We start from the raw sequence: 114,337 nt of genomic DNA on the forward strand, positions 1-114,337 counted from the left end.
TCCGGTTCGAGGACCAGGTCGAGCACGTCCTCCTTCTCCCCCCGCAGCATGGCGAGGACCCGGTGCGAGGGCAGCGCGGTGAACGGTTCGCTGAAGTCGAAGTAGTCCGCGAACTTCGCACCCGCCTCCTCCTTGCCGTCCCGCACCTTCGCGACCACCCTGCCCCGCGACCACATGCGTTCGCGCAGCTCGCCGGTGAGGTCGGCGTCCTCCGAGAAGTGCTCGGCCAGGATCGAACGGGCGCCCTCCAGGGCCGCTGCGGCGTCGGCCACGCCCTTGTCCGCGTCGACGTACGCCGCCGCCGCGACGAGCGGGTCCACGGACGGGTCGGCCAGCAGGCCGGTCGCCAGGGGCTCCAGACCGGCCTCGCGTGCGATCTGGGCCTTCGTCCTGCGCTTCGGCTTGAACGGCAGGTAGATGTCCTCGAGCCGCGCCTTCGTGTCGGCCGCACGGATCCGAGCTTCGAGCGCCTCGTCGAGCCTGCCCTGCTCGCGTACGGAGTCCAGGACCGCCGCACGGCGGTCCTCGAGTTCCCGCAGGTACCGCAGCCGCTCCTCGAGCGTGCGCAGTTGCGCGTCGTCGAGCATCTCGGTCGCTTCCTTGCGGTAGCGCGCGATGAACGGCACGGTCGACCCGCTGTCGAGCAAGTCGACGGCCGCCTTCACCTGACGCTCGCGTACGCCGAGTTCCTCGGCGATCCTGCCTTCGATGGACGTCGTCACGGTTCTACCGACTCGCCTTCTCGTACTGGCTGTGCTGGCTGTGCCACGGGGGTGCTCCACACTCCCGTGGGCACCTTCGCCTGCATTGTGCCGGGTCGCCGGGTGCCGTGTCGCGTGACCTCGTCGATGGCGGCCCGCCCGTCACGGTGGACAGGGCCGGCCGGGCGCTGCGGCCCTCGCCGCGGCGCGAGGTGCCGCGGCGGGGGGCCGTGCCGTACGCCCGTGAGGTCAGCCCCGGCCGACGAGGTCGTCCGGGAACGCGCCGGCGGAGGCCGCGGTGAACAGGAACCCGCGCGCCAGTTCGGTGAGCCGGGCCACGCCGTCGGCGCCCAGGTGCTCGTACGGCGCCGCGTCCATCCGGTCCGTGGCCTCCTCCAACTCCTCCCTGAGCGCGGTGCCCGCGTCGGTCAGGTCGCCTTCGGCGTCCAGGACGCCGCGGCTCCGCAGCCGCTCGACCGCCGCGTCCCAGTCCGTGCGCCGCCAGCCGCGCGTGGCGAGGACCCAGCGGGGTGACGTGCCCTTACCGGTCGCGGTGTGACTGACCAGGGCCTCCATCGGGTCGAGACCCGCCGAGAGCAGGGCGGCCAGGTGGCCGTCGCCGCGGTGCTCCCGCAGCAGCGTCGCCGCGTGCCAGTACGCCAGGTGCGGCTCGTCCGGCACCGCCAGGTCGGCGTGGGCCGCGTAGAGCGGACGGGCCTGGCGGGTGCAGGCCTCGGCCGCCCGCAGCGCCAGCCGGGCGGCCTCCGCCATCTCCGGGGAGGTGACGGCCTCCTCGCCCAGTACCCGGCGCAGCGTCGAGTCGGCGGCCCTCAGCCGTGCGTCGAGCGCGGCCTCAGGGGTGATCCGCGACCAGACGGAGGGCAGATGGCGGGCCACCAGCACGTGGTTGAAGTTGTAGAAGGTCGAGGTGACGGTGCCCGCGCCGACGGCGCCCAGGGCCGCGCCGCGCGAGGCGAAGTAGACGGCGCTCGGGTCCTCGATGCCGAGCTCTCCGAACTCCCTGCCGAGGTCGGGGGAGAAGTAGACGCAGGAGTGCATCGGGTTGAGGGCGTTGTGGCAGCGGCGTCCGGCGCGCGGGGGGAGAGTGCTCATGCCCGCACGTTACCGACTGGTTGGTACGTCCGGTACCCCAGGGGTCGCGAGGACCGTACGGCACCGGCCGCCCGGCCGCCGCATGGCAGGAAAGGTGGGAAGCTCGTCATTGCGGCCACCGCCCGGAGCCTCGGAGACTGAGGGACATGAAGCAGCGATCCGTGCTCGTCGTCCTCTTCGACGGCGTCCAGAGTCTCGACGTGAGCGGCCCGGCGGAGGTCTTCGCCGGGGCCTCCCGGTTCCCCGGGATCTCCTACGACCTGCGGACCGCCTCGCTGGACGGCGCTCCCGTGCGCTGCTCCAGCGGGCTCACCCTCGTGCCCGACGGCACGCTCGCCGACGCCCCGGTGCCGGACCTGCTCCTCGTGCCCGGCGGCGCCGGGACCAGGACGCCGGACCCGGCCCTGGTCGACTGGCTGCGCGCCCACGCGCCGTCGGCCGGCCAGCTGGTCTCGGTCTGCACCGGCGCCCTGCTCCTGGCCGAGGCGGGCCAGCTCGACGGCCACCGGGTGACGACGCACTGGTCGGTCTGCGAGATGCTCGCGCGGACTCATCCGGCGGTCCGGGTCGACCCGGACCCGATCTTCGTGCGTGACGGAAGGCTGGCCACCTCGGCCGGCGTGACCGCGGGGATCGATCTCGCGCTGGCGCTGGTGGAGGAGGAGCACGGCAGGCAGGTGGCGCTGAGCATCGCCCGCCACCTCGTCGTGTTCCTGCGGCGCCCGGGGAACCAGGCCCAGTTCAGTGCCCAGCTCACCGCCCAGACCGCCGCCCGCGAACCCCTGCGCGAGGTCCAGCACTGGATCACCGGGCATCCGGAGGCCGACCTCTCGGTGGAGGCGCTCGCGGCGCGGGCCAGGCTCTCGCCCCGCCACTTCGCCCGCGCCTTCCAGGCCGAGACGGGCCTGACACCCGGCCGGTACGTCGAGCGCGTACGCATCGAACAGGCGCGCAGGCTGCTGGAGGACACCACCGACTCGGTCGCCGGGATCTCCCGGGCCAGCGGTTACGGCACCCCCGAGGCGTTGCGCCGCGCCTTCCTCAGGGCCCTCGGCACCGCGCCCGCCGAATACCGGCGCCGCTTCCGCTCCCAGCCCGTCTGACCCTCCGCCCGACCACCCGCGCGACCCACGACCGGGCGGGCCCGGCACGCCCGCACCGACGAGAGGACCCACCATGCAGATCGCCATCGTGCTCTTCGACCGCTTCACGGCACTCGACGCCGTCGGTCCGTACGAGATGCTCAGCCGGGCTCCCGGTGCCGAGACCGTCTTCGTCGCCGAGCGCGCGGGTGCCGTGCGCAACGACAGCGGAAGCCTCTCGCTCGTCGCCGGCCGCACGCTCGCCGACGTACCCGACCCGGACCTGGTGATCGTGCCGGGCGGCCCGGGGCAGAGCGACCAGATGGACAACGAGACCCTGCTCGGATGGCTGCGCACGGCGGACGCCACCAGCACCTGGACCACCTCGGTGTGCACGGGATCGCTGCTCCTCGCCGCGGCGGGGCTGCTGCGGGGCCGCAGGGCGGCCTCCCACTGGCTCGCCCTCGACGCGCTGAGCACCTACGGGGCCGAGCCCACGGGCGAACGCGTCGTCCTCGACGGCAAGTACGTCACCGCCGCCGGTGTCTCCGCCGGCATCGACATGGGTCTCACCCTGCTCGGCACCATCGCCGGCGACGACCACGCCCGGTCCGTCCAGCTGCTGACCGAGTACGACCCGCAGCCGCCCTACGACGCGGGGTCCCCGCACAAGGCGCCTGCGTCCCTGGTCGAGGAGTGGCGTGCGAAGAGCCGGTTCACGGCGTAGTCCCGGTCTCCGTCCGCCCCGTCGTCCAGGTGAAGCGGGGAGCGCGGCGCTCCAGGAAGGCGGCGACCCCCTCGGCGGTGTCGCCGCTGTCCTGCGCCTGCCGGGACCAGTACGCGTCCCGGTCCTCGCGGCCGTCGGCGAACTCCTTCGCCGCCGCCTGCGTCAGCTGCGAGCGCGAGGCCAGGATCCGGGCGAACGCCCGCACCCGGCCGTCCAGTCCGCCCGCGGGCAGGACCTCGTCGACCAGGCCGGTCCGCAGAGCCCGCTCCGTGCCGACGAGCTCGCCCGAGAACAGCAGGTACTTGGCGGCGGCGGGGCCCACCAGCGACACCAGCCGCCGCGTGGAGGACGACGGGTAGACGATCCCCAGCTTGGCCGGGGTGACGCCGAAGGACGCGCCCTCCTCGGCGAACCGCAGGTCGCAGGCGGCCGCGAGCTGGCTGCCGCCGCCCACGCAGTAGCCGCGCACGGCGGCCAGCGTGGGCCGGGGGAAGGCCGCGAGGGCCTCCTCGGCCAGGACGGCGAGGGCCTGCGGCCGCCCGCCGGGAGCGCGGAGGGACGCGATGTCCGCTCCCGCGCAGAACGTGTCGCCCGCTCCGGTGAGCACGAGGACACGCACAGCGGAGTCGGCGGCCAGCTCCCGCAGGAGCACCGGCAGCGCCTGCCACATGCCGGAGGTCATCGCGTTGCGTTTCGCGGGGTTGCTGATGACGACGGTGGCCACGCCGTCCACGACGGTGTGCTCCAGCCGCGGCTCCGTGTGCGCCGGCCGCTCCGTGAGGTCCATGCGCCGGATGCTATCCGCAGGGCTCGAACCTATGATCAAGAAGGGGTCCCGAAGCGATCACGCACCGTCAGGAGCCGCTGATGTCCGGACCCACGGCCGAGGGCAGGAAGCTGAACCGCAGCTTCGGCGCACTGGCGCTCCTGGGCGCCCTGCTGGTCGTCGCGGGGCTCGTCGGCCTCGTCTACACGGCCGTCGCCACGCTCACCTCGATGATCCTCTTCGGCTGGCTGCTGCTCGTCGGCGGCCTCGTCGGCCTGCTGCACGCCGTGCAGGCGCGCGGCACCCCGTACTTCTGGCTCGGTGTGGTGGTCGCCGCGCTGAACATCGCGGCCGGTGTCGTGGTCATCCGGAATCCGGTGGGGACCGCCGAGGCGCTCACGATGTTCGCCGCGCTGCTGTTCCTCACCGGGGGAGTGTTCCGGCTGGTCGGCAGCGTCGTCGTCCGGGGCCCGCAGTTCGGCTGGACCCTGCTCCAGGGTGCCTTCGGACTGCTGCTCGGGGTGCTGGTGCTCGTGGACTGGCCCCACAACAGCCTGTACGTGCTCGGCTGCTTCTTCTCGCTGGCCCTGCTGTTCGACGGGCTGGGACTGGTCGCGATCGGGGTGGGCGGGCGACGCGTCGTCAGCATGGTGACGGAGCAGATGGCGCCCGAAGGGGACGAGAAGTAGTCCATTCACCTGACGCTGTCATACCCAAACGATCAAATTGACTCCTTAATTGACCACTTACGGTCAGTGCTGCGGTCCGGACCATCCTGTTCCCGACACTCGTTACCCGATGGTCAGCGAGGTCGATTCGAGAGCGGGTGCCGGTCCATGGAGAGCCGCGGGAGTGTTCCGGCCCATCCGGTGTCGTACGAGGGGGTGTGGCGCTTCACCGCCCCGGCCGTGGACGCCTCGGTGCCCCAGGCCCGGCACGCCGTGCGTGATCTGCTGAACAGACAGGGGGTGCCGGTCGAGGACGAGATCCTCCAGGGTCTGCTGCTCATCGTCTCGGAGCTCGTCACGAACGCGGTCCGGCACGCGGCCCTGCTCTCGCCCGAGCTCGCCGTCGAGGTGGCCATCGGCGCGGAGTGGATCCGGGTGTCCGTCGAGGACAACCACCCCTACCGCCCCACGGCCCTCGTCACCGACTACGGGCAGACGGGCGGCCGGGGGCTGTTGCTGGTGCGCGAGATCACCGCGGAGGCGGGAGGCACCTGCGACGTGGAGCACACCGCGGGCGGCGGCAAGATCATCTGGGCGGCGCTGCCCCTCACGGCACAGCTCTGACCGCCCCGGCGCCCCCGTAGCCGCGTCACCAGCCCGCGGACGTACCCGTCAGCTCCCGGATCGCGGGCCGCGCGGCGTCCAGCACCGTCATGAACCACGCCGAGAACGGCGCCGCCGCGTGCCGCTCCGCCAGCTCGGCGGCGCTCACGAAGGCCGTCTCCCCGACCTCCTCCGCGTCCGGCCGCAGCTCCTCCTGCGCCAGCCCGACGAACAGGTGGTTGAACTCCTGCTCGACCAGGCCCGACACGGGATCGGGATGGTTGTAGCGGACCGTGCCCGCGGTCGCGAGCAGCGAGGGCGAGATGCCCAGCTCCTCGTACGTACGCCTGGCGGCGGCCGCGAACGGCGCCTCCCCGGGGTACGGATGGCCGCAGCAGGTGTTCGACCAGACGCCGGGGGAGTGGTACTTGCCGAGGGCCCGGCGCTGCAGCAGCAGCCGCCCCTGCTCGTCGAAGAGGAAGACGGAGAACGCCCGGTGCAGCTGACCGGGGGCCTGATGGGCCGCGAGCTTCTCCGCGGTGCCGATGGTGGTGCCGCTCTCGTCGACCAGTTCGAGCATGATCGTGTCTGCTGTGCCGTTCGACGCGCTGTGCGCCGCGGTGGCTGGTGTGGTCGGCATACCCATCCTTCGCTTTGGTTCCCGGCCTTGTGCGCCGGACCCCTCGAGTGCGGTCAAGTCTGCCGTACAAAAGCCGCTTGTCCGCGCTTCGGGGGCTGGCATGTCCGTTCCGCCGCCCGCCCCCGGAGGGCGGTGGAACGGACATCGCCTCAGACGCCGAAGGCTTCCGGATAGTGGATCGTGCCCACCGGGACCTGCGCGGAATCGTCGAGCACCAACGCCATGAACGCCTCGTCGGGCACGTCGAAACCCGGGACGATCCCGAACCGCGAGGCCGGCAGGAAGCCGAAGGCCGGGTAGTACTCGGGATGACCGAGCACCAGAACGAGTGACTCGCCCCGCAGCCTCGCCGCGTCCAGCACCGCCCGCACCACCGCGCGGCCCGCGCCCCGGCGTTGGTGGTCCGGTGCCGTCGAGACCGGAGCCAGGGCGAGTGCGGGCGCGTCCCCGACCGTGCACCGGGTCAGCAGGGCGTGGGCCGCGACGGAACCGTCCTCCGCCTCGGCCACGTAGGAAAGACCGGGCAGCCAGGCGCCGGGATCGTCGCGCAGCGCGTCGACCAGACCGGCCTCGGCGGGCGTCGGGAACGCGGCGGCGACGACGGCGCGCACCGCGTCACGGTCCCCCGGCGCCTCCGGGCGGGTCCGCCAGCGGGGATCATGAGGCCGCAGCACATAGCCCGCGTACCCGTACTCCGTGCCGTGCCGGGCACGCACCGCGAGTTCCTCGCGGGTGGCCTCCAGCGCTCCGGCCATCCCCGGGGCCGAGGCATCGGCACCGGCGACCCGCTCGGCGAGCGGGACGTAGTACTCGTCCCAGTCGTCGTCGGGCTGCACCAGCACCCCGAGCACGTGGCAGCCCGCCGCCACGGCCGCCGCCGTGTTCCCCGCGACGGGGCGGAGCGAGGCCTGCCGGTCCCAGAAGGCGCGGGCCCCCGCCGACGGGGAGTCCGTGGTCCAGGCGCACTCGGTGATCACCAGGCAGCCGCCGGGTGCGAGGAACCGCTGCCAGTCCCTCACCGCGGTGTCGAAGCCGACGATGTAGGCGGAACCCTCCGCCCAGACGAGGTCGAAGGAGCCGTCGGCGGCATCGGGCCCGCCGAGGCCGGCCATGTCGGCCCGTACGGTGCGGATGCGGTCATCGAGCCCCCGGGCCCGTGCGGCCTCGGCGAGCTCGTCGAGGAACGGCTGGTGCAGATCGACCGCCGTCACCCGCGCACCCGCCTCGGCGGCGAGCAGCAGAGCGGCCCTGCCCGGGCCGCAGCCCAGGTCCAGGACGCGCGGGTGTGGCGGCAGCGGGCCCGCGAGCGCGAGGAGACGCCGGGTGGTGGCATCCGATCCCGGGCTCTGCCGGGGCAGCCGGTCGTGAAGGGCGAAGAAGGCGTCGTGCATGGGGTCGGTCAACGTCGGAACCCTTGTGTGAGAGGGCTCCGGCCGGACGGCCCGGCGTCAGCCGAGCGGTCGGCCGGTCACCCGGAAGATGAGGAAGGACCGGTCGCTGCGCGGGGCAGCCGTCGTCGCGACGGTCATCGACCTCAGCTCCTTCACTCTTCACGGGCTCCGGACCCGGAGACACGCGCAGACCCTAGCACCGGGACCGGCCGGTGGTCAGTGGCAGAGCCGCGACTCGTGCTCCGCGTGCCCGCTGGGCTCCAGCTGGAAGGTGCAGTGCTCGACGTCGAAGTGATGTCCGAGGCATCCCTGAAGGTCGTGCAGCACCTTCTCGTGCCCTATCGAGTCGAGCATCTCCTGGTGCACCACGACGTGGGCGGAGAGGACGGGCATCCCCGAGGTGATCGTCCAGGCGTGCAGGTCGTGGACGTCCAGGACGCCGGGCAGCGCCGTGATGTGGGCCCGCACCTTCTCCATGTCGACCCCCTTGGGAGCCGACTCCAGCAGCACGTCGAGAGTCTCCCGGAGGAGTCTGACCGTACGGGGGACGATCATCAGCCCGATCAGGAGCGAGGCGATGGGGTCGGCGGCCTGCCAGCCGGTGGCGACGATGATGCCCGCCGCCACGAGCACCGTGACGGAGCCGAGGGTGTCGGCGACGACTTCCAGATAGGCGCCGCGCACGTTGAGGCTGTCCCGCTGCCCGCGCATCAGCAGGGACAGCGAGACCACGTTCGCGAGCAGACCAACGGCGGCGAACGCGATGGCCAGACCGCCCCTCGTGTCCGCCGGCGTCATGAAGCGTTGGACGGCTTCGAAGACCAGGTAGCCGCCGACACCCAGCAGGAGCAGACAGTTCGCGAGGGCGGCGAGGATCTCGGCGCGTGCGTAGCCGAAGGTGCGGTTGGGGCTCGCGGGCTTGTTGGCGAAGTGGATGGCCAGGAGGGCCATGCCGAGGCCCAGGGCGTCGGTCGCCATGTGGGCCGCGTCCGCGATCAGCGCCAGCGAGTCCGCGAGCAGCCCGCCGACGATCTCCATGACCATGACGCCGAGCGTGATGCCCAGGGCCACCCGGAGCCGGCCCCGGTACGCGGCGGCGGCCGTCCCCGTGGGGGGCGGTCCGCCGTGCGCGTGCCCGTGATCGTGGCCTGCCCCCATGAGACCGCCTCCGTAGACCCGTCGTGTCCTTCGGACAGTCGAACGCCTCTCGCCCGATGCCGCCAGTGAACTACGGGGGGCGGGTACGGGGCAACACGGCACTGAACACCGTTGTCATGTGCCCTGACCTGCGGAAACGTCCGCAGGTCAGGGCGCCGACGTGGTGCGGGGTGCTACGTCGCGGCGCGTGCCCCGGGGTGCAGGAGGCACCAGCCCTCCCAGGCCGACTCCACCATCTCGCGCATCCCGCGCCGGGCCGTCCAGCCCAGTTCCTCCGTCATCCGGGCGGCCGACGCGACGGCCATGGCGGCGTCCCCCGGCCGGCGTGCCTCGATCACGGGCGTCGCGGGCAGACCGGTGACCTCCAGCACCAGCTCGGCCAGCCGGCGCACCGAGACGCCCTCGCCCCGCCCGATGTTCACGGTGAGGTCCCCGCCGGTCCCGGCCGCCGCGTCCCGGTCGAGCCGTCCGGCGACGGCGAGATGCGCGTCCGCCAGGTCGGCGACGTGGATGTAGTCGCGGACGCAGGTGCCGTCCGGCGTCGGGTAGTCGTCACCGAAGATGCGGGGCGCCTCGCCCCTCGTCAGCCGGTCGAAGAACATGGGGACGACGTTGAAGACGCCGGTGTCCGCCAGCTCCGGCTCGCCCGCGCCGGCCACGTTGAAGTACCGCAGGCAGGCCGTCGAGATGCCGTGGGCCCGGCCCGTGGCCCGGACGAGCCACTCCCCGGCGAGTTTGGTCTCGCCGTACGGGTTGATCGGCGCGCAGGGGGTCTCCTCGGTGATGAGGTCGGTGTCCGGGACGCCGTACACCGCTGCCGACGACGAGAAGAGGAACCGCCCCACACCCGCGGCGACCACGGCCTCCAGGAGCACCGACAGCCCCGTGACGTTCTCCCGGTAGTACATCAGCGGCTTCTCGACGGATTCGCCGACCTGCTTCTTCGCCGCGAGGTGCACCACACCGGTCACCGCGTGCTCGGCCAGCACCCGGTCGACCACGGCGCGGTCGGACGCCGAACCGCGCACCAGGGTGATGTCCGCGGGCAGCCGGACGTCGATCCCGGTCGAGATGTCGTCGAGGACGACGACCCGCTCCCCGGCCTCCTTCATGGCTTTCGCCACATGTGCCCCGATGTATCCGGCTCCGCCTGTGATCAACCACGTCATACGCGTCAGCTTAGGCGCTGTCCGGACGCGGTTTGTGGGGCGAGGTGTTGATCGACGATGATGATCGGAAACGGCTCCGCATGATGGCCGGATCGCCCGAACGGACCACAAACGGCCGGTGAACTCGGCCTTCCGTTCATCCGATAGCCTCAGCCGACGTGCCGCCGGCCCACCTCGGGGCCGCACTGTCGCGCGCCGTCCCCAGTGCCAAGGAGTGAGTTCGTCTGTCGACCGCCATCCTCACCGGTGCGCCGGTACCCGGGTCGTCGCTCGAGGACGATCTGAGGTCACTCGGCTTCGAGGTGACTGCCGCCGCCGACGCCTCCGAGGCCGCCGAGCTGCTCGCCGCAGTCCCCGCCAACAGACGCGTCGCGCTCGTGGACCCGCGCTTCGTCGGCCACGTCCACGCCCTCAGGCTCGGACTCACCGACCCCCGGTTCCCCGTCGCCGCGATCCCCGGAGCACTCACCGCACGGCCCGAGGCACGCGCCGCGGCACTGCGGGCCCTGCACCGGACCGTGACGCCCGTCGGAGTGGGCAGCCCCGCCCTGCCCGACGGTGCCGCGACCCCCGCCGAGGACCCCACGGTCCCCGGCCGCCTGGCCGCCGAGCTGGCCGCCGAGGGCACCGAGGTGAAGCGCCCCGAACTGGGCTCGCTCACCGCCGCGGTGCCCACCGGCCCCGAGGACCGCGGCGCCGCGCGGGCCGCGGTGGACGCGGTCGACGACGAGGCGGTACGGCTGCGCAGCGCGGTGAAGGCCCACGACGGCTTCTTCACCACCTACTTCATCAGCCCCTACTCGCGCTACATCGCCCGCTGGTGCGCCCGCCGGGGCCTCACCCCGAACCAGGTCACCACCGCTTCGCTCATCACCGCGCTCATCGCGGCCGGCAGCGCGGCGACCGGAACCCGGGGCGGTTACGTCGCGGCCGGGGTGCTCCTGCTCCTCTCCTTCGTCCTGGACTGCACGGACGGGCAGCTCGCCCGGTACTCCCTGCAGTACTCGACGATGGGGGCGTGGCTCGACGCGACCTTCGACCGGGCCAAGGAGTACGCCTACTACGCGGGCCTCGCCCTGGGGGCCGCCCGCGGCGGCGACGACGTGTGGGTGCTGGCGCTCGGCGCGATGGTGCTCCAGGCGTGCCGCCACGTCGTCGACTTCTCGTTCAACGAGGCCAACCACGACGCCGTGTCCAACACCAGCCCGACCGCCGCGCTCTCCGACAAGCTGGACAGCGTCGGCTGGACGGTCTGGCTGCGCCGGATGATAGTGCTGCCCATCGGCGAACGATGGGCCATGATCGCCGTGCTGACCGCCGTGACCACGCCTCGCATCGTGTTCTACGCCCTGCTGATCGGCTGTGCGCTGGCCGCCTGCTACACCACGGCGGGCCGGCTCCTGCGTTCGCTGACCCGCAAGGCGCAGCGCACCGACCGCGCGGCCGGGGCGCTGGCCGACCTGGCCGACTCGGGGCCGCTCGCGCAGGGCGTCGCCGCCGTGCTCCGCCGCCCGGGCGGCGGCTTCACCGCCCCGCTGCTGGCGTTCGCCGGAGCCCTGGCCGTGGTCGCCGCAGCCCTTTTCGCCCCCTACGGCGGACTGCTGACCGTAGGTGCCGCAGTGGTCTACGCGATCCTCTCCGGCCTCGCGGTCTCCCGGCCGCTCAAGGGCGCGCTCGACTGGCTCGTGCCCCCGGTCTTCCGGGCCGCCGAGTACTGCACCGTTCTCGTGCTGGCCGCCCGCAGTGACGTGCCGCACGCCGTTCCCGCGGCCTTCGGCCTGGTTTCGGCGGTCGCCTACCATCACTACGACACGGTCTACCGCATCCGGGGTGGCACCGGCGCACCGCCCCGGTGGCTGGTGCGCACCATCGGCGGGCACGAAGGCCGGACCCTGGTCGTGGCCGTGCTCGCCGTCGTACTGACCAGCGGTTCAGGTTTCACCACGGCGCTCACCGCGGTCGCGGCCGCCGTGGCCCTGGTGGTGCTCGTGGAGTCCATCCGCTTCTGGGTGTCCTCCTCGGCGCCCGCCGTACACGACGAAGGAGAACTCGCATGATCGGCCTCGTACTGGCTGCCGGCGCCGGACGCCGTCTGCGTCCGTACACGGACACGCTGCCGAAGGCCCTGGTGCCCGTGGACGGCGAGAAGACGGTCCTCGACCTCACGCTGGCCAACTTCGCCGAGGTCGGACTGACCGAGGTCGCGATCGTGGTCGGCTACCGCAAGGAGGCGGTCTACGCCCGCAAGGCCGAGTTCGAGGCCACGTACGGCGTGAAGCTGACGCTGATCGACAACGACAAGGCCGAGGAGTGGAACAACGCCTACTCCCTGTGGTGCGCCCGTGAGGTCCTGAAGCAGGGCGTCATCCTGGCCAACGGCGACACCGTGCACCCCGTCTCCGTCGAGAAGACCCTCCTGGAGGCCCGCGGCGAGGGCCGGAGGATCATCCTCGCGCTCGACACGGTGAAGAACCTCGCCGACGAGGAGATGAAGGTCATCACCGACGGCGAGAAGGGCGTGCGCCGCATCACCAAGCTGATGGACCCGGCCACCGCGACCGGCGAGTACATCGGCGTGACGCTCATCGAGCCCGAGGCCGCCGAGGAGCTCGCCGACGCGCTGAAGGCGACCTTCGAGCGCGACCCCGACCTGTACTACGAGGACGGCTACCAGGAGCTCGTGAACCGCGGCTTCACGGTCGACGTCGCCCCCATCGGCGAGGTGACGTGGGTGGAGATCGACAACCACGACGACCTGGCCAGGGGCAGGGAGATCGCGTGCCGGTACTGACCCGCCTCATCCCGTCCCCCGTCGTCGTCGACATCCGGCGCGGCGCCATGGACGACCTGGCCGGTCTCCTCGCCGACCAGCGGATCTCCGCGTCGGGCAAGCTCGCCATCGCCATCAGCGAGGGTTCAGGGCGCGCCCTGCGCGAGAGGCTCGCCCCGGTGCTGCCCGGCGCCGACTGGTACCCCGTCACCGACGGCACCATCGACTCCGCCGTGCGGCTCGCCGACGGCATCAAGGGCAACCGTTACGACGCGCTGGTGGGCCTCGGCGGCGGAAAGATCATCGACGTGGCGAAGTACGCCGCGGCGCGCGTGGGCATGCCCATGGTCGCGGTCGCGACGAACCTCTCCCACGACGGCCTCTGCTCCCCGGTGGCCACCCTGGACAACGACAACGGACGGGGCTCCTACGGCGTCCCGACGCCGATCGCCGTCGTCATCGACCTCGACGTGATCCGCGAGGCGCCCGAACGCTTCGTGCGCTCCGGCATCGGCGACGCGGTCTCCAACATCTCCTGCGTCGCCGACTGGGAGCTCGCCCACGAGGTGCAGGGCGAGGAGATCGACGGTCTCGCCGCGGCCATGGCCCGGCAGGCCGGCGAGGCCGTGCTCCGCCACCCCGGCGGGGTCGGCGACGACGCCTTCCTCAAGGTGCTCGCGGAGGGCCTCGTCCTGACCGGCATCTCGATGTCGGTCGCCGGCGACTCCCGGCCCGCGTCGGGCGGCTGCCACGAGATCAACCACGCCTTCGACCTGCTGTACCCGAAGCGGGCCGCCAGCCACGGCGAGCAGGTCGGCCTCGGCGCCTGCTTCGCGATGCACCTGCGCGGTGCCCGCGAGGAGTCGCGGCACATGGCGTCCGTCCTGCGCCGCCACGGGCTGCCCGTGCTGCCCGAGGAGATCGGTTTCACCGTCGACGAGTTCGTGCGGGCCGTCGAGTACGCGCCGCAGACGCGTCCGGGCCGCTTCACGATCCTGGAACACCTCAACCTGTCCACCGACCAGATCAGGGACGCGTACGCCGACTATGCAAAAGCCATCCATAGCTGAACTCCGCCCCGTCGTTCACCCCCCGGGCGTGAAGGACCGGCGCAGTGGCGAGCACTGGGCTGGTCGGCTCTACATGCGCGAGGTCTCGCTGCGCATCACCCGGCGGCTGGTGGTCACCAGGATCACACCGAACCAGCTGACCTACGTGATGACCGTCGCCGGCGTGCTCGCGGCGCCCGCCCTGCTGCTCCCCGGCATCCCCGGGGCACTGCTCGGCGTGGTCGCGGTCCAGCTCTACCTGCTGTTCGACTGCGTCGACGGCGAGGTGGCCCGCTGGAAGAAGCAGTACTCGCTGGGCGGTGTCTACCTGGACCGGGTGGCCGCGTACCTGTGCGACGCCGCGGTGCTGGTCGGCTTCGGTCTGCGTGCCGCCGACCTGTGGGGTCCGGGGCGCGTCGACTGGCTGTGGGCCTTCCTGGGCACCCTCGCCGCGCTCGGCGCGATCCTGATCAAGGCCGAGACCGACCTCGTCGGTGTCGCCCGCCACCAGGGCGGGCTCCCGCCCGTCAAGGAGGCGGCGTCCGAGCCCCGCTCCTCCGGCATGGCGTTCGCCCGCCGGGCCGCCGGCGCGCTCAAGTTCCACCGGCTGATCCTCGGCATCGAGGCGTCGTTCGTCATCCTGGTCGCGGCCGTCCTCGACACCGTCAGGGACGACTTCTTCTTCAGCCGTCTCGCGGTCGCCGTCCTGGCGGGCATCGCCCTGCTCCAGACCGTCCTGCACCTGGTGTCCATCCTGGCGTCCAGCAGGCTGAAGTGAGCTCTCCCATGAAACTCGGCGCGGTGATCATCACCATGGGCAACCGCCCCGAGGAACTGCGTGCCCTCCTCGATTCGGTCGCCAAGCAGGACGGTGACCGGATCGAGGTGGTCGTCGTCGGGAACGGCGCCCCCGTCCCCGACGTGCCCGCGGGCGTGCGCACCGTCGAACTGCCCGAGAACCTGGGCATCCCCGGCGGCCGCAACGTCGGCATCGAGGCCTTCGGGCCGTCCGGGGCCGACGTCGACGCGCTGCTCTTCCTCGACGACGACGGCCTGCTGCCGAACACGGACACCGCCGAGCTCTGCCGGCAGGCGTTCGAGGCGGACCCGAAGCTCGGCGTGGTCACCTTCCGCATCGCGGACCCGGACACCGGCGTCACCCAGCGTCGGCACGTGCCGAGGCTGCGGGCGTCGGACCCCATGCGCTCGTCCCGGGTCACGACCTTCCTGGGAGGCGCGAACGCCGTGCGCAGCCAGGTGATCGCGGAGGCGGGCCCGCTGCCCGGCGAGTTCTTCTACGCCCACGAGGAGACCGACCTCGCCTGGCGTGCCCTGGACGCGGGCTGGATGATCGAGTACCGCGCGGACATGGTCCTGAACCACCCCACCACGGCGCCGTCGCGGCACGCGGTCTACCACCGCATGGTGGCCCGCAACCGGGTGTGGCTGGCCCGCCGCAACCTGCCCGCGCCGCTCGTCCCCGTCTACACCGGGGTCTGGCTGCTGCTCACCCTTGTGCGCAAGCCCTCACTGCCCGCTCTGCGTGCATGGTTCGGTGGTTTCCGGGAAGGGTGGACGACGCCCTGCGGACCCCGCCGGCCCATGAAGTGGCGTACGGTGTGGCGGCTGACGAGACTGGGCCGCCCACCGGTGATCTGAGAGGCTCTTCCTCTGAGAACATGAGCCGTATTCATTCGTACGGGGACCCTGTCCGCCTCGGCCGCGCCTGGCTGCGCATTGTGAAGACGAGAGTTCTTAACTGTGAGTGACACGACCCATGACGGAGGGATCGCACTGAGCACCCCACCGTCCGCCGACGCGGGACTCAGTCCGTCCCAGTTGGCCGAGAAGTACGGCCTGACGGTGAGCGGCGCCCGCCCCGGGCTGTTCGCGTACGTACGGCAGCTCTGGGGCCGCCGGCATTTCATCCTGGCCTTCTCGCGAGCCAAGCTGACGGCGCAGTACAGCCAGGCGAAGCTCGGCCAGCTGTGGCAGGTGGCCACGCCGCTGCTGAACGCGCTGGTCTACTTCCTGATCTTCGGGCTCATCCTCGGAACGTCGAGGGGGATGCCGCAGGAGGTGTTCATCCCGTTCCTGGTGACGGGTGTCTTCGTCTTCACCTTCACCCAGAGTTCGGTGATGGCGGGGGTGCGCTCGATCGCGGGCAACATCGGTCTCGTCCGGGCGCTGCACTTCCCCCGGGCCTCGCTGCCCGTCTCGTTCTCGCTGCAGCAGCTGCAGCAGCTGCTGTACTCGATGATCGTGCTGGTCTCCGTGGCCGTGGCGTTCGGCAGCTATCCCAGCCTCTCCTGGCTGCTGGTCGTCCCCGCACTGGCCCTGCAGTTCCTGTTCAACACCGGCCTGGCGATGATCATGGCCAGGCTGGGCAGCAAGACCCCCGACCTCGCCCAGCTGATGCCGTTCGTCATGCGCACCTGGATGTACGCCTCGGGCGTCATGTTCTCGATCCCGGTGCTGCTCGCGGACAAGCCGCAGTGGATCGCGAACGTGCTCCAGTACAACCCGGCGGCCATCTACATGGACCTGGTCCGCTTCGCGATGATCGACGGATACGGCGCGGACAACCTTCCGCAGCACATCTGGATAGTCGGTCTCGCCTGGGCGGTGCTGGTGGGCGTCGCGGGCTTCGTGTACTTCTGGAAGGCAGAGGAGCGGTACGGCCGTGGCTGAGGAATCGCCCCAGGGGCACATCCCGACCGTGATCGCGGACGACGTGCACATCGTCTACCGGGTCAACGGCGCGAGCGGAGGGAAGGGCAGCGCCACCGCCGCGCTGAGCCGCATGATGCGCCGCGGCAAGGGGGAGCCGCGCGGTGTGCGCAAGGTCCACGCGGTGCGCGGGGTGTCCTTCACCGCCTACCGCGGCCAGGCCATCGGGCTCATCGGCACCAACGGCTCGGGCAAGTCCACGCTGCTGCGCGCCATCGCCGGCCTGCTCCCGACCGAGCACGGCAAGGTCTACACGGACGGCCAGCCGTCGCTGCTCGGTGTCAACGCGGCGCTGATGAGCGACCTCACCGGTGAGCGCAACGTCGTCCTCGGCGGTCTCGCGATGGGCATGAGCCGGGAGGAGATCCGCAGCCGGTACCAGGACATCGTGGACTTCTCCGGGATCAACGAGAAGGGCGACTTCATCACGCTGCCGATGAGGACGTACTCCTCCGGCATGGCGGCGCGGCTGCGCTTCTCGATCGCGGCGGCCAAGAACCACGACGTCCTCATGATCGACGAGGCGCTGGCCACCGGTGACCGCAAGTTCCGGGTGCGCTCCGAGGAGCGGATCCGCGAGCTGCGCAAGGAGGCGGGCACCGTCTTCCTGGTCAGTCACAACAACGGGACCATCCGGGACACCTGTGACCGTGTGCTGTGGCTGGAGAAGGGCGAGCTGCTGATGGACGGCGCGACCGAAGAGGTCCTCAAGGCCTACGAGCGGGAGACCGGCAAGTAGTCGTCGCGTCCGCGTGGCCCCCGCCGGAACGCTCCGGCGGGGGCCACGCGCTGTCCGCCCGCGGACGTGTGCGGATGCGGGACGGACCCGGGGGCGAACTCCTCCCGGCGGATGACGTCAATCACCGCGCGTCAGGGGAACGTTGGCGGCGGACGGGGTGTTGTACCAGGGCGCGCTGCACCCCGGCGCGTCCCTGTGAGCTGTACAACGTAAGCTGTACCGGTGCTGATTCGCGGCAATGTGGGGCGATACGCCCCCCGGCACATCACCCGTAGCGCGCATGTCGCACTCGGGAGGACTAACGGCGTGTCCGAAAAGGGATGTTTTGGGTCAGCAGTGTAGAACGGGAGATATGACGGCAACGATGGAAAATCTCCAGCTCCGACGGGGTTTCGCCGTCCCCGCGTCGGGTGGTACGCAGTGACCGGTACCCAGGAGGCGCGCGCCGACGCCGCCACGACCGGAACGCTCGCCAAGGCCGCGGACGAGAACTTCCCCGTGGCCCCCTTCTTCCTGCCCCGCGCCTGGCGGGACGACCTCATGGCCGTGTACGGATTCGCCCGCCTCGTCGACGACATCGGGGACGGCGACCTGCCGCCCGGCGGAGCCGACGCGCGCCTGCTCGGCCTGCAGTCCGGGCAGCAGGCGGACCGGCCGGCGATGCTGGACGCGCTCGAAGCCGACCTGAACCGCGTCTTCGCGAGCGTCGGCGACGGCCCCCGCCACCCCCTGATGCGCGCCCTGCGCCCCACGGTGCGGCGCTGCGCGCTCACCCCCGAACCCTTCCTCGGCCTCGTCGAAGCCAACCGGCAGGACCAGAAGGTCCGCCGCTACGGGACGTACGGCGAACTGCTCGCCTACTGCGAGCTCTCCGCGAACCCGGTCGGGCGGCTCGTCCTGCAGATCACCGGCACCGCGAGCCCCGAACGCATCCGCCGCTCCGACGCCGTCTGCACCGCACTGCAGATCGCCGAGCACCTCCAGGACGTCGCCGAGGACCTCGGCCGCGACCGCATCTACCTGCCCGCCGAGGACATGGCCCGCTTCCACGTCGGTGAGTCCGAACTCGCCGCCCCCTCCGCGGGTGCGGCGGTGCGCTCCCTCGTCGCCTTCGAGGCGGAGCGCGCCGGTCACCTGCTGGAGGAGGGCATCCCCCTCGTGGGCAGTGTCCACGGCAGGCTCCGGCTGCTGCTCGCCGGATTCGTCGGCGGGGGACGCGCCGCGCTCGGCGCCGTCTCGGCCGCCGGTTTCGACGTACTGCCCGGACCACCCAAGCCCACCGCGCCGAGGTTGCTGCGCGAGGTGGGAGCCGTCCTGCGAAGAGCGCACAGAGAGGGGTGAGCCGGACCATGGAGGGACAGACGACGTACATGTCGGCGCCGGTACAGGCCGCATACAGCTACTGCGAGGCCGTCACCGGACAGCAGGCCCGTAACTTCGCGTACGGCATCAGACTCCTGCCGTACGAGAAGCGGCAGGCCATGTCGGCGCTGTACGCCTTCTCCCGTCGGGTCGACGACATCGGCGACGGCGAGCTGGATCCGGAGACCAAGCGCGTCCGGCTGGAAGGCACCCGGGAACTGCTCGACCGGATCCGCGACAAGGCGGTCGAGGAGGACGACACCGACCCCGTCGCGGTCGCGCTCGCCGACGCCGCGCGGCGCTTCCCGCTGCCGCTCGACGGCCTCGACGAGCTCATCGACGGCGTGCTGATGGACGTGCGCGGCGCGACCTACGAGACCTGGGACGACCTGAAGACGTACTGCCGGTGTGTCGCGGGCGCCATCGGCCGCCTCAGCCTCGGCGTGTTCGGTACCGAGGAGGGCGCACCGGGCGCCGAGCGTGCGGCCGAGTACGCCGACACCCTCGGCCTCGCGCTCCAGCTCACCAACATCCTGCGCGACGTGCGCGAGGACGCGGGGAACGGGCGCACGTACCTGCCCGCCGACGACCTGGCGAAGTTCGGCTGCTCCGCCGGATTCCAGCGGGCCACCCCGCCCCCCGGATCCGACTTCGCCGGACTGGTCCACTTCGAGGTCCGGCGCGCCCGGGCGCTCTTCGCCGAGGGCTACCGGCTGCTGCCGATGCTCGACCGGCGCAGCGGCGCCTGCGTGGCGGCGATGGCCGGCATCTACCGCCGCCTCCTCGACCGGATCGAACGCGACCCGGAGGCCGTCCTGCGCGGCAGGGTCTCGCTCCCCGGCCACGAGAAGGCCTACGTCGCCGTGCGCGGCCTGTCGGGCCTCGACGCGCGTTACATCTCGCGCCGTACGACCAGGGGGCGCGCCTGATGGCACGTCCCGCCCCATATGCCTGCGCCGCGCACGCAACCCCGCAGGGTTCCGGCGCGTCCCTGACTGCGACGACACGCCGAAGGGGGCAGCCATGAACGACCGGAGCGCACGCGCCTCCCGCGCGGTCGTCGTCGGCGGAGGCCTCGCGGGGGTCACCGCCGCGCTGCGTCTCGCCGACGCCGGCGTGGACGTGACCCTGCTCGAAGGCCGCCCCCGGCTCGGCGGTCTCGCCTTCTCCTTCCGGCGCGGCGACCTCTCCGTCGACAACGGCCAGCACGTCTACCTCCGCTGCTGCACCGCCTACCGCTGGTTCCTGGACCGCATCGAGGGATCCCACCTCGCCCCGCTCCAGGACCGCCTCGACGTCCCCGTGCTCGACGTCGGCCGGACCGCCGGGCCGCGGCTCGGACGGCTGCGCCGCACCGGGCTGCCCGTGCCGCTGCACCTGGCCGGCGGGCTCGCCGCCTACCCGCACCTCTCGGTCGCGGAGAAGGCGGGCGTCGCCCGTGCGGCCCTCGCGCTGGGCCGGCTCGACCCCGCCGATCCGGCGCTCGACGGCATCGACTTCGCCACCTGGCTCCGCCGCCACGGCCAGTCGGCGCGTGCCATCGAAGCGCTCTGGGACCTGGTCGGCGTCGCCACGCTCAACGCCACCGCCCCTCAGGCATCCATGGCCCTGGCCGCGATGGTCTTCAAGACCGGACTGCTCTCCGACCCGGGCGCCGCCGACATCGGCTGGGCCGCCGTGCCGCTCGGCGATCTCCACGACACCCTCGCCCGCAAGGCACTCGAATCCGCGGGCGTGCGCATCCACGTACGCACCAGGGCCGGATCGCTGTCCCGCACCGAGGACGGCCGCTGGGCCGTCGCGACGGACGGCGAGCGCTTCGAGGCGGACACCGTCGTGCTCGCCGTGCCGCAGGGCGAGACCCACCGGCTGCTGCCCGACGGTGCGCTGGACGACCCCGGCAGGCTGCTCGACCTCGAGGACGCGCCGATCCTCAACGTGCACGTCGTCTACGACCGCAAGGTGCTGCGGAGACCTTTCTTCGCCGCACTCGGCTCACCCGTGCAGTGGGTGTTCGACCGCACCGAGTCCTCCGGCCTCCAGGGCGCGGGCCAGTACATCGCGGTGTCCCAGTCCGCCGCGGGGGGCGAGATCGACCTGCCCGTCGCCGAGCTGCGCAGGCGCTACGTACCCGAACTGGAGCGGCTCCTGCCGGCCGCGCGCGGGGCGGGCATCCGCGACTTCTTCGTCACCAGGGAGCGCACGGCGACCTTCGCGCCCGCTCCCGGGGTGGGCCGTCTGCGGCCCGGCACGAAAACCCGTGTCGCTGGTCTGCAGTTGGCGGGAGCATGGACCGCGACCGGCTGGCCCGCGACGATGGAGGGCGCCGTCCGCAGCGGTTTCAGCGCCGCGGACGCCGCGCTCCAGGCCCTCGGCCGGCCCCACGAACATCCGCTGCAGGAGGCGGCATGAGCAGTACCACCGGAACAAGAGGAGAGTCTGTGACCCCGGCGAATCCGGCTTTCGACACCGTGGCGGACACCACGGACGTCACCGCGCTTCTGGAGCGCGGAAGGGCCCTGTCAGCGCCGGTGCTGCGAGCTGCCGTGGACCGGCTGGCGCCGCCCATGGACACCGTCGCGGCCTACCACTTCGGCTGGATCGACGCCCAGGGCCGGCCCGCCGACGGTGACGGCGGCAAGGCCGTGCGCCCCGCGCTGGCACTGCTGTCCGCGGAGGCCGCGGGCGCCCCGGCGGAAGCCGGCATCCCCGGCGCCGTGGCCGTCGAACTCGTGCACAACTTCTCGCTGCTGCACGACGACCTGATGGACGGTGACGAGCAGCGCCGCCACCGCGACACCGTGTGGAAGGTGCACGGCCCCGCCCAGGCGATCCTCGTCGGCGACGCACTCTTCGCGCTGGCCAACGAGGTCCTGCTGGAGCTCGGCACCGTGGAGGCCGGCCGCGCCACCCGCAGGCTGACCACCGCCAGCCGCAAGCTGATCGACGGTCAGGCCCAGGACATCTCCTACGAGCACCGCGAGCGGGTCACCGTCGAGGAGTGCCTGGAGATGGAGGGCAACAAGACGGGTGCCCTGCTCGCCTGCGCCGTCTCGATCGGCGCCGTGCTCGGCGGCGCCGACGACCGCACCGCCGACACCCTGGAGGCGTACGGCTACCACCTCGGCCTCGCCTTCCAGGCGGTCGACGACCTGCTCGGGATCTGGGGCGACCCGGAGTCCACGGGCAAGCAGACGTGGAGCGACCTGCGCCAGCGCAAGAAGTCCCTGCCCGTCGTGGCCGCGCTGGCCGCGGGCGGGCCGGCGTCCGAGCGGCTGGGCGAACTCCTCGCCGCGGACGCCAAGAGCACCGATTTCGACAGCTTCTCCGAAGAGGAGTTCGCCGCGCGCGCGGCGCTCATCGAGGAGGCGGGCGGCCGCGAGTGGACCGCCGAGGAAGCGCGCCGCCAGCACGCCGTGGCCATCGAGGCGCTGCACGGTGTCGACATGCCGGAACGGGTGCGGGCACAGCTCACCGCGCTCGCCGACTTCGTTGTCGTACGAAAGAGATGATCACCATCCAGATATGACTCGCAGTCGCCGGCGGGCGCCCGATACGGGCGTCCGCCGACGGAGACCCCAGCACAGCAGAGGACCAACTGCACGAAGGGGAAGCCATGACAGCGACGACCGACGGAAGCACCGGGGCCGCGCACCTCCGCGCAGTTCCGGACGGCGATCCGACCGAACCGACCATCGCCGCGGACGACATCCTGGACGTCGCGCGGCAGGCCGCGGAGCGCTCTGTGGAGCACCTCCTCGGCCGGCAGGACGAGCAGGGCTGGTGGAAGGGGGACCTCGCCACCAACGTCACCATGGACGCGGAGGACCTGCTGCTGCGTCAGTTCCTCGGGATCCAGGACCCGGACACCCTCCGTGCGGCCGCCCGCTTCATCCGGGGCGAGCAGCTCGGCGACGGCACCTGGAACACCTTCTACGAGGGACCGCCCGACCTCTCCGCCACCATCGAGGCGTACGTCGCCCTCCGGCTGGCCGGAGACCTGCCCGACGACCCGCACATGAAGCGTGCCGCGGGCTGGGTCAGGGAGCAGGGCGGCATCGCGGAGTCCCGGGTCTTCACCCGGATCTGGCTCGCCCTCTTCGGCTGGTGGAAGTGGGACGACCTGCCGGAACTCCCGCCCGAGCTCATGTTCTTCCCGAAGTGGGTTCCGCTCAACATCTACGACTTCGGGTGCTGGGCGCGGCAGACCATCGTGCCGCTCACCATCGTGTCCGCGAAGCGGCCGGTGCGGCCCGCGCCCTTCGCGCTGGACGAGCTGCACACCGATCCGGCATGCCCGCGCCCGCCCAAACCCGCAGCTCCGGTGGTCAGTTGGGACGGGATCTTCCAGAGACTCGACAAGGCCCTGCACCTGTACCACAAGGTCGCGCCGCGCCGGCTGAGACGCATCGCCATGAACACGGCGGCGCGATGGATCATCGAGCGCCAGGAGAACGACGGCTGCTGGGGCGGAATCCAGCCCCCGGCGGTCTACTCCGTCATCGCCCTGCACCTGCTGGGCTACGACCTCGACCACCCCGTCATGCGGGCCGGCCTCGCCTCCCTGGACCGGTTCACCGTGTGGCGCGAGGACGGCGCCCGCATGGTCGAGGCATGCCAGTCGCCGGTCTGGGACACCTGTCTCGCGACCATCGCGCTCGCGGACGCCGGCGTCAGCCCCGATCACCCCGCGCTCGTGCGGGCAGCCGACTGGATGCTCGGCGAGGAGATCGACCGGCCGGGCGACTGGTCGGTGCGCAGGCCGCAACTCGCCCCCGGTGGCTGGGCGTTCGAGTTCCACAACGACAGCTACCCGGACATCGACGACACCGCCGAAGTCGTCCTCGCGCTGCGGCGCGTCCGTCACCCCGACCCCGCCAGGGTCGAGGCGGCCATCGAACGCGGGGTCGACTGGACCCTCGGCATGCAGTCCCGCAACGGCGCCTGGGGCGCCTTCGACGCCGACAACACCAGCCCCTTCCCGAACCGGCTGCCGTTCTGCGACTTCGGTGAGGTCATCGACCCGCCCTCCGCCGACGTGACCGGTCACGTGGTGGAGATGCTCGCCGTCGAAGGCCGCGCCGGCGACCCCCGTGCCCGCCGGGGCGTCGACTGGCTGATCGCCGAACAGGAGCGCAACGGCGCCTGGTTCGGCCGCTGGGGCGTCAACTACATCTACGGAACGGGCTCGGTGGTACCCGCCCTCGTCGCGGCAGGGGTGCCGGCCGCGCACCCCTCGGTGCGACGGGCTGTCGAGTGGGTGAAGTCGGTCCAGAACGACGACGGCGGCTGGGGCGAGGACCTGCGGTCCTACCGCGAGGAGAAGTGGATCGGCCACGGCGCCTCGACCGCCTCCCAGACCGCCTGGGCGCTCCTCGCGCTCCTGGCCGCCGGGGAGCGCGAGACCCGCTCCGTGGAACGCGGCGTCGCCTGGCTGGCCGAGACCCAGCAGGCCGACGGATCCTGGGACGAGCCGCACTTCACCGGCACCGGATTCCCCTGGGACTTCTCCATCAACTACCACCTCTACCGTCAGGTGTTCCCCCTCACCGCCCTGGGCCGGTACGTGTACGGCGATCCCTTCGCCACCGCCTCCGGCATCGGTGCCGGCACCGGTGAAGGAGCCTGACCCGGTGCAGGGCGCGGAGGATCCGCCCCCCGGCCCGGCCACACCGCTGCTGATCGCCTGCGCGCTCGGCATCGAGCGCCTCGCCCTGCGCACCGGCAGGCGGGGCGACGCGCCGGGCCCGGTGAGCGTCATCAGCACGGGGATGGGCCCCCGGGCGGCGGAGAACGCCGTCCGGGCCGCCCTCGGGCGCCACGGGGCCGGGGGCACGGCGGTCATCGCCTCCGGTTTCTGCGCCGGTCTCGCACCCGGCATGCACCCCGGCGACCTGGTCGTGGCGGAGGAGACCCGCGACGCCTCGGGCACGACGGCCTGCGCGGGCACCGGCGTGCTCGTCGACGCGCTGACCAGGGCGGTGCCGGGCCGGGCCGTCCACACCGGCCCGCTGGCCGGCTCCGCGCACGTCGTCAGGGGCCCCGAGCGGGCCGGTCTGCTGGCCACCGGTGCCATCGCCGTCGACATGGAGTCCGCGGCCACACTCCGCACCGCCCTGCGCACCGGCCCCCGTCCTGTTGCGGCCGTACGGGTGGTCGTGGACGCTCCAGAGCATGAGCTCGTCCGTATCGGCACGGTCCGCGGTGGAATATCGGCATTCCGCGTTCTTCGTGCTGTGCTTCCGGCTTTCCATGAATGGCACCGATCTTTGTTGCTCCCCAGGAGGTGAGCCCAGATGGCCATGCCGCTCCGTCAGTCCATCAAGGTTGCGACGTATCTTTTCGAGCAGAAACTCCGCAAGCGGGAGAAGTTCCCGCTGATCGTCGAGCTGGAGCCCTTGTTCGCCTGCAATCTGGCATGCGAGGGCTGTGGCAAGATCCAGCACCCGGCCGGCGTGCTCAAGCAGCGCATGCCCGTCGCGCAGGCTGTGGGTGCCGTGCTCGAATCAGGTGCTCCCATGGTGTCCATCGCCGGGGGCGAGCCCCTGATGCACCCGCAGATCGACGAGATCGTGCGTCAGCTGGTGGCGAAGAAGAAGTACGTCTTCCTCTGCACCAACGCCATGCTGATGCGCAAGAAGCTCGAGAAGTTCACCCCGTCGCCCTACTTCGCCTTCGCCGTGCACATCGACGGGCTGCGTGAGCGGCACGACGAGTCCGTCGCCAAGGAAGGCGTCTTCGACGAGGCGGTGGAGGCGATGAAGGAGGCCAAGCGGCGCGGCTTCCGGGTGACGACCAACTCCACCTTCTTCAACACGGACACCCCGCAGACCATCATCGAGGTGCTGAACTTCCTCAATGACGACCTCAAGGTGGACGAGATGATGATCTCGCCCGCCTACGCCTACGAGAAGGCCCCCGACCAGGAGCACTTCCTGGGCGTCGAGCAGACCCGGGAGCTCTTCAAGAAGACCTTCGCGGGCGGCAACCGCCGTCGCTGGAGGCTCAACCACTCCCCGCTCTTCCTGGACTTCCTGGAGGGCAAGGCCGACTTCGACTGCACGGCCTGGGCGATCCCCAACTACTCCCTCTTCGGCTGGCAGCGGCCCTGCTACCTGATGAGCGACGGGTACGTGCCCACCTACCGCGAGCTCATCGAGGAGACCGACTGGGAGAAGTACGGCCGCGGCAAGGACCCGCGCTGCGCCAACTGCATGGCGCACTGCGGCTACGAGCCCACCGCGGTGCTCGCCACCATGGGATCGCTGAAGGAATCCCTGCGAGCGGCGCGCGAGACCATCGGCGGGAGCCGGTGACGTCATGACCACTGGAGAACCGGTCGCCCTGGGCCTCCCCGGACTGCCGGCCCGGCCGCTCGCGGTGCGCCGCCCCTCGCGGCGCATCCAGGTCGGGTCGGTGGCGGTCGGTGGGGACGCACCTGTGTCGGTGCAGTCGATGACGACGACGCGGACGTCGGACATCGGTGCGACGTTGCAGCAGATCGCGGAGCTGACGGCTTCGGGGTGTCAGATCGTGCGGGTGGCGTGTCCGACGCAGGATGACGCGGACGCGTTGGCGACGATCGCGAGGAAGTCGCAGATCCCGGTGATCGCGGACATTCATTTCCAGCCGAAGTACGTGTTCGCGGCGATCGACGCGGGGTGTGCGGCGGTGCGGGTGAATCCGGGGAACATCAAGCAGTTCGACGACAAGGTGAAGGAGATCGCGAAGGCCGCGGGCGATGCGGGCACCCCGATCCGGATCGGTGTGAACGCCGGCTCGCTGGACGCGCGACTCCTGAAGAAGTACGGGAAGGCGACGCCGGAGGCTCTGGTGGAGTCGGCCCTCTGGGAGGCGTCGCTGTTCGAGGAGCACGGGTTCCGGGACATCAAGATCTCGGTGAAGCACAACGACCCGGTCGTGATGGTGAACGCCTACCGTCAGCTGGCCGCGCAGTCGGACTATCCCCTCCACCTGGGCGTGACCGAGGCGGGTCCCGCGTTCCAGGGGACGATCAAGTCGGCGGTGGCGTTCGGTGCGCTGCTCTCCGAGGGGATCGGGGACACGATTCGCGTCTCGTTGTCGGCTCCTCCGGCGGAGGAGGTCAAGGTCGGTCTGCAGATCCTGGAGGCGCTGAACCTGAAGCAGCGGCGCCTGGAGATCGTGTCCTGCCCGTCGTGCGGGCGGGCGCAGGTGGACGTCTACAAGCTGGCGGACCAGGTGAGTGCGGGCCTTGAGGGTATGGAGGTCCCGTTGCGGGTCGCGGTGATGGGCTGTGTGGTGAACGGTCCGGGTGAGGCGCGTGAGGCCGATCTGGGTGTGGCGTCCGGGAACGGCAAGGGTCAGATCTTCGTGAAGGGCGAGGTCATCAAGACCGTCCCGGAGTCGAAGATCGTGGAGACCCTGATCGAGGAGGCCATGAAGATCGCGGAGGGTATGGAGGAGGCGGGAACCCCCAGCGGGGTCCCCGCCGTGACCGTGAGCCGATAACAGGACCGAAGAGAGGGGGCCCGGTTATGACGACGCTGGAATCCATCAAGGGGCCGCAGGACCTGAAGGCGCTGAGCCTGCCGGAACTCGGTGAACTCGCAGAGGAGATCAGAGCGTTCCTCGTCCGCGCGGTGGCGCGGACGGGCGGTCACCTCGGCTCCAATCTCGGAGTGGTCGAGCTGACCGTCGCCCTGCACCGGGTCTTCGACTCGCCCGGGGACCGCATCCTGTGGGACACGGGGCACCAGAGCTACGTGCACAAGCTGCTGACCGGGCGACAGGACTTCTCCAAACTGCGGAGCAAGGGCGGCCTCTCCGGCTACCCCTCCCGCGAGGAGTCCGAGCACGACGTCATCGAGAACTCCCACGCGTCGACCGTGCTCGGCTGGGCCGACGGCCTCGCCAAGGCCAACGAGGTGCTCGGACGCCCGCAGCACGTCGTCGCGGTCATCGGGGACGGGGCCCTCACCGGCGGCATGGCGTGGGAGGCGCTCAACAACATCGCCGCGGCGGGCGACCGCCCGCTCATCGTCGTGGTGAACGACAACGAACGGTCCTACGCCCCGACCATCGGCGGACTCGCCGGCCACCTCGCGACCCTGCGCACCACCGACGGCTACGAGCGCTTCCTGTCCTGGGGCAAGGGCGTGCTCCAGCAGACGCCCGTCATCGGGCAGCCGCTGTACGGATCCCTGCACGGCGCCAAGAAGGGTTTCAAGGACACCTTCGCACCCCAGGGCATGTTCGAGGACCTCGGTCTCAAGTACGTCGGCCCCGTCGACGGACACGACACCGCAGCGGTCGAGGCGGCCCTGCACCGGGCCAAGCGCTTCAAGGGGCCCGTGCTCGTGCACTGCATCACCGAGAAGGGCAGGGGCTATCCGCCCGCCCTGGCCGACGACGCCGACCGCTTCCACACCGTCGGCCGGATGGACCCCCTGACCTGCGCGCCGCTCGTCGTACCGGCGGCCCCCTCCTGGACCTCGGTCTTCGGCGACGAGATCGCGGAGATCGGCGCCGTCCGCCCGGACGTCGTCGCGATCACCGCGGCGATGCTGCACCCCGTGGGACTGACCAGGTTCGCCGAGGAGTTCCCCGACCGGATCTGGGACGTCGGGATCGCCGAGCAGCACGCCGCCGTCTCGGCCGCGGGTCTGGCCACCGGCGGGCTCCACCCGGTCGTCGCCGTGTACGCCACCTTCCTCAACCGGGCCTTCGACCAGCTCCTGATGGATGTCGCCCTGCACCGGTGCGGCGTGACCTTCGTGCTGGACAGGGCCGGTGTCACCGGCGTCGACGGGCCCTCCCACAACGGCATGTGGGACATGTCCGTACTCCAGGTCGTCCCCGGCCTGCGCATCGCCGCGCCGCGTGACGCCGACCGGCTGCGCGAGCAGCTCCGCGAGGCCGTGGAGGTCGACGACGCACCCACCGTGATCCGGTTCCCCAAGGCGGCGGTGGGGGAGTCCGTCCCGTCTGTCGGGCGGATCGGCGGGATGGACGTCCTGCGCCAGGACCCGGAGGCCCAGGTCCTGCTCGTGGCCGTCGGAGCGCTCGCCCCCGTCTGCCTGGAGGCGGCCGACCTGCTTGCCGGGGCGGGAGTCCGCTGCACCGTGGTCGACCCCCGCTGGGTCAAGCCCGTCGACGCACAGCTGCCCGCCCTCGCCGCGCGGCACGCGGTCGTGGCGGTGGCCGAGGACAACAGCCGCTCGGGGGGCGTCGGCTGGGCGGTCGGGCAGGCGCTCCGGGACGCCGCCGTCGACGTACCGCTGCGGACGTTCGGGATCCCCGAGCAGTTCCTCCCCCACGCGGGGCGCGAGGAGGTGCTGGCGGACATCGGGCTCACCCCGGTGGAGATCGCGGGACGCATCGCCGCGGTACTGGAGCGCCGCGGCGCGGTGGAGGAGCGGGACACGCCGAAGGAGCCCCGGGCATGACGGACGAACGGCCGGGCTTCGACCTGGCGCGGCTGCTCGCCGAACGAGGAGCCGAACGCTACGAGCTGCACACCCGCCACCTCAACCACCAGCTGCCGCGGATGCTGCGCACCATCGGCTTCGACAAGGTCTACGAGCGGGCCGAGGGCGCGTACTTCTGGGACGCCGAGGGCAACGACTACCTGGACATGCTCGCCGGGTTCGGGGTCATGGGCCTGGGCCGCCACCACCCCGTCGTACGCAGGGCCCTGCACGACGTCCTGGACGCCTCGCTCGCCGACCTCACCCGCTTCGACTGCCAGCCGCTGCCCGGACTCCTGGCCGAGAGACTGCTGGTGCACAGCCCGCACCTGGACCGTGTGTTCTTCGGCAACAGCGGGACCGAGGCGGTCGAGACCGCGCTGAAGTTCGCCCGGTACGCCACCGGCAAGCCGCGGATCCTCTACTGCACCCACGCCTTCCACGGGCTGACGACGGGGTCGCTCTCGGTGAACGGCGAGAAGGGGTTCAAGGACGGCTTCGCACCCCTGCTGCCGGACACGGCCATCGCACTGGGCGACCTCGACGCACTGCGCCGCGAGCTGAAGCGCGGGGACGTGGCCGGGCTCATCGTGGAGCCGATCCAGGGCAAGGGCGTGCACGCCGCGCCTCCCGGTTTCCTCCGGGAGGCGCAGGAACTGCTCCGCCGGCACAAGGCCCTGCTCATCGTCGACGAGGTGCAGACGGGACTCGGCAGGACCGGGGACTTCTACGCCTACCAGCACGATGAGGGGGTCGAGCCCGACCTCCTCTGCGTCGCGAAGGCGCTCTCCGGCGGATACGTCCCCGTGGGTGCGACGCTCGGGAGGGACTGGATCTTCAAGCGCGTCTACTCCTCCATGGACCGGGTCCTCGTCCACTCCGCGAGTTTCGGATCCAACGCCCAGGCCATGGCCGCCGGGCTCGCCGTCCTCTCCGTGATGGAGCAGGAGGAGACCGTCGCGAACGCCCGCCGCACCGGCGACCTGCTGCGCGACCGGCTCGCGGCCCTGGTCGGGCGCTACGAGCTGCTGCACGAGGTACGGGGGCGGGGGCTGATGATCGGGATCGAGTTCGGCCGGCCGTCGTCCCTCCGGCTGCGCAGCCGCTGGACGATGCTGCAGGCGGCCCGCAAGGGACTGTTCGCGCAGATGGTGGTGGTGCCGCTGCTGCGCAAGCACCGCATCCTCACCCAGGTCTCCGGCGACCACCTGGAGGTGATCAAGCTGATTCCGCCCCTGGTCATCGGGGAGCCGGAGGTGGAGCGCTTCGTGACCGCCTTCACCGCGGTCATGGACGACGCGCACAGCGGCAACGGGCTGATGTGGGACTTCGGCCGGACACTGGTGAAACAGGCCGCCGTCAATCGCTGAACCCGGCTCCGCCCGTCTTTTGCCCCTGAGGCAATAAAGTTGCCTCAGGGGAAAGTTCCTGGCCCAATGGGGGCATGAATCCTCCTGACGGAGGGGTGGCCGACGACCTTCCGGGCGTCGCCCCACGCCTGCGCGAGCTGCGCCGCGACCGCGGTCTCACCCTGGAGAGCGCCGCCGCGCGGGCGGGACTCTCCCCGGCCCACCTCTCCCGGCTCGAGACCGGGCGCCGCCAGCCCTCGCTGCCGATGCTGCTCGGTCTCGCCCGGATCTACGGTACGACCGTCTCCGAGCTCCTGGGTGAGATGCCGCCGGAACGTGACGCGATCGTCCGTGGCGGACCGATCGACGACGCACTCGGCGACGGGTCCGGCGGCTGGCTCTACCGGCAGGCCGGCGGCTCGGGACGCGCCATGCAGGCGCTGCGCGTCCACGTCCCCCACGGCACCGAGAGCGAACTCGTGCGCGTCCACCCCGGCGAGGAGTGGCTGTACGTCCTCGACGGGCGGCTGCGGGTCGTGCTCGGGGAAACCGTGCACGACCTCGGCGTGGGCGACAGCGCCCACTTCGACTCCCTCACCCCGCACCGGATCGCGGCGCTCGGCCGCGGCGGGGCGAGCCTGCTGTTCGTCCACACACTGCTCCAGAGCCCGGCCGCCGAGCTGTGCCTCGGCCCCGCGGTCCGGCTCTGATCCCACGTATCGTTCCCGCTTCGGCCGCTCATGGAGGCCGCAGTGCCGTCGCTCCGGTCTCCCAGGGGCCGCAAGGAAGGGCTGACATGTCCGATTCCGAGTACTACGACCCGCTCACCCCGCGCCCCCGGCCGGGGGACGACGGGGACACACAGGAGCGGCGGATGCCCCGAGGGGTCGTCATCCGGCTCATCGCCTACCTGGTGGCAGGACACGTCGTCGCGGCCTTCCTCTTCCTGCTCTTCACCGTGGCGGGCAAGGGCTGAGAGCCGACTGCCGGCCCTGCCCGTCTCCCACCACGGCCGGGCAGGGCCCGTCCCGTCGCCGTCAGGCGCCCTCGACGAGGCGCCCACGCAGCTTCTCGCGCGTCTCGTGGCTGATCTTCAGCCCTTCGAGGAGGTAGCGGTCGGTGCTGCCCCAGGTCTCCTCGATCGTGGCGAACGCCGCGTCGAGATATTCGCGGTGGGCGCCGAAGAGCGGATTGAGCAGCTCCATGACCTCCTCCGACATGCCCACCGGAGACGTGTCGCTGCGGTGCACCTTGTAGCGGCGGTGGGCGTCGTTGGACTTGAGGTAGTCGGCCTCGATGGCCTCCTTCTCGACGCCGACCGCGAGCAGCGAGACCGCGACCGACAGGCCCGCCCGGTCCTTGCCCGCGGCGCAGTGCATGAGTGCGGGGACGCTGTCCTCGGCCAGCGCGTGCAGGACCCGGCTGTGCTCGGCCGTCCGGTCCGTGATGATCGAGCGGTAGGACAGGACCATGCGTTCGGTGCCCTTGCCGTCGGCCAGGATCGAGCGCAGCTGCTGGATGTTCCCGTCGCGCACCAGCCGCCAGAACTCCGCGCCGTCGGCCGGGTCGGAGAGCGGGATGCTGACGTTCCGGACGCCGGGCAGTTCCACGTCGTGTCCGTCGAGCTTGTGGTCGGCGGCGTTGCGGAAGTCGAAGATCGTGTGCAGGCCCAGCCCGGCGAGGAATGCGGTGTCGGACGCGGTCGCGTGGGCCAGGTGGCCGCTGCGGAAGAGGCGCCCGAAGCGGACGGTGCGGCCGTCGCTCGTCGGGAGCCCGCCGACGTCGCGGAAGTTGCGGACACCGGTCAGGTCCACGTCCGTCGGCTCGGGGCCGGCCGGGGGGACCTCTGGCAGCTGCGTCACAAGGGCTCCTGGAGGGTCTGGCGCCGGCGCCGCTCGCCGACGGGACACGCTCGCGACGATACGACATGGCTGCATCGCGCACGCGTCGCGTCCCCGCCGTATCGCCCTGTGCGGAGGAGCGGGCAGCGCGATGTCCGTATTGGTGCATTTACCAGAACATGCCCTGATTGTGCGGGACATGGGGGGAGGCGGGTGAGCGGGATCATATCCGTGACGGTGTGTGGTGAAGGTGCCCGTGGGTATTCCGGACGCCTCACGGAAAACCAAGATCCGTAATCCACGGAGTGTGACGGGAATTCCATAACGGAATTGAATCGGGGATTCCGGCCGGGAATCCGAGGCTTGTTACCCGAGTCCTCGCTCGCCTACGGTCACGCTCAATCCGGACGGAACGCCGAATCCTGCCGCCGCCCGGAATCCGCACCGACTCACGCGTGGCAGGAGCGGGGGAACCAGGTAAGTCGCCGGCCGGAGCGATCCGGAACGGCTCGGGGTCAAGACGCGTCACCACGCGGCCGGGCATCTCCAGCCCGAACCCGACAGCTCACCTCGCAGGCGCCGGAGAGGAATTCCCCATGCCCGCACACGGCAAGCACCGTCGTAAGAAGTCCGGTCCGCTCTCCCGAGGCATCCTTGCCGCAGGGGCCGGCGGCGCCGTACTCGCCCTCCCGCTGATCGGCGCCACCGGCGCCCACGCGGCCGAGCCGGCGTCCCCCGCGGTGAAGTCCGCCGCCGTCACCCGGAGCGCGCCCGCCGCCGTCGCGAAGGACGCCCCGAAGACCTACACCGTGGTCTCCGGCGACTCCCTCGCGAAGATCGCCACCGCCAAGAAGGTCAAGGGCGGCTGGCAGAAGCTGTACAAGGACAACCGCGACGTCATCGGCGGCAACCCGAGCCTGATCGTCCCGGGTATGAAGCTGACCCTCGGCGCCAAGGCGTCCGGCGCCGCGAAGCCGGCCGCGAAGGCCGCGCCCGCCGCCGGGAAGGCCGCAAAGGCCGCTCCGGCCGAGAAGACCACCGCCGCGTCGGAGGCCACCGCCTCCGGCTGGGCGGCTCCGGTCGAGCACCCCACCGTCACCACCCAGTACCACGTGGCCGGCGCCAGCTGGTCCAGCGGCTACCACACGGGCTCCGACTTCCAGGCCGCCTCGGGCACCAGCGTCCGCTCCATCGGACCCGGCACCGTCGTCTCCGCCGGGTGGAGCGGTGCGTACGGCAACGAGGTCGTCATCCAGCACAGCGACGGCATGTACTCCCAGTACGCGCACCTGTCCTCGCTGGAGGTCTCGGCCGGACAGACCGTCACCGGCGGCCAGCAGATCGGCCTGTCCGGAACCACCGGCAACTCGACCGGCCCGCACCTCCACTTCGAGGTCCGCACCGGCCCGAGCTACGGCTCCGACGTCGACCCGATCGCCTACCTGCGTTCGCACGGCGTCACCATCTGAGGGACATGACCCAGGGGTCCGGCCGAGGGGTGATGCGCGACGGCGCATCGCCCCTCGGCTTATTCCGGCTTTACCAAAACCTGACCGGGTGGTCTTTGTCACCACCCGTCAACCCCTTATTACGGTCGCGTAGGTCACATTCGAGGGTGCAGGATAATCCCTTGTGGCAGACGATTCGAGAAACAGACGACGAGGCATCATCGGGTCGTACGCGGCGATCGGCGACAGTTTCACGGAGGGCGTCGGGGACCCCGGTCCGGACGGAAGGCTCGTCGGCTGGGCGGACCGTTTCGCCGTTCTCCTCGCGGACCAGCTCCCGGTCCCCGACGCGATGGCCGGCCCGGTGGACGACCCGCACGGAATCTTCCGGTACGCCAATCTCGCCGTACGCGGACGACTCCTCGACCAGATAGTCGAGGAACAGGTGCCCCGCGCCAAGCAACTGGCCCCCGATCTGGTCAGCTTCTGCGCGGGCGGCAACGACATCCTCCGCCCGGGCTCGGACCCGGACGACGTCGCCGAGCGCTTCGAGCGCGCGGTGGCCGACCTCACCCAGGCGGTCGGCACCGTCATGGTGACCACCGGCTTCGACACCCGCGGTATCCCGGTGCTCCGGCACCTGCGGGGCAAGATCGCCACCTACACCGCACACGTCCGGTCCATCGCCGACCGGTACGACTGCCCGGTCCTGGACCTGTGGTCCCTGCGGTCCGTGCAGGACCGCAGGGCCTGGGACAACGACCGGCTGCACCTCTCGCCCGAGGGGCACACCCGGGTCGCGCTCCGCGCCGCCCAGGTCCTCGGACTCGACGTGCCGGCCGACCCCGATCAGGCGTGGCCCCCGCAGGCGCAGCGCGGCACCCTGGAAGTGCGTCGCGACAACATCAACTGGGCGCGGGAGTACCTCGTCCCGTGGATCGGCCGGCGCCTGCGCGGTGAGTCCTCCGGTGACCACGTGGAGGCCAAACGCCCCGACCTGCTGCCGCTGTGACAGCCCGTCGGCTTCTCAGCGACTGCTGACGAACGGCAGGAGCGGCCGGGCCGGTCCCGCGGACACGGGCCCGGCCGGTGCGGACACGGGCCCGGCCGGCGCCGGCATCCGCACCGGACGGGCGGGTATCCGCTCCAGCACACCGCCCGCGAAGACGTCGTACAGCGGCAGCGTCTCCAGGTGCACGTAGCCGATGTGGCAGTCGCACACGTCGCGTGGGCAGCCGCGCGGACCGAGGGCGTCCCGGTAGCTGCCGTCGTAGAGGTTGCCGAGCTCGTCACGGACGAAGTGGCAGCGCCTCACCGTCCCGTCACCGTCCACCGAGACGACGGACTCACCGGTCCGGCAGGGCAGACCGGCCGAGCGGTGGGGATGCCTGCTGTAGGGGAACAGCGGGTCCAGGGCCGTCCAGTCGGCCGCCTCCTCGTCCGTATAGGTGTGCCCCTCGGCGGCGTTGACCCAGAGGTAGACCTCGGACGGCAGCGCGGCGCGAAGCCGCCGGGCCTCGGCCAGGTGCTCGCGCAGACCGACGATTCCGACGCTGTGGCGCACGCCGAGAGCCGTGAGCTCCCGGCACCGGCCGAGAAACCGCTCGTACGGCGTCTGGCCCGGGTGGTAGGTGCACCACAGGGCGACCTTGTCCCGTTCCGCCTCCGCCAGCCACGCGGTACGGCCGCTGAGATTGGTCTGGACGGCGACCCTCGCGATGTGCGGCAGACGGGACAGCTCGACCAGCGCCCGCCGGTACCAGGAACGGACCAGCGCCTCGCCCCACGGGGTGAACAGCACCGACAGCCGGTCGCCCGACTGCTCGGCGGCCCAGGCGGTGAACCGCTCCAGGGCCGCCCGGTCCGCGCGCAGTCGCTCGCCGCTGTCCCGGCGCTTCGCGAACGGGCAGTAGGGGCAGTCGTAGTCGCACGAGGCCAGCGGACCCCGGTACAGGATGGTCAGGTCCTTGCCCACCGGCCCGCTCACTTCGCCTCGTACGCGGCCATCGCGGCCCGTACCTCCGGGGAGAACAGCTCCGGCCCGAGCGCGTCGGAGTGGGCCAGCCCTTCGGGGGAGAGACGCAGCAGGCCGGGGCCCGTGGTGGCGTCGAGCCAGCCCCGCCCGGCGAAGAGATCCAGTTCGGCACGGAAGTCGGCGTACGGATCGGCACCGAAACGGTCGCGGTACTCGGCGGTCCGCATGCCCCGGGCCTGGAGCAGCGACTGCAGCAGATGCCGCCTGCGCGCCTCGCCCTCGTCGACGTAGCGGCCGACCTCCGCCCGGGAGAAGTCCGCGGTGCCGGTGAAGGCGTCGATGATGCCCCTGATCTCCCGCATCTCCACGGCGTAGTCGAAGGAGTAGTGCAGGGAGGACGTGTACGACCGGGCCCCGCAGCCGAGACCGATCATGCCGTCGGTCTGGCAGGCGTAGTCCTCCGGGCCTGTCGGGGCGGCGTCCGCGCGGCGGAACATCCGCATCGACACCTGCTCGTAGCCGTGCGCCAGGAGGTGGTCCCGGCCCGAGCGGTACAGCCGGAGCCGCTGTTCGTCCCAGGCGGCGTCCGGACCGGACTCCGCTCCTCCGCCACGGCGCCCGAGGCCCGTCAGCGGGCGCACGTACAGCGGGTAGAGGTACAGCTCCTCCGGCCGCCATGCCAGAGCGGCGTCCAGCGAGGTGCGCCAGCTCGCCTCCGTCTGACCGTCCATGCCGTAGATCAGGTCGATGTTGAGCACCGGGACGCCCGCCTCCCGGATGCGCCCGAGGGCGGCCTCCACCTCGGACCGGCGCTGAGGGCGCACCGCCGCGCGCGCCTCGGCGTCCACGAAACTCTGTACGCCGATGCTGATCCGGGTGGCTCCACGGCCGGCCAGGACGGACAGCCGGTCCGCGGTCGCGGTCGACGGCGAGGTCTCCACCGACAGGGGCACGGAACGGAGATCGGCGCCCATCCGCTTCTCCGCGATGTCGCAGAGACGGTCCAGCTCCCCGGCGTCGAGGTAGGTGGGAGTGCCGCCGCCGAACGCCGCCGCCGCGAAACGCACCGGTGCGCCGTCGCCCAGCGCGTCACGGACCGCCACGGCTTGCCGGTCGAGTGCGTCGAGGTACCGGGTCGTCAGCTCGTCGGGGGCGCCGACCCTCGTGAAGAGGTTGCAGAAGCCGCAGCGGACCTCGCAGAAGGGTATGTGCGCGTAGAGCGAGAGCGCGTCCTTGCTCTCCCCGGCCCACAGCCCGCTCAGGAGCGGGCGCCCGGCGGGGTGGGAGCCGAGCGGCCGGTAGGCGGTCTTGTGGGGATAGGCGTACACGTAGCTCACGTAGGGGCTCGTGGTGGTGACGGTCATCGTGCTGCCCCCTGGTCGAGGAAGAAATGGGCGTAGGGCACGGTCCACACGGCTTCGTGCCCGAGCCGGTGACCGGTGTAGCCGTCGTCCCCGTACGCGGTGCCGTGATCCGAGCAGACGATCGCGAAGCACCTGCGGCGGCTGCTCACCGCGTCGAAGAGCCGGCCGATGTGCCGGTCCACGTACTCCAGGGCGGCGGCGTGGGTGGCCTTCGAGTCGCCGGACGCGGCCGTGGCCCCCGGCAGGTGGAACCAGTTGGGCTGGTGCAGCGCCGCCACGTTCACGAACAGGAAGAGCCGCTGGTCCGCGGGGAGTCCGGCGACGACCTGCTCCGCTCGGGTGACCTGCGCCTCGAAGGACGTCGGTGAGGCGACGCCGAACTCCGGCTCCCAGTGACTCTCCTGGAACAGGCCGGGCAGTACGGAGCCCAGCGGGGGACGCCGGTTGAAGAAGCCGACGCCACCCACGCAGACCGTGCGGTAGCCGACCGCGGCCAGGCCCGAGAGGATGTCGGGCGTCTCGTGCACGAAGGTGCCGTCCGCGGTCGACTCGCTGCCGGCGAAGCGCGCGGCGAACAGACGCGGGTGGGGGCCCGGCGAGGCGGGCGTCGGCAGGAAACCCGCGAAGATCGCCTGGTGGGAGGCGTACGTGAAGCTGCCGGGCGCGTGCCTCTTCTCCCAGGCACCACCGGGCAGATGCCGGGCGAGATTCGGTGTGCGCCCGGCCGCGGCCAGATCCTGGGCCACGTCGAACCGCAGCGTGTCCAGGGTGACCATCAGCAGGTCATGACTCCCCACGACCGCGTTCATGTCCGGGTTCGGGATCGGGGGTGAGTCCGGGGCCGGGTTCTCCGTGCCGGTGGACGTGTGGTCAGGGTGCGTGGGTGGCACGGTCGTTCCTTGTTCGGTGCAGTACGGCGGCGATCTGCGCGCCATAGGTGTCCAGGCCCTCCGCCCCGCTGCCGGGAAGCCCGGTCAGACGGGGCAGGAGGTCCCCGAAGGCGTTGACCTCGCCTACGGTGAAGCGCCGCCAGCCGGTGGCAGGCAGCAGGTCGACCCCCACGCAGAGCGTGCCGGGGAAGCAGGCGGCGGCCCGCTCGCAGACCGCCAGGGCGGCGCCCCAGCTGCCGCCCGCCGCCTCCACCGAGGTCCGGACCTGGCCGAGGTCGCCTCGCGCCCCTCCCAGATGCAGGTTGGTCATGGGGTGCCGGCTGGTACGCACGACCGCGTGCGTCGCCCGGCCCGCGACCACCACGACCCGGAGGTCGGCGACCCGGCCCCGCTGGGACGCCTTGGGCAGCCAGCGCTCGATGTGCAATCCGTCGGGCGCCAGGGCGTCTATGAGCGCGGCCACCTCGCCCTCCGTCGTGCACCTGCGCACCCGCAGCGAGTTGAACAGCCGGCCGGCGGCGTCCCGCTCCACCGAGGTGGCCGCGCGGACCCTCCCCGGACCGGCCGTCTCCAGGGCGACCACCCCGGAGGCCGACGAACCGTGAGCCGGCTTCACGAACACCCGGGGCATCCGGTGATCGGACATCAGCGCACGCACGTCCGCCCAGCCACGCACCGGCCCGGCTCCTGGCCCCGATGTGGGGGAGTCCGGTACGGGCACCCCCGCGGCATCCAGGACACCGTGGCAGATCCGCTTGTCGAACAGCACCGCGATGTCCTGCGGAGCGTCCAGCATCTCCGCCCCCGCGGCGCCTGCGGCCCGCGCGACGTCCCGCACGGCCGCGGTGAAACGGGCGTACCAGCGGGCCGAACCCTCCACTCTCGTCGGATCGTCGGTCCCGCGCAGGAGCCTGTCCACCTCCGCGTCCTCCCCCGGGGAGTCGACGCGCACGGTCTCCCCTGGCAGGAAGCCGGCATCGCCCCGGAGCACGTCGCCCCGCAGGACATCGGCCCAGGAGACCGTGCGCGCCGCCGGGAGCCCGGCCGCGCGCACGGCGTCCTGGAAGAGGCCGACCCTGCGGTTGCCGGGGATGCCGACCACCGCGAGGCGCGGGGGCGCGCTACTCGCTGACTGCGACATAGCGCGACTCGTCGTCCTCGTCGTCCCAGTCCTCGGCCCCTTCGAGATCGACCCGTATGCCCGCCCGGGCGCACAGGTCCTCGATACGGGCGACGTACGGGGCGCTGAGGTAGTGGTGGTGCAGATCGAGGGCCGAGAGATGGGTGAGCGGCTGCCCGCCCAGCAGGGCCTCGGCACCCGCATCGCTGAGGGTGCCCATCGCGAGGGACAGGGAGTCGAGCCGCGCGACGACCGGCGCCGAGGCGACCGCGACGGCTATCTCGTCCTGGATCTCGCTGTTCTGCAGACCGAGATGGCGCAGTGCGGGATACGCGGCGCCGGACAGCACGGGGGCCAGGTCGGCGACGGACGCGTCACCGCCGTACCACTCGGAGCCGAACCAGAACTCCAGGTGTTCCAGCGACGGCAGTCCGGACGCGCCGACCGCGCGGACGACGTGTCCGGGCAGGCCGCCGGACTCGAACCGGAGCGACTTCAGTGCCGCGTGCCGGACAGGGCGCAGCCGGAGGTTCTCCCCGTCCGAGACGGACTCCCCACAGCCTCGCACCGTCAGTTCCTCCAGCAGCGGGAGGGCTTCGAGTACCGGGGTGATGTCGCACATCTGCAGCCAGGACAGCTCGCACTCCTCGCTCTCCACATCGGCGAGGAACAGAGCGCGCAGGGCCGGGAATCGGTGTGCGTCCGCGGCGATCGCCTCGACCACCGGCCGGAAGGACGAGTACTCGTCCTCCCACCAGGGCCCGATCAGCAGTGCCCTCACCCCGGCCGGATCGACCTCATCGAGGAAGCGCCGCCAGTGCTCGGTGAACGTCTCCCCGCCCCAGGCGCACTCCAGCCGCCACGCCACCGATCCGGGTGCGGGCGGTGTCGCGGCTTCCGCGGCGTCGGTGGCGGGCAGGGTGAGGACGGGCAGGCCGTGGAAGACGTCCGGGTGAACGATGTCGGTCATCGGGGGCCCCTACTCCGCGACCGCGGTATAGCGTCCGGCGGCCCCGCGGTCGTCCCAGGGTTCGCAGCGCTCGGACAGGTCGACGGCGACGCCGTGCGGGGCGAGCGCCTCGGTCAGCCGACGTTCCATCGGCTCGCTCAGGAAGTGGTGGTGCAGGTCGAGTGCTTCGAGATGGATGAGCGGCTGGCCCTCCAGCAGCGCGGCCGCGCCCTCGTCGCCCAGCGTGCCGTTCGACAGGTCGAGCGTGCGGAGCCTGGCGACGAGCGGGGCCGAACCGATCGCGGCCGCGATCTCGTTCTGCAGCTCGCTGTTGCGCAGACCGAGGTGCCGGAGCCGGGGGAAGCGGGTGCCCGTGAGCAGTGGCGCCAGGTCCGGGACGACGGCGTCGCCGCCGTACGCGGACACACCCAGCCAGAGGTCCAGGCTCTCCAGCGCGGGCAGTTCGCTGTCCAGCAGACCGCGCAGCGCCACGGCCGGAAGACCTCCGCTCTCGATGGTGAGCTCACGCAGGGACGTGTGCTCGACGGGCGGGAAGACCAGGCCCGTGCCGCCGCGGACACCGAGATGGGTCAGGGCCGGGAAGGCCGTGAGGAGGGCGGTGACGTCGGACTGCTCGATCCAGGAGATCTCCGCCTCCTCCATCACCAGGTCTCCGACGAAGACCGCCGTGAGCGAGGTCAGCCGGCCGGCCGCGGCGACGACGAGCCCGATCGGGTAGGACGAGTCCTCCTCGTACGACTCGCCCCACTGCCCGATGATCAGAGCCCGGACACGGGACGGGTCGACCGCGCCGAGGAAGGCGTCGAACTCCTCCTCCCAGCTCACGTCCCCCTCCGGGCCGAACGGGTCGACGCTGATGCGCCAGGCCACGGCCTCGGCCGCGGGACGCGCCGACTCCTCGGTCTCGCGCTGGAAATCGACGGCTTGGAGGCCGAGCAACTCGTGCAGACGGTCCGCGTTGGACATGGCACTGAGCTCCTGTTGCTGGGGACGGCTGATGTTCCGCAAGGTTTATCAAGGGCCACTGACAACTCCGTGACCGGGCCCCGCCGACGCCGCTCGGCCCGGCCGGACCGCGTCCGTCGACGGATTGTCAGACCCCTCTCGTAGCGTTTCATCTGTGACCGGCACAGGGGGTGCCGGGGCGGAGGGGAGACGTCTGTGTACCGGCAGGGCGACGTACTGATGGTGGCGCTGGACGAGTCGGAGGTGCCCGCGCACTTCCTCGACGCGCCGGGTGAACTGCGGGACGGCCGGGGGAGGCTGGTCCTGGCGCTCGGCGAAGTCACCGGCCACGCGCACGCCGTGCAGGGGCCCGGCAGGCTGATGCGGGAGGCGGGCCCCTTCGGCCCGATGCTGCTCCACCTGCCCGACGGCGGACGCGTGGTGCACGAGGAACACGCGGCGATAGCACTGCCCAAGGGCTGGTTCCGCGTCGTCCGGCAGCGCGAGTACGCACCCGGCGCGGTCCGGATCGTCGCGGACTGACAGCGCCGGTGGCGCCGCGGGCGGCAGGCCGTGAGGAGCGGTCGCCGGGCGGGCACACCGGGCGGGCACATCGGACGGGCACAAGAGTGACAGCAGGCATGACAGGCAGAGCGGGAACAGGGGACGGGGCACAGTGATGCAGTACGTGAACGCGTGGCGGGCGGTCGCGGCGGCGACCGGCAGGGCCGACCGGAGTGCGGCCGAGGACGGGGTGCGGCTTGCCTACCGCCGTGCGGGACTGGCCGAGCCCGAGCACGTCATCTGGGCGGACTCGCCCAAGGCGGCGGTGGAGGCGGTGGAGAAGCTGGTCGGTGCCGGACGCTCCGTCCGCGAGGAGGTGCGCACCCGCCCATGGGCCCAGGAGCGCCGAAGGATCTACGACGAGCTGGGCCCCGCGGGCTGGTCCGCGCTGTGGTCGGCCACCGGCGCCCAGTTGTGGGAGACCACCGCCGCGCTGGCCGACCGGATCCGGACCGGGATCGTCGCCGAGCTCGCCACCCGGCCCGAGGACGAGTCGGACGTCCGCCTCGTCCTGCTGGACGCGGTCCTGGGCCAGCACGACGCGGCCTGGCTCGCGGCCTTCGAAGGCCGGGGCGACCGGCTGACCGGGCTGGCCGAGGTCGCCAGGAACGCCGGCTGGTGGTGGCCCTACGAGCACGCGGTGGTGATCAGCGAGCGGCCCGAAGCGCTCCACCGGGACGAGGCGGGACGGCTCGACCGGGGCGACGGGCCGGCCCTCGCCTATCCCGACGGCTTCGCCCTCCACGCCTGGCGCGGAATGCCCGTGCCCGCCGAGTTCCTCGATTCGCTGGGGACGCTGACACCCGAACGCATACGTGCCGAGGAGAACGCGGAACTGCGGCGCGTGATGCTCGAGTACTACGGATACGACCGCTACCTCACCGAATCGGGTGCGCAGCCCGTGCACCAGGACGAGACCGGAATCCTGTGGTGCATAGCGATGGAGGGCGACGAGGACGTCGCGATGGTCGAAGTGGTCAACTCCACGCCGGAGCCGGACGGAACGCACCGTACCTACTGGCTCCGGGTCCCCCCGAGGACCCGGACCGCGAAGGAGGGTGTGGCGTGGACCTTCGGGCTCGACGGGGACGCCTACGCGCCGACGCGGCAGACCTGACCGGATCGCGGCAGGGGCGCGACATCCGTGAGGGGTCCCGCGCGGGCGCCGGGGTTGCGGGCGGCCGGTACCTCCTGACCGGAGAGAGCCAGGAGGTCAGGCAGCCACGCGGTCAGGCGGTCAGCGCCGCGTGGTCGATGCCGAGTTCGCGGGCAAGCGCCTCCTCGGTCCACCGCAGCATGGTCGCTCTGGACAGGGGACCCGCGTACGACGTCATCTGGACCGCCAGGCCGTCGAGCAGGGCGGTCAGCCGCCAGGCCACCGACATGGGGTCGTCGCACCGGAACTCACCCGCCGCGGCGCCCTCGTCGATGACCTCCGCCAGCTCCGCCTTCCACTGCTGGTCGAGATCGCCGGCGACCTCCCGGAGCGCGGGATCCCGCAAGGAGGAGGCCCAGCCCTCGATCCAGAGCCGCCACCCCTTGGCCTGGCCGGTCGGCGCGTACCAGCGTACGGCGGCGCGCAGCCGCCGTACGGCGGTGGTGCGGCGGGTCAGCAGCTTGCGCAGATGCGCCAGGTCGGCCTCCGCGGCGTAGGCGAACGCGGCGGCCACCAGCTTCTCCTTGGTCGAGAAGTGGTACAGCACCAGTGCGTTGCTCACCCCGAGTACGGACGCCACGTCGGCGATCCGGACCGCGGCCACACCCCGTACCTCGATCTGCTCGACCGCAGCACGCAGGAGCTCCTCCCGACGCTCCGCCACGCTCAGCCGTACTCTCGCCACGGAGTCACCCTAGCCAAGCCGACTGCCCGGCCGGACCACCGGGCCACCCGGTCGGGCGGATCTAGGCGTACCAGCCGAACCTCTCCGCCATCACCGGCAGCCGGTCCGCAACGAGCGCGTGCGCCGCGGCCCGGGGTGTGCACCCGTCCGCCTCCGCGCGCTCCAGGACCGTGCCGATCAGGGACCGCATGGCGCGGCGGGTGTGGGTGAACGCCTCGTCGGCGTCGGCTCCGATGTCCCCGAACAGGGTCCACCACCACCAGGCGTTCGTACCGGAGTTGACGACCACGTCCGGGAGAACCGTGATCCCGCGCCGGGCCAGCAGAGCCTCCGCGTCGGGCAGTACGGGCATGTTCGCCGCCTCCACGATCCAACGAGCCCTGACCGATGCCTGCTTCACGGCGTCCACGGCGTAGGACACCGCGGCGGGAACCAGCACCTCGGCGTCCGCCGCCAGCCAGGCGTCGGCGGGCAGTTCCTCGTCCCCCGGGCGCAATGCCCCCCGGTCCACCGTGCCGAACGCGTCCCGTGCGGCGAGCAGGGACTCGACGTCCAGCCCCGCCGGGTTGGCGATGGTGCCCTTCACATCGGCGACCGCGACCACCGTGAGCCCGGCGCGGGACAGGAACCGCGCCGTCGCTCCGCCCATCGTGCCGAGCCCCTGGAGGGATGCACGCGCATCGCGGTACGCCACGCCGGCCCGGTCGAGTGCGACGAGAGCGGACTCCGCGACACCGCACCCGCCGACCAGTTCGTCCAGTCCGATCCCGTCCACCGTGACCGCGAAGGCGTCCGCCAGGCGGCGGCGGGCCGCCGCCTCGTCGTCGAGCAGCGGAAAGACCGCCTGCACGGTGGAGACGAGACCCGCCTCCGAGGCCGCCCGGTCCACCACGTCCTGGCTGAGGCCGAGATCCTCGCCGGTCGTCCATACGCTCTCGACGTACGGACGCACGGCCCGCAGGAAGCGGACGAGGATCCCGTAGGCCTCGGGAGCGCGCGGATCGCAGTCGATGCCGCCCTTGGCCCCGCCCAGCGGGATGTAGCGCGCCCCGGTGTCGTCGGCGTCGAAGTGCAGGGCCTCCTTCATGGTCATGCCCCGGGCCAGGCCCGCCACCTCCGCGAGGGTGCAGCCCTGCCTCATGCGCAGCCCTCCGCTCGACACGCCGCGCACCAGGCGGTCCACGACCAGATAGCCCTCGGTCCCGGTGACGTGGTCGGTCCAGGTCAGGGAGATCAGCGGGGCGGTGGAGGGGGGCGTCACAGGGCGGCTCCGGGGCGGCTCGGCGTAGATGTACTGAACAGCGAGTCAGTATCGAGAGGTGGGCGCCACCTGTCAACGCGCGAGAACCGGCCGACTGCGACGGGTCGGCATCCCGTTCGCGGAATCCTGGAGCCGGTACGCACGTTGGAGTCGGCATGAGCGACTTCGAACCAGGGCGCGAGGCGCTGCTCCGGCTCCTCGGCGAGCACGACGGCGGTGTGCTGGTCACGATCAAACGCGACGGCACGCCTCAGCTGTCCAATGTGAACCACGCGTACGACCCGGCCGACGGGGTGATCAGGGTGTCCGTCACGGAGGGGCGGGCGAAAACCCGTAACCTCCGCCGCGACCCGCGGGCGAGCTATCACGTGACCAGCCAGGACCGGTGGGCGTGGACCGTGGCGGACGTCTCGGCCGAGCTGACCCGGCCCGCCGAGGACCCTCACGACGAGACCGTGGAACAGCTGGTGCGGCTCTACAGGGACATCCGGGGAGAGCACCCCGACTGGGACGAGTACCGGCGTGCGATGGTCGAGGACCGCAGGGTCGTCCTCACCCTCCGGATCGAGCACGTGTACGGGCAGCCGCGTGCCTGAGGCGTCGACCGCGGGGGAGGGGGCGCCGGACGGGCCCACGGGGTGCTCCCCGGCCGGGCCTGCGGAATGCTCCGTTCACCGTCGACCCCTCGCTCTGTTCCGCCTCCCGACCATAATGAGACGACACCCACTCCCTCAGGAGAAGCTGTGACCGGCGCCGACAACCAGCCCTCGCTCCGTACCCGACTGCGCTCGCTGCGCCCGGACGCCTTCGGTGCGGATCCGGCCGATGCGCGGATGGAGCGGATCCGCCGCTCGCCCAACTTCGCCGACGGGGTCTTCCAGAACCCCGAGGGGACCCGGACCAGGCCGTCGGGCTCGATGCTCGAATTCGCCAAGGTCTTCTTCCGCAAGGAGGAGCGCGCCCGGCGCTCGCCCTCCGGCACGGTCCCGATCCACGCCACGACGCTCGCAGATCTCGCCGCACCGCCCGAGACGGGCCTCCGGCTGACCTGGCTGGGCCACTCCAGTGTGCTCACGGAGATCGACGGCCATCGGGTGCTCTTCGACCCGGTCTGGGGCGAGCGATGCTCGCCGTTCGCCTTCGCGGGGCCCAAGCGCGTGCACCCCGTGCCGCTGCCGCTCGCCTCCCTCGCGCCCGTGGACGTCGTGGTGATCTCGCACGACCACTACGACCACCTGGACCTGCCGACCATCAAGGCGCTGGCGGGGACGGACACCGTCTTCGCCGTCCCCCTCGGTGTCGGAGCGCACCTGGAGCGCTGGGGGGTGCCCCTGGAGCGCATCCACGAACTGGACTGGAACGAGACCGTGCGGATCGGGGGCATCAGCCTCACCGCCACCCCGGCCCGTCACTTCTGCGGACGCGGGCTGCGCAACCAGCAGCACACCCTGTGGGCGTCGTGGGTCGTCGCGGGGCCGGACCACCGCGTCTACCACAGCGGTGACACCGGCTACTTCTCCGGATTCAAGGGCATCGGAGCCGAACACGGCCCCTTCGACGCGACCATGATCCAGGTGGGCGCCTACTCCCAGTACTGGCCGGAGAACCACACCGACCGCACGCCGCTTCCCGGTGCGTGGCCGGACATCCACATGTCACCTGCCGAGGGGGTCCAGGCGCACCTCGATCTCCAGGGCGGACGCCCGCACGGCGTACTGCTGCCGATCCACTGGGGCACCTTCAACCTCGCGCTGCACGCCTGGGCCGAGCCGGGGGAGTGGATGAAGGACGCTGCCGAGGAGGTCGGGCAGGCGGCCGTGTTCCCCCGGCCCGGCGAGCCGTTCGAGCCTGCCGGGAAACTGCCGTCGGACGCGTGGTGGCGTGCCGTGTCGGCACCGGTCGCGCGCCCGTGGCGCGGTCCCGGTACGGGCGAGCCGGCGTCGGTGCGCAAAGAGGAAGTCGACCTCGCCGGAGAGCGCTGACGGGGAGGGCGCTCCTCACGGACTTCCCGCCTGGAGGGTGTCCCGCGCCGACCTGCTGAGCACGGCCGGCAGGTGGTCACCGGCTGCGGCGGGGTGCCGTGGCCCGGTGTGGTCGCGCGGTCTCGGAGCCCGGTGCCGGAGTGTCTCCGGCACCGGGCTCTCCACATGCGGGGGCCGGTGTGAGGCCGGGCGGGTGTCCCGAAGCCCGGCCCTGGTCCCGGTCGTGTCGTGCCCGGCCCGGTTATGCGTCAGGCCGTCGCCGCCCGGGTCCTGGGACGTGTACGCGGGCTGTTCGGGTGAGTGACCCGTAAAGCGGCATCACCGAGATGACATGAAATTCGAACATACGATCTAATGCGGGAATGGATGACAGCACCTTCCCCCTCGAACTCGTCCAGGCCCAGCGAGAGTGGAATGCCGCGTACGAGGAACTGGCCCGGCCACGGGCCCGCCGCTCGACCGAACTGCGCCGGACCCTTCTGCGGCTGTCGGTGTGGATTCGGTGGCACCCGTACTGGGCCACCAGTGGCGCAGGCCCGGCAGCCCGGGTGCGGTTGCGGGAAGCCGCACGTACGCGGACGGGGCGTCAGGACGTGAGGTCCGCCTGACGCCGCGCCCGCCGCATGTGATCAACCGGCTGTGATCCGCAGGACTCCGGTCACGGTGCCCTGGAGGTAGGCCCCGTCCGGTGTGATCGTGCCCGCCATCTGCAAGGAGTCGTACAACGAGCCCACCCCGACCTTCACGGAACGCGTGACCCGGCCGCTGTCGGGATCGATCTGCACGTAGCGGTAGGGGTCGAGGATGCTCGTCCCCCTGGTGCCGGGGACGAGTGGATCACGTACCACCGTGTGGAGCAGCCCGTCGGCCGTCGACAGCTTGGGCACGGCGGCCGAACGCAGGGCGCTGTCCCACTTCAGTGAGCAGCCCGTCCCGTCCGCCCGTACGTCCACCCGGGTGAGGCCGCCGGCGAAGTCGGCCGCGGCGGGCACGCTGGGGCCGGCTCCCTCGGGGACGGCGGGGTACGGGTATCCGTAGGTCCCGGCCACGAAGACGCTGCTCCCTGCACCGATGGGGGAGTTCTCGCTGCCGGGGCCGCCCGAAGCCTGGAGCACAGGGACCGAGCAGACGGTCGAACCGTCGGAGGAGCGGTACACCTCGAGGTTGGCCGATGTGTCGGCGTTGTCGACGACCGTGACGTACTCCGTGCCCGTCCTCGGGCCGAAGAACGTCGGGGTCGATCCGCTGCCCCAGCTGAGCAGGCCGGGCTTCCGCGCGGACCCGCGGTCGTACTCCTTGCGCCAGACGATTTCCGGCGTGCCGCCGGCCGCGGTCAGCAGATAGGTGGCGTGCGTGGTGGTGACAGCGGTGCCCTCCGGCGCGGTGGAGATGCTGTTGGCGACGCGCTCGCCCGCGGGCAGGGTGAGGGCGTTCACGGCGCCGGTGGTGTCGTCCGCCGTTCCGACCACCCCTCCACCGGTGGCGAACCACACGCGCCCCCTCCAGTCGGGCGCGAGGCCGGTGACCGCGTCGCCCTCGGGTATCACCGCGGCGAGGGACTGGCTCCGGTCGACGGTGAGGGACCAGGCGCCGTCTGCGTTCCGGTGGTGGCCGACGCGCAGCAGGCTGCGGCTGCCGTCCGCGACGACGAGCCGGTCCTGATGGTCGATGTAGGCGTACACCCCGCCGAGCAGCGACCCCTTGGTGAGTTTCAGGGAGGTGAGGGAGGAGCCGTTGCCGGGATCGAGCAGATGCACTGTCGGAACCTGGCCGAAGATCGGAGTGCACAGGGCGACCGGATAGCCGTCGGCTCCCACCAGGACGGTGGGGCAGGCGGAGGCGAGCGCGGTGCGTGAGGACGACAGGGAGCCGGCGCCGGGGCCCGTCAGCGGAGTGGTGTCCGAGGAGCCGGTGTCCCCGTGCATGGTGGCGGTGCCGTCGGGACCCGCGTACGGATTGTGCGGGGGCGTCGGGCCGAACGGAGCGGAGGAGAGGGCGGACGCCGGGGCGGCGCAGCCCAGGACGAACGCGGCCAGCAGGGCGCCGACGGGCTTCCACCGGGGGCGTCGAGCGGTTCGGTGGAGGCGAGGGAAGGGGGACACGGCGTGGTGGTCCTCTCTGGGGCGGAAACGCGGAAACGCGGAAACGCAGCGATCGGTGGGGATGGGCGGTTACGACGCCTGCTGCCGTGACGCCGTGCGTGCGTCCGGTGTAGGGGGCCGTGAGGGCGTGCGAACCATGTGGGCTCTCGACCCACGAGGGAGGAGCTGAGCCGGCGACGCGCGTGTTCACCCGCCGACGCGCATGCGGGCCCGCGACACGCGGCCGAGCGGTGGTCCGGAACCTGGCCGGCCGAGGTGAAGCGGGTCCGGGTGGCGGGGCCCAGGTCAGGGGCGAGGCGCGAGTGACGGCGAACGCGGGTACCGCATCGCGGAGAGAGCGAAGGGGTGTCCGGGCCATCGGGGATCGGCGGCGGTAGTCGCCGGGCGGCTGCCCATCGGCGTGCTCAGCGCGCGCGGAGACAGCGCATGCGGAGACAGAGCGCGCCGGCGGTCCGCGCGAGATCGACGTGCCGTCGTCGCGTGAGTCCCGGGCTGCGCTTCATGCGGGTGATCCAAGCAGTACCGCTGACTACCGGTCAAGACCGGTCCACTCCATGGCGTCCGGGGGGCGTCGGCGTCGGGCCATGATGTCCGGAGCCACGGCATCCGGGGTCCGGGGCCGACGGCGCCGCGCCGTTCGCCGCGGCGCCGCCGTACGGCCCGCACGTCCCGCGGCGACGGGATTCGGCGGATGACGCGGACGGCGCGGTCCGAACCGGAATGATGGGCGGAGCGGCGGGTACGTCCGCAGCCGGTGCCACCCGGCACGCCCGTGACACCCAGAGGACCTGATGACCGACCCGAAGCGCTACATCATCGAGTCGCTGGACACCGGACTGCGCCTCATGCGCCTCTTCCTCGTCCACGACAGCCTGTCGGTCACCGGTGCGGCCAGGGAACTCGGCGTGGCCCGCTCCACCGCGCACCGGGTGCTCACCACCTTGGAGGCGCGCGGATTCGCCACCCGGGACGTGTCGGGGCGGGGCTACTCGGCAGGACCTGAACTGGTCACTCTGGGACGCCCGGCGGGTTACGGCCCGGAGATCGCTGCGCGCCTGGAGACCGTGCTCGACTCGGCGGCCGATGCCACGGGCGAGACGGTCAGTACCGCCGCCCTGATCGGCGACCAGGTGATCATCACGAACGGCCGGGAGTCCTCGCACGCGGTACGGGCGGTGCTGGAGACCGGTCGCGCCCGGCCGGCCCATGCCACGGCGGCCGGCAAGGTGCTCCTGGCCCAGCTGACGACCGAACAGGTCTGCGCCCTCTACCCCTACGAGCGGCTGCCCGGGGTCACCGGACGCACCCTGGCCTCACGCACCGGCCTCCTCGCCGAGCTGGAACGCACCCGGGCCCGCGGCAGGGCCGACTGTTCCGGTGAGGCCGCCCGGGGGATGAACGAGGTGGCTGTGCCTCTGATGGGCAGCAGCTGGCGGGACCGCCTCGCCCTGACGGCCTCCATGCCCGCGGACCGGGGGAGCGAGGCCGAGCTCTCGCGGCACGCCGTTGCCCTGGGTGCGGCCGCGATGTCACTGCCTCCCGCGGTTTCCTGATCCGTCCCGCCCCGGAGCCCCGGTCCGTGGCGGCCGCCCGGTCCACGTCCACGGGGCCAGGCCACCTCGGGAGTGCCCGCGTGGCATCTGGGCCGCCGCCCCGCCACCAGTGGAATTCGTACGCACGGCCGGTGTGCGGACCGGTGGGCGGAGGTGGTGACGTACGTAATCGGCTGCCCGTGCGAGGCGTCATACCAGAGCGGGACGCCTGGCGGGCAAGTTCGACAACTGCACGTCCGGCATGGGCGATTGACGACTACCGTGTGTGGTCGGTGATCAACGGTGGGCTCATATCGGTCGAGCCTTCCCCAACCGTTGACCCGGGCCTGACCACCGTAGGTGTCACCACACGAATGCCGATTCCGGGTGCCCCACGTACCGAGGACGCTGATGTCTCAACTTCGCGCACCCACCGCGCGACCGGAACGCCGCGAGGGCGGACGGCACGGCCGTCCCGGTGGCCGTTCGCATTCGGCCCCCAGCCGGCCGCGTGCCGCACAGCCCACCGCACCCGAAGGCCGCCTGCGACCCCAACTGCTGCGTACCGCCCTCCTCCCGACTGTGGCCGCGGTGCTCAGCGGGGCGGCAGCCGTCATCTTCACCATCCGGGCCTCGGGCGTGCGCCCGTCAGGCAGTCTCCTCGCGGCCCTTGGAGGTTCCGGGGCGCTGGCCGTGGCAGCCGTGGCGGCGGCCTTCATCGGCGCGGGCCGCGTCACCACGGGAGTGCACGACCGCTGTGTCGCGCTGCGCCGCACGAGTGCCCGGCACCACGCGGAGCTCAAGGGCCTGGTGGAGCAACTCCGTGGCGGCGAGCCCCTGCCCGCCCGTCCCGCCACTCCTCCTGTCGCTCCCGACGCCGACGCCTTCGACCTGCTCGCCCACGAGATGGCACACGCGCAGGACGAAGCGGTGACCGCGGTCGTCCAGGCCTCCCAGTTGTTCCGCGGGAACGGGAACGAACAGAAGGTCGAGGTCTTCGTCAACCTCGCCCGGCGGCTTCAGTCGCTGGTGCACCGCGAGATCCAGATCCTCGACGAGCTGGAACACGAGGTCGAGGACCCCGACCTGCTCAAGGGCCTCTTCCACGTCGACCACCTCGCCACCCGCATCCGCCGGCACGCGGAGAACCTCGCGGTACTGGGCGGCGCCGTGTCGCGGCGCCAGTGGAGCAGTCCGGTGACCATGACGGAAGTGCTGCGTTCGGCGATCGCCGAGGTCGAGCAGTATCCACGCGTCGAGCTGGTCCCGCCCATCGACGGAACCCTGCGCGGACACGCCGTGGCCGACGTGATCCACCTGCTCGCCGAACTCGTCGAGAACGCCACGGTGTTCTCGGCCCCGCACACCCAGGTGCTGCTGCGCGCCCAGCGTGTCACCGCCGGGCTCGCCCTGGAGGTCGAGGACCGCGGACTCGGCATGCCCGGGCCCGAGCAGAAGCGGATGAACACCCTGCTCTCGGACCCGGACCAGGTGAACGTGGCCCACCTGCTGCAGGACGGCCGCATCGGACTCTTCGTCGTCGCCTCACTGGCCCGCAGGCACGGCATCGCCGTCCGGCTGCAGAGCAACATCTACGGGGGCACACAAGCCGTACTCGTGCTGCCCCAAGTCCTCCTGGGCATCGACATCGATGCCACGGCCGCACCGGGCACAGCGGCCGTGGCGTCGTCCGGTCCCGCGCCCCTCCCGGCCGGCGACGTCCGGCCCGCCGAGCCCGCGCCGCAGCCGTCTCCCGGTCAGGAGCAACGCCCCGGAAGCGACCGGCTCCAGGAGCAGGCACCGCCGCTGCCGCTGCGCGCGGAGCGGGTGGACGGACCGAACCCGGCCGCCTTCCCACCCGTCGCCAGGACCGCGGAGCCCTTGGGGCCACCGGGGGCGGCTGTGCCCGCGGCGACGATCACGCCGCAGGCCGTGCCTGCCGACGGCTTCGGGACCCACTCCGCACAGGCACAGGCACAGGCACAGGCACCGGCGCCCGCACCGGTCCCGGCCTCGGTTCCGGTTCCCATCCCAGCCCAAGTCCCGGCGTCGGCACCGCCGTCCGACGGCGCGGGCCGCCCGCAGCTCCCGAGGCGAAGCAACCAGGAGCACCTGGTTCCGCAGCTCCGCGAGGCACCCGCCCGCAGAGCCGAGGACGACAACGCCCTGCACGACCCGGGCCTGATGGCCGCCTTCCGCCGCGGGGTCGATCTCGCCGAGGCGCAGACCGCCGACGAGGTGGAACTCGCCGGGGCCTACGGCACCGCGGGTGCCGAGTCCGCGACCACGACGGTCGGCGCGCAGCGTTCCCACGGGCTCGCTCCGCTCCCCTTCCGGGGATCGGCGGGGACCGTCGCGGCCGGGACGGACCCGCGAGGCCCGGTTTCCCCGGCACCGCAGCCGTCCGATCAGGATCCCCGAACCGAGAACATGTTCAAGGAGTAGATGCAGCATGACCACCGAAATGCCGTCCGGTCAGGTCACGGACCTCGACTGGCTGCTGAGCGGCCTCGTCCAACGTGTGCCCTACACGCGCAGTGCGGTCCTCCTCTCCGCGGACGGGCTGGTGAAATCCGTCCACGGCATGGACTCGGACAGCGCCGACCACATGGCCGCGCTGGCTGCCGGTCTGTACTCGCTCGGCCGCAGCGCGGGCGCCCGCTTCGGTGACAACGGTGACGTTCGGCAGGTCGTCGTCGAACTCGACTCGACGCTGCTGTTCGTCTCGACCGCGGGTTCCGGCACCTGCCTCGCGGTCCTCGCCGGCCGCGAGGCGGACGCCGCCGTCCTCGGCTACGAGATGGCCATGCTCGTGAAGAGCGTGCGGCCCTACCTGACGACGCCGCTCCGGCAGCCGGCCGGAGCGCCGTTCACTCCGGGGCTGTGAGGATGCCGGCCCCGCAGGACGGGCCGTTGCTCGACGACGCGGCCGGCCGGCTCATCCGCCCGTACACCGTGAGCAACGGCCGCACGAGGCCGACCACCGTCCTTGACCTGCTCTCCCTGGTGATGGCCACGGGGAACAGGCCACGGGCGTACCTCGGCCCCGAGCACACCGTCGCGCTGGAACTCTGCGACGGCCCCACGTCCGTGGCCGAGGTCGCCGCCCACCTCCGGCTGCCCGCGGTCGTCACCAAGGTCCTCCTGTCCGACCTGGTCGACTGCGGGGCGGTCACCGCGCACGCCCCCGCATTCCATGACATGCCCACCGACCGATCTCTGCTGGAGGCAGTGCTCGATGGTCTACGACGACAGCTCTGACAGCACCGAATACTTTCCTGTGGCCCTCAAAATCCTGGTCGCGGGCGGGTTCGGCGTCGGCAAGACGACGTTCGTGGGCGCCGTCAGCGAGATCGCCCCCTTGAGCACCGAGGAGCTCCTGACCCAGGTCAGCGCTGCCACGGACAGTCTCGAAGGTATCGAATCCAAGACCGCGACGACCGTGGCCATGGACTTCGGCCGGATCACGTTGTCCGAACAGCACGTGCTCTACCTCTTCGGCACGCCCGGCCAGGAGCGTTTCTGGTTCATGTGGGACGAGTTGTCCAAGGGGGCGCTCGGCGCGGTCGTGCTGGCCGACACCAGGCGGCTGGCCGAGTGCTTCGCGGCCGTGGACTTCTTCGAGCGGCGGGGCATCGGCTTCATCGTCGCGGTCAACGAGTTCGACGGCGCCTACCGTTACGAGCCGGACGAGGTGCGAGCGGCACTCGACCTCGGGCCGGAGGTCCCGGTGGTCCTCTGCGACGCCCGCATCGCGAGCTCCGGTACGGGTGCGCTGGTCACCCTTGTCCAGCACCTCATCAACGCCACCGCGCCGGTCCCGCTGTCCGGCTCCGGGGTCGCCCAGGCGTGAGTCGGACGCCGTCCGTGGTGCGGGAGGCGGGGACCTGACCGGCCCCGCCCGGCGGTGCCCGCGTGGTGGCCCGCGTCCTTGGCGGCACCCCGCCGCGTTCATCCCGACGCGCTGTTCCGGCGTGTTCAGGTCAGGGAGAACGCGTCCGCGAGCTGGTCGAGCTGGGTGGTGAGCAGGGTGTCACCGCTGTGCCCCATGCCCGCGAACTGTCCCGCCGCCTCCAGGCCGACCGACCCGTGCAACTGGGCCCATACGAGAACGGCACCCGCCAGTCCGTACGCCGCGCGCCGTTGGTCGGCGGCGGCATCCGGTGCGTACTCGGCGACCCACGAGGCCACGCCCGCGGTGTCGGCGGCGAGCCAGGCCGTCATCTCGGCCACCAGGGCGGAGTGGCTCGTCCCCGGTGACCCGTCCGCGAAGAGCGGAAGGAAAGGGCCGAGGACCGCCCGGGCCCGGTCGCGCGTGTCGTCCGGAGCGATGTAGCCCGGGACGGGTGCACCCTGGATCAACAGATAACGGTGAGGCTCGGCCACCGCCCAGGCCCGGTAGGCCGTGGCCAGCGCGTGCAGACGCGCGCGCGGACCCAGCTCGCCGGCCTCCGCCTCCTCGGCCGCGCGGGCGACGGCCGAAGCCGCGTCGTCGTAGGCGTCCCTGATCAGCGCGCTCAGAAGATCGTCCCGACTGGAGAAGTAGCGGTACAGGGCAGGCCCTGAGAGCCCCATCTCCTTGGCGATACGCGTCAGTGCCAGTGCCCCGGCCCCCGATTCGGCCAGCTGCCGCAGCGCGGTGTCCTTGATCTCCGCCCGGGTCTGCTCCCGGTACCTGGCGCGTGGGCCTTCCTGTGCTCGGACCATCACCGGCTCCTCCAGTCGATCCGCTACGCATGGCGTCATGGCGGGTCATCGCAAGGCGTGCTCACTTTCGTTACGGAGTCTAACTCGACTCCTTGCGAGGGGCTCTCGCGAGAGTTACAGTGTCTAACAGAAGGAAGAGGGCATTACCACGCTCGAACGGAAGGGGCACTCCATGACCACCGCATCCGCTCTCCACGTCGTGCTCGGTGCGGGGCCGGCCGGTACCGCGCTCGCGCGTGAGCTCTCCGGGCGGGGCCACCGGGTCCGCCTCGTCGACCGCAAGGGGCAAGGTCCCGCCATGGAGGGTGTGGACCGGTTCGCCGCCGATGTGTCGACCTCCGAAGGGGCGTGCGCGGCGGTCGAGGGCGCGGCGGTCGTGTACCACTGCGTCAACGTCGGCTATCACCTGCAGGTCGAGGTCATGCCACGCATCCAGGTGGCGGTCATGGCGGCCGCCGAGGCGGCGGGCGCACGCCTGGTCGTCCTCGACACGCTCTATCCCTACGGCGAGACCCACGGTGCCGTGATGACCGAGGACACCCCGTGGCGCGCGACCAGCCGCAAGGGGGTGATGCGCGCGGAGCTCGACGCCCGCTACCTCGCGGCGCACGTGGAGGGCAGGCAGCGCGTCGTCCTCGGCCGGTCCGCCGATTTCGTAGGACCCGGGGTGCTCAGCTCGACGCTGGGAGGGGCGGTCTTCCCGGCGGCGCTCACCGGGGGACAGGTCCCCGCTCTCGGGGACATCGATCTGCCTCACAGCTACACGTGCATAGGCGATGTCGCGGCGGGTCTGGCCATGCTCGGCGAGAATCCCGGCGCTGACGGGCGCGTATGGCACCTTCCGACGGCTCCCGCGGTCACGACCCGGGACATCTACGCCATGATCGAGGAACGCGTCGGCCGGCCCCTGGACCTCACCGTGATCGCCGAACCGCGCCCCTTCGGACCCTTCGACGAGGTGTTCATGGCGGAGTACGCCGAGATGTTCTACCAGCACACCGAGGGGCAGACGGTCGACTCCTCCGCCATCGAGACGGCGTTCGGACTCATCCCCAACCCGCTTCCCGACACCGTGGACACGACACTCGCCTGGTACCGGGACTTCCTGGGTCGTCGCTGAGTGTGTGGTGAGGGGCCGTCGTGGCGTTGGTCGCGTTGCATGACGGGGTGCATGCCCTGCCGCCCGCCCGTCCGGTCGGTCGGCTGACCGACCCGAGTGGGTGGAAGGGGGCGTTGCGGTCCGGGCCCGCGGGCCCTCCCCGGTGCCTCGGCGCGCTCGACCGGCAGCTTCTTGCTGCCGGTGGGCCCGGGGCACATCGCGCCGCTCTGGTCGTGGCGGCCCGATGCGGGGCACGCCCTGAGCCGGTGACCGGAAACGGGTTCGTGAGCACCGGTGCAAGTGCGGTATTGTTCTCATGCGCGTTCGGCCCGGGGGAAACCCCAGGTCAGACGGTCAGCGGGACGTGGCGCAGCTTGGTAGCGCACTTGACTGGGGGTCAAGGGGTCGCAGGTTCAAATCCTGTCGTCCCGACTCGTGAGAGTCGTAGTTCGAGGGGCTGGATCGGAGCATTCCGATCCAGCCCCTCGAACGTTTTCCGGCTGTGGCGGCTGTGGCGGCTGTGGCGGCTGTGTCCGGCCCGTGGTGATGACGGAAACCGTCGCTTCCGAAACCGTCGCCTCCGGTCATGCCGATGCCGATTCCGATGCTGCCCCGGACATCCGGATCCCGATCCCGAGGTCCGAGGCGGCCGGAGGCGTACGCGATCGGGGGCCGCACCCGCGGCGTGCGGCGCGGCCCCCGAGGGTCGTCGGAGTGATCAGGCGGTCTCGCCGGGACCGGCGCCGATGCCTGCGCCCTTCGCCTTCTTGATGCCCTTGGTGATGTCGTCGAGGACCGAGAGCTTCGGTGCCTTCGCGTTGACGTCGAAACCGGAGCGGACGACGACCAGCATGTTCTTCAGGTTGGGTGAGGGGAACGCGAGCGATTCGACGTAGCCGTCGTCACCGTTCTTCGTCACCACCTTCCAGCGCACCTTGTAGCCCTTCTGGCCGGCGACCGTGACGGCCTCGGAGACGAGCTCCTCGTGCGAGGTGATCCCGCCGTAGATCTTCTCGCCGTAGGACTCCTCGGCATTCGCCTTGATGTCCGCCTCGGCGGCCGCCTTCGCCGTGTCGGCCTTGATCTTCAGGGCTTGGGCGGGCGCGGAGAAGATGCCGCCCCGCACGCACTTCTGGCTCGTGTCACCGGGGCAGGCGTAGTCGCCGGTGGTCAGGCCGGCGCCGATCGGCCCGGACTGGCCCTTCCAGCCGTCCGGCACGGGGATGCTGATGCCGCTGGCCGCGTCGGTCGCGTACCCCTTCTCGGTCTCCGGCATCTGGCCCGGATTCCGGCCCTCGCCACCGTCCTGGCCGCCGTTGTCGCCTTCGCCCCGGCCGCCGTCCGGCGCGCCGGGGAGGCCAGGGCTTTCCGGCTGGTTCGTGGGCGCCGTCGCGGAGGCGCTGTCGCCGTCGTCGGAGTTGCTGCCCAGCATGTAGGCGCCACTGCCGACGGCCGCGAGGAGGACGACACCGGCGGCTATGCCCGCTCCGATGCGCATCCGGCGGCGTCGGACGGTCGCCGGGGCGATCCGGAGCTGGTCGGTCCAGCGGCTCCCGTCCCACCAGCGTTCCTGTGCGGGGCCGATTCCTGAGTGCCCGGGGTCTGTGTGCCAGCCGGGCGGGGTCGTCTGGGTCACGAGAGCACCGTAGGCGCACTGACTGAGAATCGTATGAAACGCACAGCGTGGTCGTGGTCACGTCCCGGGCGCTCGTGCACACCGGGCGTGGGGCCGCCTCCGCCGCGCCCGGGTTCCCCGGCTCCTACGGTTCGATCAGGCCGGCCCGGATGGCGTACCGCGTGAGTTCCAGGCGGTCGCGGAGGCCGAGCTTCTGGAGCAGGTTGGCCCGGTGCCGTTCCACCGTCTTCACGCTGATCACGAGCAGGCCCGCGATCTCCTTCGACGAATGACCCTCGGCCACCAGTTTGAGGATCTCCTCCTCCCGCTCCGTGATCGCTCGCGCGGGCAGGTCCCTGCCCTCCTTGACCCGGTCCAGGTAGTGCCGGATGAGGGCGGTCACCGCGCCGGGGTAGAGGAACGGCTCGTCGCGCATGGCGGCCCGGCACGCCTCGACGAGGTCCCGGTCCGCGACCGACTTCAGCACGAACCCCGAGGCGCCCGCCTTCAGGGCCTCGAAGAAGTACTGCTCGTTGTCGTACATCGTGAGCATCAGGATGCGCAGGTCCGGCATGACCCGGGAGAGTTCGCGCGCCGCCTGAAGGCCCGTCAGACGGGGCATGGCGATGTCCAGCACCGCCAGGTCGGGCTGCTCCGCGCGTGCCAGCTCGATCGCCTCGGCGCCGTCGCCTGCCTCGGCGACGACCTGGAGGTCCGGTTCGCCGTCCAGGATCAGGCGCACACCCCGGCGCACCAGGGCGTGGTCGTCGGCGAGCAGGATGCGGGTCGGCCGGCCGGAACCGGCGGGGGTGTGGGGCATGGTCAGGCACTTCCGTTCCGTACGGGCACGTCGAGGCGTACGTCGGCGCCGCCCGTGGCCCCGGTACCGATGGTGAGCGTGGCGCCGATGAGCAGGGCGCGTTCGCGCATGCCGCGCAGGCCGGCGTTCTCCGTGACGTCCCCGATGCCGCGGCCGTCGTCCCGGACCCGGAGTTCCACGCCGGACGCGCTCCGCCGCAGGGAGAGTTCGAGCACGGTCGCTCCCGCGTGGCGCACGGTGTTCGTGACGCATTCCTGGGCGATGCGGTAGACGACCAGCTCGGCCTCGTCGCCGAGTGGAGGAAGGTCCTTCTCCAAGCGCCGTCTGATCGTCAGGCCGTTGGGTGTCGGTGTCTCGGTCGACAGAGCCGTCAGTGCGCTGACCAGGCCCAGTTCGTCGAGGACCCCCGGGCGCAGCCGTCGGGCGATCCGGCGGATCTCGTCCAGACCGCCCCGGGTGATCTCCTGGACCTGCGCCAGTTCGTCCCTCAGCGGGGCCGGTGCGCGGCCCGTGACCCGCTTCAGTTCGAGCAGGACCGCGGTCATGGTCTGGCCCACCTCGTCGTGCAGTTCCCGGGCCACACGGCGGCGTTCCGCCTCCTGGGCCCAGAGGGCCCGCGCGCTGCTGGTGGCGCGTTCCGCCTCCAGACGGTCGAGCATGCTGTTGAACGTCTCGATCAGGGCCGCGACCTCGCCCTCCCCGGCGACTTCGGGCCGTGGGCGTGGGCTGAGCAGGTCGATGGTCGTCATCGCTCTGGTGACCCGTTGCAGTGGAGCGAGTCCCAGCCGGAGCAGGAGGGCGTTGGCGCCGAGCATCAGCGCCATGCCGCCGGCCAGGATGAGGGCCTCGGTCAGTACGACGGGAGCCGAGACGGTGATCGGTCCGAGCAGCAGGAGTGCCCCTGCTGCCACCAGTACCGCTGCGTTGAGCAGGAAGATGCGCCAGAACAGGGACACGGCGGCCGGGCCTCCTCGGGACGGGTTCGCGTGCGGCTCGTTCCCCCACTATCGCCGGTTCATCGCGGCGCACGGCCGTACGAGGGCTCAGCCGTCGCGTCTGCATGGCGGACCCCGCTCAAGATGGGTGCCAACCCCTATGGTCCTGCCCCCCTGTTCGCCGCGACGATGGAACTGGCCCAACGGGTGCCGATCCGGGAGGGAGTCACCATGGCCGACGACCACGAGGGGCTGAGCGGTCTCGAGGGCAGGTCCAGGGAGGCCGGGCCCGAGGACGCGGGCACACCAGTAAGCGACGTCCCGCGCGGACGCGGCTACGGCTCCGCATGGCTGTGGCTGGTGATCGGTGTCGCCGGGCTGGGGGCGGGGATAGTCATCGGTCACGGTCTGCTCATCGCCGGAGGGCTGGTCCTGGCCGGTATGGCCGGCCAGCTCTTCGACCCGGACCGGCGCAGGGCCCGGAGGCGGCTGCCCCGGCCCCGGTGACGCCGAGCGGTGAGGCGCCGGGGGCGGCTGGACGCCGGTGCCGTCCGCGTGCGGCATCGGCGCACGGCGCCCGACCTCGCGTGACCGGCTGCTCCCACCGGGTGCACCGGCCCACGATCCGGGTTTGGTCCGACCACACACGCTGTGTGACATAGTCGGTCCATGTGTATCGCTCGGAACAGGGAGTGACGGATGCCCGTCGAGTGGCAGCCCGTGCGACAGTCGCGCACCCATGAACTCGTGCTGCAGAGCATCGAGGAGCAGGTTCTCGCCGGGGAACTCAAGGCCGGTGACCGGCTGCCGCCCGAGCGGGAGCTTGCGCCGGTTCTGGGAGTCAGCCGGTCCGCGCTGCGGGAGGCCCTCAGGGTGCTGGAGACCATCGGCGTACTGGTCGCCCAGCCGGGCCGCGGCCCCGACTCCGGTGCGCGCATCGTGCGCAACCCCGACGACGCGCTCGGCCGCCTGCTGCGTCTGCACTTCGCGCTCGGCAGCTACAGCCTGCACGACGTGCTGGAGGCGCGCGTCGTGCTCGAACGGTCGAGCTGGGGGGCCGCCGCCCGGCACGCCGCGGCCGAGGATCTCGACGCGGCGGAACGGCTCGTGGACAGGATGGGACAACCGGACGTCGGCGTGGCCGAGTTCAACGACCTCGACACGCGCTTCCACGTCCTGATCGCGAGCAGTTCGGGCAACGCGCTGACCTCGACGCTCACTTCGGCCGTTCGCGAGTCCGTACGCCCGCTGATCCTCCATGCGCTGGAGAGCGCGGACGACTGGCCGTCGACGGCGGGTGCGCTCAACGCCCAGCACGCGCAGCTGCTGAAGCTGGTCCGCGAGGGGCGGGGCGGCGAGGCCGCGGATCTGGTCGAGAGGCACATCCGCGGCTTGCACGGAACCCTGGTCGACGAGAACGACGGGAACGACGGGAACGACGGGAACGACGGGAACGAAGCGACGGACGCGGCTGAAGCGACGGACACGGCCGGAGGGGCCGAAGGGGACGGCGTGCGGCGGTCCGTGTGACGGGCGGCGCGATGTGACCCCGGCCGGTGATGCGCCCGGGGGAGCAGGGGCGGCGCGAAGGCCGGAGCGAGGGTGGAACAGTCCGGAGCGAGGGCGGAACAGCCGGGAGCGGGGACGGTGCGTGGGCACCGTCCCCGCTCCCGTGCGTTTCCCCCCTTCACGCGCGCCGATCCTGGTTCCCCATTCGGACCGAGGCTAGTATGGTCGGACCATAAACCGGGGAGGTCCCATGCGTATCGGACTCTTCGCCACCTGTCTGGGAGACACGCTCTTCCCCGAGGCGGTGAAGTCGACCGCGCTGCTGCTCGCACGCCTGGGCCACGACGTGGTGTTCCCGCCGGGCCAGACCTGCTGCGGTCAGATGCACGTCAACACCGGCTACCAGCGAGAGCCCGTTCCGCTGGTGCGCAACTTCGCGGAGCAGTTCGGGGACCCCTCGATCGACGCCGTCGTCATGCCGTCCGGGTCGTGCGCCGGGTCCGTGCGCCACCAGCACGAGATCGTCGCCGAGCGCTACGGCGACGCCTCGACGCGTGCCGGGGTCGCCGCCGTCAAGGCCAAGACGTTCGAGCTCTCCGAACTCCTCGTCGATGTCCTCGGTGTCACCCAGGTCGGGGCGTACTTCCCGCACCGCGTCACCTATCACCCCACCTGCCACTCCCTGCGCATGCTCGGAGTCGGGGACAAGCCGTTGCGGCTGCTGCGTGCCGTCGAGGGCATCGATCTCGTCGAACTGCCCGAAGCCGACTCGTGCTGCGGATTCGGCGGCACCTTCGCGGTCAAGAACGCCGAGACGTCCACCGCGATGCTCCGGGACAAGATGCGCCACATCGCGGAGACCGGGGCCGACGTGTGCACCGCCGGGGACTCCTCCTGCCTCATGCACATCGGCGGGGGCCTCTCCCGAATCAGGTCGGGGGCGCGCACCCTTCATCTCGCCCAGATCCTCGGCTCCACCCGGACCGCGCCGTACACCCTGCTGGAGGCCGCCCGATGAGCACGTTCCTCGGCATGCCCGCCGCCCCGCCCCGCTCGCCGTACGGCACGGGAAACCTGCGCGGGGAGCGCACGTTCCCCCAGGCGGCACGCGACGAGCTGCGCAACGAGCAGCTGCGCCAAAACCTCGGCAGGGCCACCCGCACCATCAGGGCCAAACGGCTGCACGTCACCGGCGAACTCCCCGACTGGGAGGCCCTGCGCGACGCCGGATCGGCCGTCAAGACGGACACCATGAACCGGCTCCCCGACCTCCTGGAGGAGCTGGAACGCAACGTCACCGAACGCGGCGGCACCGTCCACTGGGCGCGTGACGGTGCCGAGGCCAACGAGATCGTCACCCGGCTCATCAGGCAGACCGGCAGCAGCGACGTCATCAAGGTGAAGTCCATGGCCACGCAGGAGATCGGCCTCAACGAACACCTCGAGGCGGCGGGCATCACACCGTACGAGACCGACCTCGCCGAGCTCATCGTGCAGCTCGCCGACGACAAGCCGTCGCACATCCTCGTGCCCGCGATCCACCGCAACCGCGACGAGATCCGGCAGATCTTCCTCGACGAGATCCCGGGTGTCGACCCCGGACTCGACAATGTGCCCGCCCATTTGGCGGCCACCGCCCGCACCTACCTGCGCGAGAAGTTCATGACGACGCGGGTGGCCGTGTCCGGCGCCAACTTCGGCATCGCGGAGACCGGCACCCTCGCCGTCGTCGAGTCCGAGGGCAACGGCCGCATGTGTCTGACCCTGCCCGACACCCTCATCACCGTCATGGGCATCGAGAAGGTCCTGCCGCGCTATCAGGACCTGGAAGTGTTCCTGCAGTTGCTGCCGCGCTCCTCGACCGGGGAGCGGATGAACCCGTACACCTCGATGTGGACGGGGGTGACCCCGGGCGACGGGCCGCAGAACTTCCACCTGGTCCTCCTCGACAACGGCCGTACCGCGGCGCTCGCCGACGCGATCGGCCGTGAGGCACTGAACTGCATCCGCTGCTCGGCCTGCCTGAACGTCTGCCCCGTGTACGAGCGGGCCGGCGGCCATGCCTACGGATCGACGTATCCGGGACCGATCGGCGCGGTCCTCACCCCCCAGCTCGCGGGCATGCACGCGGCCAAGGACGACCCGAACAGCTCGCTGCCGTACGCCTCCAGCCTCTGCGGTGCCTGCTTCGACGCCTGCCCCGTCAAGATCGACATTCCCTCGATGCTCGTCGAACTGCGCCACCAGCACACCGAGGAGTCGGGCGCGACCGCCGAGAAGCTGGCCATGAAGGCGGCGGCAGCGGTGATGAGCAGGCCCAGGCTGTTCACGGCGGCGCAGAAGGCCGCCGCACTCGGCCGGGTCGCCGGCGGGCGGGACGGGACGATCACCCGCCTGCCCGCCCCGTTCGACGGATGGAGCGACAGCCGCGACACCGCGGCCCCGCCCAGGCAGTCGTTCCGCTCGTGGTTCGCGTCGGCCGAGGGGGAGGCCGCCATGCGCGCCGCCGCCGACGAGGGTGCCCGCGACACCGCCCAGGACCAGAAGGAGGACCGGTGACCACGACGGACGCACGCAGCACCGTGCTCGGCCGGATCAGGGACGCCCTGGCTCTCGCCCCCGCGCCCGAGGCGACGATCCCCCGCGCCTACCGCACCGGGCGTACGCTCCCCGACGACGAACGGCTCGGGCTCCTGACCGACCGACTCGTCGACTACAAGGCGCAGGTCCACCCCTGCACCGCCGACCGCACGGCCGACGTGATCGGCGCGATCCTGCGGGAGCGCGGCGCCCGGCGCATCGGGGTGCCGTCCGGGCTGGACGAAGAGTGGCTCACCGGGTACGACGGCGAGACGCAGCGGGACTCCGCCGACATTCCCGCACCGTCTCTCGACGCGCTGGACGGGGTCGTGACGGCCTCGGCGGTCACCTGCGCCGAGACCGGCACCATCTTCCTGGACGGGGCACCGGATCAGGGCAGGCGGGCGCTGTCACTCGTACCCGACCTGCATGTGTGCGTCGTCGACCTCTCCTCCGTCGTGGCCGGGGTGCCTGAGGCGGTGGCCAGGCTGGTGCCGGAGCGGCCGACCACCCTGATCAGCGGGCCTTCGGCCACCTCCGACATCGAGCTGGAACGCGTGGAGGGCGTGCACGGCCCCCGTACGCTCGCGGTGGTGATCCGCACCGACGTGTAGGCACGCCCTGGCACGGCCGGGCCCCGGCAGGTGACACCGTGTCACTCACCGGCCCCGCGCCCGCGGGTCACCGCGTCACCTGCCGGTCCCGTCCCCGCGCGTCACCCGGTAGCGGAGGTAGACGACGCCGGCGTCGAAGGGACGTGTCTCGACGAGTTCCAGGTCGACCCGGCGCTCGTGCCGGGGGAAGAACGGGATGCCGCCTCCGACCAGAACCGGGTAGACCATGGCCTGGTACTCGTCGATCAGGTCCAGCGCGGCGGCATCGGCGGCGAGGGACGCGCCGCCGATCGCGATGTCACCGTCACCCGGCGCCGCCCGCAGCCGCCCGATCTCCTCCGCCAGACCGCCGGAGGCCAGACGGGCGTTGCCCTGCACCGTCGACAGCGTGGTGGAGAAGACCACCTTCGGCAGCGGCTTCCAGAGCGAGGTCCACTCGCGCATCGCGTCGTCGAGTCCGGGATCCTGGTCGGCGGTCTCCCAGTACAGCATCGTCTCGTAGAGCCGCCGGCCCAGCAGGTGGGTGCCGATCTTCCGTACGTCGTCGATCCAGAAACGGAAGACCTCAGGGTCGGGATCCGTCCAGTCGAAGGTGCCGTCCGGTCCCACGATGTAGCCGTCCAGGGAGACGCCCATGGAGTAGGTCACGTTGCGCATCAGAAGTCCTCCTCGGTCCTGGTCCGACAGTACGGGCGCCGGGCGGCGGCCGCCGCAGGACTCGTCACGGCTCGCGGGACTCCCCGGATCCGTCCGTCTTCCGGGAGCGGTCTCCTCGGGGGGCGGGCGGACACGGGTGCCGGACGCGGCGGCCGGGACCCGTGCCTACGGCGCGTGGGTCACCTCCAGCGGCGCGAGGGCGACGCGGGTGACCGCGCCGTCGTCCGCCCAACGCACGGTCACCGTCTCCTCGTTCACCTCCACCGCGCCCACCGCCGCGCCGAGGGGGCCGGCCTCCGGCTCGGCCGTGAGCGAGGCGAGCGCCACCAGCACCTGCGTACCCTCCACCTCGGCGGCCAGCCGGGGCAGCAGCGCCCACGGCGTGAACGCCGTGCCCTGCGGCGCCCGTACGGTCTCCTCCTCGGCCCAGCCGTGCAGCGGGTGGAGAGCCGAGCGCACCGTGCCCGCAGGGTCCGCCGCCCACCCGGTCTGTTCGGCCCGGGCACCCGCCGGGGCGCCGATGACCCGGTGCACCCGCAGTTCGTACCGCCCCCGGACCACGGTCACGCTCTCCACCCGCAGCCCCGGTGCGGTGGGCGCGCCCTCCGGGAAGACGGGGGTGTGCCAGGACGCCGCCCAGCCCCAGCCGTCCCCGTGCCCCGCGCCCCGCGGGTGGATACGCACCCGCCGGCTGCGCGAGCTCCCGACCCGGATCGCCAGGTGGTTGTCCGCGGCGTTGCCGGACGCCGTCGGGCCGGTAACCGTCGAGTACGCGAGCCGGGCGTAGAGCGGGTCCGACACCTGCGCCGTCTCGCCCTCATGGGGCCGGACGTGGTCGCTGCCGTGGTTGTGCAGCCGCACGATGCCGTCCGACCGTGTGGACTGCACCAGCAGCCCCGGCGACGGCAGGGAGAGCACCCGGTCCGGGCCTTCGCTGGGCGCGGGTTCCTCGGGCGCGGTCCACAGGGGGTGCTCCGGCGGGGCGAGCAGCGCCACGAACGCCTTCGACGCCCAGTACGGCGACGAGGGACCCGAGTACTCCTGGAGCGTGGCGTCGTGCGGGCCGTGCCATCCCAGGCTGAGCATGCCGTCGTCCCCGGCGGCACCTCGCTCCAGGAAGTACCTGAGCGAGCCGCTGATCAGCCGGCGCGAGACGCCGGGGGACAGCGGCGTGTGACCGGTGACCGCGCCCATCGCGACGGCCGCGCCCGCCGCGAAACGGTAGGTGAGCGAGCGGCCGAAGTGCATGGGGGCACCGTCCGCGCCGAACATCAGCGAGAAGCTCTCCAGATGCTCGCGCAGGCGCGCGCCGTGGGGTGCGGACAGCTCCGCCTCCCCGGACAGGTACCCGTCCAGGACGGGATACAGGTGCAGCGCCCAGCCGTTGTAGTGGTCGAAGGCCCGCCCGTCCCCGTCGGAGTACCAGCCCTCGCCGCGGTACCACCCCTCCAGCAGGTCCAGCGCCCGCTGCCGCGCCCGGGCGGTCTCCCCGTCGCCCCGGCCGACCGATTCGAGGAAGCCGGCCACGGAGTAGGGGAAGAGGTACCAGTTGTTCGGGGCGGGGGTGTGCCGCAGCGCGCCGCGCAGCCACTCCTCCGTCCGGTCCTGGGCGCCGGCGTCCAGCCGGTCCCACAGCCAGGGCCGGGTGAGCCGCAGGCCGATGGCGACGGACGCGGACTCGACCATCGGCTGCCCGAACACGGTGTGATCCTCGATCAGGGGCCACGACTCGGTGTCGTCCCTCCCGGCGGTGCGGGTCCCGGCGGTGAGGCCGTCGGCGTAACGCTCCAGCCGGTTGTGCGGGTCCTTGCCGTCCGCGCCCGCGACCCGGAAGGCGGCGGTGAGGAACGTGCGCGCGTAGCCCTCCAGGCCGTCGGAGCGGACACCGGAGCGTGACGGGCGCCCCGGCAGGTCGAGCATGGCGCCGCCGGGGGTGGCCCACGTCCAGGCGGCGTCCAGCAGCCCGTCCGCCGCCGCCTCCCAGTGCGCCCGGGTGAAGCCGGTGTACGGGCTCGAATCACGGTCCTCGGAGGGGAGTGGAAAGGGAGTGGAGGTCATGCGAGGAATGCCAGCCTTTCGCGTCGTACGGGATGGGCGAAGCCGTCGCCCGCAGCCCAGCGGGCGACCTCACCGACGGCCAGGTCGGCCAGCCGCCGCAGTTCGTTGCCCTGGGACCCCGCGAGGTGGGGGGTGAGCAGGGCGTTGTCGCAGTCCCACAGCGGATGGTCCGCCGGCAGCGGGTCGGGGTCCGTGACGTCGAGCACCGCCCTGATCCGTTCGGCCCGCAGTACGTCGGTGAGGGCCTCCTGGTCGACGACCGCACCCCGGGAGGTGTTGACGAGGACGGCGTCGGGCCGCATCGAGGTGAGCAGGTCCCGGCTCACCAGCCCCGTCGTCGCGGGCAGCAGGGGCGTGTGGACGCTCACCACGTCGCTCCCGGCGAACAGGGCGGGCAGGCCGACGGGGTGGGCGCCCAGCGCGGCCGCCTCGGCGTCCGTGACGTACGGGTCGTGCAGCAGGATCCGCAGGTCGTAGGGGCGCAGGAGGTCGATCACCCGCCTGCCGATCAGGGAGGCGGACAGGATGCCCACCGTGCGCCGGTAGTTGCCCACGTCGGGGGGTGTGGCGAGCCAGACGTCGCGTGCCCGGGTGGCGCGGTAGTCGCGGGCCCGCTCCAGGACCCGCTTGCCGGACAGCAGGATCATGGCGACGGTGTACTCCGCCACCGGCAGGGCGTTGGCCGCGGCGGCCGACGAGACCTGGACGCCCCGGTCCCAGCAGGCCTCCGTCACATGGCCGCGCACGGTGCCCGCGGTGTGGACGACGGCGCGCAGCGCCGGCGCCGCGGCCAGGACGCCGGCGTGGATCGGCGGGCAGCCCCAGCCGGTGACCAGGACCTCCGTGTCCGCGAGCACGGCACGGGCCGCTCCCGTCGTGAAGTCGTCGAGGACCGGCAGCGGCGCGAGCTCGCACACCTCGGCCAGGGATGCCAGGGAGTCCGGGGAGAGGACGGCGGCGGCGGCGTCCGCTCCCATGGCGAGTGCGGCGCGCGGCCGGCGGTGGGCGGGGGGTGTGCTGGGCATGGTTCTCCTGTGCGTTCGTCCGGGCGTTGCAATGCGGCTACTTGACGGCGCCCGCCGTCAGTCCGGAGCGCCAGAAGCGCTGGAGCAGGGCGAAGGCGAGGATCAGGGGCAGCACCGCGAGGAGGGAACCCATGATCACCACGGGGTAGTACTCGGGCGACACGGACGCGGCGCTGTTCCAGGTGTAGAGACCGAGGCTGACCGGATACAGGTCCTGGTCGGAGAGCATGACCATGGGGAGGAAGAAGTTGTTCCAGATGGCCGTGAGCTGGAACAGGAACACGGTGACCAGCCCGGGCCCCAGCATGCGGAGCGCCACCCGGAAATAGGCGGCCAGTTCGCCCGCGCCGTCCATCCGCGCGGCTTCCAGGACCTCGTCCGGCACGTACCCCTGGCTGAAGATCCGGCCGAGGTAGACCCCGAAGGGGTTGAACAGGACGGGGATGAAGACCGCCCAGAAGGTGTTCACCAGCCCGGCGCCGGACGCCATCAGGTAGAGCGGCAGGGCGAGCACCGTCTGCGGCACCATCACGGCCGCCAGGACCATTCCGAACAGCTTCTCCTTGTGGGCGAACCGGTACTTGTCGAACGCGTAGCCGCACGCGACGCTGATCAGCGCGCCGAGCGCGGCCCCCACCACCGCGTACAGCAGGCTGTTGCCGTACCAGCGCCCGTACAGCCCGCCGTCGATGGCGAACAGGTCCTTCATGTTCCGTACGAAGGAGAAGTCGCCCAGCGACAGGATGTTGCTGCTGAACAGCGCGTCCCGGTCCTTGGCGGAGGCGAGCACCAGCCACAGGACGGGGAGCAGGGTGTAGAGCACGGACACGAACACCACGAGGTTGACGACGGAGCGCCCGAGCAGCCGGGGACGCAGCGGCGGGACGGTACGGGATGCGGTCGGCGCGCTCATCGGGCGCCCTCCTCGGCTGCGTCGGAGCGGTTGGTCCAGCGGGTGACGCCGTAGGAGAGGGCGATCGTGAACAGCAGCAGGATCACCGAGGCGGCCGCCGCGAGACCGTAGTTGTTGCGGGTGAAGGCGGCGTCGTAGATGTACATGCTGGGTGAGAAGCGGGAGTTGATCATCGGGGTGGACTGGCTCAGCAGCATCGGCTCGGTGAAGAGCTGGAGCGCGAAGATCAGGGTGAACATGGCGACCATCACGATCGACGACCGCACCAGCGGGGCCTTGACCCGCAGCGCGGTACGGACCGGGCCCGCTCCGTCGACGACCGCCGCCTCGATCACCTCGCGGGGCACGGCCTGCAGGGCTGCGTAGAAGACGACCATGTTGTAGCCCAGGTTGCTCCACAGGGCGATGTTCACGATGGACGGGAGCACCGTGTGCACCCCGAGGAAGTCGACGGTGATGTCGGCCCCGGCGAGCAGGTCGATCACCGGGCTGATGCCGGGGGTGTAGAGGTACAGCCAGATCAGGGCGGCGATGATGCCCGGCACGGCGTGCGGCAGGAAGAGCGAGAGCTGGACGGTGGCCCGGAGGCGGACCACGCCGGAGTCCAGCAGCAGTGCGAGGGCGAGCGCGCCGGTCACCATCAGGGGGATGTAGACCAGGCAGTACAGGGCGACGACGCCGAGCCCGCCGAGGAAGGTCGGGTCGGCCAGGACGGCGGTGTAGTTGCGCAGCCCGGCGAAGACCGTGCGCTCCGGGCCGAAGCCGAGGCCCGGCTGGTCGTCGCTGAAGAAGCTCAGGTACACGGCGGTGGCGACCGGGATCAGGAAGACGGTCACCAGGAGGGCGAAGAACGGCGTCATCAGGACGCCGCAGGCGCCGAGTTCACGCCGCCGTGCGGACCTGCGGCCGGCCGCGGGCGCTGCCGCGGCCGGACTCCGTGGCGACGGGCGGGCGGGAGCGTCCGGCGCATCCGCCGGGACGGACACGGGGGTGGCGCTGGTCATGGGTGTCACCTGCCTCTCTGCTGATGGTTACGGGATGCCGGCCGCCGGTCAGCTGGAGCGGCGGGTGGTCGAGAGGCCGAGTGCCTTCAGGTCGGGCATGGTGCCCTCCTGCGCCGCCCGGACCGCTCCGATGATGGAGCCCTGGCCTCCGCTCGCCCGGGCCAGTCCGTCCTTCATGAGCTTGCCGGTCGCCGTCATCCGGGGCCCCCAGATCCAGCCCGGACGGATCTTGTGCGCCTCCTGCTCGAAGAGGCTGTAGATGTCCTGGCCGCCGTAGTAGGAGCGGTCGAACGCCTGCCGGCCCACCTCGACGAGCCCCGGTGCGGCGGGGTACTGGCTGCTGGCCCCGCTGGAGAGCCGGGCGCGCAGCGCATCCGGGTGCGAGACCTGCCATTCGATGAACTCCATCGCGGCCTCGGGGTGGGCGCTGTCCTTGGTGACGGCGAACGTCGAGCCGCCGTGGGTCCCCACGCCGGGGTCGCCCGGGTCCCACTGGGGGATCGGGGCGAGCGCCCACCGGCCCTTCTGGCCGGGGCGGGCCTTCATCTGGGCGCCCGCGTCCCACGCGCCGCTGAGCCTGCTGAGGACCAGGCCGTTGCCGATCTGCACGTCGCTGTGGCGGCTCTCCACCGCGTTCATGAAGACCAGGTCCTGATCCGTGAGCCGCTGCCAGAACGCGGCGACCCGGCGGGTCGGCGCGTCGGCCAGCGAGACGTTCCAGGCGCCGCCGGCCGTGTCGAACCACTGCGCGCCGGCCTGCCACGCGAACGCCGCGAGATGGGTGTCGCCGTCCGTCGGGAAGAGGGCCATCCGGCGCTCGGCGCTCCTGCGGCGTACGGTCCTCGCCGCGTCCTCGAAGTCCTCCCACGTCGCCGGGGCGGTGAGCCCGTACCGCTCGAAGAGGTCGGTGCGGTAGTGCAGCACCATCGGCTCTATGTCGAGCGGGACGCTGAACACGCGCTTCTCGAAGGTCGTCAGTTCCAGTGCCTGCGGCAGGAGCTTCGCGCGGAGCGCGTCGCTGACCAGGCCGGTGACGTCACGGCACACCCCGTCGATGGCGAAGCCGGGCACTTGGGGGTACTCGATGGTGGCGACGTCCGGGGCGTTGCCGGCCCGGGCCGCGTTGCTGAGCTTGGCGTAGCCGCCCTGCGCTCCCGAGGGGATCTGCTGGAAGTCGACCTGGATGCCGGAGTGTCCGCGGTTGAACGCGTCCACCACCTCCTGGCTGCCCCGGAGCGCGGACCAGAAGGTGATGCGCGTTCTCCTGCCGTTCCTGCTGTTCACGGTCCTGCCGGTACTGCTCGTACCGCCCGATCGTGTGTCCCCGCCACCGCTCCCGCAGGCGCTGAGCGCGCCCGCGAGAGGCAGTGCGGCGATCGTGGCGAGCACGGATCGACGGCTCTGTCGACCGGGCATGTGTGCCTCCCGCGGCTCTGGTTCGAGACACGGGGAATACTGATCGGCTGATCGATAGCGGTCAATAGATCGATCAAAAGAAGATTGAAGTGTTCAAACGATCAGTTTTCCGGAGTCGTCAACCTCCTGGTCGACCCGCGTACTTCGAGGCGGGGCAGCAGTTCGGTCCTGCGCACCGGGCCGGTCGTCCCCGCCGGATGCTCCAGCCGGTGCAGCAGCAGCTCCGCGGCCGCCCGCCCGATGTCGGCCCGGGGTGGGGCGACGGCACTCAGCGAGGTGGTCCCCAGAGCCGCGACCACGTCGTCGTACGCCACCACCGAGCAGTCCCTCGGCACCCGCATCCCGCTCTCCGCCAGCCGCTGGACCAGCATCAGGGCGTCCTCGTCGCCGTGCAGCACGGCGCCGGTGGTGCCTCGCTTGCGCATCAGCGCCGCGAGGTCCGGCGCGGTCTCCCGGGGACCGTCCCCGGGGCCCGCCGTCGGGGAGCTGAGCACCACCGACCAGTCCTCCACCTCGGGGCGCGCTGCCGCGATGTCGGCGAACGCCGCCCGGATCGCCCGCGCGGTGGGACTGTCGTTCCTGGCGGCGAGCACCAGGCGCCGGTGGCCGAGCGACACGAGGTGGTCCACGGCCAGGTGGATCCCGTACCAGTGGTCGGAGCACACCGAGTCCAGGGCGTGGAGCGCGCTGCCGGGCCGGCCGCGCCGCTCCATCAGGACGGTCGGCACCCCGATCCCGGAGAGCCAGCCGTAGTCCGCCTCCTCGACGGCCGCGCTGCGCCACCGCGGGGCGATGAGCAGCCCGCGCGCACCGGCGGCCAGCGCCCGTTCCACCTGGGGCCGTTCGGCTCCCGCCGTCTGCGGGGCGATGCGCAGGGTGATCCGCACCCCGGCCTCCTCCAGGGCGGTCCGGGCGCCGTGCAGTGTCTCGTACAGGTACGAATGCCGCTCCGGCACGACCAGGGCCACGGCTCCGCCGCCGGACCCCTCACCCCGGGCGGCGGGCACCTGCTCCGTCCGTTCCGCGTCCTCCATGGGCCGGACCACCCCGTGCCCGCGCCTCAGCATGCCCGCCACGGCGAGTTCCTCGACGTCCCGCCGCAGCGTGACCGCCGAGACGTCGAGCTCGGTGGCGAGCGAACTCACCTTGACCGCGCCCCGCGCGTGCACCACCGCGAGTATGCGCTGGCGTCTCAGCTCGACCGGCTCCCGCATGCTGGCCCCCTTGCCTACCGCTGTGCCGTGTTCGTTTGAACGTTTCCGTGAGCGGTCGCAGCATAGCGAGGGGGGCGGGCCGCGGTGCGATCGGAAGACGGGACGATGATCCGCCCAAAGGAATATGTGTCTACCATCTGACCCGCAATGGACACCATCACACTCTGGCAACTGGCCGCGCTCGCGGCGGCATCCACGCTCGTCGGCTTCTCCAAGACCGCCGTGAGCGGTGCCAACACGATCAGCCTCGCCGTCTTCGCCGCCGTGCTCCCGGCCCGCGAATCGACCGGCGTGCTGCTCCCGATCCTGATCGCCGGCGACACCCTCGCCGTGCTGGTCTACCGCCGTCATGCCCACTGGCCGACCCTGCTGCGGCTCTTCCCCGCCGTCGCCGTGGGAGTCGTGGCGGGCACCGTCTTCATGATGTGGGCCGACGACGCCGCCGTACGCACCTCGATCGGCGCGATCCTGATCCTCATGGCCGGCGTCACCGTGTGGCGACGGCGGGCACGCCCCGAGGACGCCACGGAGCAGGACGCGGCCGGGCCCACGCGTGCCGGGCGGCTCAAGGCCCGCTCGTACGGGGTGCTCGGAGGGTTCACCACCATGGTGGCCAACGCGGGCGGCCCCGTGATGTCCCTCTACCTGCTGTCCGCCGGCTTCCGGAAGCTGGGCTTCCTGGGCACGTCGGCCTGGTTCTTCCTCATCGTCAACACGTCCAAGGTGCCCTTCAGCGTCGGGCTCGGCCTCATCGACGCGCAGTCGCTCCTGCTCGACGCGGCCCTCGTGCTGTTCGTCGTCCCCGGCGCGTACCTCGGCCGCGCGTGCGTCGGCCGGATCAACCAGAAGCTCTTCGACCGGATCGTGATCGGGGCCACCGTCCTGGGCGGCCTCCAGCTGCTGCTCGTCTGAAGGCCGCCCCGAGGAAGGTGATCAGACGATGCCCTCGGCGATCTCGGCCTGTTCACGGGCGTTGCCGTAGGCGACCGGGGTGCTGTAGGTCCGGCGCGCGACGAACCACCAGACCGTGGCCAGCACCAGGACGGCGACCAGGGCGATGGACGCGTAGTTCATCGAGTCGATGGTCACCGGCGAGGACTGCGGCAGCAGGAACAGCACGGTCACGACCGCCACCCACGCCACGGCGATCCAGCCGATCGGCTTCGACCAGCGGCCGAGGTGCCACGGCCCGCGCTCGAAGCGGTCCCCGGCCCGGAGCTTCAGGAAGATCGGGATGGCGTACGCCGGGGTGATCCCGATGACGTTGATCGCAGTGACCGCCCCGTAGGCCGTCGCGGAGTACAGCGACGGCACCGCGAGCAGCGCGGCGACGGCGACGGACAGCCACACCGCGGGCACCGGCGTCTGCGTGCGCGCGCTCACCCTGCGCCACAGAGCGGATCCCGGCAGCGCGTTGTCGCGGCTGAACGCGAAGACCATCCGGCTCGCCGCGGCGACCTCCGCGTTGCCGCAGAACAACTGCGCCGCGATCACGATCAGCAGCATCGCGGTGGCACCGGCCGTCCCCAGGGCGTCGATCAGGATCTGGGCCGGCGGCACGCCCGTGGCGCTGTTCTGCGTGCCCGCGTAGTCCTGGATGGCGAAGGTCAGTCCGGCCAGCAGCACGAACCCGGCGACCCACGACACCCAGATGGCCCGGACGATTCCCTTCGCCGCGGTGACCGAGGCGTTCGACGTCTCCTCGGAGAGGTGGGCCGAGGCGTCGTAGCCGCAGAAGGTGTACTGGGCCAGCAGCAGGCCGATCGCGGCCACGTAGACGGGGTTCTCCCATCCCGTGCCGTTCACGAACTCGGTGAAGACGAACGACGGGGACTGGTGGTGCGAGGGCACGACCGCCAGCACGCCCACGATGACGGCGACACCGCCCAGGTGCCACCAGACGCTGATCGAGTTCAGCAGGCTGACCAGGCGCACGCCGAACAGGTTCAGGACGGCGTGCAGCAGCAGGATGCACAGGAAGATCACCATCGTCGACCCGGGTGTGGGGTCGAAGCCCCACTGCAGATTCAGCAGCGCCCCGGTGAACAGGGCCGCGCCGTAGTCGATTCCGGCGATGGCTCCCAGCAGGCCCAGCAGATTGAGCCACCCCGTGTACCAGCCCCACTTACGGCCGCCCAGCCGGTCGGCCATGTAGTACAGGGCGCCCGACGTCGGGTAGGCGCTGGTGACCTCTGCGAGCGCCATGCCCACGCAGAGCACGAACAGGCCGACGCCGGCCCAGCCCCAGAGCATCACGGACGGGCCGCCGGCCGACATTCCGAAGCCGTACAGCGTCATGCAGCCGGAGAGGATCGAGATCACGGAGAAGCTGATCGCGAAGTTGCCGAAGCCGCCCATGCGGCGCGCCAGCACCGGCTGGTAGCCGAGTTCGCGCAGCCGGGCCTCCTCGTCCTTCTGGGGGCCGGGCGCCGTGCTCGACGGGGTCGAGGCGGATATGGACATGGAGATGACCTCCGGTGGGGGACGGGTGTGGGGGGAACGTGGGGGGAGGGCGGCCGGCGTCAGCCGTGCGGGGCCCTCCCGGGTTCGTGCTCGGCGGCCAGACAGCGGCCGCGGGCCCGCAGGAACACGTCCTCGGCGCCGGCCGGGTCCTGCGGGGTGCGGGTGCGGTGGGACCACGGGGCGGACGTGTAGTACGGGCCCATGGCGCGGAACACCGGTGCGGCGTCGGCGAAGCGGAGCGAGCCCCACAGCGCGTGGGCCAGATGGTTGAGGTCGAGGAGGGAGCGGGCCGCCGGGTCGGCCCGGGCGAACCAGACGGCCAGCGCGCGCCTGGCGTCGCGTTCGCCGTCCTCGGTGACCCAGTGCAGGTCCAGCGCCTTCTCGTTGCCGTTCTCGCGCCGGTAGCGCTCCACCCGGACGTACAGCGGCAGCACATGGAGGGGCGAACCCTCGGGTGCCGAAGAGGCGGCCCACTGGACGAAGTTGACGGCCTCCGGCAGGGTGCCGCCCGACTGGCGCGCGTACACGAACTGCAGCATCCGGTGATACGCCTCGCGGTTGAACGGATCGCGCTTGTCGGCCTCCGCGAGCAGCCCCCACGGCCCCGGGAACAGCATGGGGCCCGGCGGGAGCATCCGGTGCTCATCGAGGCGCTGCCCCTCGTCGAGCTGCGACAGCGCCAGCAGGCAGATCCAGGGCACGGGGTCATCGGGCGAGGCGTGCGCGGCGGCCCGGCACCCCTCCCACGCCTCGTGCCACAACTGCTGGGCGCCCGGGCGCCCCCCTCGGTGCGCCCGGACCGCGCGCTCCACGGTCACCCGGGCGTGCATCACCCGCGCCGCCGCACTCCGCGGCTCCTCGGCGAGCCACGCCTGCACCGTGTCGGAACCGGCGGCGACGGCGGCGAGGACCTGGGTGCGCTGGGTCCACAGCGCCCAGTCCCGGGTGCTCCGCAGCAGGTCGCGCATGGACAGCCACCGGCCCGTGCGCAGGTCCTGCGACGCCACGCGCAACGCGTGATCGGGTCCGGCGGGGTGGTAGACGGGACGGAAGTCAGTGGGAGCCATGTACGGGCCCCGCCCCTGGACGCGCGGTGGGGACGGGGCGGTGTGCCGGGCACAGCGGCACGGCGCCGGATCTGCTCGTCATGAATCCTCAAGGACGTGGGGGGTCGGGTCCTGCCGGTGGTCGACCGGGCTCTCGGTCATCGTCCGGTCGACCGCACGGCGGTGAGTTTAGGGGTCTGTGCGACCACCGGCGGAGGACTTTGCGGATCTTACTCAAGTACGGTCCGTGGACAGGACATTGAACTTCCGCGGCGGCGGCGCGCGGGAGGTCCTCGCCCGTCTTGACGCCGGCCGGGGTCTGCACGACTGTGGGCGGGGCACCGGATGATCACGAATCCGCCCGGGACGGGCGGCACGCACGGCTGGAGCGTCGATTGACACGACCGGTACTCGCCATCGACCAGGGAACGTCCGGAACGAAGGCGCTGGTGATCTGCCCCGAGCGGGGCGTGATCGGTTCCGGATCGGCCCCCGTACGCCCCCGCTACGGCGCGTCGGGCCTGGTGGAGGCCGAACCCGCAGAACTGCTCGGGTCGGTGCTGGACGCCGGCCGGGAGGCCGTCGCGCGGGCGGGCGAGCCCGTGGCGGCGGTCGGTCTGGCAAACCAGGGCGAGACCGTGCTCGCCTGGGAACCCGCGACGGGACGGACGCTCACTCCCGCCGTCGTCTGGCAGGACCGGCGGTCCGAGAACGTGTGCGGGGAACTGGCCGAAAACGCGACGGAGTTGAAACGGATCACCGGACTTCCCCTCGATCCGTACTTCGCCGCGCCCAAGATGGCCTGGATCCGCCGGGAGTGGACCCGGGAGGGGGTCGTGACCACCAGCGACTCCTGGCTGGTCCACGAGCTGACCGGCGCGTTCGTCACCGACGCCGCGACGGCCGGGCGCACCCAGCTCCTCGGCCTCCACGACGTCGCGTGGTCGCCGGCGGCCCTGGAGATCTTCGGCCTGTCCGGCGAACGGCTGCCCGCCGTCGTCGACTGCGCGGGCCCGGTGGGCACCACCACCGCGTTCGGCGACGAGATCCCCCTCACGGGCCTCATCGTCGACCAGCAGGCAGCCCTGCTGGCGCAGAACGCCCTGGAACCGGGGAACGCCAAGTGCACCTACGGCACCGGTGCCTTCCTGCTCGCCCAGACCGGCGGGCGCCCGAGCGCGGGCTCCTCGGGGCTGGTCAGCTGCGTCGCGTGGCGGCTCGGCGGACGAACGGACTACTGCCTCGACGGACAGGTCTACACGGCCGCCTCCGCCGTGCGCTGGCTCACCGATCTCGGGGTGATCTCCGGGGCCGCCGACCTGGACCCCGTGGGCGCCAGTGTCCCGGGCACCGGGGGAGTCACCTTCGTGCCGGCGCTCGCCGGTCTCGCCGCCCCCTGGTGGCGCGGTGACGTGCGGGGCTCCGTGACCGGCCTCGGCCTGGACACCAGGGCGGGCCACCTCGTCCGCGCCCTGTGCGAGGGCATCGCCGCGCAGGTCGTCGCCCTGGCCGACGCCGTCGAGTCCGAGCTCGGCTCGCCACTGACCGCGCTGCGGGTCGACGGCGGCCTGACCCGCTCCTCCCTGCTCATGCAGACCCAGGCCGACCTGCTCCAACGACCCGTCGAGGTATCGGCGTTGCCGGACGCCACCGCGCTCGGCGCGGGCGTCGTGGCCAGGCTCGGACTCGACCCCCGGCTGTCCCCGCACCTGGCGACACCCCGGTGCGAACCCTCCATGGTGTACGAACCGGAGATCGGCCCCGACGAGGCCGCGGAGCGCCTCGCGCGCTTCCGGGCCGCGGTGGAATCGCTGCTGGAGCGCGCATGACGCACACGCTCACCACCGCCGGGCCGCTGCCCGCGCAGGACCCGTGCGACGGCTACGACGTCACGGTCGTCGGGGCGGGCGTGGTCGGGGCTGCCATCGCCCGTGAACTGGCCCGGTATCCCCTGCGGATCGCTCTCGTCGACGCGGCCGACGACGTCGGCAGCGGCACGTCGAAGGCCAACACCGCGATCCTGCACACCGGTTTCGACGCCGTACCGGGCTCACTCGAAGCGCGCCTCGTGCGCGAGGGGTACGCCCTGCTCGCGGACTACGCGGGTGAGACCGGCATCCCGCTGGAACGCGTCGGCGCCCTCCTCGTCGCCTGGGACGGGGACCAGCTCGCCACGCTGCCCGGGCTGCTCGACAAGGCCGTCCGCAACGGATACCACGCGGCCCGTCTCATCGGAGCCGATGAGCTGCGGGCCCGCGAACCCCGGCTGGGCCCCGGGGCGCTCGGCGCGCTCGAGGTGCCGGACGAGAGCATCATCTGCCCCTGGACCACACCGCTCGCCTACGCCACCCAGGCGGTCCGGGCAGGCGTCCACCTGCACCTGAACTGCCGGGTGAACTCCGTGGACCAGGGCGGAGACGTCCACACCCTCACCACCTCGCGCGGTCCGCTGCGCACCCGCCACGTCGTCAACGCGGCCGGACTGCACGCCGACGAGATCGACCGGATGCTCGGCAACGACGTCTTCACCGTGACCCCTCGCAGGGGGCAGCTCATCGTCTACGACAAGCTCGCCCGGGACCTCGTCGGCCACATCCTCCTGCCGGTCCCCGGGCCGGGCGGCAAGGGTGTCCTGGTCGCACCCACCGTGTTCGGCAACGTCCTCCTCGGCCCGACCGCCGAGGAACTGGACGACAGGACGGACACCGCGTCCACCGCCGAAGGCCTGCGCCTCCTGCGCGAGAAGGGCCGCCGGATCGTGCCCCGACTCGTCGACGAGGAGGTCACCGCCGTGTACGCCGGACTGCGCGCGGCCACCGGCCAGGAGGACTACCGCATCCAGGAGTACCCCGCCCTGCGTTACGTCGCCGTGGGCGGAATCCGCTCCACCGGTCTCACCGCGTCCCTGGCGATCGCCCGGCACGTCGTGGAACTGCTCGCGGCCACCGGCCTGGAGCTCACCGGCCCCCGTGACCTGCCGCCGCTGACGATGCCCGGCCTCGGCGAGGCGTCGCCGCGTCCCTACCTGAGCGCCGCCCTGATCGCCGGGGACCCGGCGTACGGCAGCATCGTCTGCCACTGCGAACAGGTCACCCTCGGAGAGATCCGGGACGCGCTGGCGTCGACGATCCCGCCCTGCTCCGTGGACGGCCTGCGGCGGCGCACCCGGGCCCGGGGCGGCCGGTGCCAGGGATTCCACTGCGGTGCCGCGGTGCGGGCCCTCGTCGAGGAGGGCACGGCCGCGAACGGCGACGACGAGGAGGCTCACCGGTGACCGGAAGCGAACGGAACGGGCGGACCGCGCGCGACGTCGACGTCCTGATCGTCGGCGCCGGCCCCGCCGGCCTCGCGGCCGGCGCCGAACTCGCCGCAGCGGGCGTGGACCGGGTGGAGATCCTCGAACGCGAACAGCAGGCAGGCGGCGTCCCCCGCCACTGCCACCACGGCGGGTTCGGCGCGCCCACCGGCCTCCTCGCCCGCGCACGGGCCCTCGCGCGCCGATCCGCCGACGGCGGCGGCGGGGGAATGGACGGGCCCGCGTACGCCCGGCAGCACGTCACCGCGGCCCTGTCGGCCGGCGCCGCCCTGCGCACCGGCGTCACCGTCACCGGCTGGGCGGGCCCCCGGACCGTCGACACCACCGGGCCCGCCGGCCTGGAGAGGATCACCGCGCGGGCCGTCGTGCTCGCCACCGGCGCCCGCGAACGCCCGCGCAGCGCCCGGCTGATCCCCGGCACCCGGCCGGCCGGCGTCTACACCACCGGCGAACTCCAGCAGGCCGTCCACCTCTACGGGCAGCGCATCGGCACACGGGCCGTCGTCGTCGGCGACGAACCCGTCGGGTACGCGGCGGCCGGCACGCTGCGCGCCGCCGGCGTCGAGGTCGTGGCCGTCGTCACCGACCGGCGCGCGTCACGGCTGCGCCCGCACGGGCGCAGCCCGCTGCTCACCGGCGCGACCGTCACCGGCCTGCGGGGCCGGCCCCGGCTGTCCGGCGTCGAACTGCGCCACGAGGACGGCCGCACCACCACCCTGAGCTGCGACACCGTGGTCCTGAGCGGCGACTTCGTCCCGGACCACGAACTCGCCCGGCGGGGCGGCCTGGTCCTGGACCCCGGCACCCGCGGACCCGCGTACGACGCCGCGTTCCGCACCTCACGGCCGGGTGTCTTCGCGGCCGGGAACGTGCTCCACGCCGTCGAGCGGGCCGGGTTCGCCGCCGAGGAGGGCCGGGCCGTCGCCGTCCCCGTGCTCCACCGGCTGCTCGGCACCGAGGAACCCGGCGGGCGGGGGCCGTCCCTCGTCGTGGAAGCGCCCCTGCGGTGGATCGCACCGAACACGGCAGGGCCGGACGGGGCACGCCCACCGGGGGACAGGTTCCTGCTCCGGGCCGCCCGGCCGCTCACCCTGCCGGTGCTGGCCGTGACCCAGGACGGACGCGAACTCCACCGGCAGCGCTCGCTGCCGTCCTCCGGTCCGGGCCGGTCCCTGCACCTCGCGGCGGGCTGGCTCGACCGGGTCGATCCGCATGGTCCGGCGGTGCGGATCGCGGTGCTGTGAGGGCGGGGGCCCCGGCGGGACTTCGGCCGGGACCGCCCGCCCCGCGCGTCAGGGAATGAGCAGCCAGTCGGCGCCGACCGCCGCCACCAGCCCGACCGCGAGCAGCCAGCTGCCCAGGCGGGTACGGCCGTTCCTGCTGAGCTCGATGACCACACCGCAGAGGATGAGAGCGAGGCCGTACACCCCGACGACCAGGACGGAGGACCGGCTGGCGATGCGCAGCGCGAGGACGACGGCCACGACCGCCATGCCCACCGAGGAGAGGACGATCCGCAGCCGCCGAGCCTGACGTGGCGTCAGTCTGCGTTCTTCCTCGGCGGGCTCGGGTATCACCGCGGCGGTCACGTCCGCGGGCCGGTCCTGCTCCGGGGCGGACTGGTCCTGTTCCTGGTCAGAAGTGCTCATGAGGCCGGATCGTAATGGCTGCGCACGGGGATGTTCGCCGGACGGCCGGATCGCCGGGCACGATCAGGCGATCGACGCCGACACGATGGCGGACACCGCCAGGTTGCAGGCCGCCGTGACCCACACCGCCGGGTGCGGTTCCCGCTCCACCAGCGTGGCCCCCAGTTTCCCGGGTGTCACGAGGTCGACGACGAGGAAGGCGAGGGCCATCATGACCAGCCCCAGCAACCCGAAGGCCGCCGTCGAGACGAGACCCTTGCCGAAGTCCTCGTACGTCGTCCAGATCGACGTGAACACGATGCCGCCGATCCCGAGGAGCGCCGAACTCAGGAGCACGGAGGCGTTGCGGTTGCGCTCCTCCCATATCTGGCGGCCGAGCTTGCCCGGGGTGAGGGCGTCGATCAGCAGGATTCCGAGTACGAGCAGTACGACGCCGAGGGCCCCGTATGCGGTGGCACGGCCGAGGCCGTTGATGATGTCGGTCATCGGGGCGTCCGTCTCCTGAGCGAGTGGTCGGAGTGACAGGCGTGGTCAACATGCCGTCAGGAAAGCCCAAAACCTATCGCACGTCGAAAGTCACCCCCCGGGCCGGTCCCCACGCCGCAACCAGGGAGCCTCCGCCGCCGCGTCCACGGCCCGCCCAGCCCCGCTCTCCTGCCCGGACCGGTCCGGGGCGGGGTCCACCCGGTCCGCCAGATCCCGGGCCCAGCGGGTCAGCCCGGCCACCCCGATCCCGTGCGGATCGGCCCCCCGGAACGCCTCGACGGCCCCCGCCCCGCGCCTCAACAGCCGTGCCCCGCCCGCCGCGTTGCCCCGGGCGGCATGCGTGAGACCCACCGCCATCTGAGCGAGGCCCCGCCACAGCTCGCGCTCCGCGTCCGGCCCCGACTTCCAGGCGTCCTCGAAGACCTCGTGGGCATGGAAGGGCATCCCCGAGTCCAGCAGCCGCTGCGCCTCGCGCACCGTCTCGCCGGGGGAGCGCACCACGCCTTCCGGCTGCCGCTCCACGCCCTCGGCGCCGTACGGGAGGGGGCGCCCCAGCCCGTCCCGGGGGCGCGCGTTGCGCGCCCGTCCTTCCTCGTCACGGTCCCTGCGCGATTCTTCCACCGTCCGATTGTGCCTCGTACCTGCGGAGAACCGGCTGAACCCTGTCCCTGGGCCCCCGCGCGCGACTAGGCTCGGAATCCTCCGCAATCACCCTGGGAAGGGGAGGCATGAAGCCGTCCCGGCCGTTGTACGAGCGCGAACCCGAACTGGCCGCAGCCGCACAGGCGGTGGACGCCCTCTGCGGGGGCCAGGCGGCAGGCGGACTCATGGTGTTCAGCGGGGAAGCCGGCATCGGCAAGACCGCCCTGCTCACGGAGATCCGGACGATGGCCGCAGACCGCTGCACCATCTGGTCGGCGCGCGGCGGCGAGACGGTGACCTCCGTGCCGTTCCACGTCGTGCGCCAGCTCCTGCAGCCCGCCCTGGACCGCTTTCCCGAAGACGAGACCCGCGCCCTCTTCGGCGACTGGTTCGAGATCACCGCGCCGGCACTCGGCCTGGCCGAACCGAGCGGCCCGCAGCCCGACCCGCAGGGCGTCAGGGACGGCCTCGACTACGTGGTCTCCAGGCTCGCGTCCCGGCTCAGTCACCGGCCCCTGCTCCTCATAGTGGACGACGCGCACTGGGCGGACGGCGAATCCCTCGCCTGGCTGGCGGGCTTCACCGCGCGGCTCTCCGAACTGCCCGTACTGGTCATCCAGGCCCACCGGCCCCAGGAACTCGAGGACCGCAACGCCGACTGGGCCATCGGCCGGACCCCCGACAACGGCGGTGTCGCCGGCCACCCCGCGCTGATCCGGGTGGCCCTGCGCGCCCTCACTCCCGACGCCACGGCCGAACTCGTGCGGGCCGGGCTCGGCGACCACGCCGACGACCCCTTCTGCCGCGAGGTCTGGGCCGTCACCGGGGGCAACCCCTACGAAGCCGTCGAACTCGTCGCCAAGGCACAGGACCGCGAACTCCCACCGGTCGAGGAGTCCGCCGGGATGCTGCGCGAACTCGGTGCCTCCGCACGGGGCAGCGGCCTCGTCGCCCGGCTCGAACGCCTGGGCACCAACGCCAACCGCTTCGCCTGGGCGGCGGCCGTCCTCGGCACCGAGATCTCCCAGGAACTCGCCGCCACCCTGGCCGGGATGAGCTCCGCGGAGGCCGCGGACTGCACGGCCCGGCTGCGCGACGCCCGTATCGTCAGCGGCTTCGACCCGCTGGAATTCGTCCATCCGCTGATCGCCAGCGCCGTGTACCGCTCCATCCCGCCCGCGACACGGACCGCCATGCACGGACGCGCCGCCTGGGCGATCACGCAGGCCGGACTCGGCGCCGCGGCGGCCTCCCGCCACCTGCTCGAAGTCCACCCGGACGACGACCAGGAACTCGTCTCCCAGCTCCGCGAGGCGGCACGCCAGCACCTCGCGGTCGGCGCCCCCGAAGCCGCCAGGCGCTGCCTCGAAAGAGCGCTGGAGGAACCGCCGCGCCCCCTCGACCGGGCGGCACTGCTCTACGAACTGGGCTGCGCCACGCTCCTGTCCTCGCCCGCCACCACGGTGCAGTACCTGCGTGCCGCACTCGACACGCCGGGGCTCGACGGCCCGCTCCGGATCGACGCCACGTTCCGGCTCGCCTCGGCGCTCTCCCACAACAACCAGCTCAAGGAAGCGGCTCTGTCGCTCGCCGCCGAGGCTGCCCGAACCGCTCCAGGGCCCGGCCTGATGCGCCTGCAGGCCGCGCACTTCCTCTGGGAGGGCATGCAGGCCACCGAGGACGACGGCCCCGCCCGCTCGGCCCGTCTCGCCCGCAACGCCGACCACCTCAAGGGGCGCGACAACGCCGAACGGGCCATGCTCACCCTGCGGGCCTTCGACGCCATGCTCCGCGGTGAGAACGCACAGGTCGTCGTCGACTTCTGCGAACGCGCACTGGTCGACGGCCGCCCCGCCCGCGGCCTCGGCTGGACCGATTCCGAGTGGGGCTTCGAACTCCCCGCCATGGCCGGCATCACCTACGCCTTCACCGACCAGCTCGACCGCGCCGAGGAACTCTTCACCGAGGCCGTGCGCGCCTTCGAGATCTCCGGCTGGAGCGGCGCCCATCTCGCGTTCGCCCACACCCTCCTCGGCCTCGTGCACCGCCGCCGAGGACGGCTCGCGGAGGCGGAGGGCTTCCTGCGCGAGGGGCTGCGTCTCGCCGACCGCGCGGGCAACGGACTGCCCGTCCACTGGGACGCCGCCTGCCTGCTCGTCGACACCCTGGTCGCCCGGGGCCGGACGGCGGAGGCCCGTCTGGTGGCGGACCGCTACGACTTCGGCCCGCCCTACCCCAGCGCCATGGTCCTGCCGGACGCGCCCTGCGTGCGGGGCCGCCTGCTGCTCGCCGAGGGCCGGACCAAGGAGGCCGTCGCCGAGCTGGAGGCGGCGGGAGCGGCGCTGGAACCCCGGGGCCGGTTCAACGGCGTGTGGGCGCCCTGGGCCGGTGACCTCGCCCGCGCGCTCGCCGACACCGACCCGGTCCGCGCGGCCCAGCTGGCCACCCGCGCCCGCGTCCACGCGGAGCGCTTCGGCACGGACACGGCGATGGGCGAGGCCCTGCGCTGCGTGGCCCTCTTCGCACCACCGGAGGAGGCCACCTCGCTGCTGGCCGAGTCGGTACGCCACCTCGAGGCGTCCTCCTCGGCGTACGAACACGCCATGGCCCGCTTCGAGTACGGCGTCGCCATCCGCTCCCAGCGGGAGGTCGCCCGCGCCCAGAAGCTCGCGGTGGCCTGCGGCGCGGAGGGACTGGCGACCCGCGCCCAGCAGGTGCGGACGTCGATGCGGTCCGCGGAGTGAGGTAGTGTTTCTCCTGCGCGGCCACCCGGGAAAATCGGGCGGAATCGCATCGGGACGTGGCGCAGCTTGGTAGCGCACTTGACTGGGGGTCAAGGGGTCGCAGGTTCAAATCCTGTCGTCCCGACTGGAGACAGTCGCAGGTCAGGGCCTCGCATCACTTGGGTGATGCGAGGCCCTGCGTCGTTTTGCGGTCCGCTCGTGGCAGGACCCCGCACGCATACCGATCGAGCGTACCCAGGGAAGCGGGTCGGTCCGCGTCGATCCGCTCCCCTGCCGTGCCACGCGCGGCCCTCCCTGAGGGCGCGACGTCCGGGAGCGGCGGCCCAGGCACGGCCGTCGCGAGGTGCCGGTTTCCGGCCTCGCGCGTCGGTCATGGCCACCGGACGGTGGGGCGTGTCGGCGTACCGTGACATCGTGGCAAACGAAGACTTGGGACGGGCCCTGCGCCGTCTGCGCCGACTGGCCTCACTGACGCAGGAAGAACTGGCCGAGCGCTCCGGCATCTCGGTCGATGTGATCCGTCAGCTCGAACAAGGCCGGAAACATTCAGCACGCCTTCCCACACTGCACGCGCTGGCCAACGGTCTGGGTGTCGAGTTGACCACCCTTCTCGGCGACCCGCCCGCCGTCTCCGCGGGTGAGACCGACGGCCCGCGCTTCGTGGCCCTCCGCAGAGCCGTCATGCCGGTGCTCGGAGGGCCGGATCCCGCGCCGCCAGGTCCCGGCTTCTCGTCGGACCGTCTGCGTGAGCGGATCGCGGACAGTTGGACGCACTACCACGCTGCCGAGTTCGACACGGTGATGAGCGCCCTGCCGGACATGCTCCTGGACGCGCGCGCCGCCACCGCCTCGCAGGACGAGGGCGAGCGGGAGACCGGTTTCGCCTGTCTGGGCAAGGCGCTTCAGCTCGCCGGACACGTCGCTGTGCGGATGGGCAAGTCGGACCTCGCGTTGACGAGCCTTGAGCGGGCCACGGACGCGGCGGGACGGTCGTCCGACCCGCTGCTCGCTCCGATGATCGCCAACTCCACAGCGTGGACCTATCAGAGGCAGGGACGCCTGGAGGACGCGTTGAGCGTCGCCCTCCGTGCCGCCGACGGCATGGTGACGGCGGATAGCGACGAGACAGCCGACGGCTTGAAGGTGTGGGGCGCGCTGACCATGAGCGCCGCCACATCGGCCGCACGGAGCGGCGACTACGACCGCGCGGCGGCGATGATGGAAAAGGCTGAGAGGGAGGCTGCCCGGGTCTCGAAAATGCCCGACGCCGGCGACAACCGCATGGTGTCCGTCTTCAGCCCTTCCTCCGTCCGTATCGAACGCGTCCGGCTCGCAGTCCAGTACGGACACCCGCAGGATGCCTTGGCGCTGTCCAAGGGCATGCGGTTGAGCAAGGACACTCCACCGTCCTGGCGAACCTGGCTGTTGTTGGATGTCGCCCGCGCCCACACCGACACCGGCGATGCGGCCGGGGCGGTGAAGACGCTGGAGTCTCTGCGCAGGGTGGCACCGACGTGGATGCGACACCACACGCTGGCCGTGGCCATCGTCCGCGACCTCTGGGCACTGCCCAACCACCCCCCGGGACTGCGGCCGTTGGCCGAGTTCCTCGGGATCGGCGAATAGCGTGGTGAAAGTGGGACGTCACGCCCCTGTCGGCGTGCCCGGGATGCCGATTGCATGAGCGGACAGCGTCCCGGCCGCCGTACGACCGGCCCCGGGCTCAGCCGATCCGAGGATGCATACCCCCATGCCGCAACCCGCAACACGGGTCCGCCCGACAGGGCACCCCGGGTACAGCGAAACACTGCCACGTGAACCGGAGAGCGCCACGGCCGCCCGGCGCCTGGTGCGCGTCGCCCTCTCCGCCTGGGGTCTCGACGACCTCGCCCCCGACGCAGCCCTGATCGTCACGGAGCTGGTGTCCAACGCCGTCCGGCACGCCCGGCGTGAGTACATCCGGGTCGTCGTCGACCGCCCTGGCCCCGCGCAGGTCCGTCTCGGCGTCGTGGACTTCTCGCAGGTGCAGCCGGTGCGCGGGCAGCCGGACCCGGAGCGCGAGAGCGGATGCGGCCTCGTGCTGGTGGAAGAGCTGGCCGAGAGGTGGGGCACCGATCCGCTGCCGTACGGCAAGCGGGTGTGGGCGGATCTGCGGGGGAGGGGCGAGAGGTGAGCGCGCGGTGAAGCCTCTGGGGGGAGGCGCACGGCGTGCCCCCCCGTACCCGCCGGGAGAAGTGGCTGCTGTGGTCTAGTCCAAGCCCCTCCCGTCCCCGTATCCTCATGCGTGTCGGCGGCACACCATCCCCCCACCCCGGTTGCGTGCCGACGCGGGCGAGCGATGCCCACTCAGCTCTGTCCCCAGCAGCCGGGTGACCTCCCCCCACTCACCGCCTCCAGGAGGCCATGGTGAACGTACGCACCAGAATCACGGCGCTCGTCGGAACCGCCTGTTTCCTCGCATCCCTGAGTCTCGCGACGGCGTCCGCCGGAACGGAGCCGCCGCCGGCCGTCGTCCTCACCGAGGTGGCCCGGGCGCAGACGCCGTCAGCCGGCGCCGCCGGACCCGGCGACACGGTCTGGATCGCCGAACGCGCCGGAACCGTCCGGGTTCTGGACGGCCAAGGTCTGGGCGAACCGGTCCTCGACATCACCGACGAGACCACCACCGACGGTGAACGCGGGCTGCTGGGCATCGCGTTCGACCCCGCGTTCGCGCACTTCTACATCTCGTTCACGGACCTCGAAGGCACCAGCACCGTGGACGAGTTCGCCGTACAGGACGGAGCGATCCTGCCGGACACCCGGCGCACCGTGCTCACCCAGACCCAGCCGTACTCGAACCACAACGGCGGTGACATCAAGTTCGGCCCCGACGGATACCTCTACATCGCGTTCGGCGACGGCGGATCGGGCGGTGACCCGCACGGCAACGGTCAGAACCTCGACACGCTCCTCGGCAAGCTGCTGCGGATCGACCCGGGCGGCGCCGAGCCGTACGCCGTCCCCGCGGACAACCCGTTCGTGGACGACCCGGCGGCGAGGGACGAGATCTGGGCGTACGGGCTCCGCAACCCCTGGCGGTTCTCGTTCGACGCCGGCACCGGCGACCTGCTGATCGGCGACGTGGGCCAGAGCGACTGGGAGGAGATCGACTGGGCTGCCGCGTCCGGCAAGGGCGGTGAGAACTACGGCTGGTCCTCCATGGAGGGCACCCATCCCTTCCGGGGCGGCACCGAGCCGGCGAACCACGTGCCGCCGGTCCACGAGTACGACCGCACCGGCCTCGGCTGCTCGGTCACCGGCGGCTTCGTCTACCGCGGCGCGGCCATCGAGGACCTCGTCGGGCAGTACGTGTTCAGCGACTACTGCGACGGCACGATCCGCACCCTGCGGATCGAGGGCGGCGAAGTGACCGCCGAGGGGGACCTCGGCGTCCAGGGCGGTGAGGTCATCTCGTTCGTGGAGGGCGGCGACGGCGAACTGTACGTCCTCGCCATCGGCGGCACCGTCTCGCGCATCGACCCCGCGTGAGCCGATGACGCCCTGAGCCGTACGCGCGCCACGATGCCCCCGCTCCCGGCGCACCGGGAGCGGGGGCATCGGCGGTCGGCGGTCAGCCCGCGTCCGGCAGCGCCTTCAGGAACCTGGCGGCCACCGGGCCGGCGTCCGCCCCGCCCGAGCCGCCGTCCTCCAGCATCACGCACCAGGCCAGGTCGCTGCCGCCCTGGTAGCCGATCATCCAGGCGTGGGTGCGCGGCGGCTTCTCCTCGCCGAACTCGGCCGTCCCCGTCTTGGCGTGCGGCTCGCCGGGGATGCCCGTCAGCGCGCTGCCCGCCCCGTACGTCACCGTCGCCCGCATCATGTCCCGCAGTGCGTCCGTCACCGCCGGGTCGAGCTTCGCCGTCGCCTCGTGCTTCTTCTTGACCGCCTCGGGCACCAGCACCGGCTGCTTGAAGGTGCCCTCCTTGACCGTCGCCGCGATCGAGGCCATGACCAGGGGCGAGGCCTGCACCCGGGCCTGGCCGATGGTCGACGCCGCGAGGTCGTTGTCCGATGTGCTCACCGGCACCGAGCCGTCGTACGTCGTGTCACCGACGTCCCAGACTCCGCCGATACCGAAGGCCGCCGCCGCGTCGTGCAGTGCGGAACCGCCCACCTTCGCCCGGTGCCCGACGAACATGGTGTTGCAGGACTTCGCGAACGAGTCCTTGAACGTCGAGCCGGCGGGCAGGGTGAACTGGTTCTGGTTCTCGAACTTCTGTCCGTCGACGTGGGCGAACTTGGGGCACTCCACCACGTCCGACGGCTTCATCCCCGCCTTCAGCATCGCCGCCGCCGTGACCACCTTGAACGTCGAACCGGGCGGGTACTGCCCGGCCAGCGCGCGGTTCAGCCCTCCCGCGGGACGGTTGGAGACGGCCAGGATGTTCCCCGTCGAGGGCTCCACGGCGATCAGCGCCGCGTTCACCTTCAGCCCCTCCATGGCGGCCGCCGCCGCTCCCTGGACCTTCGGGTCGATCGTCGTCCTCACCGGCTTGCCCGGCTCCGCCGAGCTCTTGGTCAGGGAGGCCTCCGCCTGACCCGACTGCCGGTCGGCGATGACGACCTCACTGGTGGCAGCGCCCCCGCCGCCGCGCAACTGCTTGTCGTAGCGGGCCTCGAGCCCGAACACACCCTTGCCCTGCTCGTCCACCGAGCCGCGCAACGAGGCCGCCTGCAGGTCGTCGCCGTTGGTGTCGAGCACGGCGGCCCGCTCGGCCACCGTCTTCAGGGCGAGCGTCTGACCGGGCTTCAGCCGGGGGTGGATCATCGGGGAGGTGAACTCCACGGTCCACTCACCGGCCTTCACGACGACCGTCGCCTCGGATTCGTAGGCGAACCTGCCGACGGCCGGGATGCTGAAGCGCGCGGTGAACGGGACGGTCACGCCGCCCTTGTCGTTCTTGTCGCCGTCTCCGGCCGTCAGCTCCGACTTCGTCGGTTTCAGGTTGCTCATCACCGAGGTCAGCAGCGACTCCGCGTTCGACGGGGAGTCCGACAGGGCCGCCGCCTTCGCCGCCTCGCCGGCCCCCCACGCGTCGAGGAACGACTGCAGCCGCTCGGTGGCGGCGGTCACCTCGGGGTCCTGCCCCGCCCCGTCCCCGGACCACGCCCGGTATCCCCACCAGCCCGCGCCCGCCGCAAGGACGACGGCCACCGCCACACCCAGCACCGGTGCTCTGCGTGGTCGGCGACGACTCGCACGGTCGTGACGTGTCATCTGCTGCAAGGTGGGGTCCGACACTTGGCGTTCTCTCCTCGTCTGCTGCGGATACCTCTCCCGCGACCGGACCGCTCCCGATCACCTGTCCGACACGCTAACCGCTGCCCCCCGGCCGAGGGCCACCCCGGAGAGCGGCGGGAGAGTGAGCGGAGAGCGGCCCGGGAGCGGGCAGCACGACGGGCGGGCCGGCGGCACCCCGCACGGTCGCGAGGTGCCGCCGGCCCGCCGGGCCGTGAAGGGTGTCCGGTCAGGCGCGGGGGGTGAAGGCGACCACGTCGCCCGCCTGCTCGCCCCCGGAGAGCTGCCCGAACCGGTCGGTGCGGATGTAGACGCGGTGCAGCCACCGGTCCGCCCCGTCCCAGCGCGGCGTGAAGGGCGTACGGGCGTGTGTCGTACGGAAGTTGTCGACGATCAGGACGTCGCCGGGGACCAGGTGCACGGCCTCGGTGACCTCGTCCAGCGCCTTCGAGAGCGACTCCACGGCCTCGACGTCCCGGGGGTCCTCGGGGGCCAGCAACTCCCGGTCGTAGCCCAGCAGCGGGTCGGCCGCGTCACCGTACAGCGCCTTCACCTGGGCTATCGCGCCCGGGTCCTCGACGCCGCCGCGGAAGGCGACGTCCACGCAGCAGGGCACTCTGCGGTCGAAGAGGTGGCTGCGGAAGCCCTCCGGGACCAGCCGCAGCGCCTTGCGGACCGACCCGACCAGGGTCGCGGCCCTGCGCTCGTGGTCGGCGCGGGAGCAGGCCAGCATCACGTAGTTGGGCTGGAGCTGGTGGTACGCCATCTCCGTGTGGAACTCCAGCAGCGTCTCGGAGGTCTCCGAGGACAGGTGGTGCGCGCCGGGAGAGGGATACACGTCGTGGTAGACGGTGCCGCTGCGCAGTTCCTTGTACCCCGTGTGCAGGCCGAGCCGGCGGCCGACGACGCCGAGCATCGCCTCCATGGTGAGGAGCGGGCGCTCCACCGGCGCGGGGGTGGACTCGGGGGTGCGGGGCAGCTGGTCCTCCGCCTCCACGGGGAGTCCGCGCAGCAGGAGGTAGCCGTCCTCGTTGCCCGAGACGTTGAAGGCGTCGAGGGCTTCGGCGAGGGGGGCCGGCAGGTCGAGGGACGCCGCCTTGGCGGCCTCCAGGAAGGCGGGGAGGTCCGCGCGTGGCACCGCCGGCAGGCGCGAGGCCAGTTCCAGGAGTTCGTCGCGGAAATCGGAGCAGTCGATGACGGTCACGCGTCGTTCCTTTCCTTGATGTGAGCACGGGCGTACTGGTAGAGCAGTTCCGCGCCTATCTCGGTCGCCAGGACGGAGGTGATCCCGGCGTGGTCGTAGAGCGGCGAGACCTCCATGACGTCGAAACCGACCGGCCGCAGCTCGCCCACGCAGCGCAGCAGCGCCAGCACCTCGCGGGAGGACAGCCCGCCGGGTGCCGGGGTGCCGGTGCCGGGGGCGAACGCCGGGTCGGCGACGTCGACGTCGACGGACACGTAGACGGGGCGGTCGCCGATGAGCTCCTTGATGAGGGCGTGCGTACCGGCGACACCGGTCTCCACGAACTCGTCGGTGGTGACCACCCGCACCCCCTTGCCGCGGGCGTAGTCCAGTGAGTCGGGGCGGGGGTTGTGGCCCCGGATGCCGATCTGCACGGTGCGCGCGGGGTCGATGACGCCCTCGTCGATGCCGTGCCGGAACGGCGTCCCGTGGTGGAACTCGCCGCCGTAGAAGGCCGGGTTGGTGTCCGAGTGCGCGTCCAGGTGGACCACGGCGACGGGGCCGTGCTGCTCGGCCACGGCGCGCAGGGCCGCGAGCGTGAGCGAGTGGTCGCCGCCGAGCATCAGGAAGGCGGCGTTGTCCTGGAGGAGGCCGCGCAGATGCCGGTGGGCCGTCTCCATCGCGATGTGCATGTTGAACGGCGTCAGGTCGATGTCCCCGCCGTCCACACAGTCGATGAGCTCGAAGGTGCCCGGCCCCCGGTCGATCCCGACCCCGTGGATCAGGCCCGACTCGTTGCGGATGGCGCGCGGGCCGAAGCGGGCTCCCGGCCGGTAGCTGGTGCCCCCGTCGTAGGGCGCCCCGATCACGACGACGTCGCGTCCGGTGGGCTGGGGGTCGTGCGGCAGGCGCATGAAGGTCGGGATCTGCGCGTAGCGGGGCGAGATCGCGGTGTCGACACGTTCCACGACGTCATCCCTCCTGTCGGATGGGCCGCGGGCGGCCGGTAGGGAGTAGGGGGCGGGTCACTCGGTCTCCTTCAGCCGTGCGGCCACCTGGTGCACGGCCTCGGCGGTGCTCACCTCGGCGGGCGGCCGTCCCTCGACGACCACCCGGTCGAAGATCTCCCGCACCACCAGTGACTTGGCCCGGTGGACGTCCGCCTCCGGTACCCCGGCGTCGATCAGCAGGAGGCTGAAGGAGGACGTCGTCCCGGAGCCCTCGTGCACGCCGAGCTTCGGCCGGTTGACCGTCTCCTGCGGGAGCAGGGGGCTCATCGCCTCGCGCAGGACCCACTTGTCGCGGCCGTGGCGCCGCTTGAGCCCGGCCTCCAGCGACACGAGCAGGTCCAGGACGTCGCGGTCCCAGTAGGGGTGGGTCGACCAGTGGCCCTGGATGCCGGAGAGCACCGGGGTCATCTCGTTGAGTCCGTCGAAGGTGGCCATGTCGAACGCCACCGCCGTGTCCAGCTGCGGCAGCCGGTCCTCGCGGTGCATGCCGGCGAGCGGGATGTCCGCGCCGTATCCGGTGAGGATGCGGCGGGCGGGCCCGTCGAGCGCCCGGTACAGGGCGGTGAGCGGCAGCAGGTACTCGATGATGTCCGGGTCGACGGACTCGGACGCCCAGATCGCGTACGGGAGCTGGCCGAGCAGGTCGGCCGTGGGAACGGTGATCTCCCGGTGCGCGGAGCCGAGGTGGGTGGCGACCACGCGTGCCTCGGCGAACTCGTCCGAGGTGTCGGTGCCCATCGACAGGGTGTCCAGGGGGCCCTCGGTGTGGGCGGCGGCCAGGGCGGCGACACCCGAGGAATCGATTCCGCCGGAGAGCACCACCAGGGGAGTGGAGCCACCGGTGCGGGCCCGTACGGCTCGCCCCAGCGTCTCCCGCACGGCGGCGGTCGCGTCGGCCTCGGGAAGGATCCGCCGGGACACCGGAGGGGTCCAGGTCCGCGAGGGCGCCGCGGTGCCGGTGCGCACGTCGAGGTCCAGTACGGTCCCGGCCGGGATCTGGTGGACCCCCGGCACGCGGCGGATCCGGCGTGCGTCGGCGACGGGCCGCCCGGCCAGCGGGGCCTGGGCCGCCGCCGGGACGAGGGCCTTGATCTCGGTGGCGGCCAGGACACGGCCCGGCGCCGGGAGGGTGTAGAGCGGGACGGAGCCCGCGTGGTCGGTGGCCAGGAGCACCCGGTCGCCCACGGCCGCGGCCGCCGCGAACCGGCCGTTGAGCAGCCGGAACGCGTGCAGGTCGTAGACGTCCAGCAGGGCGAGCACCAGCGCCGCGTCCGTGCGGGCGTCGGCACCGGACGGGAGGAGCGTGAGCAGTTCCTCCCGGTTGTAGAGCTCGCCGGCCAGGACGAGGGCCGTGTCGCCCGAGCGGGCCACGGCGTCCCCGGCCGCACCCGAGTGCACGAGTACGGCGTTCAGGGTCTGGGTGCGGAGGGCCTCGGCCACGGTCTCGTGGGCGCCCCGGGTGGCGAAGACGGGCCGGGGGGCCCGGTCCCCGCCCTGATGGGCGGAGACCAGGAACCCCGTGGCGGCGGGGAATGTGTGCGCCATGATCAGATGCTCAGGGCACCGAAGCCGCCGGAGGTGAAGTCGTAGTTCACCGGGACCTCGATCAGGAACGGGCGGCCGAGCCCCGCTCCCTTGCGCAGAGCGGCGAGCAGGTCCTCGCGGGAGTTCGCCCTGACGGCCTCCACGCCGTTGGCGCGGGCGAGTTCGGTGAAGTCGACGCCGGTGAACTTGACGGCCGGGTCGTGGGAACGCTGGTGGCCGAGGTTCTGGTAGAGCTCGATCAGCCCGTTGGTGTCGTTGTTGACGACGACCGTCACGATGGGCAGGTTGAGCCGGGCGATCGTCTCCAGGTCGGCGCTGTTGGAGTGGAAGCCGCCGTCACCCGCGATGAGGAAGGTCGGCTGGCCGGGGCGGGCCATCTGGGCGCCGATGGCCGCGGGGATGCCGTAGCCGAAGCTGGAGCAGCCGGCCGAGGTGAGGAAGCCGAAGGGCTGGTCGGCGCGGGCGAAGAGCACCCCGTAGTGCCGGAAGAAGCCGATGTCGGACACGATCGTGCCCTCACCGGCGGCGGCGGTCTCCTCCATCACCGTGTTCATGGAGTCCATCACCTGGTGGACCCGCATGCCGTCCTCGTACTCGGTGGGGTCGGCGAGGAACTCAGCGACGCGCTCGCGCAGCGGGGTGATGTCGTGCGGGGTCTTCTTGGCGAGGTCCGCCGTGGCGGCGTCCAGGTGCTCGACGAAGGCCAGCACGTCGGTGACGACGTCGATGTCCGGGCGGTAGACGCGGGGGATCGGGTTGACCGTCGGGGAGACGCGCACGGTCTTCTTCTCGCCGCCGCGGGCCCACATCGAGGGGCGCAGGTCCTCGGCGTAGTCGTAACCGAGGGTCACGACGACGTCGGCCGGGCCGAAGAGGGTCTCCAGGGCGGGGAAGGACAGGATGCCGTCCATGTAGCCGGTGACGGCACCGTAGTTGAGGTGGTGCCCGTGCGGCAGGACGCCCTTGGCGATGTACGTCGTGATGACCGGGACGTCCAGGCGCTCGGCCAGGGCCCGGATCGCGGGCACCGCGCCGGAGCGGATGGCCGCCGCGCCGACGACGAAGACCGGGTGCTCCGCGCCGGAGACCAGTGCGGCCGCCTCGTCGGCGGTGGCCTCCCAGCCGGCCTGGACGGCACCGACGGGCTTGGCCGGGGTGTGCGCGGCGGGGTGGACGACGGAGGTGTCGATGTCGGCGCCGAGCAGGTCGACCGGGACCGAGATGAAGCTGGGGCCGACGGGCTCCGTCATCGCCGCGGCGACGGCCGAGTCCACCAGGTCGGTGATCTCGTCGGGGCGCTGGAGCTCGACGGCGTACTTCGTCATGGGGCGCATGACGGAGACCGAGTCCAGGCACTGGTGCGTGTCGTTCGGGAAGATGTCGTGCGACTCGGACTGGGCGGCGAGCGCGATGACCGGCGAGCGGTCCAGGATCGAGGTGGCCACACCGGTGGCGAGGTTCGTCATGCCGGGGCCGAGCGTGGCCCAGCAGGCCTGCGGCCGGCCGGTGATGCGGGCGAGCACGTCGGCGGCGACGCCGGCGGTGAACTCGTGCCGGGTGAGGACGAAGTCGATACCCGGCGCCTCGTCGAAGAGGATGGACGCGGCCTCACGGCCGACGACACCGAACACCGTCTCCACACCGTGCTCGTGGAGACGCTTGAGCAGCGCGTGTGCGGCCGTCGGGTTGTTGCTGGGCTTGGTCGATACACGGGACATGCGGCGTCGTCTCCAGGATGTCGACGGGATGCGGAATGCCGTCACCGTGCCGGGGGCCTCTCTCCACCGCCTCTCCTGCGCCTATCCGACCGCGCTGTAGTGCGCTTCGAGGCGGCCGGCGGCCGGTTCCCGCCCGGTGCCCCCGTCTCCTGTGATAGATGAATAGGCATACAGTCCGGCGCATAATGTAGCCACTGAGGGAAGAAGGCGATCATGACCGGTACGACGACCCGGGACCCCGCGGGGTTCGTGGTGCACACCGCTCCGGTGGGGCTCACGGGAGACGGGCGGGACGACTTCACGGTGCTGGCGTCGACCGTTCCGACGCAGGTCAGCGCGGTGTTCACCAAGTCACGCTTCTCCGGCCCGAGCGTGGTGCTCAGCCGCGCGGCGGCGGCCGACGGGCAGGCGCGCGGGGTGGTCGTCATCGCCCGCAACGCCAACGTCGCCACCGGGCCCGAGGGGGACCGCAACGCCCGCGAGGTGCGCGACTCCGTGGCCGCCGCCACCGGGCTCCCGGAGGACGAACTGCTGATCGCCTCCACCGGCGTCATCGGCCTCCAGTACCCCATGGAGCAGATCCGCGATCACATCAAGACGCTCTCCTGGCCCTTTCCGGAGGGCGGGTTCGACCGGGCGGCGCGCGCCATCATGACGACCGACACCCGGCCCAAGGAGGTCAGGGTGCGGTGCGGCGACGCCACGCTGGTCGGCATCGCCAAGGGGGTGGGGATGCTGGAGCCGGACATGGCGACCCTCCTGACCTTCTTCGCCACCGACGCCCGGCTGCCCCGGGACGTCCAGGACAGGGTCTTCCGCAGCGTCATGGACCGCACGTTCAACGCCGTCTCGATCGACACCGACACCTCGACCAGCGACACCGCGGTGCTGTTCGCCAACGGGCTGGCCGGCGACGTGGATCCGGTGGAGTTCGAGGAGGCCCTGTACGAGGTGGCGCTCGCCCTGGTGAAGAACATCGCGTCGGACGGCGAGGGGGCCAGCAAGCTCATCGAGGTCCGGGTCACCGGGGCGCGGGACACCGCGCAGGCCAAGCGGGTCGGCAAGACCGTCGTCAACTCCCCGCTGGTCAAGACCGCGGTGCACGGCAGCGACCCCAACTGGGGCCGCGTGACGATGGCGATCGGCAAGTGCACCGACGACACGGACATCCTCCAGGAGAACGTCACCGTCGAGTTCGGCGGGACCCTGGTCTACCCGCAGAGCGCCGACGGACCCGGTGACGCCGAACTGCGCGCCGCCGTCGCCGAGCACATGCGCGGCGACGAGGTGGTCATCGGCATCGGACTGGGCATCGGGGACGGGGAGTTCACCGTCTACGGATGCGACCTGACGGAGGGGTACGTGCGCCTGAACTCCGAGTACACGACCTGACCCGCGCCCCGGGCCCGACCCGCGTACTGGGCCCGACCCACGCGCCGGGCCCGACCCACGCGCCGGGCCCGACCCGCGCGCCGGGCCCGACCCGCGCACCGGGCCCGACCCGCGCACCGGGCCCGACCCACGCGCCGGGCCCGACCCGCGCACCGGACCCCGACCCACGCGCCGGGCCCGACCTGCGCACCGGACCCCGACCAACGCACCGGACCCGGGCCCGGTGGCCGGTCCGCCACGCCCGGAAACCACTGACTCAAATGTGCCGCCTCGTCCGCATCGCTCCGTAGTGTGACGCGTGATCAGCACAACGTGAACGAGGTGGCGCATGGGTCAGTCGCGAAGGTCGGTTCTGCAGGGCGCGTTCGGCGCCGGGGCGGCGGGGCTGCTGGTCGGCGGCGCCGCCCCCCTGCCCGCCGCCCAGGCGCGCCGGATGCCCAAGGGTGCCGACCTCGGGCTGCGCTGGCTGGGCGTCGCCGGGTGGGAGCTGTCCTTCGCGGGCCGCAGCGTGCTCTTCGACCCGTACCTGAGCCGGATGCCCTACGCCGGGGAGGACGGCGCGCTCGACCCGGCTCTACCGCTGCGCCTGGACCCGGACGCGGTGGAGCACGTGGCGGAGAAGGGGCTGACCGGGGCGCCCGAGCTGATCCTGGTCAGTCATGGCCACTTCGACCATCTCGCCGACGTCCCGCACCTGTTGTCCCGGCCGGAGTGGGCCGGCCGGCGTGTCCGGACGCTCTGCGACACCACGTCGCGGCACCTGCTGGCCGCCATGGGTACTCCCGCGCACCGCATGGCGGACGTGGTGGCGGTGGACGGTGGTGACCACCTCCAGTTCGACGGCTACAGCGTGGAGGTGTTCCGCAGCCTGCACAGCAGGTCGGACGACTACACCTCCTTCGCCCCCGGTGAGCGGAACACCGTCCCCCCTCGGCCGCGGACCCTCGGCGACCTCGTGGAGGGAAGGACGCTGGCCTTCCAGGTGTCGGTCGAGGGGGGCCCCTCCGTGCTGCTGACGGGGACCAGCAACGTCGCGGAACGCGAAGTGGCGGGCGCGCGGCCGGACATCGCGGTGATCGGGATGAGCGGTCACGCGGCCGTCCACGGCTACCCGGACCGGCTGCTGGCCGCGCTGGGGTCGCCGCCGGTGCTCCTGCCCTGCCACCACGACGACATGGTGACCCCGCTCGGCGACGCGGGGATCTCGCGTACGTCGTCCCCCGACGCCGTGGCGGCGCTCGCCCGCGCGGCCGAGCGGCGGGCTCCGGGCGGCGGCACCCGGGTTCTGACACCTCGTCACCTGCAGCTGCTCGACGTCACCGCGGCCGGTTGACCTGGTCCGCGGCGGCCGGGTGTGCGAGATTTCGACGCGCTCAGGGGGTCCGTTTCGGCCGCAGGGGTGACCGATCCCGCTTTCCGGACATGGGGTACCGGATTCCGGTACGCACGTGCGTACGCACCTTCGAAGCGGCGTACGGTTTTTGCCATCACAGGTCTAAACCAGTGAGGCGAGCGTTCCGCGTCCGGATCGATGCGCTGAGTAATCCCACTCTCCATACGGGGCCCTCATGTCCTTCACGCCGGACGCACAACTTCCGCAGAGGCGTGACGCCCCGGGGGTTGCCGGATGCCGTGTCCGCGTTGCCGTGCGGGCCGATGACTACTCCGTGCCATACACGATCATGAAGCCCCGGCCACCCGGCCCGGCGGGCGTTATCCACGTTTTTCCCGCGTCCTCATTTTCTCCCGGATCGGGGCGACAGTTTTCAGCCGCGCCCGTCCGGGCCTCGTTGACGGCGCCCGGATGGCTTATTACTGTCCCGACTCGATGAGGTAGAAGGTCCGCTACGCGCGTAGTGGCCGCAGCCACGACCACTGCATTCGCTCCATCGATCAGCGCAGCCAAAGACATTGCGTCTGAAATCAAGCAGTTCATGTCAGGGGAATTGAGTCATGGACAGGCAGAACGGGAGACCCCCAATGGCCGGCGTGCAGATTCGCATACTGGGTCCGATCTCCATGCTTTCCCGGAACGTGCCGGTCCCGCTCGCCGGACAGAGGCAGCTCCGGGTGCTCACCGCCCTCGCACTTGTGTCGGGGAGGGCGGTCAGCACGCCCGAACTCATCACCCACCTCTGGGGTGAGCGTCCACCACGGACCGCCCCTGGTCAGCTCCAGACGAGCGTGTGGATGATCCGCCGCTCGCTGGCCGCGGTCGGAGCGCCGCAGGACACCGTCCTGTCGACCGCTTCCGGATACCAGCTGGATTCGGCTCTCTGCGAGATCGACAGCGATATCTTCCGGCGCAACGTCGCCACGGCGAAGAAAATGGTACGGGCCGACCTCAAGGAGGAGGCGCTCGACCTGCTCAAGGAGGCTCTCGCCCTGTGGCGGGGACCGGCCCTGGCCACGATTTCGAGCAGTGCGCTGCAGACCCGCGCTGCCAGGCTCGAAGAGGAGCGCGTCGCCGCACTTCAGCAGCGTATTTGCCTGGAAATAACTCTGGGTCAATACGAGGAGGCCATCGGGGAACTCACCGACCTCATAGCCCTCCACCCTTTGCGCGAAGAGCCCTACGCGCATTTGATGCAGGCCCTGTATCTCTCCGGTCGGCAGGCCGACGCGCTCGCCGTGTTCCGCAGGGCCCGCAACACCCTGACCGACGAGCTGGGCATCTACCCCGGGCCCAGGCTGACCACCCTGGAGCGGGCGATCCTGCGTCAGGACGCCGACATGCTCTCGGCGGTGCCGGGGATGGCCAGCCGCTGACCCGTGTCACGACCCGCACACGGCTGCGTCCCCCGGCCCATGGGCCGGGGGACGCAGCCGTGTGCCGGAGCCGTCCCGGCAGTGGACTTCCGGACCGGTGGGCCCTCCCCGCACCTCGCGGGGAGGGCCCACCGGGTGGTGGGTCAGAGACCCATGCCCTGCATCGTCCGCTCCAGGGAGTCCGCGTACAGCCGGGCTCCTCCGACCTTCGGGTGGAACGACTGCGCGGACGCACCGAGTTGGAGGATCGGCCAGTCGATGGCGGGCTCGTCGCTCTCCACCAGGTCCAGCACGATCCCGTGGACCTGCTCGGGATCACCGCAGACGGCCTTGCCCGCGAAGTTCTGCGCGGGGTTGGAGTACCAGGCCTTGGCGCCGGCGGCCTTGGCGTCGTTCACGGCGCCCTGCATCTCGGTGGCGAGGGTGGCGGCCATGCCGTTCAGCCAGGGCGCCTCCTCCGTGCCGATGCCCGGGATGCACGATCCCGACCGCTCCAGCAGCGGCGGGTATCCCATCAGCACGATCTTGGCGTTCGGAGCCTTCGCCTGGATCTTCTTCAGCGCGTCGGTGATGGCCGGCCGCACCCGCTCCTTCGCGAGACGCTCGGCCGCCACACCGATGTCCAGTCCCTGGTAGGCGGCGTCGTCCACCCGGGAGTCGTCGTCGTCGAACTTCTGGTTCTGGCACAGCGTCGGCCAGCCCACACCACCGAAGATGCACTTCTGGATGATGTAGGCGAACCGGGCGTCGTTACCGCCGATCGAGATGGTCACCAGCGTGGTGTTCTGGTCGAGGTAGCCCTTGGACAGCTGGGGCAGCTCGCCGTTCTCGCCGACGGTCGCGATGTTGTACGTCCGGGCCCCGGAGCACGCGATCAGGTGGTAGTCCATCGCCGCCGACCTGCTGTCGTCCATCGCCCCCACGGACGACGTACGTCCCGGGATCGTGGCCTGGCGCGACCACGCCTTGGTCGAGCGGTGGCAGGCGTCCCGCGTCGAGGGGTTGCTCGCGTCCCGGTAGTTCGTCTCCTTGTAGTAGTCGACGCCGCCCGCGGCCGAGGCGCCCTCACCCGAGGAGTAGGAGTCGCCCATCGCGACGACCATGTCCTTGGGCTTGGCCGACAGCGGCTGGAAACCCGCCGCGTCCCACGCGACGTCCTCCGACCCGCTGCCGTCGGCCGCGTGCGTGGAGAGGGAGATCTTCGGGGTGGAGGTGAACTGGAACACCCCGAGGGAGACCCACTTGTTCTCCCCGACGCGCTGCGGGTGCACGCGCACCGGGCTCGTGCTGTTCGTACCGGAGACGGTGTACGAGGCCTGCCGGGTGTGGGCGCCGTGGTCGGGCAGGTGCACCCAGACCCTGGCCCAGCCGGTCATGCCGTTGGTCAGCGTCCAGGTGCCGGTGGTGCGCATCCGGGCGCCCTCGGTGGTCGCCTGGTTCCTCGTGTGCGAGAACCAGAAGTGGTTGCCGTAGCCGGCCCCGATCTGATGGGTGTCGATCTTGCCCGGGTAGTTGGCGCCGTCGGCCGTGAAGGTGAAGCCGAAGCTGCCCGGTGAGGTCGTCGCCCCGCAACTTCGTCCCGACGAGCCCGCGGGTGTCACGCCCGAGGCCACGTCGTCGATCACGTACGTCCCCGAGGGCAGGCCGCTGGAGCACCGGGGCGGGTAGGCGTTGCCGTCCGGCTGCTCCGGGTAGGTGGCGTCGAAGCGGTGCAGGGCGTATCCGCAGGCGCCGCCCGCGCAGCTCTTCCAGCTGCTCTTCTTGTTCCACCAGCAGTGCAGGAAGAACTCGTCGGCCGGGTTGTTGAGCTGGCACGCGCCGTTGGTGTCGGTGTCACCGTCCTTGATCTTGGCCGGGTCGCAGTTGTTGGACGTGTCGCAGAACTGTCCGACGGGCGGCTTGGCCCGCGTGCGCTGGTCCGTGGCGGTCCACCAGGCGGCCCGGTAGCCGGGCTGGAAGTCGCCCGGGGCGAACATCGCGGAGATCGGGCGGGCGGCCCAGCCGATCACCTTCTCCTGGTAGGGCCAGTCCTGGGGGTGGGCGGCGTGCGAGTAGTCGTCCCCGCCGCCCGAGTTCTCCAGGAACGGGGTGCGGTTGGCCTTCCACAGCGCGTTGGCCGGGTTGTTGGTGTAGCCGACGCCCCAGTGGCCACCGTGCGAACCGGCGCTGGACTGCGGGTAGAAGCCGGAGTTGTAGGCCCAGAGCGCGAAGAACCAGTTCTCGATGTACGAGGGGCCGCCGTCGTTGACGGTCATCCCCGCGCTGTACGTCTGGTTCCACTTGTCGACGAGGATGTTGACACCCGCGGCGATGTTGGCCGTGTAGTCGAGGGCCACCGCCTCCTGCTTCTGGACGGACAGCGCGGTCTCGCCCGGCTTCTCGTGACCCGCCTTGCGCATGCCGTCGGTCACCTGGACGATGCCGTAACCGCAGTCGGCGTTGGCCCAGTTGATCGCCCACGGGTCCGGGGCCTGGCCGTCGGATCCGTGGCTGATGCCGTAGAAGTTGCCGATCAGGGTGTTCGCCGTGACGCCCGGGACCGCGAAGCGGGTGGCCTGCCACATGTTGGATTCCTGGGCGGTGACGCCCAGCATCACCTGCGCCGGGATGTGGTACTCGTCGGCCGCGTCAGGGGCGCCGTTGGGGTCGCCCGCCATGGTCTTGAGGGGGAAGAGGGACTGCGGCTGGTAGGCCGACATCCCGGTGTTCTTCCAGTTGGCGGCGCGCGAGACGTGCGAGTTCAGCTTGCCGACCACGGCCTGGTCGACCGCCCACTCGACCTGGCGCGGGGTCGGCTGGAAGGCCTGCTTGCGGACGTCCCCGCGCGCCACCGAGCAGTAGCGCTCGTCCTCGACGGGGTTGGTGGGCGAGCCGGCGGCGAGCCTCGGGGACGCCGCGGCCGTCCCGGTCCCGCGGGTCAGCGCCGGGGACGTCGCGAGACCCGCGGCCGTCCTGGCGGTGGAGCCCACGGCCGTGCCGGGCCGGGCGTCCAGGGTGACGTTGCGGCCGGTCTCCAGGAGCTTCATCGTGGTCCGCGCGGTGCGTGCGGAGGCGGCCTCCTGGGGGGAGATCCGGGAGTCCTTGCCGTCGGCCCAGGCGGTGGTGACGGCGGCCTCCCCCCGGGTGGACAGGGCGGCGCCCTTGGCCACTCCCGCGGGCATGCGCACGGACGACGGCAGGGTGCCCGCTGCCTCGGCCTCGCCCGTGACGTACACCGTGCCGGTGCGGGCCGAGCGGGCCAGGTCGAAGTCGGTGAGCGCGCCGGTGGCGAGGCGCTGGGTGACGCCGGCGGCCTTGGCGGCGCCGAACAGCGCCGCCGGGGCGCGCCGGACCTCGGCCCGCTCGGTGCCGGACCCCGCGGCAGGGGCGGTGCGGTCGATGTAGACGACCGAGCCGTCGGCGGCGGCGGTGAGCTGGAAGGGCGCGGTGGCGGCCTTCGTGGCGACGCGCACGTCACCGGAGGGCGCCACCCGGACCAGGCGCGAGCCCTGCGCGGCGGCGTAACCGTCGGCGAGGGGGACGGCGGACGTGACCTGGCCGGGCAGGTCCAGCGGCTTCGCCGCCTTTCCGCTCGCCGTGTCCACTCCCACGAGCCGGGTCTCGTTGCGCTTCGACGCGTCGTCGGAGAACTGCGAGAAGACGGCCTTCTCGGTCGTGCCGCAGCCGGGTGAGAAGTAGCTCAGGCTGGACTGGACGGGGAGCTTGGTGACCGCGCCGGTCGTCAGGTCCACGACCGCGGTGAAGGCGCCGCGGGTCATCAGCTCCGGTTTGTTGGTGAAGGTGCGGGGTGCGTACGTGACGGCCGCGCGCTTGCCGGAGGCGGTGAGGCAGGCGTTGCCGATCCAGGTGTCCGTGTCGAAGCCCGGCTCGGACAGGGTCGCGGCGGTCCGCCAGCGGTAGCCGTCCTCGGCGGCGGCGACCATGACGTGGAAGCCGGTGGCGTCACCCGAGGTGGTCCAGGCCAGGTCGTCGGAGGTGCGGTATCCGGATCCGAGCAGCGCCGTGCGGTCGTCGGCGGGGACGGCCTCGGGGAGCTCGGCCGGACCGGGCTTCGCGGCGTCCGCCCGGTCCTTCTGGGTCCAGCCCTGGGCGGCACCCGGGGGAGGGGTGGGGGATTTCGCCATCGACACCGACGGGTAGCCCGCCAGCAGCGCCGTCGCGGCGATGGTAATGACGGGTACATGCCATCTTTTTCTTCGGGACACGTTCGGCTCGCCTTTCCTGCGTACACCCGCGTCGCGCGTGGGGGGAAGCGGGCGTCCGCTTCGCACGTGGGGGACGCGAGCACATCAGCCGGACCTCTCCACCCCCTCTCACCCCTCTCTCCCGCTATACCGACCCGCGGTCGGCTATGCGCCCGTGCCCGCCCGCGGCGCACCGGAGCCCCGCACCGCCGCAGAATGGCGCGGAAATCACCGCGAGAAGGGCTGGGACATGGAGACCGAACAGTCGGGCAGCACCGGCTTCGACGCCGCCGTCGACGGCGTGTTCGCCCCCACCGACAAGCCGGGCGGGACCCTCCGCCTGGTGCGTACCGACGACTTCGACTCGCTCGATCCCGGCAATACCTACTACGCCTACACCTGGAACTTCCTCCGCCTGATAGGCCGGACCCTGGTCACCTTCGACACGGCGCCCGGCAAGGACGGCCAGCGGCTGGTTCCCGACCTCGCCGAGTCGCTGGGCGAGAGCTCGGACGGCGGCCGGACCTGGACCTACCGGCTGCGACCCGGCCTGCGTTACGAGGACGGCACCCCGGTCGTCGCCGCGGACGTCAAGTACGCGATCGCCAGGAGCAACTACGGCACGGACGTGCTGGGCGTCGGCCCCACGTACTTCCGCCACCTCCTCGGCACCGACTACGGCGGCCCGTGGCGCGAACCGGAGGTGGACGGCCCGGTCACCGTGGAGACGCCCGACGACCGCACCCTGGTCCTGAAGCTGAACGAGCCCTTCGCCGGCATGGACCTGCTCGCCACCATGCCGAGCACCACACCCGTTCCGAGGGACCGCGACACCGGCATCGGCTACCGGCTCGGCCCCGTCGCGACCGGTCCGTACCGCGTGGAGTCCTACGAGCGCGGCAAGCTCGTGGTCCTCGAGCGCAACCCGCACTGGGACCCGGAGACCGACCCCGTGCGCCGGCAGCGCGCCGAACGCATCGAGGTGCACCTGGGCAAGGACCCGCACGAGGTGGACCTCATGCTGCTCTCCGGCCAGGCGCACATCGACCTCGCGGGCTTCGGCGTGCAGCCCGCGGCCCAGGAGCGCATCCTGGCCGACCCCGGACTCCGCGCCAACGCGGACAACCCGCTGACCGGCTTCACCTGGATCTACTGCCTCTCCAGCCGGATCACGCCGTTCGACAACGTGCACTGCCGCCGCGCCGTGCAGTTCGCCACGGACAAGGCGGCCATGCAGGAGGCGTACGGCGGGTCCGTGGGCGGGGACATCGCCACCACGATCCTGCCGCCGACCATCGACGGCTACCAGCCGTTCGACCGCTACCCCGTCGGTGAGGACAGCACCGGGGACCTCGACGCGGCCCGCGCCGAACTGGCCCTCGCCGGCATGCCGGACGGGTTCCGCACGAAGATCGCGGCGCGCAAGGACCGCCTCAAGGAGTACCGGGCGGCCGAGGCGCTGGCGGCGGGACTGGCCCGCGTCGGCATCGAGGCCGAGGTGCTGGACTTCCCGTCCGGCGACTACTTCGACCGGTACGGCGGCAGCCCCGAGTACCTGCGCGAGCACGGCATCGGGATCATCATGTTCGGCTGGGGGGCGGACTTCCCCGACGGCTACGGCTTCTTCCAGCAGATCGTCGACGGCCGCGCCATCAAGGAGCGCGGCAACCAGAACATGGGCGAGCTGGACGACCCGGAGATCAACGGCCTGCTCGACCAGGGGGCCGTCAGCGCCGACCCGGAGGAGCGCGCGGCGATCTGGCACCGCATCGACCGGCTGACCATGGACCACGCCGTGATCGTGCCCTACCTCTACCCGCGCTCCCTGCTCTACCGCCACCCCGACGCCCGCAACGTGTTCGTCACGGGGTCCTTCGGGATGTACGACTACGTGGCGCTGGGAGCACGCTGACCCCGCGCGGTGCGGCCGGCGGACCCGTCGGCCGCACCGCGGCCTCAGCCCCGGCCGGCGACCGCGGGCCGCACCGCCCCGCGGTCGGCCGCGGCCCGTCCCGGGCGCACCGCACCGCCCCGGGGAGTCCGGTGCGTCCGGCGCTGCGCACTGCCGGACGGTTCGGCGGCCGGCGGCGTGTCCGCCGGGAGCGCGCCCACCGCCCGTAGCTCGGCCTCGAATCCGGCCAGCCCCGCCAGGAACTGACGCGTCGGCGCCGTCAGGTCGGTCCCGCGAGAACTGCGCACCAACAGCCTTGCTCCGAGACGGAGTTCGAGGCGGTGAATGCGCCGGGTCAGGGCCGACTGGCTGATCGAGAGGACGGCCGCGGCGCGGTTGATGCTGCCGTTGTCGGCGACCGCGCGCAGCAGATGAAGGTCCTCCACGTCGATCCGGACCGACTCGTCGGGCAGGGCCGGCGGGGCCTGGAGACCGCTGGCGGCCGCATCCGTGCGCCGCTCCAGTGCCGCACGCTGTCCGCGCAGCCAGTCGGCCCACCACGGATCGCGCAGCATGTCCCCGTGCTGCGCGGTGAACCTGCTGAGGCAGCGGGCCGTGAGCAGCGCCGCCAACTGCTGTGCCAGCGACCCGGGGACGACGGCTGGATCGACGAGCAGCCCCGCGGCCCGCCTCGGCCGCTCCACCAGCGAGCGGCGCACCAGGGAGGGCGCGAACACCGCCGGGCAGGCCGGGGAGCCCAGGCCGACCGCGTCGCCGCGCCGCAGCATCCCCCGCGCGACCGACGCGCCGGTGACCTGGATGCGGGCGGGCGGCGTGAGGCCCGCCGACCGGTAGACCCCGCTCACCAGCACCTCCGACTCCGGCCCGGCCTCCGACACCCAGTTCTCGTCGCGGAGATCGGCGAGGGAGAGCGCGTCGCGGCCGGCCAGCGGATGGCCCAGGGGCAGCGTCACCCACAGGGGGTCGTCCAGGACCTCGTACGTCCGCACGGTCCGCTCCACGCCGTGCGAGAGGGCGCTGAGCCCCCAGGTGTGCGCGGCGTCCACCCGGTACCCGTCGAGCTGCCGGAGCACCTGCCCCGGCGTGTCGTGGCTGACCGACAGGAGGATGCCGAGGGAGTCGGCCGCGTCCTCGACCAGGTCCTCCATCAGCGGTTCGGCGGTGGCGATGTTCAGGATGCGGGGGGCGTTCAGCGCCTCCGCGCCCCGCCCGTAGATGTCCGTCTGCACGGCCTGGTCGACCTGGCGGAAGAACCGCCGTCCGGCGACGAGCACCCGCGCGCCGTCCGGGCTGAGCCGGGCGGTACGCGCGTCGCGCAGCGTCAGCGTCAGCCCCGTCGCGTGGTCCAGCCGGTCCAGCCGGCGCTGCGCGGCCGGAGGTCTCAGCCCCGCTCTGCGAGCGGCTTCGGCCAGGTCACCGCACTGTCCGATCGCGTCCAGCAGCCGCAGATCCGGACGCGACAGGGGCAGACGCGTCAGCCGGTCGGGGACGGAGGGCACGTGTATCGCAGAAGGCACGGACGGCTTCCTTACGGTTATGGATGACGCCTCTTCTTCACCTGTGACGGCCTGATGCGGCTCACGTTAGGCAGGCGTTCTCTTCGCTCGCTCCTCTCACCCCCTAGCGGTCCCCGAGCGGTCCCCGAGCGGTCCCCGAGCGGCCCGGACGGCCCCGGACAGCACGAAGGCGGGCACCGCGCAGTGCGGTGCCCGCCGTCGGGACGGGCCTCAGGCCTGGTCGGTGGGGCGGATGAAGATCTCGTTGACCGTGGCGTGCGGGGGAGCGGTGACGGCGTACAACACCGCCTCGGCGATGTCCTCGCTCTGCAACTGCCTGATCTTCGCGACGCGTTCGGTGATCGCCGCCTTGGACGGCGCGTGCGTGATGTGTTCCCGCAGCTCGGTCTCCACCGTGCCCGGCTCGATGACCACCACCCGCACCCCGCGTTCGGTCACCTCCTGCCGCAGCCCCTCGCTGAACCCGTTCACGGCGAACTTCGTGGCGTTGTAGACGGCGCTGCCCCGTCCCACCACCCGGGCGGCGATGGACGAGATCTGGACGATCGTGCCCTGGTTCCTGATCAGTTCGGGCAGGGCGGCGTGGGTCGTGTACATCAGGCCCATCACGTTGGTGTCCATCATCCGGGTCCAGTCCGTGGTGTCGGCGTCCTCCACAGGCCCCAGCAGCATCAGCCCCGCGTTGTTCACCAGGATGTCGAGCCGGCCGAGCGTGTCGACGGTGGTGCGCACGGCCGCGGCCACGGCCTGTTCGTCGGTGACGTCCAGTCCGAGGACCAGGACGGTGGCGCCCTTCGCCTCCAGTTCGGTGCGCAGTTCCTCGAGGCGGTCGAGGCGCCGTCCGGCGACGGCGACCGAGGCCCCGGCCCCCGCAAGGGCGCGTGCGGTGGCACGGCCGATTCCTGATCCCGCTCCTGTGACGAGCGCGACGTGTCCCTGTAGCGATGAACTCATGTGGTCCTCGTTCTCGGGGTGTTGGGCCGGACCGGGAATCCGGCCGAAAAGCGTCCGACGGTACGGCGCGCCGACCGTACCAGCCGGGTGTACGCACGGTGAACGGCCTTCGGCGGCCGTTGTTATGTGCGTTCGTGGCTTGTTATGCGGGTCGGGTCCCCCGAAGGGGAGGCCGGGCGGCGGGCGGTGAGGATGGGGCCGCTACTTCACGTCGGCATGCCCGTGCAGCGATAGGTGGGACCCATGACGCAGGACGCAGCATCCCCGAAGGTGACGGCCGCACCGTCCTACCCGATGGAGCGCGTCTCCCCGATCGATCCGCCGCCACCGCTCGCCCTGCTGAGGTCCGGTCCGGCCGCCAGCCGCATCACGATGTGGGACGGAAGCCAGGTGTGGCTGGTCACGGCGCACCCCCACGTCCGCGCGGTGCTCGCCGACCGCAGGTTCACCGCGGTGACCAGCGCGCCCGGCTTCCCGATGATGACGACCACGTCCGTCCTCGTCCGGGACAAGCCCCACACCGCCTCCTTCATCCGCATGGACGACCCCGACCACTCACGTCTGCGGTCCATGCTCACCCGCGAGTTCCTGCACGGCAGGGCGGAGGCGATGCGGCCCGTCCTGCGGGAGCACCTGGACGGGATGCTCGGCGCCCTGGTCGAGGGCGAACGCCCGGTCGACCTCGTGCGCGGGCTGACCATCCCCGTCCCCTCCCGGGTGATCGCCCTGCTCTTCGGGGTCTCCGACGAGCAGCGCGAACTGATCGAGAACCGCGCCGGCATCCTCATCGACCGCGGCTACCGGCCCGAGCAGGTCGCCGCCGCGCGCGACGAACTGGACGGCCTGCTGCGCGAGGTGGTCGAGGAGCGCATGCGGACCCCCGAGCCCGGCGACGACCTGCTCAGCCGGCTCGTCGTCGACCAGGTCCGCAAGGGCACGCTGACCGTCGAGGAGATGGTCCCGATGTGCCGGCTGCTGCTGGTGGCGGGCCACGGCACGACGACCAGTCAGGCCAGCCTCAGCCTGCTGAGCCTGGTCACCGACCAGGGCCTGGCCGACGCCCTCGCCAAGGACCCGGAACTCCTGCCGAAGGCCGTCGAGGAACTGCTGCGCTACCACTCCATCGTGCAGAACGGGCTCGCCCGCGCCGCGCTGGAGGACGTGGAACTCGGCGACGTGACGATCCGGGCCGGCGAGGGCGTGGTCGTGTCGCTCTCGGCCGGAAACCGCGACGAGTCGGTCTTCCCCGACCCCGACGCCCTGGACCCCGGCCGGGACGCCCGCCGCCACCTGGCCTTCGGCCACGGTATCCACCAGTGCCTCGGCCAGTGGCTGGCCAAGGTCGAACTGGAGGAGATGCTCGCCGGTGTACTGCGCTGGATGCCCGGCGCCCGGCTGGCCGTGCCCTTCGGCGAACTGGACTTCCGGCACGAGGTGTCCAGCTACGGACTCGCCGCACTGCCGGTGACCTGGTGAGCGCCGGCCGGCTGACCGTGGCCGTGGACACGGACGCCTGCTGCGCGATGGGCCGGTGCGCGGCGACCGAACCGCGGGTCTTCGACCAGGACCCGGACACCGGCACGGTGATCCTGCTCATGGCCGAACCACCGCCCGAACTGCACGAGACGGTCCGGCTGTGCGCCGAGCTCTGCCCCTGCACGGCCATCACTGTCACCGAGGACTGACACCACCGGTCGGCAACGGCCGTCGAGGAGCGATGATGATCGATCAGCCCGGTTCCGACGCCTCCGTCCGCCCGGACGCGCAGGCCGCGCTCGACGGGGACACCACCCCGCTCGGGCGCCGCACCCACTGGGCGGTGGAACTGCTCACCGCCCCCGCGGCGCCCCGGGACGAGGACCTGTCCGGAGCCTTCGTGCCCGTCTTCCTCGCCCGGCACCCGCAGGGCTTCGCCGCGACGGTCGGACAGTGGCGGGGCCTCGGCCCGTTCACCGTCACCGACTACCAGCCGGTGGCGCACAAGTCGTGGGTCACCCTGGAGGGACCGGGGGGAGTCCGCTCGACCCTGTCGCTGACCCTCGACTCCACCGGGCTGATACGCGTTCTGCACCTCGGGCCCGAGGTCGTCACACCCGAGGTCCGCGCCTGGGAGGACCTGGAGCGGGCGCTGGAGCAGCCCGGAGTGACCTGGTCGGCCCTGGTGACCCGCGAGGAGGACGGCGTCACCAGGACGCTCTACGCCAAGGACGCAGACCGGCCGATGCCCAACGGCTCGTCGTACAAGCTCTACCTCATGCGCGCGCTGGCACAGGCGGTCGCCGCGGGCTCCGTGCGGTGGGACGACCGGGTGACGGTCACCCCGGCCCTGCGGAGCCTGCCCACCGGGGACATGCAGGAGCTCCCGGACGGCACCCGGGTCGGGGTCCGCGAGACCGCCTACAAGATGATCGCGATGAGCGACAACACGGCCGCCGACCTCATCCAGGACCTGCTGGGCCGGGACGCGGTGGAGCGTGCCGTGGTGGAGGGCGGGCACGCCGATCCGTCGCTGCTGCGGCCGTTCCTGACGAGCCATGAGGTCTTCGAGATCGGCTGGGGCGACCCGGAGCTGCGGGCCGGGTGGGCCGCCGCGGACGAGGAGGGCCGCCGCCGGCTCCTCGAGCGGATCGCCGGCCCGATGACCGTGCGCGGGTCGGACCTCGGACCCACCGTGCACCAGCAGGGCCTGGACTGGCACATGAGCGCCTGGGACGTGTCACGGGTGCTCGGCGCCCTGACCGACGACGCGGCACGGGACACGAGCGGCGTCGTCGACGACATCCTGACGGCGTATCCCGGGGTTCCCGTCGACTCCGCCCGCTGGCCGCGCGTGGTGTTCAAGGGCGGGTCGTGCCCCGGCGTCATGATGTTCTGCTGGCTGCTGGAGGACCCCGACGGCGTACGCCGCACGCTGGTGCTCCAGCAGTGCGCCGACGACCAGAAGCTCATCGGCGACGGACAGTTCCTGAGGGGCATGGGCGCCCGCGTCATCGAATCCGGCCTGCTCGGCGGTACCTCCCGGTGACCGCCCGGGACCGTTCGCTGGCCGTCCTGGTGGCCGTGCTCTGGGGGCTGAACTTCCTCGCGGTGCGGGTCGGCCTCGACCACTTCCCGCCGTTCTTCCTGGCGGCGCTGCGCTACCTGGTGCTCGCGGTCCCGGTGGTCCTCTTCGTACCCCGCCCCGGGGTACGGCTGCGCTGGCTCCTCGGATACGGACTCGGCTTCGGCGTGGCCCAGTTCGGGCTGCTCTTCCTCGCCATCGAGCAGGGCATGCCCTCGGGGCTTGCGTCCGTCGTGGTGCAGGCCTCGGCACCGTTCACCGTGCTGCTCGGGGCCCTGCTGCTGCGCGAGCGCGTCTCCGGGCGGCAGCTGGCCGGCATCGGACTGGCGGTGCTGGGCATGGCCGTGATCGCGGTGGACCGGGCGCGCACGGCGCCGCTGCTTCCCCTGGTGCTGACCGTGCTCGCCGCGCTCGGCTGGGCCGTCGGCAACCTGGCCAGCCGGCAGGCGAGGCCGGAGTACCCGCTGCGCTTCGCCCTGTGGATGGCGGTGGTCCCGCCCCTTCCGCTGCTCGCGCTGTCCGCGGTGATGGAGGGCCCCGCCACCGGGTGGCGCGCCCTGGGGTCGTCCTTCGGCCCCGAGGGCTGGCCGGGCCTGGTCGCACTCGTCTACATCGCGGTGCTCGGCAGCGTCGTGGGCTCCGGGATCTGGACGGCGCTGCTCAAGCGCTATCCGGCGGGTGTGGTCGCGCCGTTCTCGATGCTCGTGCCGGTGGTCGGCATGGCCGGCGCCTGGCTGGCGCTGCACGAGCGGCCCACCGGATGGGCCGTCGCCGGCGGGGTGGCCGTGGTCGCCGGGGTGCTGCTCGGCACGGGCTGGCTGCCCCGCTTCCTGCGGGACCGCGACGGCACGGCGGCCGCCCCACGCCTCCCCGGAGGGGGCGGGGGACGGCCGCCGGGCGGTCAGCCGGCCGGAACGACCGGCGCCTCCCAGGAGACCAGGCGCTCCTGAGGGACGAAGCCCATCGCCCGGTTGAGGGCGATCATCGGGTGGTTGTCGTCGGCGTTGGCCGTCTCGATCAGCCGCACCCTGGGCTCGTACTCGCGGACGTGGGCGAGGTTCGCGAGTTTGAGCAGCAGCCCCAGGCCGTGACCGCGGTGCCCCCTGGCCACCACGGTCATGCCCTGAAGCAGGTGCCGCGGGTTCCCGGTCGTCTTGGACGCGCTGGTGAAACCCGCGAGTTCACCGGACTCCTCGTGGACGGCGCCCACGTGGTACGCGCGCCTCCCACGGCCCACCCGCATCCGCTCGTAGCGGCGCACATGGCTCGTGCGGACAGCCTCGGGACCCTCGCCCCAGGTCTCCGGCAGGCTCTCGCCCAGTGACTGGCCGAGCTCGGACACGGCGATCGCGAACCCGTCGGGCGTGACGGTTCCCCACCGCTGGAGCCGGTAGCCGGCCGGGACTTCGGGGATGCCGCCGGACGACGGGTCGTGCCGGTCCAGGTCGAGCCACTGGTGGACGCCCTCGGGGCCCTCGGACCGGGTGGCGCCCAGCGAGGCCGCGAACGCGGCGGGCCCCTCGTGGCGTACGGGCCCTCCCGGCAGCGCCTCGACCACATCGCCGACGAGCAGGGTGCGGCCGTGCTGCCCGGCAAGCGCGCCGGCCCGCCGGAAGAGGGCCGTCCCGATTCCCTGGCGGCGCTCCTTCGGCGCGGTCAGCAACTGGTCGACGACGGCGACGGGCGCCCCGTCGGGAAGCACGAGCCGGAGCGCGCCGACCGCCTGCCCGTCCAGGAAGGCGACCTCGCCTGCCAGCACGGTGTCCGGCGGTGCGAAGCGCACCGATCCGGTCAGGTCCGCCGCACAGGGCGGGGCGGCGGACAGCGGGACGTCCTCGGCGCTGTCCGTGGTGAGCCGGAGCCAGGCGTCCGACGTGGCCGGGTCTCCGGCGTCCAGCGGGACGAAGCGGAGGTCCGCTGCTGCGTAGTTCATACGGTGTCGTTCTCCCGGTCGGTGCGGGTATCGGTCACGCCCATGGCCTGGATGTCGTACAGGCCGAAGGCGGGGTGGACGTACACATTCGTGGTGCGGGGGCCCCGGTAGTGCAGGGTCTTGTCGTGCACCAGCGGCAGGATGACCGCGTGGTCCATGACCCGGCGCTCCACCTCACGCCACAGTTCGGCACGGGCAGCCGGGTCGGCGGTGTGCAGCCCCGTGTCGATCAGCTCGTTGACCTTCGGGTCGTCGAGCTCGGCGATGTTCCAGTTGCCGCCGCCGGGGCGGATCAGCCGGCCGTCCACCAGCGGGGCCAGGAAACCGTACTCGGTGGGGAAGTCGGCGCCCCAGTCGGTGACGATGAGACCGAGCCCGTGCTCGCGGATCGTCTCCGGCGAGCCCGCGCCCTGGCTGAAGTAGGTCGCGACGTCAAGTTCCTTGACGGTCAGCCGGATGCCGACCCGGGCGAGGGACTCGACGACCGCGTCGGCGACCAGCCGGAACTTGCCGCGCTGGGTGCCGATGACGGCGTCGAAACCGTCGGGGAGCCCGGCGGCGGCCAGCTCCGCGCGGGCCGCGTCGAGGTCGCCGCGCAGACCGGGACCGGTCGGGTACCGGTCGAGCGGCTGGTGGGCGGGCAGCTTCGGGGGGAACAGCGCGGTGGTCAGGTCGCCTCCGGTGACCGGTCCGCCGCGGGCCTCCTGGAGCAGGATCTTGTCGGCCGCGTAGTGCACGGCCCGCCGCACGTGCACGTTGTCGAACGGTGGGATGTGCGGCTGGAGCGAGACGAAGTGCAGGAAGCTCGTCTTCGGGTTGTCCGTGCGCGAGCGCAGCACCGGATCGTCCGCCAGGCGTGCCTGGGCGGCGTGCTGGAGGCCGCGCCCCTCCAGGTTGATGTCGAACTCCCCGGCCGTCAGGCGCTCGTCCATGTCGTCGAGGCCGAGCCCGATGGTGACGTCCACCAGGTCCGGGAGCGCCGGCCGCACCGGGTCGGTCGCCCGGTCCCAGTAAGGGTTGCGTTCCAGCAGGAGCCTGCTGCCCGGGGCGTGCTCGGCGACCCGGT

General features: G+C 72.0%; 102 protein-coding genes, 2 tRNA genes and 1 riboswitch (2 of these 105 cut by a window edge). Of the genes, 59 read left to right on the forward strand and 45 right to left on the reverse strand.

Annotated elements, in window-relative coordinates; all coding sequences use genetic code 11:
• A protein-coding gene (locus tag OHT61_RS27895) for a Tex family protein (RefSeq protein ID WP_329042006.1) crosses the window boundary here: on the reverse strand, positions 1-722 show its beginning. Its footprint begins 1,732 nt before the window's first position; only the first 722 of its 2,454 coding nucleotides appear in the window; its start codon is at positions 720-722; its stop codon lies beyond the left edge, outside the window.
• A 228-nt stretch (positions 723-950) separates the two neighbouring features.
• Positions 951-1,814: an SCO6745 family protein gene (locus OHT61_RS27900; RefSeq protein WP_329042007.1), complete on the reverse strand. Its 864-nt coding sequence runs from the start codon at positions 1,812-1,814 to the stop codon at positions 951-953.
• A gap of 146 nt (positions 1,815-1,960) precedes the next feature.
• Here OHT61_RS27900 and OHT61_RS27905 point away from each other — a divergent pair, with 146 nt between their 5' ends.
• Together OHT61_RS27905 and OHT61_RS27910 are read left to right on the forward strand one after the other, a co-directional pair.
• Complete coding sequence (locus OHT61_RS27905; RefSeq protein ID WP_329042008.1) at positions 1,961-2,917, forward strand: GlxA family transcriptional regulator; 957 nt, start codon at positions 1,961-1,963, stop codon at positions 2,915-2,917.
• Positions 2,918-2,990: 73 nt separating this feature from the next.
• Positions 2,991-3,623 carry a DJ-1/PfpI family protein gene (locus tag OHT61_RS27910; protein WP_329042009.1) on the forward strand — a complete coding sequence of 211 codons (633 nt, stop codon included), beginning with the start codon at positions 2,991-2,993 and terminating at the stop codon, positions 3,621-3,623.
• On the opposite strand, the gene OHT61_RS27915 is transcribed toward OHT61_RS27910, so the two are convergent.
• A complete protein-coding gene (locus tag OHT61_RS27915) occupies positions 3,613-4,410 on the reverse strand; it encodes an enoyl-CoA hydratase/isomerase family protein (RefSeq protein ID WP_329042010.1) in 798 nt (265 codons plus the stop codon). The two genes, OHT61_RS27910 and OHT61_RS27915, sit on opposite strands and share 11 nt — an antisense overlap.
• A gap of 80 nt (positions 4,411-4,490) precedes the next feature.
• Between OHT61_RS27915 and OHT61_RS27920 the strand changes: the two genes are divergently transcribed.
• On the forward strand, positions 4,491-5,078 hold the full coding sequence (locus OHT61_RS27920; RefSeq protein ID WP_329042011.1) for an HdeD family acid-resistance protein: 588 nt from the start codon (positions 4,491-4,493) through the stop codon (positions 5,076-5,078).
• A 147-nt stretch (positions 5,079-5,225) separates the two neighbouring features.
• Entirely contained in the window at positions 5,226-5,681 is a 456-nt protein-coding gene (locus tag OHT61_RS27925; protein ID WP_329042012.1) for an ATP-binding protein, read from the forward strand.
• 25 nt (positions 5,682-5,706) lie between these two features.
• Here OHT61_RS27925 and idi read toward each other — a convergent pair whose 3' ends face one another.
• From idi to galE, 4 genes are all read right to left on the reverse strand, one after another.
• Positions 5,707-6,300 carry an isopentenyl-diphosphate Delta-isomerase gene (gene idi, locus OHT61_RS27930; RefSeq protein ID WP_329042013.1) on the reverse strand — a complete coding sequence of 198 codons (594 nt, stop codon included), beginning with the start codon at positions 6,298-6,300 and terminating at the stop codon, positions 5,707-5,709.
• Between the two features lie 149 nt (positions 6,301-6,449).
• Positions 6,450-7,691 (reverse strand): bifunctional class I SAM-dependent methyltransferase/N-acetyltransferase, encoded by a 1,242-nt coding sequence (locus OHT61_RS27935; protein ID WP_329043406.1) that lies wholly within the window; start codon positions 7,689-7,691, stop codon positions 6,450-6,452.
• A gap of 216 nt (positions 7,692-7,907) precedes the next feature.
• Complete coding sequence (locus OHT61_RS27940; protein ID WP_329042015.1) at positions 7,908-8,849, reverse strand: cation diffusion facilitator family transporter; 942 nt, start codon at positions 8,847-8,849, stop codon at positions 7,908-7,910.
• Positions 8,850-9,022: 173 nt separating this feature from the next.
• Positions 9,023-10,018, reverse strand: a complete 996-nt coding sequence (galE, locus tag OHT61_RS27945; protein ID WP_329042017.1) for a UDP-glucose 4-epimerase GalE — start codon at positions 10,016-10,018, stop codon at positions 9,023-9,025.
• Between the two features lie 302 nt (positions 10,019-10,320).
• On the opposite strand from galE, the gene OHT61_RS27950 reads away from it, so the two are divergent.
• The 19 genes from OHT61_RS27950 to OHT61_RS28040 all read left to right on the forward strand — a co-directional run bounded on the left by OHT61_RS27950 (position 10,321) and on the right by OHT61_RS28040 (position 31,441).
• Complete coding sequence (locus tag OHT61_RS27950) at positions 10,321-12,075, forward strand: DUF5941 domain-containing protein (protein ID WP_329042019.1); 1,755 nt, start codon at positions 10,321-10,323, stop codon at positions 12,073-12,075.
• Positions 12,072-12,809 carry a phosphocholine cytidylyltransferase family protein gene (locus tag OHT61_RS27955; RefSeq protein WP_329042020.1) on the forward strand — a complete coding sequence of 246 codons (738 nt, stop codon included), beginning with the start codon at positions 12,072-12,074 and terminating at the stop codon, positions 12,807-12,809. The genes OHT61_RS27950 and OHT61_RS27955 overlap by 4 nt, the downstream gene beginning before the upstream one ends.
• Positions 12,797-13,858 carry an iron-containing alcohol dehydrogenase family protein gene (locus OHT61_RS27960; RefSeq protein WP_329042021.1) on the forward strand — a complete coding sequence of 354 codons (1,062 nt, stop codon included), beginning with the start codon at positions 12,797-12,799 and terminating at the stop codon, positions 13,856-13,858. Before OHT61_RS27955 ends, OHT61_RS27960 begins: the two co-directional genes overlap by 13 nt.
• On the forward strand, positions 13,836-14,615 hold the full coding sequence (locus OHT61_RS27965; RefSeq protein ID WP_329042022.1) for a CDP-alcohol phosphatidyltransferase family protein: 780 nt from the start codon (positions 13,836-13,838) through the stop codon (positions 14,613-14,615). The genes OHT61_RS27960 and OHT61_RS27965 overlap by 23 nt, the downstream gene beginning before the upstream one ends.
• Before the next feature lie 8 nt (positions 14,616-14,623).
• Positions 14,624-15,496, forward strand: coding sequence for a glycosyltransferase family 2 protein (locus tag OHT61_RS27970; RefSeq protein WP_329042023.1), 873 nt, complete (start codon positions 14,624-14,626; stop codon positions 15,494-15,496).
• 102 nt (positions 15,497-15,598) lie between these two features.
• Complete coding sequence (locus OHT61_RS27975; RefSeq protein WP_329042024.1) at positions 15,599-16,528, forward strand: ABC transporter permease; 930 nt, start codon at positions 15,599-15,601, stop codon at positions 16,526-16,528.
• Entirely contained in the window at positions 16,521-17,306 is a 786-nt protein-coding gene (locus OHT61_RS27980) for an ABC transporter ATP-binding protein (protein WP_329042025.1), read from the forward strand. Before OHT61_RS27975 ends, OHT61_RS27980 begins: the two co-directional genes overlap by 8 nt.
• A gap of 420 nt (positions 17,307-17,726) precedes the next feature.
• Complete coding sequence (gene hpnC, locus OHT61_RS27985; RefSeq protein ID WP_329042026.1) at positions 17,727-18,647, forward strand: squalene synthase HpnC; 921 nt, start codon at positions 17,727-17,729, stop codon at positions 18,645-18,647.
• A gap of 8 nt (positions 18,648-18,655) precedes the next feature.
• On the forward strand, positions 18,656-19,597 hold the full coding sequence (gene hpnD / locus OHT61_RS27990; RefSeq protein ID WP_329042027.1) for a presqualene diphosphate synthase HpnD: 942 nt from the start codon (positions 18,656-18,658) through the stop codon (positions 19,595-19,597).
• Positions 19,598-19,691: 94 nt separating this feature from the next.
• A complete protein-coding gene (hpnE, locus tag OHT61_RS27995) occupies positions 19,692-21,080 on the forward strand; it encodes a hydroxysqualene dehydroxylase HpnE (protein WP_329042028.1) in 1,389 nt (462 codons plus the stop codon).
• On the forward strand, positions 21,077-22,180 hold the full coding sequence (locus OHT61_RS28000; protein WP_329042030.1) for a polyprenyl synthetase family protein: 1,104 nt from the start codon (positions 21,077-21,079) through the stop codon (positions 22,178-22,180). Before hpnE ends, OHT61_RS28000 begins: the two co-directional genes overlap by 4 nt.
• A 104-nt stretch (positions 22,181-22,284) precedes the next feature.
• Positions 22,285-24,297 carry a squalene--hopene cyclase gene (shc, locus tag OHT61_RS28005; protein ID WP_329042032.1) on the forward strand — a complete coding sequence of 671 codons (2,013 nt, stop codon included), beginning with the start codon at positions 22,285-22,287 and terminating at the stop codon, positions 24,295-24,297.
• Positions 24,298-24,301: 4 nt separating this feature from the next.
• Positions 24,302-24,958, forward strand: a complete 657-nt coding sequence (locus OHT61_RS28010) for a phosphorylase family protein (protein ID WP_329042034.1) — start codon at positions 24,302-24,304, stop codon at positions 24,956-24,958.
• Between the two features lie 6 nt (positions 24,959-24,964).
• Complete coding sequence (gene hpnH / locus OHT61_RS28015) at positions 24,965-25,984, forward strand: adenosyl-hopene transferase HpnH (RefSeq protein ID WP_329042035.1); 1,020 nt, start codon at positions 24,965-24,967, stop codon at positions 25,982-25,984.
• Between the two features lie 4 nt (positions 25,985-25,988).
• The gene (ispG, locus tag OHT61_RS28020) at positions 25,989-27,158 is read left to right on the forward strand and encodes a flavodoxin-dependent (E)-4-hydroxy-3-methylbut-2-enyl-diphosphate synthase (RefSeq protein WP_329042036.1); all 1,170 of its coding nucleotides are present in this window, start codon (positions 25,989-25,991) and stop codon (positions 27,156-27,158) included.
• A 26-nt stretch (positions 27,159-27,184) separates the two neighbouring features.
• Complete coding sequence (gene dxs / locus OHT61_RS28025) at positions 27,185-29,095, forward strand: 1-deoxy-D-xylulose-5-phosphate synthase (RefSeq protein ID WP_329042037.1); 1,911 nt, start codon at positions 27,185-27,187, stop codon at positions 29,093-29,095.
• On the forward strand, positions 29,092-30,486 hold the full coding sequence (locus OHT61_RS28030; RefSeq protein WP_329042038.1) for an aspartate aminotransferase family protein: 1,395 nt from the start codon (positions 29,092-29,094) through the stop codon (positions 30,484-30,486). The genes dxs and OHT61_RS28030 overlap by 4 nt, the downstream gene beginning before the upstream one ends.
• Positions 30,487-30,560: 74 nt before the next feature.
• Positions 30,561-31,175, forward strand: a complete 615-nt coding sequence (locus tag OHT61_RS28035; protein WP_329042039.1) for a helix-turn-helix domain-containing protein — start codon at positions 30,561-30,563, stop codon at positions 31,173-31,175.
• An 86-nt stretch (positions 31,176-31,261) separates the two neighbouring features.
• A complete protein-coding gene (locus OHT61_RS28040; RefSeq protein ID WP_329042040.1) occupies positions 31,262-31,441 on the forward strand; it encodes a DUF6126 family protein in 180 nt (59 codons plus the stop codon).
• Between the two features lie 61 nt (positions 31,442-31,502).
• Here the strand turns inward: OHT61_RS28040 and OHT61_RS28045 are convergent, their stop codons facing one another.
• Positions 31,503-32,327: a tyrosine-protein phosphatase gene (locus OHT61_RS28045; protein WP_329042041.1), complete on the reverse strand. Its 825-nt coding sequence runs from the start codon at positions 32,325-32,327 to the stop codon at positions 31,503-31,505.
• Positions 32,328-32,738: 411 nt separating this feature from the next.
• Positions 32,739-32,898: riboswitch (cyclic di-AMP (ydaO/yuaA leader) on the forward strand.
• A 4-nt stretch (positions 32,899-32,902) separates the two neighbouring features.
• On the opposite strand from OHT61_RS28045, the gene OHT61_RS28050 reads away from it, so the two are divergent.
• Positions 32,903-33,775 carry a M23 family metallopeptidase gene (locus OHT61_RS28050; RefSeq protein WP_329042043.1) on the forward strand — a complete coding sequence of 291 codons (873 nt, stop codon included), beginning with the start codon at positions 32,903-32,905 and terminating at the stop codon, positions 33,773-33,775.
• Between the two features lie 163 nt (positions 33,776-33,938).
• On the forward strand, positions 33,939-34,766 hold the full coding sequence (locus OHT61_RS28055; RefSeq protein WP_329042044.1) for an SGNH/GDSL hydrolase family protein: 828 nt from the start codon (positions 33,939-33,941) through the stop codon (positions 34,764-34,766).
• Positions 34,767-34,781: 15 nt separating this feature from the next.
• On the opposite strand, the gene OHT61_RS28060 is transcribed toward OHT61_RS28055, so the two are convergent.
• From OHT61_RS28060 to OHT61_RS28085, 6 genes are all read right to left on the reverse strand, one after another.
• Positions 34,782-35,729 carry an STM4011 family radical SAM protein gene (locus tag OHT61_RS28060; protein WP_329043407.1) on the reverse strand — a complete coding sequence of 316 codons (948 nt, stop codon included), beginning with the start codon at positions 35,727-35,729 and terminating at the stop codon, positions 34,782-34,784.
• A gap of 8 nt (positions 35,730-35,737) precedes the next feature.
• The gene (locus OHT61_RS28065) at positions 35,738-37,093 is read right to left on the reverse strand and encodes an STM4012 family radical SAM protein (protein WP_329042045.1); all 1,356 of its coding nucleotides are present in this window, start codon (positions 37,091-37,093) and stop codon (positions 35,738-35,740) included.
• Positions 37,090-37,902: an STM4013/SEN3800 family hydrolase gene (locus OHT61_RS28070; protein ID WP_329043408.1), complete on the reverse strand. Its 813-nt coding sequence runs from the start codon at positions 37,900-37,902 to the stop codon at positions 37,090-37,092. Before OHT61_RS28070 ends, OHT61_RS28065 begins: the two co-directional genes overlap by 4 nt.
• Positions 37,903-37,963: 61 nt before the next feature.
• A complete protein-coding gene (locus OHT61_RS28075; RefSeq protein WP_329042046.1) occupies positions 37,964-39,124 on the reverse strand; it encodes an STM4014 family protein in 1,161 nt (386 codons plus the stop codon).
• The gene (locus OHT61_RS28080; protein WP_329042047.1) at positions 39,105-40,073 is read right to left on the reverse strand and encodes an STM4015 family protein; all 969 of its coding nucleotides are present in this window, start codon (positions 40,071-40,073) and stop codon (positions 39,105-39,107) included. The genes OHT61_RS28075 and OHT61_RS28080 overlap by 20 nt, the downstream gene beginning before the upstream one ends.
• A gap of 9 nt (positions 40,074-40,082) precedes the next feature.
• Entirely contained in the window at positions 40,083-41,039 is a 957-nt protein-coding gene (locus OHT61_RS28085; protein ID WP_329042048.1) for an STM4015 family protein, read from the reverse strand.
• 195 nt (positions 41,040-41,234) lie between these two features.
• Between OHT61_RS28085 and OHT61_RS28090 the strand changes: the two genes are divergently transcribed.
• On the forward strand, positions 41,235-41,561 hold the full coding sequence (locus OHT61_RS28090; protein ID WP_327112286.1) for a hypothetical protein: 327 nt from the start codon (positions 41,235-41,237) through the stop codon (positions 41,559-41,561).
• Positions 41,562-41,697: 136 nt separating this feature from the next.
• Entirely contained in the window at positions 41,698-42,699 is a 1,002-nt protein-coding gene (locus tag OHT61_RS28095) for a DUF6745 domain-containing protein (RefSeq protein WP_329042050.1), read from the forward strand.
• A gap of 112 nt (positions 42,700-42,811) precedes the next feature.
• Here OHT61_RS28095 and OHT61_RS28100 read toward each other — a convergent pair whose 3' ends face one another.
• On the reverse strand, positions 42,812-43,423 hold the full coding sequence (locus OHT61_RS28100) for a TetR/AcrR family transcriptional regulator (RefSeq protein WP_329042051.1): 612 nt from the start codon (positions 43,421-43,423) through the stop codon (positions 42,812-42,814).
• A gap of 61 nt (positions 43,424-43,484) precedes the next feature.
• The gene (locus tag OHT61_RS28105) at positions 43,485-44,684 is read right to left on the reverse strand and encodes a Glu/Leu/Phe/Val dehydrogenase dimerization domain-containing protein (RefSeq protein ID WP_329042052.1); all 1,200 of its coding nucleotides are present in this window, start codon (positions 44,682-44,684) and stop codon (positions 43,485-43,487) included.
• A gap of 155 nt (positions 44,685-44,839) precedes the next feature.
• Between OHT61_RS28105 and OHT61_RS28110 the strand changes: the two genes are divergently transcribed.
• The 3 genes from OHT61_RS28110 to OHT61_RS28120 all read left to right on the forward strand — a co-directional run bounded on the left by OHT61_RS28110 (position 44,840) and on the right by OHT61_RS28120 (position 47,274).
• Positions 44,840-45,280 (forward strand): PPOX class F420-dependent oxidoreductase, encoded by a 441-nt coding sequence (locus tag OHT61_RS28110; RefSeq protein WP_329042053.1) that lies wholly within the window; start codon positions 44,840-44,842, stop codon positions 45,278-45,280.
• A gap of 147 nt (positions 45,281-45,427) precedes the next feature.
• Complete coding sequence (locus OHT61_RS28115) at positions 45,428-46,666, forward strand: MBL fold metallo-hydrolase (RefSeq protein ID WP_329042055.1); 1,239 nt, start codon at positions 45,428-45,430, stop codon at positions 46,664-46,666.
• 362 nt (positions 46,667-47,028) lie between these two features.
• Positions 47,029-47,274, forward strand: coding sequence for a hypothetical protein (locus tag OHT61_RS28120; protein ID WP_329042056.1), 246 nt, complete (start codon positions 47,029-47,031; stop codon positions 47,272-47,274).
• 21 nt (positions 47,275-47,295) lie between these two features.
• Here the strand turns inward: OHT61_RS28120 and OHT61_RS28125 are convergent, their stop codons facing one another.
• Together OHT61_RS28125 and OHT61_RS32580 are read right to left on the reverse strand one after the other, a co-directional pair.
• Positions 47,296-48,768 carry a hypothetical protein gene (locus OHT61_RS28125; protein WP_443049557.1) on the reverse strand — a complete coding sequence of 491 codons (1,473 nt, stop codon included), beginning with the start codon at positions 48,766-48,768 and terminating at the stop codon, positions 47,296-47,298.
• 404 nt (positions 48,769-49,172) lie between these two features.
• Positions 49,173-49,271, reverse strand: a complete 99-nt coding sequence (locus tag OHT61_RS32580) for a putative leader peptide (RefSeq protein WP_443049558.1) — start codon at positions 49,269-49,271, stop codon at positions 49,173-49,175.
• A gap of 288 nt (positions 49,272-49,559) precedes the next feature.
• On the opposite strand from OHT61_RS32580, the gene OHT61_RS28130 reads away from it, so the two are divergent.
• From OHT61_RS28130 to OHT61_RS28150, 5 genes are all read left to right on the forward strand, one after another.
• On the forward strand, positions 49,560-50,321 hold the full coding sequence (locus OHT61_RS28130) for an IclR family transcriptional regulator (RefSeq protein ID WP_329042057.1): 762 nt from the start codon (positions 49,560-49,562) through the stop codon (positions 50,319-50,321).
• 390 nt (positions 50,322-50,711) lie between these two features.
• Positions 50,712-52,745 carry a sensor histidine kinase gene (locus OHT61_RS28135; protein ID WP_329042059.1) on the forward strand — a complete coding sequence of 678 codons (2,034 nt, stop codon included), beginning with the start codon at positions 50,712-50,714 and terminating at the stop codon, positions 52,743-52,745.
• A 7-nt stretch (positions 52,746-52,752) separates the two neighbouring features.
• Entirely contained in the window at positions 52,753-53,187 is a 435-nt protein-coding gene (locus tag OHT61_RS28140; protein ID WP_329042061.1) for a roadblock/LC7 domain-containing protein, read from the forward strand.
• A gap of 2 nt (positions 53,188-53,189) precedes the next feature.
• On the forward strand, positions 53,190-53,561 hold the full coding sequence (locus tag OHT61_RS28145; RefSeq protein WP_329042062.1) for a DUF742 domain-containing protein: 372 nt from the start codon (positions 53,190-53,192) through the stop codon (positions 53,559-53,561).
• A complete protein-coding gene (locus tag OHT61_RS28150) occupies positions 53,539-54,153 on the forward strand; it encodes a GTP-binding protein (RefSeq protein WP_329042064.1) in 615 nt (204 codons plus the stop codon). Before OHT61_RS28145 ends, OHT61_RS28150 begins: the two co-directional genes overlap by 23 nt.
• A gap of 125 nt (positions 54,154-54,278) precedes the next feature.
• Here OHT61_RS28150 and OHT61_RS28155 read toward each other — a convergent pair whose 3' ends face one another.
• Positions 54,279-55,007, reverse strand: a complete 729-nt coding sequence (locus tag OHT61_RS28155) for a TetR/AcrR family transcriptional regulator (protein WP_329042065.1) — start codon at positions 55,005-55,007, stop codon at positions 54,279-54,281.
• Positions 55,008-55,179: 172 nt separating this feature from the next.
• Between OHT61_RS28155 and OHT61_RS28160 the strand changes: the two genes are divergently transcribed.
• Entirely contained in the window at positions 55,180-56,127 is a 948-nt protein-coding gene (locus OHT61_RS28160; protein WP_329042067.1) for an NAD-dependent epimerase/dehydratase family protein, read from the forward strand.
• Positions 56,128-56,464: 337 nt separating this feature from the next.
• Positions 56,465-56,538: transfer RNA gene (locus tag OHT61_RS28165), tRNA-Pro, on the forward strand.
• Between the two features lie 286 nt (positions 56,539-56,824).
• Here OHT61_RS28165 and OHT61_RS28170 read toward each other — a convergent pair.
• The 3 genes from OHT61_RS28170 to OHT61_RS28180 all read right to left on the reverse strand — a co-directional run bounded on the left by OHT61_RS28170 (position 56,825) and on the right by OHT61_RS28180 (position 59,497).
• Positions 56,825-57,742 carry a DUF2510 domain-containing protein gene (locus OHT61_RS28170; RefSeq protein ID WP_329042068.1) on the reverse strand — a complete coding sequence of 306 codons (918 nt, stop codon included), beginning with the start codon at positions 57,740-57,742 and terminating at the stop codon, positions 56,825-56,827.
• A 124-nt stretch (positions 57,743-57,866) separates the two neighbouring features.
• Positions 57,867-58,541 (reverse strand): response regulator transcription factor, encoded by a 675-nt coding sequence (locus tag OHT61_RS28175; protein WP_329042070.1) that lies wholly within the window; start codon positions 58,539-58,541, stop codon positions 57,867-57,869.
• A gap of 2 nt (positions 58,542-58,543) precedes the next feature.
• Entirely contained in the window at positions 58,544-59,497 is a 954-nt protein-coding gene (locus OHT61_RS28180) for a HAMP domain-containing sensor histidine kinase (protein WP_329042072.1), read from the reverse strand.
• A gap of 123 nt (positions 59,498-59,620) precedes the next feature.
• Between OHT61_RS28180 and OHT61_RS28185 the strand changes: the two genes are divergently transcribed.
• The 5 genes from OHT61_RS28185 to OHT61_RS28205 all read left to right on the forward strand — a co-directional run bounded on the left by OHT61_RS28185 (position 59,621) and on the right by OHT61_RS28205 (position 64,179).
• Positions 59,621-59,983, forward strand: coding sequence for a hypothetical protein (locus OHT61_RS28185; protein ID WP_329042073.1), 363 nt, complete (start codon positions 59,621-59,623; stop codon positions 59,981-59,983).
• A 192-nt stretch (positions 59,984-60,175) separates the two neighbouring features.
• The gene (locus tag OHT61_RS28190; protein ID WP_329042074.1) at positions 60,176-61,006 is read left to right on the forward strand and encodes a FadR/GntR family transcriptional regulator; all 831 of its coding nucleotides are present in this window, start codon (positions 60,176-60,178) and stop codon (positions 61,004-61,006) included.
• Between the two features lie 229 nt (positions 61,007-61,235).
• The gene (locus OHT61_RS28195; protein WP_329042075.1) at positions 61,236-62,003 is read left to right on the forward strand and encodes a (Fe-S)-binding protein; all 768 of its coding nucleotides are present in this window, start codon (positions 61,236-61,238) and stop codon (positions 62,001-62,003) included.
• Entirely contained in the window at positions 62,000-63,544 is a 1,545-nt protein-coding gene (locus OHT61_RS28200) for a lactate utilization protein B (protein ID WP_329042076.1), read from the forward strand. The genes OHT61_RS28195 and OHT61_RS28200 overlap by 4 nt, the downstream gene beginning before the upstream one ends.
• A complete protein-coding gene (locus OHT61_RS28205; protein ID WP_329042077.1) occupies positions 63,541-64,179 on the forward strand; it encodes a LutC/YkgG family protein in 639 nt (212 codons plus the stop codon). The genes OHT61_RS28200 and OHT61_RS28205 overlap by 4 nt, the downstream gene beginning before the upstream one ends.
• Positions 64,180-64,254: 75 nt before the next feature.
• Here the strand turns inward: OHT61_RS28205 and OHT61_RS28210 are convergent, their stop codons facing one another.
• The 7 genes from OHT61_RS28210 to OHT61_RS28240 form a co-directional block, all read right to left on the reverse strand.
• Complete coding sequence (locus tag OHT61_RS28210) at positions 64,255-64,836, reverse strand: dihydrofolate reductase family protein (RefSeq protein WP_329042080.1); 582 nt, start codon at positions 64,834-64,836, stop codon at positions 64,255-64,257.
• Between the two features lie 165 nt (positions 64,837-65,001).
• Positions 65,002-66,894 (reverse strand): DUF2264 domain-containing protein, encoded by a 1,893-nt coding sequence (locus OHT61_RS28215; RefSeq protein WP_329042082.1) that lies wholly within the window; start codon positions 66,892-66,894, stop codon positions 65,002-65,004.
• Positions 66,891-67,919: a hydroxyacid dehydrogenase gene (locus OHT61_RS28220; RefSeq protein WP_329042083.1), complete on the reverse strand. Its 1,029-nt coding sequence runs from the start codon at positions 67,917-67,919 to the stop codon at positions 66,891-66,893. The genes OHT61_RS28215 and OHT61_RS28220 overlap by 4 nt, the downstream gene beginning before the upstream one ends.
• A gap of 37 nt (positions 67,920-67,956) precedes the next feature.
• Positions 67,957-68,832 (reverse strand): carbohydrate ABC transporter permease, encoded by an 876-nt coding sequence (locus OHT61_RS28225; protein ID WP_329042084.1) that lies wholly within the window; start codon positions 68,830-68,832, stop codon positions 67,957-67,959.
• Complete coding sequence (locus OHT61_RS28230; protein WP_329042085.1) at positions 68,829-69,836, reverse strand: carbohydrate ABC transporter permease; 1,008 nt, start codon at positions 69,834-69,836, stop codon at positions 68,829-68,831. The genes OHT61_RS28225 and OHT61_RS28230 overlap by 4 nt, the downstream gene beginning before the upstream one ends.
• A 48-nt stretch (positions 69,837-69,884) precedes the next feature.
• The gene (locus tag OHT61_RS28235; protein WP_329042086.1) at positions 69,885-71,252 is read right to left on the reverse strand and encodes an ABC transporter substrate-binding protein; all 1,368 of its coding nucleotides are present in this window, start codon (positions 71,250-71,252) and stop codon (positions 69,885-69,887) included.
• 101 nt (positions 71,253-71,353) lie between these two features.
• Positions 71,354-72,466: a substrate-binding domain-containing protein gene (locus OHT61_RS28240; RefSeq protein ID WP_329042088.1), complete on the reverse strand. Its 1,113-nt coding sequence runs from the start codon at positions 72,464-72,466 to the stop codon at positions 71,354-71,356.
• 147 nt (positions 72,467-72,613) lie between these two features.
• Here OHT61_RS28240 and OHT61_RS28245 point away from each other — a divergent pair, with 147 nt between their 5' ends.
• Positions 72,614-73,378 carry a sulfite exporter TauE/SafE family protein gene (locus OHT61_RS28245; RefSeq protein WP_329042089.1) on the forward strand — a complete coding sequence of 255 codons (765 nt, stop codon included), beginning with the start codon at positions 72,614-72,616 and terminating at the stop codon, positions 73,376-73,378.
• A 21-nt stretch (positions 73,379-73,399) separates the two neighbouring features.
• Here the strand turns inward: OHT61_RS28245 and OHT61_RS28250 are convergent, their stop codons facing one another.
• The gene (locus OHT61_RS28250; RefSeq protein WP_329042090.1) at positions 73,400-74,929 is read right to left on the reverse strand and encodes an amino acid permease; all 1,530 of its coding nucleotides are present in this window, start codon (positions 74,927-74,929) and stop codon (positions 73,400-73,402) included.
• Positions 74,930-74,988: 59 nt separating this feature from the next.
• Positions 74,989-75,996: a hypothetical protein gene (locus OHT61_RS28255; protein ID WP_329042091.1), complete on the reverse strand. Its 1,008-nt coding sequence runs from the start codon at positions 75,994-75,996 to the stop codon at positions 74,989-74,991.
• A 374-nt stretch (positions 75,997-76,370) separates the two neighbouring features.
• Between OHT61_RS28255 and OHT61_RS28260 the strand changes: the two genes are divergently transcribed.
• The 3 genes from OHT61_RS28260 to OHT61_RS28270 are packed head-to-tail and all read left to right on the forward strand — an operon-like array spanning position 76,371 to position 80,535.
• Positions 76,371-77,804, forward strand: a complete 1,434-nt coding sequence (locus OHT61_RS28260) for an FGGY family carbohydrate kinase (protein ID WP_329042092.1) — start codon at positions 76,371-76,373, stop codon at positions 77,802-77,804.
• The gene (locus OHT61_RS28265) at positions 77,801-79,249 is read left to right on the forward strand and encodes an FAD-dependent oxidoreductase (RefSeq protein WP_329042093.1); all 1,449 of its coding nucleotides are present in this window, start codon (positions 77,801-77,803) and stop codon (positions 79,247-79,249) included. Before OHT61_RS28260 ends, OHT61_RS28265 begins: the two co-directional genes overlap by 4 nt.
• A complete protein-coding gene (locus OHT61_RS28270; RefSeq protein WP_329042094.1) occupies positions 79,246-80,535 on the forward strand; it encodes an FAD-dependent oxidoreductase in 1,290 nt (429 codons plus the stop codon). The genes OHT61_RS28265 and OHT61_RS28270 overlap by 4 nt, the downstream gene beginning before the upstream one ends.
• A gap of 48 nt (positions 80,536-80,583) precedes the next feature.
• On the opposite strand, the gene OHT61_RS28275 is transcribed toward OHT61_RS28270, so the two are convergent.
• From OHT61_RS28275 to OHT61_RS28285, 3 genes are all read right to left on the reverse strand, one after another.
• Positions 80,584-80,940: a hypothetical protein gene (locus OHT61_RS28275; RefSeq protein WP_329042096.1), complete on the reverse strand. Its 357-nt coding sequence runs from the start codon at positions 80,938-80,940 to the stop codon at positions 80,584-80,586.
• Positions 80,941-81,003: 63 nt separating this feature from the next.
• Positions 81,004-81,426, reverse strand: a complete 423-nt coding sequence (locus OHT61_RS28280) for a DUF350 domain-containing protein (protein WP_329042098.1) — start codon at positions 81,424-81,426, stop codon at positions 81,004-81,006.
• Positions 81,427-81,516: 90 nt separating this feature from the next.
• The gene (locus tag OHT61_RS28285) at positions 81,517-82,047 is read right to left on the reverse strand and encodes a DUF309 domain-containing protein (RefSeq protein ID WP_329042099.1); all 531 of its coding nucleotides are present in this window, start codon (positions 82,045-82,047) and stop codon (positions 81,517-81,519) included.
• A gap of 107 nt (positions 82,048-82,154) precedes the next feature.
• Between OHT61_RS28285 and OHT61_RS28290 the strand changes: the two genes are divergently transcribed.
• From OHT61_RS28290 to OHT61_RS28310, 5 genes are all read left to right on the forward strand, one after another.
• Complete coding sequence (locus OHT61_RS28290) at positions 82,155-84,812, forward strand: ATP-binding protein (protein ID WP_329042101.1); 2,658 nt, start codon at positions 82,155-82,157, stop codon at positions 84,810-84,812.
• A gap of 50 nt (positions 84,813-84,862) precedes the next feature.
• Positions 84,863-84,936, forward strand: a tRNA-Pro gene (locus OHT61_RS28295).
• Positions 84,937-85,184: 248 nt separating this feature from the next.
• On the forward strand, positions 85,185-86,438 hold the full coding sequence (locus OHT61_RS28300; RefSeq protein WP_329042102.1) for a helix-turn-helix transcriptional regulator: 1,254 nt from the start codon (positions 85,185-85,187) through the stop codon (positions 86,436-86,438).
• Between the two features lie 124 nt (positions 86,439-86,562).
• Positions 86,563-86,985, forward strand: coding sequence for an ATP-binding protein (locus tag OHT61_RS28305; RefSeq protein WP_329042103.1), 423 nt, complete (start codon positions 86,563-86,565; stop codon positions 86,983-86,985).
• 233 nt (positions 86,986-87,218) lie between these two features.
• Positions 87,219-88,343: a PQQ-dependent sugar dehydrogenase gene (locus tag OHT61_RS28310; RefSeq protein ID WP_329043411.1), complete on the forward strand. Its 1,125-nt coding sequence runs from the start codon at positions 87,219-87,221 to the stop codon at positions 88,341-88,343.
• 82 nt (positions 88,344-88,425) lie between these two features.
• On the opposite strand, the gene OHT61_RS28315 is transcribed toward OHT61_RS28310, so the two are convergent.
• From OHT61_RS28315 to OHT61_RS28335, 5 genes are all read right to left on the reverse strand, one after another.
• Positions 88,426-90,009 (reverse strand): penicillin-binding transpeptidase domain-containing protein, encoded by a 1,584-nt coding sequence (locus OHT61_RS28315; RefSeq protein WP_443049559.1) that lies wholly within the window; start codon positions 90,007-90,009, stop codon positions 88,426-88,428.
• 313 nt (positions 90,010-90,322) lie between these two features.
• Positions 90,323-91,297, reverse strand: coding sequence for a clavaminate synthase Cs1 (cs1, locus tag OHT61_RS28320; protein WP_329042105.1), 975 nt, complete (start codon positions 91,295-91,297; stop codon positions 90,323-90,325).
• The gene (gene speB / locus OHT61_RS28325; protein WP_327112211.1) at positions 91,294-92,244 is read right to left on the reverse strand and encodes an agmatinase; all 951 of its coding nucleotides are present in this window, start codon (positions 92,242-92,244) and stop codon (positions 91,294-91,296) included. The genes cs1 and speB overlap by 4 nt, the downstream gene beginning before the upstream one ends.
• A gap of 57 nt (positions 92,245-92,301) precedes the next feature.
• A complete protein-coding gene (locus OHT61_RS28330; protein ID WP_443049633.1) occupies positions 92,302-93,834 on the reverse strand; it encodes an asparagine synthase-related protein in 1,533 nt (510 codons plus the stop codon).
• A complete protein-coding gene (locus OHT61_RS28335; protein WP_329042109.1) occupies positions 93,834-95,549 on the reverse strand; it encodes a thiamine pyrophosphate-binding protein in 1,716 nt (571 codons plus the stop codon). Before OHT61_RS28335 ends, OHT61_RS28330 begins: the two co-directional genes overlap by 1 nt.
• A 213-nt stretch (positions 95,550-95,762) precedes the next feature.
• Between OHT61_RS28335 and argJ the strand changes: the two genes are divergently transcribed.
• Positions 95,763-96,941, forward strand: a complete 1,179-nt coding sequence (argJ, locus tag OHT61_RS28340) for a bifunctional glutamate N-acetyltransferase/amino-acid acetyltransferase ArgJ (RefSeq protein ID WP_329042110.1) — start codon at positions 95,763-95,765, stop codon at positions 96,939-96,941.
• On the opposite strand, the gene OHT61_RS32585 is transcribed toward argJ, so the two are convergent.
• Positions 96,877-97,131 (reverse strand): hypothetical protein, encoded by a 255-nt coding sequence (locus OHT61_RS32585; protein WP_443049560.1) that lies wholly within the window; start codon positions 97,129-97,131, stop codon positions 96,877-96,879. The two genes, argJ and OHT61_RS32585, sit on opposite strands and share 65 nt — an antisense overlap.
• 138 nt (positions 97,132-97,269) lie before the next feature.
• On the opposite strand from OHT61_RS32585, the gene OHT61_RS28345 reads away from it, so the two are divergent.
• Together OHT61_RS28345 and OHT61_RS28350 are read left to right on the forward strand one after the other, a co-directional pair.
• Positions 97,270-98,274 carry an MBL fold metallo-hydrolase gene (locus OHT61_RS28345; protein ID WP_329042111.1) on the forward strand — a complete coding sequence of 335 codons (1,005 nt, stop codon included), beginning with the start codon at positions 97,270-97,272 and terminating at the stop codon, positions 98,272-98,274.
• Positions 98,275-98,960: 686 nt separating this feature from the next.
• Positions 98,961-99,710 carry an AfsR/SARP family transcriptional regulator gene (locus tag OHT61_RS28350; RefSeq protein WP_329042112.1) on the forward strand — a complete coding sequence of 250 codons (750 nt, stop codon included), beginning with the start codon at positions 98,961-98,963 and terminating at the stop codon, positions 99,708-99,710.
• A gap of 143 nt (positions 99,711-99,853) precedes the next feature.
• Here OHT61_RS28350 and OHT61_RS28355 read toward each other — a convergent pair whose 3' ends face one another.
• Entirely contained in the window at positions 99,854-103,915 is a 4,062-nt protein-coding gene (locus OHT61_RS28355; RefSeq protein ID WP_329042113.1) for a golvesin C-terminal-like domain-containing protein, read from the reverse strand.
• Positions 103,916-104,144: 229 nt separating this feature from the next.
• On the opposite strand from OHT61_RS28355, the gene OHT61_RS28360 reads away from it, so the two are divergent.
• A complete protein-coding gene (locus OHT61_RS28360) occupies positions 104,145-105,806 on the forward strand; it encodes an ABC transporter substrate-binding protein (RefSeq protein ID WP_329042116.1) in 1,662 nt (553 codons plus the stop codon).
• Between the two features lie 44 nt (positions 105,807-105,850).
• Here OHT61_RS28360 and OHT61_RS28365 read toward each other — a convergent pair whose 3' ends face one another.
• Together OHT61_RS28365 and OHT61_RS28370 are read right to left on the reverse strand one after the other, a co-directional pair.
• Positions 105,851-107,323 carry a LysR family transcriptional regulator gene (locus tag OHT61_RS28365; RefSeq protein WP_329042117.1) on the reverse strand — a complete coding sequence of 491 codons (1,473 nt, stop codon included), beginning with the start codon at positions 107,321-107,323 and terminating at the stop codon, positions 105,851-105,853.
• 210 nt (positions 107,324-107,533) lie between these two features.
• Complete coding sequence (locus tag OHT61_RS28370) at positions 107,534-108,277, reverse strand: SDR family oxidoreductase (RefSeq protein ID WP_329042118.1); 744 nt, start codon at positions 108,275-108,277, stop codon at positions 107,534-107,536.
• Between the two features lie 243 nt (positions 108,278-108,520).
• Here OHT61_RS28370 and OHT61_RS28375 point away from each other — a divergent pair, with 243 nt between their 5' ends.
• From OHT61_RS28375 to OHT61_RS28390, 4 genes are read left to right on the forward strand one after another with little or no spacing between them, the layout of a single operon-like run.
• Complete coding sequence (locus OHT61_RS28375; protein WP_329042120.1) at positions 108,521-109,753, forward strand: cytochrome P450; 1,233 nt, start codon at positions 108,521-108,523, stop codon at positions 109,751-109,753.
• Positions 109,750-109,962 carry a ferredoxin gene (locus tag OHT61_RS28380; RefSeq protein WP_329042122.1) on the forward strand — a complete coding sequence of 71 codons (213 nt, stop codon included), beginning with the start codon at positions 109,750-109,752 and terminating at the stop codon, positions 109,960-109,962. Before OHT61_RS28375 ends, OHT61_RS28380 begins: the two co-directional genes overlap by 4 nt.
• A 32-nt stretch (positions 109,963-109,994) precedes the next feature.
• Entirely contained in the window at positions 109,995-111,302 is a 1,308-nt protein-coding gene (locus OHT61_RS28385) for a serine hydrolase (protein ID WP_329042123.1), read from the forward strand.
• Complete coding sequence (locus OHT61_RS28390) at positions 111,299-112,288, forward strand: EamA family transporter (RefSeq protein WP_329042124.1); 990 nt, start codon at positions 111,299-111,301, stop codon at positions 112,286-112,288. The genes OHT61_RS28385 and OHT61_RS28390 overlap by 4 nt, the downstream gene beginning before the upstream one ends.
• Here the strand turns inward: OHT61_RS28390 and OHT61_RS28395 are convergent.
• Complete coding sequence (locus OHT61_RS28395; protein ID WP_329042126.1) at positions 112,240-113,271, reverse strand: GNAT family N-acetyltransferase; 1,032 nt, start codon at positions 113,269-113,271, stop codon at positions 112,240-112,242. The two genes, OHT61_RS28390 and OHT61_RS28395, sit on opposite strands and share 49 nt — an antisense overlap.
• Positions 113,268-114,337 carry the 3' portion of an ABC transporter substrate-binding protein gene (locus OHT61_RS28400; protein ID WP_329042127.1) on the reverse strand. The gene runs 637 nt beyond the window's last position, so only the last 1,070 of its 1,707 coding nucleotides appear in the window; its start codon lies off the right edge, out of view; its stop codon occupies positions 113,268-113,270. Before OHT61_RS28400 ends, OHT61_RS28395 begins: the two co-directional genes overlap by 4 nt.

Origin of the sequence: Streptomyces sp. NBC_00178, from assembly GCF_036206005.1 — a bacterium.
In the GTDB taxonomy this organism is placed as follows: domain Bacteria; phylum Actinomycetota; class Actinomycetes; order Streptomycetales; family Streptomycetaceae; genus Streptomyces.

Bases quoted from the DNA above. Each gene is read 5' to 3' on its own strand.
- OHT61_RS27900 (WP_329042007.1), bottom strand. From the start codon at position 1,814: ATGAGCACTCTCCCCCCGCGCGCCGGACGCCGCTGCCACAACGCCCTC.
- OHT61_RS27905 (WP_329042008.1), top strand. From the start codon at position 1,961: ATGAAGCAGCGATCCGTGCTCGTCGTCCTCTTCGACGGCGTCCAGAGT.
- OHT61_RS27910 (WP_329042009.1), top strand. From the start codon at position 2,991: ATGCAGATCGCCATCGTGCTCTTCGACCGCTTCACGGCACTCGACGCC.
- OHT61_RS27915 (WP_329042010.1), bottom strand. From the start codon at position 4,410: ATGGACCTCACGGAGCGGCCGGCGCACACGGAGCCGCGGCTGGAGCAC.
- OHT61_RS27920 (WP_329042011.1), top strand. From the start codon at position 4,491: ATGTCCGGACCCACGGCCGAGGGCAGGAAGCTGAACCGCAGCTTCGGC.
- OHT61_RS27925 (WP_329042012.1), top strand. From the start codon at position 5,226: ATGGAGAGCCGCGGGAGTGTTCCGGCCCATCCGGTGTCGTACGAGGGG.
- idi (WP_329042013.1), bottom strand. From the start codon at position 6,300: ATGCCGACCACACCAGCCACCGCGGCGCACAGCGCGTCGAACGGCACA.
- OHT61_RS27935 (WP_329043406.1), bottom strand. From the start codon at position 7,691: ATGCACGACGCCTTCTTCGCCCTTCACGACCGGCTGCCCCGGCAGAGC.
- OHT61_RS27940 (WP_329042015.1), bottom strand. From the start codon at position 8,849: ATGGGGGCAGGCCACGATCACGGGCACGCGCACGGCGGACCGCCCCCC.
- galE (WP_329042017.1), bottom strand. From the start codon at position 10,018: ATGACGTGGTTGATCACAGGCGGAGCCGGATACATCGGGGCACATGTG.
- OHT61_RS27955 (WP_329042020.1), top strand. From the start codon at position 12,072: ATGATCGGCCTCGTACTGGCTGCCGGCGCCGGACGCCGTCTGCGTCCG.
- OHT61_RS27965 (WP_329042022.1), top strand. From the start codon at position 13,836: ATGCAAAAGCCATCCATAGCTGAACTCCGCCCCGTCGTTCACCCCCCG.
- OHT61_RS27970 (WP_329042023.1), top strand. From the start codon at position 14,624: ATGAAACTCGGCGCGGTGATCATCACCATGGGCAACCGCCCCGAGGAA.
- hpnD (WP_329042027.1), top strand. From the start codon at position 18,656: ATGGAGGGACAGACGACGTACATGTCGGCGCCGGTACAGGCCGCATAC.
- hpnE (WP_329042028.1), top strand. From the start codon at position 19,692: ATGAACGACCGGAGCGCACGCGCCTCCCGCGCGGTCGTCGTCGGCGGA.
- OHT61_RS28000 (WP_329042030.1), top strand. From the start codon at position 21,077: ATGAGCAGTACCACCGGAACAAGAGGAGAGTCTGTGACCCCGGCGAAT.
- shc (WP_329042032.1), top strand. From the start codon at position 22,285: ATGACAGCGACGACCGACGGAAGCACCGGGGCCGCGCACCTCCGCGCA.
- hpnH (WP_329042035.1), top strand. From the start codon at position 24,965: ATGGCCATGCCGCTCCGTCAGTCCATCAAGGTTGCGACGTATCTTTTC.
- ispG (WP_329042036.1), top strand. From the start codon at position 25,989: ATGACCACTGGAGAACCGGTCGCCCTGGGCCTCCCCGGACTGCCGGCC.
- dxs (WP_329042037.1), top strand. From the start codon at position 27,185: ATGACGACGCTGGAATCCATCAAGGGGCCGCAGGACCTGAAGGCGCTG.
- OHT61_RS28030 (WP_329042038.1), top strand. From the start codon at position 29,092: ATGACGGACGAACGGCCGGGCTTCGACCTGGCGCGGCTGCTCGCCGAA.
- OHT61_RS28035 (WP_329042039.1), top strand. From the start codon at position 30,561: ATGAATCCTCCTGACGGAGGGGTGGCCGACGACCTTCCGGGCGTCGCC.
- OHT61_RS28040 (WP_329042040.1), top strand. From the start codon at position 31,262: ATGTCCGATTCCGAGTACTACGACCCGCTCACCCCGCGCCCCCGGCCG.
- OHT61_RS28050 (WP_329042043.1), top strand. From the start codon at position 32,903: ATGCCCGCACACGGCAAGCACCGTCGTAAGAAGTCCGGTCCGCTCTCC.
- OHT61_RS28065 (WP_329042045.1), bottom strand. From the start codon at position 37,093: ATGACCGTCACCACCACGAGCCCCTACGTGAGCTACGTGTACGCCTAT.
- OHT61_RS28070 (WP_329043408.1), bottom strand. From the start codon at position 37,902: ATGAACGCGGTCGTGGGGAGTCATGACCTGCTGATGGTCACCCTGGAC.
- OHT61_RS28075 (WP_329042046.1), bottom strand. From the start codon at position 39,124: ATGTCGCAGTCAGCGAGTAGCGCGCCCCCGCGCCTCGCGGTGGTCGGC.
- OHT61_RS28080 (WP_329042047.1), bottom strand. From the start codon at position 40,073: ATGACCGACATCGTTCACCCGGACGTCTTCCACGGCCTGCCCGTCCTC.
- OHT61_RS28085 (WP_329042048.1), bottom strand. From the start codon at position 41,039: ATGTCCAACGCGGACCGTCTGCACGAGTTGCTCGGCCTCCAAGCCGTC.
- OHT61_RS28095 (WP_329042050.1), top strand. From the start codon at position 41,698: ATGCAGTACGTGAACGCGTGGCGGGCGGTCGCGGCGGCGACCGGCAGG.
- OHT61_RS28110 (WP_329042053.1), top strand. From the start codon at position 44,840: ATGAGCGACTTCGAACCAGGGCGCGAGGCGCTGCTCCGGCTCCTCGGC.
- OHT61_RS28120 (WP_329042056.1), top strand. From the start codon at position 47,029: ATGGATGACAGCACCTTCCCCCTCGAACTCGTCCAGGCCCAGCGAGAG.
- OHT61_RS32580 (WP_443049558.1), bottom strand. From the start codon at position 49,271: ATGAAGCGCAGCCCGGGACTCACGCGACGACGGCACGTCGATCTCGCG.
- OHT61_RS28130 (WP_329042057.1), top strand. From the start codon at position 49,560: ATGACCGACCCGAAGCGCTACATCATCGAGTCGCTGGACACCGGACTG.
- OHT61_RS28135 (WP_329042059.1), top strand. From the start codon at position 50,712: ATGTCTCAACTTCGCGCACCCACCGCGCGACCGGAACGCCGCGAGGGC.
- OHT61_RS28140 (WP_329042061.1), top strand. From the start codon at position 52,753: ATGACCACCGAAATGCCGTCCGGTCAGGTCACGGACCTCGACTGGCTG.
- OHT61_RS28145 (WP_329042062.1), top strand. From the start codon at position 53,190: ATGCCGGCCCCGCAGGACGGGCCGTTGCTCGACGACGCGGCCGGCCGG.
- OHT61_RS28150 (WP_329042064.1), top strand. From the start codon at position 53,539: ATGGTCTACGACGACAGCTCTGACAGCACCGAATACTTTCCTGTGGCC.
- OHT61_RS28155 (WP_329042065.1), bottom strand. From the start codon at position 55,007: ATGGTCCGAGCACAGGAAGGCCCACGCGCCAGGTACCGGGAGCAGACC.
- OHT61_RS28160 (WP_329042067.1), top strand. From the start codon at position 55,180: ATGACCACCGCATCCGCTCTCCACGTCGTGCTCGGTGCGGGGCCGGCC.
- OHT61_RS28175 (WP_329042070.1), bottom strand. From the start codon at position 58,541: ATGCCCCACACCCCCGCCGGTTCCGGCCGGCCGACCCGCATCCTGCTC.
- OHT61_RS28185 (WP_329042073.1), top strand. From the start codon at position 59,621: ATGGGTGCCAACCCCTATGGTCCTGCCCCCCTGTTCGCCGCGACGATG.
- OHT61_RS28190 (WP_329042074.1), top strand. From the start codon at position 60,176: ATGCCCGTCGAGTGGCAGCCCGTGCGACAGTCGCGCACCCATGAACTC.
- OHT61_RS28195 (WP_329042075.1), top strand. From the start codon at position 61,236: ATGCGTATCGGACTCTTCGCCACCTGTCTGGGAGACACGCTCTTCCCC.
- OHT61_RS28200 (WP_329042076.1), top strand. From the start codon at position 62,000: ATGAGCACGTTCCTCGGCATGCCCGCCGCCCCGCCCCGCTCGCCGTAC.
- OHT61_RS28210 (WP_329042080.1), bottom strand. From the start codon at position 64,836: ATGCGCAACGTGACCTACTCCATGGGCGTCTCCCTGGACGGCTACATC.
- OHT61_RS28215 (WP_329042082.1), bottom strand. From the start codon at position 66,894: ATGACCTCCACTCCCTTTCCACTCCCCTCCGAGGACCGTGATTCGAGC.
- OHT61_RS28220 (WP_329042083.1), bottom strand. From the start codon at position 67,919: ATGCCCAGCACACCCCCCGCCCACCGCCGGCCGCGCGCCGCACTCGCC.
- OHT61_RS28225 (WP_329042084.1), bottom strand. From the start codon at position 68,832: ATGAGCGCGCCGACCGCATCCCGTACCGTCCCGCCGCTGCGTCCCCGG.
- OHT61_RS28230 (WP_329042085.1), bottom strand. From the start codon at position 69,836: ATGACCAGCGCCACCCCCGTGTCCGTCCCGGCGGATGCGCCGGACGCT.
- OHT61_RS28235 (WP_329042086.1), bottom strand. From the start codon at position 71,252: ATGCCCGGTCGACAGAGCCGTCGATCCGTGCTCGCCACGATCGCCGCA.
- OHT61_RS28240 (WP_329042088.1), bottom strand. From the start codon at position 72,466: ATGCGGGAGCCGGTCGAGCTGAGACGCCAGCGCATACTCGCGGTGGTG.
- OHT61_RS28245 (WP_329042089.1), top strand. From the start codon at position 72,614: ATGGACACCATCACACTCTGGCAACTGGCCGCGCTCGCGGCGGCATCC.
- OHT61_RS28250 (WP_329042090.1), bottom strand. From the start codon at position 74,929: ATGTCCATATCCGCCTCGACCCCGTCGAGCACGGCGCCCGGCCCCCAG.
- OHT61_RS28255 (WP_329042091.1), bottom strand. From the start codon at position 75,996: ATGGCTCCCACTGACTTCCGTCCCGTCTACCACCCCGCCGGACCCGAT.
- OHT61_RS28265 (WP_329042093.1), top strand. From the start codon at position 77,801: ATGACGCACACGCTCACCACCGCCGGGCCGCTGCCCGCGCAGGACCCG.
- OHT61_RS28275 (WP_329042096.1), bottom strand. From the start codon at position 80,940: ATGAGCACTTCTGACCAGGAACAGGACCAGTCCGCCCCGGAGCAGGAC.
- OHT61_RS28280 (WP_329042098.1), bottom strand. From the start codon at position 81,426: ATGACCGACATCATCAACGGCCTCGGCCGTGCCACCGCATACGGGGCC.
- OHT61_RS28290 (WP_329042101.1), top strand. From the start codon at position 82,155: ATGAAGCCGTCCCGGCCGTTGTACGAGCGCGAACCCGAACTGGCCGCA.
- OHT61_RS28300 (WP_329042102.1), top strand. From the start codon at position 85,185: ATGGCCACCGGACGGTGGGGCGTGTCGGCGTACCGTGACATCGTGGCA.
- OHT61_RS28305 (WP_329042103.1), top strand. From the start codon at position 86,563: ATGCCGCAACCCGCAACACGGGTCCGCCCGACAGGGCACCCCGGGTAC.
- OHT61_RS28335 (WP_329042109.1), bottom strand. From the start codon at position 95,549: ATGTCCCGTGTATCGACCAAGCCCAGCAACAACCCGACGGCCGCACAC.
- argJ (WP_329042110.1), top strand. From the start codon at position 95,763: ATGACCGGTACGACGACCCGGGACCCCGCGGGGTTCGTGGTGCACACC.
- OHT61_RS28345 (WP_329042111.1), top strand. From the start codon at position 97,270: ATGGGTCAGTCGCGAAGGTCGGTTCTGCAGGGCGCGTTCGGCGCCGGG.
- OHT61_RS28350 (WP_329042112.1), top strand. From the start codon at position 98,961: ATGCTTTCCCGGAACGTGCCGGTCCCGCTCGCCGGACAGAGGCAGCTC.
- OHT61_RS28360 (WP_329042116.1), top strand. From the start codon at position 104,145: ATGGAGACCGAACAGTCGGGCAGCACCGGCTTCGACGCCGCCGTCGAC.
- OHT61_RS28370 (WP_329042118.1), bottom strand. From the start codon at position 108,277: ATGAGTTCATCGCTACAGGGACACGTCGCGCTCGTCACAGGAGCGGGA.
- OHT61_RS28375 (WP_329042120.1), top strand. From the start codon at position 108,521: ATGACGCAGGACGCAGCATCCCCGAAGGTGACGGCCGCACCGTCCTAC.
- OHT61_RS28385 (WP_329042123.1), top strand. From the start codon at position 109,995: ATGATGATCGATCAGCCCGGTTCCGACGCCTCCGTCCGCCCGGACGCG.
- OHT61_RS28395 (WP_329042126.1), bottom strand. From the start codon at position 113,271: ATGAACTACGCAGCAGCGGACCTCCGCTTCGTCCCGCTGGACGCCGGA.